At 23.3% G+C, this 115,343-nt stretch carries 99 protein-coding genes, 4 tRNA genes and 1 other RNA gene (2 of these 104 cut by a window edge); 70 read left to right on the forward strand and 34 right to left on the reverse strand.

Going from position 1 to position 115,343, the window contains the following annotated elements; translation table 11 throughout:
* Positions 1–310 carry the end of a tRNA (adenosine(37)-N6)-threonylcarbamoyltransferase complex transferase subunit TsaD gene (gene tsaD, locus AB4W61_RS00250; RefSeq protein ID WP_367678984.1) on the forward strand. 716 nt of this gene lie to the left of the window's left edge, so only the last 310 of its 1,026 coding nucleotides appear in the window; its start codon lies beyond the left edge, outside the window; it ends in the stop codon at positions 308–310.
* An 18-nt stretch (positions 311–328) separates the two neighbouring features.
* On the opposite strand, the gene ribB is transcribed toward tsaD, so the two are convergent.
* Positions 329–970 (reverse strand): 3,4-dihydroxy-2-butanone-4-phosphate synthase, encoded by a 642-nt coding sequence (gene ribB / locus AB4W61_RS00255; RefSeq protein WP_367678985.1) that lies wholly within the window; start codon positions 968–970, stop codon positions 329–331.
* A gap of 199 nt (positions 971–1,169) precedes the next feature.
* Between ribB and AB4W61_RS00260 the strand changes: the two genes are divergently transcribed.
* Positions 1,170–2,420 carry a tRNA CCA-pyrophosphorylase gene (locus AB4W61_RS00260; protein ID WP_367678986.1) on the forward strand — a complete coding sequence of 417 codons (1,251 nt, stop codon included), beginning with the start codon at positions 1,170–1,172 and terminating at the stop codon, positions 2,418–2,420.
* Positions 2,421–2,575: 155 nt separating this feature from the next.
* Here AB4W61_RS00260 and crr read toward each other — a convergent pair whose 3' ends face one another.
* The 4 genes from crr to cysK all read right to left on the reverse strand — a co-directional run bounded on the left by crr (position 2,576) and on the right by cysK (position 6,258).
* Positions 2,576–3,079: a PTS glucose transporter subunit IIA gene (gene crr / locus AB4W61_RS00265; RefSeq protein ID WP_367678987.1), complete on the reverse strand. Its 504-nt coding sequence runs from the start codon at positions 3,077–3,079 to the stop codon at positions 2,576–2,578.
* A gap of 43 nt (positions 3,080–3,122) precedes the next feature.
* The gene (gene ptsI, locus AB4W61_RS00270) at positions 3,123–4,850 is read right to left on the reverse strand and encodes a phosphoenolpyruvate-protein phosphotransferase PtsI (protein WP_367678988.1); all 1,728 of its coding nucleotides are present in this window, start codon (positions 4,848–4,850) and stop codon (positions 3,123–3,125) included.
* Positions 4,851–4,961: 111 nt separating this feature from the next.
* The gene (locus tag AB4W61_RS00275; protein WP_367678989.1) at positions 4,962–5,219 is read right to left on the reverse strand and encodes an HPr family phosphocarrier protein; all 258 of its coding nucleotides are present in this window, start codon (positions 5,217–5,219) and stop codon (positions 4,962–4,964) included.
* A 97-nt stretch (positions 5,220–5,316) separates the two neighbouring features.
* Positions 5,317–6,258, reverse strand: a complete 942-nt coding sequence (cysK, locus tag AB4W61_RS00280) for a cysteine synthase A (RefSeq protein ID WP_367678990.1) — start codon at positions 6,256–6,258, stop codon at positions 5,317–5,319.
* A gap of 377 nt (positions 6,259–6,635) precedes the next feature.
* Here cysK and ligA point away from each other — a divergent pair, with 377 nt between their 5' ends.
* A complete protein-coding gene (ligA, locus tag AB4W61_RS00285) occupies positions 6,636–8,648 on the forward strand; it encodes an NAD-dependent DNA ligase LigA (RefSeq protein ID WP_367678991.1) in 2,013 nt (670 codons plus the stop codon).
* A 9-nt stretch (positions 8,649–8,657) separates the two neighbouring features.
* Here the strand turns inward: ligA and AB4W61_RS00290 are convergent.
* A tRNA-Lys gene (locus AB4W61_RS00290) sits at positions 8,658–8,730 on the reverse strand.
* Positions 8,731–8,750: 20 nt separating this feature from the next.
* A tRNA-Val gene (locus AB4W61_RS00295) sits at positions 8,751–8,823 on the reverse strand.
* A gap of 139 nt (positions 8,824–8,962) precedes the next feature.
* Between AB4W61_RS00295 and gltX the strand changes: the two genes are divergently transcribed.
* Positions 8,963–10,366 (forward strand): glutamate--tRNA ligase, encoded by a 1,404-nt coding sequence (gene gltX / locus AB4W61_RS00300; protein ID WP_367678992.1) that lies wholly within the window; start codon positions 8,963–8,965, stop codon positions 10,364–10,366.
* A gap of 260 nt (positions 10,367–10,626) precedes the next feature.
* Here the strand turns inward: gltX and AB4W61_RS00305 are convergent, their stop codons facing one another.
* Positions 10,627–11,022 carry a flagellar hook-basal body complex protein FliE gene (locus AB4W61_RS00305; RefSeq protein ID WP_367678993.1) on the reverse strand — a complete coding sequence of 132 codons (396 nt, stop codon included), beginning with the start codon at positions 11,020–11,022 and terminating at the stop codon, positions 10,627–10,629.
* A gap of 257 nt (positions 11,023–11,279) precedes the next feature.
* Between AB4W61_RS00305 and AB4W61_RS00310 the strand changes: the two genes are divergently transcribed.
* From AB4W61_RS00310 to AB4W61_RS00370, 13 genes are all read left to right on the forward strand, one after another.
* Complete coding sequence (locus AB4W61_RS00310; protein ID WP_367678994.1) at positions 11,280–11,789, forward strand: hypothetical protein; 510 nt, start codon at positions 11,280–11,282, stop codon at positions 11,787–11,789.
* A gap of 53 nt (positions 11,790–11,842) precedes the next feature.
* Positions 11,843–12,979, forward strand: coding sequence for a flagellar M-ring protein FliF C-terminal domain-containing protein (locus AB4W61_RS00315; RefSeq protein ID WP_367678995.1), 1,137 nt, complete (start codon positions 11,843–11,845; stop codon positions 12,977–12,979).
* Entirely contained in the window at positions 12,969–13,946 is a 978-nt protein-coding gene (locus tag AB4W61_RS00320; RefSeq protein WP_367678996.1) for a FliG C-terminal domain-containing protein, read from the forward strand. The genes AB4W61_RS00315 and AB4W61_RS00320 overlap by 11 nt, the downstream gene beginning before the upstream one ends.
* 16 nt (positions 13,947–13,962) lie before the next feature.
* Complete coding sequence (locus tag AB4W61_RS00325) at positions 13,963–14,661, forward strand: FliH/SctL family protein (RefSeq protein WP_367678997.1); 699 nt, start codon at positions 13,963–13,965, stop codon at positions 14,659–14,661.
* Positions 14,662–16,035 carry a FliI/YscN family ATPase gene (locus AB4W61_RS00330; protein WP_367678998.1) on the forward strand — a complete coding sequence of 458 codons (1,374 nt, stop codon included), beginning with the start codon at positions 14,662–14,664 and terminating at the stop codon, positions 16,033–16,035.
* A gap of 217 nt (positions 16,036–16,252) precedes the next feature.
* Positions 16,253–16,525 carry a hypothetical protein gene (locus tag AB4W61_RS00335; protein WP_367678999.1) on the forward strand — a complete coding sequence of 91 codons (273 nt, stop codon included), beginning with the start codon at positions 16,253–16,255 and terminating at the stop codon, positions 16,523–16,525.
* A 77-nt stretch (positions 16,526–16,602) separates the two neighbouring features.
* On the forward strand, positions 16,603–16,944 hold the full coding sequence (locus tag AB4W61_RS00340) for a hypothetical protein (RefSeq protein ID WP_367679000.1): 342 nt from the start codon (positions 16,603–16,605) through the stop codon (positions 16,942–16,944).
* Between the two features lie 77 nt (positions 16,945–17,021).
* Positions 17,022–17,585 (forward strand): hypothetical protein, encoded by a 564-nt coding sequence (locus AB4W61_RS00345; protein ID WP_367679001.1) that lies wholly within the window; start codon positions 17,022–17,024, stop codon positions 17,583–17,585.
* Between the two features lie 80 nt (positions 17,586–17,665).
* Entirely contained in the window at positions 17,666–18,655 is a 990-nt protein-coding gene (locus AB4W61_RS00350) for a FliM/FliN family flagellar motor C-terminal domain-containing protein (protein ID WP_367679002.1), read from the forward strand.
* Positions 18,656–18,676: 21 nt separating this feature from the next.
* Complete coding sequence (gene fliN, locus AB4W61_RS00355; RefSeq protein WP_367679003.1) at positions 18,677–19,093, forward strand: flagellar motor switch protein FliN; 417 nt, start codon at positions 18,677–18,679, stop codon at positions 19,091–19,093.
* Positions 19,094–19,311: 218 nt separating this feature from the next.
* On the forward strand, positions 19,312–20,067 hold the full coding sequence (gene fliP / locus AB4W61_RS00360) for a flagellar type III secretion system pore protein FliP (protein WP_367679004.1): 756 nt from the start codon (positions 19,312–19,314) through the stop codon (positions 20,065–20,067).
* A gap of 88 nt (positions 20,068–20,155) precedes the next feature.
* On the forward strand, positions 20,156–20,422 hold the full coding sequence (locus tag AB4W61_RS00365) for a flagellar biosynthetic protein FliQ (protein WP_367679005.1): 267 nt from the start codon (positions 20,156–20,158) through the stop codon (positions 20,420–20,422).
* 4 nt (positions 20,423–20,426) lie between these two features.
* Positions 20,427–21,209: a flagellar biosynthetic protein FliR gene (locus AB4W61_RS00370; protein ID WP_367679006.1), complete on the forward strand. Its 783-nt coding sequence runs from the start codon at positions 20,427–20,429 to the stop codon at positions 21,207–21,209.
* A gap of 72 nt (positions 21,210–21,281) precedes the next feature.
* On the opposite strand, the gene rpmG is transcribed toward AB4W61_RS00370, so the two are convergent.
* From rpmG to ppa, 3 genes are all read right to left on the reverse strand, one after another.
* Positions 21,282–21,446: a 50S ribosomal protein L33 gene (rpmG, locus tag AB4W61_RS00375; protein WP_367679007.1), complete on the reverse strand. Its 165-nt coding sequence runs from the start codon at positions 21,444–21,446 to the stop codon at positions 21,282–21,284.
* Positions 21,447–21,455: 9 nt separating this feature from the next.
* Positions 21,456–21,710 (reverse strand): 50S ribosomal protein L28, encoded by a 255-nt coding sequence (gene rpmB / locus AB4W61_RS00380; protein WP_367679008.1) that lies wholly within the window; start codon positions 21,708–21,710, stop codon positions 21,456–21,458.
* Positions 21,711–21,934: 224 nt separating this feature from the next.
* On the reverse strand, positions 21,935–22,447 hold the full coding sequence (ppa, locus tag AB4W61_RS00385; RefSeq protein WP_367679009.1) for an inorganic diphosphatase: 513 nt from the start codon (positions 22,445–22,447) through the stop codon (positions 21,935–21,937).
* A 205-nt stretch (positions 22,448–22,652) separates the two neighbouring features.
* On the opposite strand from ppa, the gene pmbA reads away from it, so the two are divergent.
* Positions 22,653–23,999, forward strand: coding sequence for a metalloprotease PmbA (gene pmbA, locus AB4W61_RS00390; protein ID WP_367679010.1), 1,347 nt, complete (start codon positions 22,653–22,655; stop codon positions 23,997–23,999).
* A 37-nt stretch (positions 24,000–24,036) separates the two neighbouring features.
* Here pmbA and rnpB read toward each other — a convergent pair.
* Both rnpB and rsmI read right to left on the reverse strand, forming a co-directional pair.
* Positions 24,037–24,487: RNase P RNA component class A (gene rnpB / locus AB4W61_RS00395), an RNA gene on the reverse strand.
* Positions 24,488–24,510: 23 nt separating this feature from the next.
* Positions 24,511–25,377: a 16S rRNA (cytidine(1402)-2'-O)-methyltransferase gene (gene rsmI, locus AB4W61_RS00400; RefSeq protein WP_367679011.1), complete on the reverse strand. Its 867-nt coding sequence runs from the start codon at positions 25,375–25,377 to the stop codon at positions 24,511–24,513.
* A gap of 201 nt (positions 25,378–25,578) precedes the next feature.
* On the opposite strand from rsmI, the gene AB4W61_RS00405 reads away from it, so the two are divergent.
* The 4 genes from AB4W61_RS00405 to dapE all read left to right on the forward strand — a co-directional run bounded on the left by AB4W61_RS00405 (position 25,579) and on the right by dapE (position 31,262).
* Positions 25,579–26,823, forward strand: coding sequence for a beta-ketoacyl synthase N-terminal-like domain-containing protein (locus AB4W61_RS00405; protein WP_367679012.1), 1,245 nt, complete (start codon positions 25,579–25,581; stop codon positions 26,821–26,823).
* 194 nt (positions 26,824–27,017) lie between these two features.
* On the forward strand, positions 27,018–27,974 hold the full coding sequence (tal, locus tag AB4W61_RS00410) for a transaldolase (protein ID WP_367679013.1): 957 nt from the start codon (positions 27,018–27,020) through the stop codon (positions 27,972–27,974).
* 66 nt (positions 27,975–28,040) lie between these two features.
* Complete coding sequence (gene tkt / locus AB4W61_RS00415; RefSeq protein ID WP_367679014.1) at positions 28,041–30,041, forward strand: transketolase; 2,001 nt, start codon at positions 28,041–28,043, stop codon at positions 30,039–30,041.
* Positions 30,042–30,131: 90 nt separating this feature from the next.
* The gene (dapE, locus tag AB4W61_RS00420; protein ID WP_367679015.1) at positions 30,132–31,262 is read left to right on the forward strand and encodes a succinyl-diaminopimelate desuccinylase; all 1,131 of its coding nucleotides are present in this window, start codon (positions 30,132–30,134) and stop codon (positions 31,260–31,262) included.
* 250 nt (positions 31,263–31,512) lie between these two features.
* On the opposite strand, the gene dapA is transcribed toward dapE, so the two are convergent.
* Both dapA and aroC read right to left on the reverse strand, forming a co-directional pair.
* Positions 31,513–32,397 (reverse strand): 4-hydroxy-tetrahydrodipicolinate synthase, encoded by an 885-nt coding sequence (dapA, locus tag AB4W61_RS00425; protein ID WP_367679016.1) that lies wholly within the window; start codon positions 32,395–32,397, stop codon positions 31,513–31,515.
* 425 nt (positions 32,398–32,822) lie between these two features.
* A complete protein-coding gene (gene aroC / locus AB4W61_RS00430; protein ID WP_367679017.1) occupies positions 32,823–33,896 on the reverse strand; it encodes a chorismate synthase in 1,074 nt (357 codons plus the stop codon).
* A 233-nt stretch (positions 33,897–34,129) separates the two neighbouring features.
* Between aroC and smrB the strand changes: the two genes are divergently transcribed.
* From smrB to metG, 11 genes are all read left to right on the forward strand, one after another.
* Entirely contained in the window at positions 34,130–34,663 is a 534-nt protein-coding gene (gene smrB / locus AB4W61_RS00435) for an endonuclease SmrB (protein WP_367679018.1), read from the forward strand.
* Between the two features lie 350 nt (positions 34,664–35,013).
* The gene (gene hisG / locus AB4W61_RS00440; protein WP_367679019.1) at positions 35,014–35,913 is read left to right on the forward strand and encodes an ATP phosphoribosyltransferase; all 900 of its coding nucleotides are present in this window, start codon (positions 35,014–35,016) and stop codon (positions 35,911–35,913) included.
* Between the two features lie 4 nt (positions 35,914–35,917).
* Positions 35,918–37,213: a histidinol dehydrogenase gene (gene hisD / locus AB4W61_RS00445; protein ID WP_367679020.1), complete on the forward strand. Its 1,296-nt coding sequence runs from the start codon at positions 35,918–35,920 to the stop codon at positions 37,211–37,213.
* Positions 37,214–37,225: 12 nt separating this feature from the next.
* Positions 37,226–38,284, forward strand: coding sequence for a histidinol-phosphate transaminase (gene hisC / locus AB4W61_RS00450; protein WP_367679021.1), 1,059 nt, complete (start codon positions 37,226–37,228; stop codon positions 38,282–38,284).
* Between the two features lie 33 nt (positions 38,285–38,317).
* Positions 38,318–39,397 carry a bifunctional histidinol-phosphatase/imidazoleglycerol-phosphate dehydratase HisB gene (gene hisB, locus AB4W61_RS00455; protein WP_367679022.1) on the forward strand — a complete coding sequence of 360 codons (1,080 nt, stop codon included), beginning with the start codon at positions 38,318–38,320 and terminating at the stop codon, positions 39,395–39,397.
* A gap of 2 nt (positions 39,398–39,399) precedes the next feature.
* Complete coding sequence (hisH, locus tag AB4W61_RS00460) at positions 39,400–39,993, forward strand: imidazole glycerol phosphate synthase subunit HisH (protein WP_367679023.1); 594 nt, start codon at positions 39,400–39,402, stop codon at positions 39,991–39,993.
* 3 nt (positions 39,994–39,996) lie between these two features.
* Positions 39,997–40,749 (forward strand): 1-(5-phosphoribosyl)-5-[(5-phosphoribosylamino)methylideneamino]imidazole-4-carboxamide isomerase, encoded by a 753-nt coding sequence (gene hisA / locus AB4W61_RS00465; RefSeq protein WP_367679024.1) that lies wholly within the window; start codon positions 39,997–39,999, stop codon positions 40,747–40,749.
* Positions 40,719–41,495 (forward strand): imidazole glycerol phosphate synthase subunit HisF, encoded by a 777-nt coding sequence (hisF, locus tag AB4W61_RS00470; protein WP_367679025.1) that lies wholly within the window; start codon positions 40,719–40,721, stop codon positions 41,493–41,495. The genes hisA and hisF overlap by 31 nt, the downstream gene beginning before the upstream one ends.
* Entirely contained in the window at positions 41,489–42,127 is a 639-nt protein-coding gene (hisIE, locus tag AB4W61_RS00475; RefSeq protein ID WP_367679026.1) for a bifunctional phosphoribosyl-AMP cyclohydrolase/phosphoribosyl-ATP diphosphatase HisIE, read from the forward strand. The genes hisF and hisIE overlap by 7 nt, the downstream gene beginning before the upstream one ends.
* 142 nt (positions 42,128–42,269) lie before the next feature.
* On the forward strand, positions 42,270–43,676 hold the full coding sequence (gndA, locus tag AB4W61_RS00480) for an NADP-dependent phosphogluconate dehydrogenase (protein WP_367679027.1): 1,407 nt from the start codon (positions 42,270–42,272) through the stop codon (positions 43,674–43,676).
* A gap of 278 nt (positions 43,677–43,954) precedes the next feature.
* Positions 43,955–45,604 carry a methionine--tRNA ligase gene (metG, locus tag AB4W61_RS00485; protein WP_367679028.1) on the forward strand — a complete coding sequence of 550 codons (1,650 nt, stop codon included), beginning with the start codon at positions 43,955–43,957 and terminating at the stop codon, positions 45,602–45,604.
* A 24-nt stretch (positions 45,605–45,628) separates the two neighbouring features.
* Here metG and tilS read toward each other — a convergent pair whose 3' ends face one another.
* Together tilS and AB4W61_RS00495 are read right to left on the reverse strand one after the other, a co-directional pair.
* The gene (tilS, locus tag AB4W61_RS00490; RefSeq protein ID WP_367679029.1) at positions 45,629–46,978 is read right to left on the reverse strand and encodes a tRNA lysidine(34) synthetase TilS; all 1,350 of its coding nucleotides are present in this window, start codon (positions 46,976–46,978) and stop codon (positions 45,629–45,631) included.
* Positions 46,979–47,060: 82 nt separating this feature from the next.
* A tRNA-Val gene (locus tag AB4W61_RS00495) sits at positions 47,061–47,134 on the reverse strand.
* A 150-nt stretch (positions 47,135–47,284) separates the two neighbouring features.
* Here AB4W61_RS00495 and AB4W61_RS00500 point away from each other — a divergent pair.
* The 4 genes from AB4W61_RS00500 to tyrS all read left to right on the forward strand — a co-directional run bounded on the left by AB4W61_RS00500 (position 47,285) and on the right by tyrS (position 52,387).
* Positions 47,285–47,890 (forward strand): riboflavin synthase subunit alpha, encoded by a 606-nt coding sequence (locus AB4W61_RS00500; protein WP_367679030.1) that lies wholly within the window; start codon positions 47,285–47,287, stop codon positions 47,888–47,890.
* Positions 47,891–48,069: 179 nt separating this feature from the next.
* Positions 48,070–48,708, forward strand: coding sequence for an endonuclease III (gene nth, locus AB4W61_RS00505; RefSeq protein WP_367679031.1), 639 nt, complete (start codon positions 48,070–48,072; stop codon positions 48,706–48,708).
* 45 nt (positions 48,709–48,753) lie between these two features.
* Positions 48,754–50,994, forward strand: coding sequence for a hypothetical protein (locus AB4W61_RS00510; protein ID WP_367679032.1), 2,241 nt, complete (start codon positions 48,754–48,756; stop codon positions 50,992–50,994).
* A gap of 103 nt (positions 50,995–51,097) precedes the next feature.
* Entirely contained in the window at positions 51,098–52,387 is a 1,290-nt protein-coding gene (tyrS, locus tag AB4W61_RS00515) for a tyrosine--tRNA ligase (RefSeq protein ID WP_367679033.1), read from the forward strand.
* A gap of 11 nt (positions 52,388–52,398) precedes the next feature.
* On the opposite strand, the gene AB4W61_RS00520 is transcribed toward tyrS, so the two are convergent.
* The gene (locus AB4W61_RS00520) at positions 52,399–52,764 is read right to left on the reverse strand and encodes a HesB/IscA family protein (RefSeq protein WP_367679034.1); all 366 of its coding nucleotides are present in this window, start codon (positions 52,762–52,764) and stop codon (positions 52,399–52,401) included.
* Between the two features lie 366 nt (positions 52,765–53,130).
* On the opposite strand from AB4W61_RS00520, the gene ydiK reads away from it, so the two are divergent.
* From ydiK to pheT, 8 genes are all read left to right on the forward strand, one after another.
* Entirely contained in the window at positions 53,131–54,234 is a 1,104-nt protein-coding gene (gene ydiK / locus AB4W61_RS00525; RefSeq protein ID WP_367679035.1) for an AI-2E family transporter YdiK, read from the forward strand.
* Positions 54,235–54,576: 342 nt separating this feature from the next.
* Positions 54,577–55,623 (forward strand): 3-deoxy-7-phosphoheptulonate synthase, encoded by a 1,047-nt coding sequence (locus AB4W61_RS00530; RefSeq protein ID WP_367679036.1) that lies wholly within the window; start codon positions 54,577–54,579, stop codon positions 55,621–55,623.
* 122 nt (positions 55,624–55,745) lie between these two features.
* Complete coding sequence (gene thrS, locus AB4W61_RS00535; protein ID WP_367679037.1) at positions 55,746–57,674, forward strand: threonine--tRNA ligase; 1,929 nt, start codon at positions 55,746–55,748, stop codon at positions 57,672–57,674.
* A 3-nt stretch (positions 57,675–57,677) separates the two neighbouring features.
* On the forward strand, positions 57,678–58,220 hold the full coding sequence (gene infC / locus AB4W61_RS00540; protein WP_367679150.1) for a translation initiation factor IF-3: 543 nt from the start codon (positions 57,678–57,680) through the stop codon (positions 58,218–58,220).
* A 63-nt stretch (positions 58,221–58,283) separates the two neighbouring features.
* A complete protein-coding gene (gene rpmI, locus AB4W61_RS00545) occupies positions 58,284–58,481 on the forward strand; it encodes a 50S ribosomal protein L35 (RefSeq protein ID WP_367679038.1) in 198 nt (65 codons plus the stop codon).
* Between the two features lie 42 nt (positions 58,482–58,523).
* Positions 58,524–58,886: a 50S ribosomal protein L20 gene (gene rplT / locus AB4W61_RS00550; protein ID WP_367679039.1), complete on the forward strand. Its 363-nt coding sequence runs from the start codon at positions 58,524–58,526 to the stop codon at positions 58,884–58,886.
* Positions 58,887–59,069: 183 nt separating this feature from the next.
* A complete protein-coding gene (gene pheS, locus AB4W61_RS00555; RefSeq protein WP_367679151.1) occupies positions 59,070–60,065 on the forward strand; it encodes a phenylalanine--tRNA ligase subunit alpha in 996 nt (331 codons plus the stop codon).
* A 19-nt stretch (positions 60,066–60,084) separates the two neighbouring features.
* A complete protein-coding gene (gene pheT, locus AB4W61_RS00560) occupies positions 60,085–62,466 on the forward strand; it encodes a phenylalanine--tRNA ligase subunit beta (RefSeq protein ID WP_367679040.1) in 2,382 nt (793 codons plus the stop codon).
* Between the two features lie 214 nt (positions 62,467–62,680).
* Here pheT and glyS read toward each other — a convergent pair whose 3' ends face one another.
* Together glyS and glyQ are read right to left on the reverse strand one after the other, a co-directional pair.
* Positions 62,681–64,750, reverse strand: a complete 2,070-nt coding sequence (gene glyS, locus AB4W61_RS00565) for a glycine--tRNA ligase subunit beta (RefSeq protein WP_367679041.1) — start codon at positions 64,748–64,750, stop codon at positions 62,681–62,683.
* A gap of 31 nt (positions 64,751–64,781) precedes the next feature.
* Complete coding sequence (gene glyQ, locus AB4W61_RS00570) at positions 64,782–65,660, reverse strand: glycine--tRNA ligase subunit alpha (RefSeq protein ID WP_367679042.1); 879 nt, start codon at positions 65,658–65,660, stop codon at positions 64,782–64,784.
* A 309-nt stretch (positions 65,661–65,969) separates the two neighbouring features.
* Here glyQ and nfo point away from each other — a divergent pair, with 309 nt between their 5' ends.
* The 3 genes from nfo (at position 65,970) to AB4W61_RS00585 (ending at position 67,488) form a co-directional block, all read left to right on the forward strand.
* Entirely contained in the window at positions 65,970–66,815 is an 846-nt protein-coding gene (gene nfo, locus AB4W61_RS00575) for a deoxyribonuclease IV (RefSeq protein ID WP_367679043.1), read from the forward strand.
* Positions 66,816–67,032: 217 nt separating this feature from the next.
* Positions 67,033–67,320 carry a 50S ribosomal protein L25 gene (rplY, locus tag AB4W61_RS00580; RefSeq protein ID WP_367679044.1) on the forward strand — a complete coding sequence of 96 codons (288 nt, stop codon included), beginning with the start codon at positions 67,033–67,035 and terminating at the stop codon, positions 67,318–67,320.
* Between the two features lie 94 nt (positions 67,321–67,414).
* Positions 67,415–67,488 (forward strand) — tRNA-Pro (locus AB4W61_RS00585).
* 36 nt (positions 67,489–67,524) lie between these two features.
* Here the strand turns inward: AB4W61_RS00585 and AB4W61_RS00590 are convergent.
* Entirely contained in the window at positions 67,525–68,292 is a 768-nt protein-coding gene (locus AB4W61_RS00590) for a DedA family protein (protein ID WP_367679045.1), read from the reverse strand.
* Between the two features lie 394 nt (positions 68,293–68,686).
* On the opposite strand from AB4W61_RS00590, the gene rsmA reads away from it, so the two are divergent.
* On the forward strand, positions 68,687–69,493 hold the full coding sequence (rsmA, locus tag AB4W61_RS00595) for a 16S rRNA (adenine(1518)-N(6)/adenine(1519)-N(6))-dimethyltransferase RsmA (protein ID WP_367679046.1): 807 nt from the start codon (positions 68,687–68,689) through the stop codon (positions 69,491–69,493).
* Between the two features lie 59 nt (positions 69,494–69,552).
* Complete coding sequence (locus AB4W61_RS00600; protein ID WP_367679047.1) at positions 69,553–70,380, forward strand: symmetrical bis(5'-nucleosyl)-tetraphosphatase; 828 nt, start codon at positions 69,553–69,555, stop codon at positions 70,378–70,380.
* A 28-nt stretch (positions 70,381–70,408) separates the two neighbouring features.
* On the opposite strand, the gene carB is transcribed toward AB4W61_RS00600, so the two are convergent.
* From carB to ribF, 6 genes are all read right to left on the reverse strand, one after another.
* Positions 70,409–73,693, reverse strand: a complete 3,285-nt coding sequence (gene carB, locus AB4W61_RS00605; protein WP_367679048.1) for a carbamoyl-phosphate synthase large subunit — start codon at positions 73,691–73,693, stop codon at positions 70,409–70,411.
* Between the two features lie 26 nt (positions 73,694–73,719).
* Complete coding sequence (gene carA, locus AB4W61_RS00610; protein ID WP_367679049.1) at positions 73,720–74,856, reverse strand: glutamine-hydrolyzing carbamoyl-phosphate synthase small subunit; 1,137 nt, start codon at positions 74,854–74,856, stop codon at positions 73,720–73,722.
* Positions 74,857–74,944: 88 nt separating this feature from the next.
* The gene (gene dapB / locus AB4W61_RS00615; RefSeq protein ID WP_367679050.1) at positions 74,945–75,730 is read right to left on the reverse strand and encodes a 4-hydroxy-tetrahydrodipicolinate reductase; all 786 of its coding nucleotides are present in this window, start codon (positions 75,728–75,730) and stop codon (positions 74,945–74,947) included.
* Positions 75,731–75,852: 122 nt separating this feature from the next.
* Positions 75,853–76,329, reverse strand: coding sequence for a signal peptidase II (lspA, locus tag AB4W61_RS00620; protein ID WP_367679051.1), 477 nt, complete (start codon positions 76,327–76,329; stop codon positions 75,853–75,855).
* Positions 76,329–79,166: an isoleucine--tRNA ligase gene (gene ileS, locus AB4W61_RS00625; protein ID WP_367679052.1), complete on the reverse strand. Its 2,838-nt coding sequence runs from the start codon at positions 79,164–79,166 to the stop codon at positions 76,329–76,331. Before ileS ends, lspA begins: the two co-directional genes overlap by 1 nt.
* A gap of 33 nt (positions 79,167–79,199) precedes the next feature.
* Complete coding sequence (gene ribF / locus AB4W61_RS00630) at positions 79,200–80,141, reverse strand: bifunctional riboflavin kinase/FAD synthetase (protein ID WP_367679053.1); 942 nt, start codon at positions 80,139–80,141, stop codon at positions 79,200–79,202.
* Positions 80,142–80,325: 184 nt separating this feature from the next.
* Here ribF and rpsT point away from each other — a divergent pair, with 184 nt between their 5' ends.
* On the forward strand, positions 80,326–80,592 hold the full coding sequence (gene rpsT, locus AB4W61_RS00635) for a 30S ribosomal protein S20 (protein ID WP_367679054.1): 267 nt from the start codon (positions 80,326–80,328) through the stop codon (positions 80,590–80,592).
* A 124-nt stretch (positions 80,593–80,716) separates the two neighbouring features.
* On the opposite strand, the gene dnaJ is transcribed toward rpsT, so the two are convergent.
* Both dnaJ and dnaK read right to left on the reverse strand, forming a co-directional pair.
* On the reverse strand, positions 80,717–81,856 hold the full coding sequence (gene dnaJ / locus AB4W61_RS00640) for a molecular chaperone DnaJ (RefSeq protein ID WP_367679055.1): 1,140 nt from the start codon (positions 81,854–81,856) through the stop codon (positions 80,717–80,719).
* Positions 81,857–82,019: 163 nt separating this feature from the next.
* Entirely contained in the window at positions 82,020–83,936 is a 1,917-nt protein-coding gene (gene dnaK, locus AB4W61_RS00645) for a molecular chaperone DnaK (RefSeq protein WP_367679056.1), read from the reverse strand.
* Positions 83,937–84,463: 527 nt separating this feature from the next.
* On the opposite strand from dnaK, the gene AB4W61_RS00650 reads away from it, so the two are divergent.
* The 13 genes from AB4W61_RS00650 (at position 84,464) to AB4W61_RS00710 (ending at position 99,576) form a co-directional block, all read left to right on the forward strand.
* A complete protein-coding gene (locus AB4W61_RS00650) occupies positions 84,464–84,844 on the forward strand; it encodes an NADH-quinone oxidoreductase subunit A (protein WP_367679057.1) in 381 nt (126 codons plus the stop codon).
* A 72-nt stretch (positions 84,845–84,916) separates the two neighbouring features.
* On the forward strand, positions 84,917–85,579 hold the full coding sequence (locus AB4W61_RS00655; RefSeq protein ID WP_367679058.1) for an NADH-quinone oxidoreductase subunit B: 663 nt from the start codon (positions 84,917–84,919) through the stop codon (positions 85,577–85,579).
* Between the two features lie 88 nt (positions 85,580–85,667).
* Positions 85,668–87,467 (forward strand): NADH-quinone oxidoreductase subunit C/D, encoded by a 1,800-nt coding sequence (nuoC, locus tag AB4W61_RS00660; protein ID WP_367679059.1) that lies wholly within the window; start codon positions 85,668–85,670, stop codon positions 87,465–87,467.
* A 51-nt stretch (positions 87,468–87,518) separates the two neighbouring features.
* Positions 87,519–87,992: an NADH-quinone oxidoreductase subunit NuoE gene (gene nuoE, locus AB4W61_RS00665; protein ID WP_367679060.1), complete on the forward strand. Its 474-nt coding sequence runs from the start codon at positions 87,519–87,521 to the stop codon at positions 87,990–87,992.
* Complete coding sequence (gene nuoF / locus AB4W61_RS00670) at positions 87,989–89,299, forward strand: NADH-quinone oxidoreductase subunit NuoF (RefSeq protein ID WP_367679061.1); 1,311 nt, start codon at positions 87,989–87,991, stop codon at positions 89,297–89,299. The genes nuoE and nuoF overlap by 4 nt, the downstream gene beginning before the upstream one ends.
* A gap of 115 nt (positions 89,300–89,414) precedes the next feature.
* Complete coding sequence (gene nuoG, locus AB4W61_RS00675) at positions 89,415–92,201, forward strand: NADH-quinone oxidoreductase subunit NuoG (protein WP_367679062.1); 2,787 nt, start codon at positions 89,415–89,417, stop codon at positions 92,199–92,201.
* Positions 92,183–93,163, forward strand: a complete 981-nt coding sequence (gene nuoH / locus AB4W61_RS00680; protein WP_367679063.1) for an NADH-quinone oxidoreductase subunit NuoH — start codon at positions 92,183–92,185, stop codon at positions 93,161–93,163. The genes nuoG and nuoH overlap by 19 nt, the downstream gene beginning before the upstream one ends.
* Positions 93,164–93,186: 23 nt before the next feature.
* Positions 93,187–93,729, forward strand: coding sequence for an NADH-quinone oxidoreductase subunit NuoI (gene nuoI, locus AB4W61_RS00685; protein ID WP_367679064.1), 543 nt, complete (start codon positions 93,187–93,189; stop codon positions 93,727–93,729).
* Positions 93,730–93,742: 13 nt separating this feature from the next.
* Positions 93,743–94,255 carry an NADH-quinone oxidoreductase subunit J gene (locus tag AB4W61_RS00690; RefSeq protein ID WP_367679065.1) on the forward strand — a complete coding sequence of 171 codons (513 nt, stop codon included), beginning with the start codon at positions 93,743–93,745 and terminating at the stop codon, positions 94,253–94,255.
* Between the two features lie 24 nt (positions 94,256–94,279).
* Positions 94,280–94,579, forward strand: a complete 300-nt coding sequence (gene nuoK / locus AB4W61_RS00695) for an NADH-quinone oxidoreductase subunit NuoK (protein ID WP_367679066.1) — start codon at positions 94,280–94,282, stop codon at positions 94,577–94,579.
* Positions 94,579–96,423, forward strand: a complete 1,845-nt coding sequence (locus tag AB4W61_RS00700; protein WP_367679067.1) for an NADH-quinone oxidoreductase subunit L — start codon at positions 94,579–94,581, stop codon at positions 96,421–96,423. Before nuoK ends, AB4W61_RS00700 begins: the two co-directional genes overlap by 1 nt.
* A 155-nt stretch (positions 96,424–96,578) precedes the next feature.
* Positions 96,579–98,078, forward strand: coding sequence for a NuoM family protein (locus tag AB4W61_RS00705; RefSeq protein ID WP_367679068.1), 1,500 nt, complete (start codon positions 96,579–96,581; stop codon positions 98,076–98,078).
* A gap of 55 nt (positions 98,079–98,133) precedes the next feature.
* Positions 98,134–99,576, forward strand: coding sequence for an NADH-quinone oxidoreductase subunit N (locus tag AB4W61_RS00710; protein ID WP_367679069.1), 1,443 nt, complete (start codon positions 98,134–98,136; stop codon positions 99,574–99,576).
* A gap of 142 nt (positions 99,577–99,718) precedes the next feature.
* Here the strand turns inward: AB4W61_RS00710 and AB4W61_RS00715 are convergent, their stop codons facing one another.
* The gene (locus AB4W61_RS00715) at positions 99,719–100,666 is read right to left on the reverse strand and encodes a ribose-phosphate pyrophosphokinase (protein WP_367679070.1); all 948 of its coding nucleotides are present in this window, start codon (positions 100,664–100,666) and stop codon (positions 99,719–99,721) included.
* A 475-nt stretch (positions 100,667–101,141) separates the two neighbouring features.
* Between AB4W61_RS00715 and prfA the strand changes: the two genes are divergently transcribed.
* From prfA to AB4W61_RS00730, 3 genes are all read left to right on the forward strand, one after another.
* The gene (prfA, locus tag AB4W61_RS00720) at positions 101,142–102,221 is read left to right on the forward strand and encodes a peptide chain release factor 1 (protein WP_367679071.1); all 1,080 of its coding nucleotides are present in this window, start codon (positions 101,142–101,144) and stop codon (positions 102,219–102,221) included.
* A 3-nt stretch (positions 102,222–102,224) separates the two neighbouring features.
* Positions 102,225–103,055: a peptide chain release factor N(5)-glutamine methyltransferase gene (gene prmC, locus AB4W61_RS00725; protein ID WP_367679072.1), complete on the forward strand. Its 831-nt coding sequence runs from the start codon at positions 102,225–102,227 to the stop codon at positions 103,053–103,055.
* 112 nt (positions 103,056–103,167) lie between these two features.
* Positions 103,168–103,986 (forward strand): tetratricopeptide repeat protein, encoded by an 819-nt coding sequence (locus AB4W61_RS00730; RefSeq protein WP_367679073.1) that lies wholly within the window; start codon positions 103,168–103,170, stop codon positions 103,984–103,986.
* Positions 103,987–104,014: 28 nt separating this feature from the next.
* Here the strand turns inward: AB4W61_RS00730 and nadE are convergent, their stop codons facing one another.
* Positions 104,015–104,818, reverse strand: coding sequence for an ammonia-dependent NAD(+) synthetase (nadE, locus tag AB4W61_RS00735; protein ID WP_367679074.1), 804 nt, complete (start codon positions 104,816–104,818; stop codon positions 104,015–104,017).
* 88 nt (positions 104,819–104,906) lie between these two features.
* Here nadE and AB4W61_RS00740 point away from each other — a divergent pair, with 88 nt between their 5' ends.
* Together AB4W61_RS00740 and pta are read left to right on the forward strand one after the other, a co-directional pair.
* A complete protein-coding gene (locus tag AB4W61_RS00740; RefSeq protein ID WP_367679075.1) occupies positions 104,907–106,127 on the forward strand; it encodes an acetate/propionate family kinase in 1,221 nt (406 codons plus the stop codon).
* A 57-nt stretch (positions 106,128–106,184) separates the two neighbouring features.
* On the forward strand, positions 106,185–108,308 hold the full coding sequence (gene pta, locus AB4W61_RS00745) for a phosphate acetyltransferase (RefSeq protein ID WP_367679076.1): 2,124 nt from the start codon (positions 106,185–106,187) through the stop codon (positions 108,306–108,308).
* Between the two features lie 243 nt (positions 108,309–108,551).
* Here pta and nrdB read toward each other — a convergent pair whose 3' ends face one another.
* The 3 genes from nrdB to gyrA all read right to left on the reverse strand — a co-directional run bounded on the left by nrdB (position 108,552) and on the right by gyrA (position 114,769).
* Positions 108,552–109,682: a class Ia ribonucleoside-diphosphate reductase subunit beta gene (gene nrdB, locus AB4W61_RS00750; RefSeq protein WP_367679077.1), complete on the reverse strand. Its 1,131-nt coding sequence runs from the start codon at positions 109,680–109,682 to the stop codon at positions 108,552–108,554.
* A 79-nt stretch (positions 109,683–109,761) separates the two neighbouring features.
* Positions 109,762–112,056: a class 1a ribonucleoside-diphosphate reductase subunit alpha gene (gene nrdA / locus AB4W61_RS00755; RefSeq protein ID WP_367679078.1), complete on the reverse strand. Its 2,295-nt coding sequence runs from the start codon at positions 112,054–112,056 to the stop codon at positions 109,762–109,764.
* A gap of 181 nt (positions 112,057–112,237) precedes the next feature.
* Positions 112,238–114,769 carry a DNA topoisomerase (ATP-hydrolyzing) subunit A gene (gene gyrA / locus AB4W61_RS00760; protein WP_367679079.1) on the reverse strand — a complete coding sequence of 844 codons (2,532 nt, stop codon included), beginning with the start codon at positions 114,767–114,769 and terminating at the stop codon, positions 112,238–112,240.
* Positions 114,770–115,034: 265 nt separating this feature from the next.
* Between gyrA and AB4W61_RS00765 the strand changes: the two genes are divergently transcribed.
* A protein-coding gene (locus tag AB4W61_RS00765) for a DUF2076 domain-containing protein (RefSeq protein WP_367679080.1) crosses the window boundary here: on the forward strand, positions 115,035–115,343 show its start. Its footprint extends 405 nt past the window's final position; the window shows 309 of its 714 coding nt (coding positions 1–309); its start codon is at positions 115,035–115,037; the stop codon falls past the right edge of the window.

The following is a 115,343-nucleotide window of genomic DNA, read 5'->3' on the forward strand; positions in this document are numbered from 1 at the left end:
AGCTTTTCAAGATGCTTTAGTTGATACTTTAGTTATTAAGTGTGAACGAGCTATGTGCTATAATAATTTATTTAATTTAGTTATTGCTGGAGGGGTAAGCGCTAATGTTTTATTAAGAAATAAATTACTTTTACTTGCATCCAATTTAAATGGTTCAGTGAGTTTTGTTGATTCTGATTTTTGTACAGATAACGGTGCAATGGTTGCTTTTGTTGGTTTATTACGATTAAAAGCAAATAAAAGTATTTTACCACAAACTTATTTTTTTCCTAATTGGAAAATATCTGATGTTTCTTCTTTTACGTATTAATTTTTTTTGATTATTTTTTTATTTTTTTTTTATTAAATGTTTAACTAAATCATCTATTGTTAAAACAGGCATTTGTTTTTTTATAGCAAATTTAATTACTTCATTTGTTTTTGCCATAGAACCATCTTGATTAGTTAATTCACAAAGTACACTTATAGGTCTAAATCCTGCTAGTTGTACAAGAGTTATAGCACCTTCAGTATGACCTAAACGACCTTTTATTCCCTTTTTATGAGCACATAGTGGAAAGATATGCCCAGGTCTATTTAGGTCTTCAGGTTTGGCATAAATTGCACTAGCAGCTGAAATAGTAGTTACTCTATCTTTTGCGGATACTCCTGTAGTCACTCCTTGACTAGCTTCTATAGAAACTGTAAAAGGTGTTTTATAAATACTAGTATTATTTTTTACCATCATTGGTAATTTTAGTTGTTTTCTTTTTTCTTCAGTAATGCACAAGCATACTATTCCACTTCCGTATCTAATAGTTAAAGCCATTTGTTCAATTGTAATAGTTTCTGCTGGAAATATTAAATCTCCTTCATTTTCTCTATTTTCATTATCTAATAATAAAATTCCGTTTCCTGATTTTAACGCTGATATTGCATTTTTAATGCGTTTTTTTGGACATCCAAATACTAGTTCTAATTTTTTTTTCATATTTATGAATATATTAAGAAGGAATTGGTTTTTATTTTTAAATAAAATTATTTTTTTTAAAAATTATAACAGTATAATGCTGTTTATATCAAATAAATTTTTTTTGATATAAGATTTTGTCATTTGGTTATATTGTATAATAAATGTATTGTATATTTAGAGCATTATAATTTTATTTTAATAATTCTAGGAATTAATATTGAAAACATACTTAGTTGGAGGATCAGTTCGTAATTATTTACTTCGTTTACCAGTAATTGATAATGATTGGGTTGTAGTTGGAGGTTGTCCTGATTATTTTTTAAAAAACAATTTTAAACAAGTTGGTAAACAATTTCCAGTTTTTTTACATCCAAAAACAAACGAAGAATATGCTTTAGCTAGAACAGAAAAAAAATCTGGTAGGGGTTATAACGGGTTTTCTGTCAATTTTTCTTCGGATATTACTTTAGAAGAAGATTTATATCGTCGTGATTTAACAATTAATGCTATTGCACAAGATATCCATGGAAATTTTATAGATCCTTTTAATGGTATAAGAGATTTAAAATTAAAAGTTTTGAAGCATATTTCTCCTTCTTTTTCAGAAGATCCTCTTAGAGTTTTAAGAGTTGCTCGTTTTTTAGCTGCATTGTCTCATATGGGATTTCAAATTGCTTCAAGCACTTTTAAATTAATGAGTCAGATGGTCATAGAAAAAGAGTTAATTTATTTAGAACCGTATCGCATATGGAAAGAAACTGAAAAAGCTCTTAAAACACCAGATCCTCATATTTATTTTCGAGTCTTACAACAGTGCGGAGCTATACGTTTTTTATTTCCTGAATTATTTTTTTTGTGGAATATTGATCATAATACAGGATTTTTTTTTGGTAGTTCTTTTAAAAAGAAAATGTTTTTATTTAACATAGCAAGTATTGTAAAAGTTTCTAATAGAATTGATGTTCGATTTGCTAGTTTGTTTCAGTTTGCTATTTCTAATTTTTTTTCTAGAAAATCTATTTCATATAATCATGTTGAACATTATTCTATTGATTTATTAAAAAAATTTTTTAAACGTTTACGTGTTCCTTCTTCTATTAGTAATTTAGCGATTTTTACTTTTAAATTTCATACCTTTTTAATAAATGTATATTATTGTACGTCTTTTGATATTTTAAAATTTTTTCAATATATTAATGCTTGGAGAAATACGGTTGTTATTGATTTATTAGTAATTTTAGTTGATAACTATTATTGTTTTTTTAATAAAAATTATGATTCTAAAAAAAATATTTTGTTACCTGGAAAATTTTTAAAAAGAATTTTTTATGTAGCGAAATTAGTTTCGGTTTCTTGTGTTATTAAAGATGGTTTTAAAGGAAAAGAAATTAGTGAGGAATTATTTATTAGAAGAAAAATAGCTATTGATATTTGGAGAAAAAAAAATAAAAATAAACTTTTTTTTTAATTATGTATTCTAATAAAAATAATGATTAATTAGTTTAATAAATATAATTTTTTTTATTTTTTCGATAAAGTTACATTTATAAAGGATGTATATATTTATAGTAATACATTATATTTTTAAACGGCACGTGATTAAGGTGCCGTTATTTTAAGATATTAGATTGTCACAATCATAACAGTTGTTTTTCCGGCTATAACCGTTCCTGACATTTTTTTTATTGTTTTTATTTTTTCCATATTGGAAATAACAATTGGTGTAATAATAGATTTTGCATTTTTTATTAAAAAATTTAAATCAAAATTTATAATTACATCCCCTTTTTTTACTTCTTTTTTGTTGCCAATAATTTTTAAAAAACCTTTTCCTTTTAAATTTACTGTATCAATTCCAAAATGTACGAATAATTCAATACCTTCTTTTGATTTTATAGAAAAAGCATGTAATGTATCGGGAATTTTATTAATTTCTCCATCTATTGGAGCTACCATTTCATTGTTAGAAGGAATTATAGCTATTCCATCTCCTACTATTTTTTCAGCAAATACTGTATCAGGAACGGATTCAATATTAATAATAGATCCTGATAAAGGAGCGACTATATTAATTTCTGTAGTAGAATTTTTTGGTTTTGTTTTTAAAAAATTTGAAAAAAATCCCATTATTTTATCCTAAAGTATAACTTTTGTTTTTTTATATTTTATATTAGTTTTTATTTATTTTATCTAAGTGTTTTTGTAGAATGGATGTTAATTTTGTGGTAGTAGGTTCTAATAAGGCTAATTTTGCAATTTTTTGACATTCTTTAAAATTACTCTTTCTAATTATATTTTTTATATGTGGAATATAAGAAGAGCTCATGCTAAATTCATCGATACCCATACCTAATAGTAAAAGTGTAGCGCGTTCATCTGATGCTAATTCGCCGCATATTCCTACCCATTTTTTTTCCTTATGTGCGGAAATAATTATTCTTTGAATCAAATGTAATACTGCTGGATTTAATGGATTATATAAATTTGATATTAAATCATTACCTCTATCTACTGCTAAAGTATATTGAGTTAAATCGTTACTTCCAATGCTAAAAAAATCCACTTCTTTTGCTAGATTGTGTGATATTATTGCTGCAGCAGGAGTTTCTATCATTATTCCTATTTTAATATTTTTATCAAAATCGCAGTGTTCGTTTTTTAGTTCTTCTTTAATTTTTTTTATTGTAATTTTTAAAAATTTAACTTCTTCAATAGAAATAATCATAGGAAACATGATTCTTAACTTTCCGAACACAGACGCTCGTAGTATGGCTTTTATTTGCGTATGCAATATTTCTTTGTATAACATTGAAATACGTATTGCTCTACAACCTAAAAAAGGATTTTCTTCTTTTGGAAGTTTAATATAAGGTAGATTTTTATCCCCTCCTATGTCCATAGTACGGATAATAACTGGTTTATTTCCCATTTCTTGAGCTATAATTTTATACATTTCAAATTGTTCATTTTCTGATGGTAATTTTTTTTTACCCATGAAAAGAAATTCTGTTCGGTATAATCCAATACATTCAGCTCCGTTTTTTTTTGCTCCTTTAATATCTTGAGGAGTTCCAATATTTGCTCCAATTTCTACTTGATGCTCATCTGTTGTTATTGCATTTAAATTTTTTATTTTTTTTAAATTATTTTTTTGTATTACAAACTTTGTTTTAAGCTTTTTTTTTAAATTAAGAATATTTTTATCAGGATTAATAAATATTTCATTGTTTATACTATCTAAAATAATAAAATCATTTTTTTTTATTATTTTTGTTGCATTAATAACTCCAACAATAGCAGGAATTTCCATAGATCGTGCCATTATAGATGTATGTGAAGTACGACTTCCTTGATTTGTTATTATTCCTATAATTTTTTTTGTATCAATTTGAGCTGTTTCTGAAGGTGTTAAATCATTAGCTACTATAATTACACTTTCATTTATGTTTTTTAAATCAATAATGTTAATATTCAGTATATTTTTGATTAGTCTTGCCCCAATATCTCTAATATCTATTGCTCTGTTTTTTAAATACTCATCTTGGAGATTTTCAATTGTAGTTACTTGTTTTTCTATAACAGAATTTACTGCATATTCAGCAGAGCAGTGTTTGTTTTTAATTAAAGAAAGAATATCATGTTCAAATTCTTCATCTTCAATTAACATAATATGTCCTTCAAAAATTGCATTTTGATCATGTTCTAATTTTGTTGTGTTACTATTTTGTATTAATTGAATTTGTTGAATAGTTTTATTTCTTGCATCAAAAAATTTTTTGATTTCTAAATTTATGTCTTGTTCTTGTATCTTTGTATTATTAATACATATTTTTTCTTCTTTTATTAATAATATTTTTCCAAAGACGATCCCTGGTGATACTGAAATACCTGAAATCATAATATTACCTTTACATATTTATAGTAATGTAATTTATATATAACAATATTTTTTAAAAGAATTTTAGTGTTAATAAATTAATTTGAAAGATTGTTTTATTTAAAATTTTTTTTATACTAATTTTTGTATTAGTTGAGTTAATTGGTTTATTGCTGCGATTTCATCTTTTCCATTAGCAGATAATTTTATTGTTGTTCCATGCGTTAATCCTAATGTTTGTATTTTAAAAAGACTTTTTGCATTGACTATTTTTTCTTTAAAAGTAATTGTAATTTCAGATTGAAATTCTTTAGCTGCTTTAACGAATTGTGCAGCAGGTCGTGTATGAAAACCATTAGGAGAGGTTATAGTTACTTCTTTAGAAGTCATAATATTATATTCCTTAATTAATAGTTTGTTTATTTTTTATTTGAAAATAAATTTTAATTTATACTAATTTGAAAAATAGTAAATAGTAAATTTGTATTTATTGGAATAATTCTGTACTTAAATATCTTTCTCCAGAAGATGGTAGTATAACTACTATATTTTTTTTTTGAAATAAAGGTTCTTTTTGAAGATTTAGCGCAGCTATTACAGCAGCTCCAGAAGAAATGCCTGATAAAATTCCTTCTTTGCACATAAGAATCTTTGACATTTTTATAGAATCTTCTTCGGAAACTGCTATGATTCTATCTAATATATTTAAATCTAAGTTTTTTGGTATAAAACCAGCTCCAATTCCTTGAATTTTATGAGGAGAGCTTTGTATCTTTTTACCCGATAGAAATTGTTGAATTACAGGTGATTTTTTAGGTTCTACTCCAACACTAATTAAATCTTTTTTATTTTTAATATTTTTTATATATTGACTAATACCTGAAATAGTACCTCCTGTTCCAATTCCTGATACAAGTACATCGATATTTCCCTTAGTATCGTTCCAAATTTCGGGTCCTGTTGTTATTCTATGAATTTCTGGATTCGCAGGATTTTCAAATTGTTTAATCATAAAATGTGTTTTTGTATTTTTATTAGTTATATCATATGCTTTTTGAATAGCCCCTTTCATTCCTTGTTCACCAGGGGTTAATATTAAATGAGCTCCTAAAGCTGTTAGTAATTTTTTACGTTCTAAAGACATAGTTTCAGGCATAGTTATTATTAATTTATAGCCTCTAGCAGCAGTTACATATGCAAGTGCTATTCCTGTATTACCACTTGTAGCTTCTACAATAACTGTGTTTTTATTAATTAATCCAGATTTTTCTGCATTCCAAATCATGTTAGAACCGATACGACATTTGACGCTAAAACTTGGATTTCGAGATTCTATTTTTACGAGTATTTTTTTATTTCCAATATTATTTAATCGAACTAAAGGAGTATTGCCAATAGTAAAAGTATTATCATCGTATATTTTTTGCACTATTATTCCTTTTTTATTATAAATATATTAATTTAAGATTGTTATTTTTAATATATTACTTATTTTTGTTATGAATAATAAGTTATTAATAATAACTAAATTGATTTTTTTTGAAATATTTTAATATTTCTTATATTTAATGATATTAAATTTAATGATTTATCGCATTTAATCTTAACCATACATAATAATTTTTCATGTATATTGAATGCATTATATAATATTAAAGATTCATTTTTATTAACAAATTATTTTTAATAAAAATTGTATTCATTAAATGTGAAATAAATTTAATTTTTTGTATCATTTTTTATAGATTTATTATTAATAAAATAGTTTATTGAGCATTATATTATTTAAAAAAATGGTAAAACATTATGAATAAAAGTATTGTTAAATTAATTGATCTTAGAAAGATTATTAGTCATCATGCTTATTTATATTATACATTAGATTCTCCGATAATATCAGATTTTGAATATGACAACTTAATTAATGAATTAAAATTATTAGAAAAACAAGAAATAAAAATAATAAAAAACTCTCCTACTAATAATGTTGGAAGTGATTTTTTACGTTCTTTGAAAACAAAAAAACATTTTGCTTCTATGTTATCGTTAGATAATATTGCTGATATAGAAATGATTGATTTTTTTTATAAAAATGTTTTAAAAAAGTTAAAAAAAAAGAAAAAAATTAATTTTTGTTGTGAACTGAAAATTGATGGGATAGCTATTAGTTTATTATACAAAAAAGGTGTTTTAATACGCGCATTAACTAGAGGAAATGGAAAGATAGGAGAGGATGTAACACTAAATGTTTATGAAATACAAAGTATTCCAAAAGTTTTAGATAATATTATTAATATGCCTGAATTATTAGAGGTACGAGGCGAGATATACATACCTTTATCAGAATTTTATAAAATTAACGAAGTTAAAAAAAATATACAATTTTCTAATCCTCGCAATACGGCAGCGGGTTCATTAAGGCAAAATAATCCTAAAATTACTTTAAGCAGAAATTTAATGTTTTTTTGTCATGGATTTGGAATTTGTTATCCTAAAAATAATTTTATTAATCATTTTAATTTTTTAATGGTAATGAAAAGTTTAGGGTTTCCTGTTAACAATAAGTTATGTTTATTTAGTAATATAAATAATATTAAAGAATTTTATTACCAAATAAATAAAAATAGAAAAAGTTTTGATTTTCAAATCGATGGGATAGTTATTAAGTTAAATGATTTTGATGATCAAAAAGTATTAGGAAGCACTAGTAAATATCCTAAATGGGCTTTAGCTGTAAAATTTCCTTCAAATGAAAATATTACTACAGTTAATAATATAGATTTTCAAGTAGGGAGAACTGGATTAATTACTCCGGTAGCTTATTTAAGTCCTATTAAAATATCAGGTGTAGTAATAAAGAAAGCATCATTGCATAGTAAATATGAAATGTACAGATTAGGAGTATATATTGGATCGAAAGTACTTGTGCGGAGAGCTGGTGATGTTATACCTTACATTGTAAAAGTTATAAATTATGAATTAATTAATGATATTAATTTGATTCAAAAAAAATGTTTTTTTCCTACACAGTGCCCTATTTGTTCTTCAAATTTAATAGAATTTCATAATGGAAAAACTGTTAAATGTAGTAATAACAATTATTGTTTAGATCAAAAAGAAAAGTTATTATTACATTTTGTTTCTAAATTTGCTTTTAATATTAAAGGAATTGGAAAAAAAATTTTGAAAAAATTAATTTATAAAAATATAATTAATGAATTTTCTGATTTTTTTAAAATACAAGTTGATCATTTAACTAAAATAGATAGAATACAAAAAAAAATAGCTAATAACATTATTTATCAAATAAAAAAATCTCGATCTATATCTTTAGATCGCTTTATTTACGCGTTAGGAATTGAAATGGTTGGTGTAGAAACTGCTCGTAATTTGTCTATTTATTTTGGTGATTTTAGTAGTTTTATGCAAACTAACGTATCTCAATTACAAAAAATTAAAAATATAGGAACTGTTTCATCAGGTATAATTTTTAATAAAATTAATAATAGTAGCTTTAAAGAAAAAATATTAGATTTACTTTCTTTTATTGTAATAAAACCAAATAATAGTAGTAAAACAAATAAACGTAGCTTTTTTTTTAATAAAAAAATTGCTATTACCGGGAGGTTAAAAAGATATTCTAGAGATAAATTATTTTTTTTATTACAATCATTAGGAGCTATACAGTGTAAATATATTTCTCAAAAAACAGATTTACTAATATTAGGAGAATGTCCTGGAAAAAAATTATATAAGGCTAAATTATTAAATATAAAAATTATGGAAGAAGAAGAATTGTTACAAAAAATACGTTGCTAGATAATTTTTTGGGTCGTGCAGGATTTGAACCTGCGACCAATTGATTAAAAGTCAACTGCTCTACCAACTGAGCTAACGACCCGTATAAATTTTAAAAATTTTTGGGTGATGACGGATTTGAACCGCCGACCCCCTCCGTGTAAAAGAGGAGCTCTAACCACTGAGCTAATCACCCTGATTACATCTATTGTAAAGGTTAAATTGTTGTAGTCAATCTTTTTTTTATGAATTTAATTAAATTTTATATACACATATCGATATATACGTATGTTGAATGATTTTTTTTATAAAAATTTTTTATTAGAGGAGTTGTTATGAAAGTAGTAACTCGATTTGCCCCTAGTCCAACTGGTTTTTTACATATTGGTAATATTAGAACTGCTTTATATTCTTGGCTTTTTTCGCAACATTATAATGGAATATTTATTTTAAGGATTGAAGATACTAACATAGACAAGTCGCATCATCGCTATAGTCAATCTATTTTGAATACATTAAAATGGTTAGGTTTACATTGGGATAAAGGTCCTTATTATCAAAGTAATAATATAGATTATTATAGAGATATGATTAATGTTTTAATACGGAATAATCAAGCATATAAATGTTATTGTTCTCCTGAAAGATTGAAAAGAAATCGTGATAATCAAATCAAATTAGGCAAAAAACCTAAATATGATGGAAAATGTAAACATTCTTTTATAAAAAAAAAGAAAGATTATGTAATACGATTCAATAATCCTGATGATGGAAAAATAGTATTTAATGATTTAATTAGAGGTAAGATTAGTGTCAATAATACTGAATTAGATGATTTAATTATACAAAGATCTAATGGAATGCCTACTTATAATTTTTGTGCGGTACTTGATGATAATTTGATGAATGTTACACATGTTATAAGAGGTGAAGATCATATTAATAATACTCCTCGTCAAATTAACATTTATAATGCTTTTAATTTTAGTCTTCCATTTTATGCTCATGTTTCTATGATTTTAGATAGTGATAAAAAAAAATTATCTAAACGTAATAATAGCTCTAATATTTTGTATTATCGTGATCAAGGTTTTTTTCCTGAAGCATTACTTAACTATATAGTACGATTAGGTTGGTCTTATGGGAATCAAGAAATATTTAGTTTAAAAGAAATGGTTCAACTTTTTTCATTACGTAATATTAATAAATCTCCAAGTATTTTTAATATAAAAAAGTTATATTGGATTAATCGATTTTATTTAAATAAATTTACTAATAAAAAATTAATACCAGAATTAGAAAAACAAATGCAGCAGAGAGATATAAAGTTACATAACAATGTTGATTGTATAAACATTTTAACAATATTTAAATCAAGATGTAATACTTTAAAAGAAGTTTTAGACTTATATGAAAACTTAAATAAAAATATTAACTTAAAAAATACGCAATATTTAAAACTTTATTTATCTATTTTCTTAAAAGATGCATTTGTTTTGATTTTTAAGAAATTAAATTTCTTATTAAAATGGGAAATGACATCAATTCAATATATATTAAAGCAAGCATTAGAAAATAAAAAATTAAAAGTACAAGAATTATATGCTCCTTTAAGATTAATTTTAACTGGAACGCTTATTTCTCCTAATATTAATCATATTATTTTTATTTTAGGTAAAAATATTGTTTTACATCGAATTAGAAATGGTATTAATTATATTTTATTAAATAAAAAATAGTTTTTATTAATTAAAAATTTTATTCTTATTTTTTAACATGATTTGATTATTATATATTGTAATATTGTTTTTGATTTATAAATAAATAATATATTATTACAAATAATTGTAATAATATATTTATATATAAACAACAAAATCATTTTTAGTTATTTAATTATTTATTTAAAATTATACGTTACTTATTTTTTTTGTATAACATTGTATGATTATTACTAAAACATTTAATTTTGTTGTAATAATACTATTTTTATTTTATTTTAAACTGAAGTACGAAATATTTCTTGATATGCATCTAATACTTTTTGTTTAATAGTATTAATGATGCTAAGAGATAAAGATGTTTTTTCTAATTCTATAAAAAGATGACTTAAATACAATTCATGTTGTAAAATTGCTGTATTTTTTTTTTCTAATTTTTTAATTTTATTTATAGTTTTTTTATTATTTACCTTATTATTTATTTTTTTTATATTTTGTTGATCTAAAGATTCTTTTTTAATAAAATCCAATTTTTTTTGAAAATCAATAAAATTATTTGAGTATTCATGAATTTTTTTTTTTGAATTTTGTGTAAATTTATTTAAATTATTTTTAATATTTATAGTATTATTACTATGATTATAAATATGATTGTTTGAAAATTTTTGTATCATATCCAATATCTCCATGTTGATTATTCAATTAATGATTAATTATTTAGGATACTTATAGTTAGTTGAACAGTTTAAATATTTTGCAAAATAAAATTGTTATGAATAAGTGCTTAATGTACATTATAAAATTTTTTATTTTTATAACTATCTAGTTATTTTACTAGTATGATACAAAAATTTTTTAAAATAAATTAATATTTTAATATCAATAAATATTTTTAATTATTGATCTATGTTCTATTATTAGGATGTTTTTTATGAATATAAAAAATATATATGATTTAAATAGTATAAATCAAAAGATTTTTGAAAAAATTAATTTTTTATTTAAAAATCAATCACAATTATTTATTACGACACTTGCTTTTTTTTTATCAATATTGTTGCTATTTTTTATTTGGATTTTCAAACATGACTATCGATTATTATATAAAAATGTTTTTTATTCAAAAATAAATGATATTGTTTCGATTTTAGATGAACAATCTATTCCATATCAATTTAACGCTCAACAAAAAGATTTGTTTGTTCCTAATCATCAATTAATAAAAGCTATAGCTTTTACTTATTCGTTAAATCAAGATATAGACGAAACAAAAGGCTTTGAATTGTTAGATAATGAAAAGTTTGGATTAAGTTCTTTTCATGAATATATTAATTATCAGAGAGCATTAGCGGGTGAATTAAAAAAAACTATTCAATCTTTAAATCATATTAAAAGGGTTAAAATACATTTAAGTATTCCTGATAATACTTTTTTTTTTTAGAAGATAAAGCAAAAAGTTCAGCTGTAGTATGTTTAGAACTAGAACAAGATGCCGTGATGTCACCGGAACAAGTAAGATCAATTCAATATATTGTATCTAGTAGTGTTTTAGATTTACAGCCAAATAATGTCTATGTTGTAGATAATGATGGAATTACTCTTAGTGAAGTACATGACGATATTTATAATAATGAAAATATGTACTTAAGATATTCAAAAAAAATAGAGAGTGAAGTAAAACAAAAAATAGAAAATATTTTAGATCCTTTATTTGGTAAAAAAAATTTTAAAGTAGTAGTAATAGCGGATACTGTTTCTAATATTAAAAATAATATAAAAAATAATTACTTTAATATTAATAAAAAAAATACATCAGTCCCTGTAGAATTAGTTAGTAACGCTAAAAATAAAAAACAACAACCTCAAAATATTTTAGATTTATTTCAAGGTAATAGTGTTGTAAATCAAATTTCTTCGTTAAATTTACCTATCGATAAAAAAAATAATCATCATATAACATATCAAAATAGTTTATTTCACAATAATAATATTAATAAAAATAATGAATTTAATGTATTCAATGTTTCTCATAAAAAAGATAACATTACTATTAATAATATGATGAAAAAAAACAATTTTAATAATAGTTTATCGTATGCAAATATCAATCAAAATAATATAAAAAAAATTTCTGTTATTGTTATGATTAATTCTAATTTTTTTAATAAAGACGACAAAAACAGTAAACATTACATTAGTTCAGATAAAATAAAAATGTTAGTTCAGCAAGCTATAGGTTTTTCTAAAAAAAGAAGTGATTCAATTAGTATTCAATATGTTCCTTTTGTGCTTTCTTCTACTACTATTAAAAATAGTATCGTACATAATACTAATCATCATCATAGTCTATATACATTTTTTACATTAATGGTATATTTATCATTAATAATAATTGGTTTATTAATTATAAAATTATTATTTTTTTCAAATTCAAAATTAGTAAATGATAGTATTAACGCAAGTATTAAAGAACCTATCAATAACGTAAAAAAAGATAAAGTTAATAAACAATCAAATAGCATAAGAGATAATTATTTAAATGTAACAAATATTGTTTCATCAAAAAATAATGATTCAAATGCTATGACAAATATGATTCGTAAATGGATAAATAAAAAAAATGAATCTTAATGGTTTTGAAAAAAGCGTGTATTTACTTTTATCAATGAATATTGAGCAAAGTATTGAAGTCGTACAGAATTTAACAACAGAAGAGAAAAAAGAAATAGTACAATATAGTTTAAATATGAAAGATATAAACTATTCTAAGTTAAAAGATATTTTTTCTCATGAAAAAGAATTATTAAATGAAATAAATTTGTTTATTAATAAAAAGAAGAATCAAGAATTACATGTATCTAATATTCACAGTAATGATACTAATAAAATAATCAATACTGTTACGGAAATAGATTATAAAAAAAAATTTGAAGAAAATATAAAAATATTTCATACGATTAAACTAGAAGATTTATTTAATTTAATTAAAAAAGAACCTTTACAGGTTATTTTTATTATTTTAATACATTTAGATCGTAATGTAGCATCAGAGTTGGTGAATTTATTTTCTTTAGAAAAAAAATCAGATTTAATAATTCAAATTTTTGAATATACAGAAACAATAACACAAGATAAGTATAAAAAATACAACGAAATTATTCAATACTTAATAAATCGCTATTATTTTATAATAAGTGATCAAAACAAGATACAAAACATTTTAAAAATTACAGAGTTGTTGGATAACAATGATAAGAAAAAAATATTAATTAAAATAAAAGAAAAAAAAATAGATATAGCTAAAAAATTAGCACCTTTTTTATTGAGTTTTGATAATTTATTTAGTTTAGAAGAAAAATTTATTATTCAAATAATAAAAAATATAACAATAAAAACTTTGTATATATCTTTATATGATCAAAGTAGAGAACTAAAAGAAAAAATAATTAAATATATGTCTAAAAAACAATTGTTAGAATTTAATCATGAAAAAAACAAAAAAATTTTTTATACTCATGCACTTATTAATCAAAGTAAAAATAAGATTTTAAAACAAATACAAAACATCTTCATATCTAATGACATTAAAATTTATTAATTTGGAGAAATAAATAATGATTGATAAGGTTAATAAAAAATGGAAAAAATGGAATCCCACAGAAATTTATCAAAAAAAGAATATTGATTTTTATCACGAAGATAAAGTTAATACATTAAAAAATATTTTTTCAAAAAAATATATTAGTAAAATCGATTATAATAGTAAAAATGATAGTTTTTTTAATAAAAAAAAAAATAATCAGAATGTTGATCAGTTTCAATTAGGTTTAAAAAAAGGAAAAAGTATAGGTTTTGCACAAGGATTTGAAAAAGGTATAGCACAATCATCTCAATTAGAAAAAAAAATATATAAAAAGATAGATAAAATTTTTTTTGAATTTCAACAAGCTTTAAATGATTTAGATTCAGTTTTTTCTGATCATTTATTAAATTTATCTTTAGTTGTATTACGAGATATTATTGGGATTTCATCAATTGATAACCGAGAATTTTTATTTAATAAAATAAAAAAAATTATTTATCGTGATTTTACGACTGCTTTAAATAAAACAATTTTATTTCATCCAGAAAATAAACATATAATTGAAAAAAGATTTAAAAATTTAATAAAATTATACAATTGGAATATTGCATACAATAATAGTATTCCTAATGAAGGATGTAAAATAATTACAAATTTAGGAAGTTATGATGAAACATTAACTGGATTATGGAAGGAATTATATCGGATTGCTAAATCTGAGGAACAATAAATGAATTCAAGATTAAATAATTGGTTAAAAAAAACGCGTATTTTTGAAAAAAAAATTAAAAATTTTTCTAATTTAGTGCGGTATGGTTATTTAACTAGTTATGTTGGGTCTATTCTAGAAATACAGGGTATTTTTTTTCCTATTGGAACGCAATGTATGGTAGAAGTAAAAAATTGTTATAAAGAAGTAATCTACGTTAGTGCAGAGATAGTAGGTTTTAAAAAAAATAAGATGTTTGCAACATTGCTCAAAGAATCTTCTGGATTATTTTATGGAGCACGTGTTTATCCTAAATGTACAACTAATGTTTACCATCTTTCGGGAAAATTTTTACCAGTAGGGTTTAATTTATTAGGAAGAATAATTGATTGTTTTGGAAATCCATTAGATGGAAAAAATAAACCTACAACAGAATGTTTAGTAGATATTAATCAATTTAATATTATTAATCCTTTGAAAAGATCTCCAATTAATAGTATTTTAGATACAGGTATTCGAGCAATTAATGCATTATTGACTATTGGAAAAGGGCAAAGAATGGGATTGTTTGCTGGATCTGGTGTTGGAAAAAGCGTTTTATTAGGTATGATGTCTAAATTTACTAATTCGGATATAATTATAGTTGGTTTAATTGGTGAACGAAGTAGAGAAGTTCAAGAATTTGTTTATGATATATTAAATAGTATTGGAATTCATCGAGTTATTGTCATTGTTGCTCCAGCAAGTACTTCTTCTATATTAAGAATACAAGCTGCTTTATATGCTATACGAACAGCAGAATATTTTAGAGATAATGGGAAAGATGTACTATTGATTATAGATTCTTTAACTAGATTTGCTATGGCGCATCGTGAAATAGCTTTATCTTTAGGAGAAATACCTTCTTCTAAAGGTTATCCACCTTCTGTTTTATCTAAAATTTTATTTTTTATAGAAAGATGTGGTACTGGAAGAAAAGAAAAAAAAGGTAGTATTAGTGCTTTTTATACAATATTAACTGAAGAAGATGGTATAACGGATCCTGTAGCAGATACAGCTAGATCTATTTTAGATGGACATATTATACTATCACGTAATTATGCAGAATCTGGTCATTATCCAGCAATAGATATTGAAAAATCTATTAGTAGAACTATGTCAATGTTAGTGGACAAAGATTACTTTAATAAAGTATGTTATATCAAACAGTTAATATCTTCATATCATAGAAATAAAGATTTAATTAATATTGGCGCTTATATGCAAGGTAATGATAAGATTTTAGATCAAGCTATAAAATTATGGCCATTGTTATCAAAATTTTTGCAACAAACAATGTTTGAACATTTTTCATATGAATATTCTTGTCAAAGTTTATTAAAAATAATAGTATAGTTTTATTTCTATTGTTAATTAGATATTATTATAAGGATACAATTTTATAAAAAAACAACATTTAGTTCTACTTAATTTAATAGATGATAAAAAATTTTTAATTATTATCAATCAATTAAATAAATATTTAATACGAAATAAAAAGAATCATAATTATTTAAAAAGTTTAATAAAATACCAAAATGAGTATAATAATATTCTATTTATAAAAAAAAAAATGGGTTTAAATGCATATCAGTTGCATAGCTACAATGATTTTATATCAATGCTAGAAAACAATATTTTTATATATAAAAAAAAAGAAATTGAATATGTAAAAAAAATAAATTTTTATATAAAAAAGTGTCTAGAACATAAAATAAATAAAATGACTTGGAATTTATTATTAAATAAAATAAAAAAAATAAATTTAATACGAAAAGAAGTGCAAGAGCAAGAAAATTTAGATGAAATGATACAAATTTTTCAATTTAAAGATAAAAAAAATTAATATGTTATTTTTTTTAAATTAAATTTGTATTCTTTTTTATATAAGATTAAAAATAATTTAATAATGTAAAATATATTATGAAAATATCTAATAATTCATCAAAAAATAATAAAGTAATTGATATAAATACTCAAACAAATAATCAATACAATTTATTGAAAAATAAGTTAGATTTTAATAAATCGATTTTAGATATATTAAAATCTAATCAAATGTTATATAGTTCAAAAAAAAATTTTATTCATTATATGAATAAAAAGAAAAAAAACAATGTTGAAAATGCTAATATTAAAAGTAAAGAAATATTAAAAAAAATAGAAAACAAAAAAATAATTAGTACAGCAACAAACAATACAAGTAAATTTGTTGTAAAGCAAAATATAACAACAAATTATAATAATATAAAAAAAAAAAAATAAATATTTATAAAAAAAAAACTTTAATTAAAAAACAATACTTTTGCAATAAAAAAAATTTAATACAATTTAAGAAAAAAATGGTTTATTTAAATCACCAAAAAAGGAATGATTTAGTAAGTTCAAATAACTTAAATAAAAAAAATGTATATTATTATATGCCAAAAAAACAAACAAAATTGTTAAACGAAATAGAAAAAAATATTTTTTATTCTAAAACAGACAATAGAATTATACATAATTCTTTCAAAAGAATTATTTTGAATGAGAAAAATAATTCTAATCAAAATTTTAATTTTTTATCAAATAATTCAGAACATAAAAAAAAAGATAAACTATATAAAGAAAATATTTTTTTAAAAAAATTATCTTTATTTTTAGGCGATAGATTACTATATATATCAAATAATATAAAAAATATATTAAATAATAATAATAAAATAATTCAATGCACTTTAACATTAAATAATATAAAAAAATTATATTTTTTGTTTCGAATAAGTAATCAAAAATTAGAATTTAGTTTTTTTTCTAAATGTTTTTCAATAATGAAATTATTAAGCAAATCTGTTCCTATTTTAAAAAAATTTTTTTTAAAAAAAGGATTAATTATAAAAAAAATTTTTTTTGATAAAAATAAATAAAAATAATTTATTTTAAGTTATTTATAATTATTTATATAAAAATTTTATAAAATGTTTTTAATAAATATTGGGGTATTTTAATGTCAAAAAGTATTAATACGCCACTTTTTAGTTTACAAAAAATTATTAAACAAAAAAAAATATTTTTTCTATGTAATAAAAAAAATAAAAATAAAAAAAATATTTTTTTGTATGACCCTAATATTAATATTTTGCATGTACAAAAAATATTAAAAATGCTGTACAAAGACAGTAAATGTTTTGCAAATATTATTGAAAAAACAATTAGTAAAACATTTTGTTCTGAAATAAAACTATCGTTGTGTGATATGTATATTGATAATTTTTATTATAATAAAAAAATGTTTTTTTATGAAGAAAATATATTTCCATTACATTTTACATATACTGAAATTCAATCTTGTAATAGTTATTTAATAGTAATGTTTCCTATAGTTTTTATTCAATCAATGATTTCTTATTTATTATGTATAAATAATGTAAATATGAATCAATTAGAAAAAAATTTTTTTGATTCTCATACATATAAGTATTTTACTAAAAAAATTATTTCTTTAATTACTAAAAAATATATTTCTTATTTATCAGATAAATTATATTTAAAATTAAATAAATTTATTTTGAAATTTAATTATAATTTCAATAATTTTTCTTATTTTATACAAAAGAGTGATTATATTCGATTAAAATATAATATAAAAATGAATTGTATATGTAGTAGTTTTTTTATCTTAATTCCTTTTACTTGTATTAAAAATTTGTGTCCTTCATTACAACTACATAATAAAAAATTACTGAATACAAATTGCTTAGAGAAAAAAAATAGTTTTATTATAGATGATTTTAAAGATATTAAAATAATTATTTCGGGAAGAATATATACAGTAACGTGTATGTTATCAGATTTATGTAATTTAAAAATAGGGGATGTAATACCTATATCAAATCTCAATACAATGTTTTTGTTTGCAGGAAATATATTGATAGCTTCAGGGAAAATTTATACTTTAAAAAAATTTTATTCTTGTTGTATAAAAAAAATTTATTAATATTTTATGAGAAAAATAAAAATGGACACTAATCAAGAATTTGATCAAAATAAAGAAAATAATAAATTGATAGAAAACCAAACTGATTTACCAGAAAATCAAGAAGAATTAAGTAAAGATTTTGAAAAAATAAGTAAAAAATGGAATGAACAACAAAACGTTAATAATATTGATAAGAATAATAATGTTTTAAATAGCAATATATCTATTCAAAATGTTCCAATGAAAATTACTATAGAACTTGGATCGTTACAAATGAAAATAAAAGATATATTAAAATTAAAACATGAATCACTATTAACATTAGATAAAGAAATTGGTAAGCCTTTAAATATTTTGGTAAATAATTATATTATTGCTCAAGGGGAAATAGTAGTTGTAGAAAATCAATATGGAATACGTATTACTAATATTATTAATCCTATAAATAATTTTTAATTGTTATATTTTAAACAGAATATTATGTATTGTAATTTATATGTATATATGATGATATTTTATATAAATATTGAAAATATTAAATAAATTTTTATTTTAATTTCAATTTTTATAAAATATTAAATAAATTTTATGTGAAATAATGCAATATCTTTAAATACATAGAGTTATTTTTATTATAAATTGAGTTAATTTTTAATTTTACGCAAGGTATTATAATGAAATATAGGTATATTCCAGTAATATTAACTGTTGTTATTTTTTTTCCTTTTATTAGTCATGCTGCATCGAATATCGATATTTTTAATCCGATTGTTAAGTTAATAGAGGAAAATAAATCGATAAGTTCACCTTTAGAATTATTAATATTTATAACTTCTTTGAGTTTTATATCTGCAGTTGTGTTAATGATGACGAGTTTTACACGTATTATTATCGTATTTAGTTTATTACGTAATGCAATAGGAACGCCTTATGCTCCCCCTAATCAAGTTTTAATAGGTTTAGCTTTAATTCTTACCTTTTTTATTATGAATCCTGTTATTGATAAGGCATATAAATTATCATATATTCCTTATTCTCATGAAAAAATTAATATTGTTCAGGCATTAACAAATTTTACGCATCCTTTTAAAGATTTTATGTTAAAACAGTTAACTTTATCTGATATTAATGTTTTTGTTAAATTAGATCGTAAATATAAAACACCAATAAAAAATTATAAAAATATTTCAATGAAGTTTGTATTACCAGCATTTATTATAAATGAAATAAAAAAGGGTTTTCAGATTGGTTTTACAGTACTTATTCCATTTTTAATCGTTGATTTAATTGTTGCTAGTGTATTAATGTCGTTAGGGATGATGATGATACCTCCATCCAGTATCTCTTTACCTTTTAAATTATTTTTATTTTTAGTATCCAATAGTTGGCAATTACTAATTGTATCTTTATTTCATAGTTTTTTTTATTAAATAAAATATTTAATTTCTTTAAAATATTTATCTTTTAAATAAAATATTAATGTGATTAATACTAACAAATAGGTATAATATAGATCTTATGTTAATAGAATCTTCTCTTTTTTTTAATCAAATAACTCGTATTATTTTAATAATATCAACTCCTTTACTTTTAGCTTCTTTAATAACTGGTTTAATAGTTAGTTTTATTCAATCAGTTACTCAAATTAATGAACAAAGCTTATCTTTTTTGCCTAAAATAATTGCTGTATTTTTTGTATTATCGTTTTGCGGTCCATGGATGTTGCATTATTTAAAAGATTTTACAATTAATTTATTATCTAATTCATTGTACATGTTTATATAATATTATGCATGAATATAATTATACATTACAATTACAAACAAATATAATATTTTTTCTATTGTTATTTGTTCGAATCATTACTTTTTTATTTACAATTCCTTTATTTGGAGATCAATATGTAAATAAAAAAATTAATGTTTATTTAGCGTTATGTTTAAGTTTTATTGCGCTTTTTTTTATTCCATATGATGATTTATTACAATTAAATTTTTTATTGATAATATTTTTATGTTTAAAGCAAATATTAGTAGGATTTTTATTAGGATTTGTGATTAAATTAATATTTTCGATTGCTTTTATTGCTGGAGAAATTATTAGTGCTCAAATTGGTTTATCATTTGCTAATTTTTTTGATTTTAACGCGCGATTAAATCTTTCTCTTATGTCTCGTTTTTTTTATAATTTAATGATGTATATTTTTTTATTACTAAACGGTCATTTGTGGATGATTAATATAATTATGCAGAGTTTTTATAGTATTCCTATTAATTTTACATTAGTTCATAAAATTTTTTATATAAAAATAATATATTTATTTTATTTTGTATTAATGCAAAGTATAGCCTTATCTCAACCTATTATTATCTTAACTCTAACATTAATTTTCGTATTAGCTTTTTTAAATAAAACAGCTCCTCAGTTTTCTTCTTTTTCTATTTTTATTCCAATGTCCTTAATAATTGGATTATATTTAATACATAATGGTGCATTAGAATTTATTAATTTTTTTGTTAAATATTTTAAATTTTTTTCTAACATAAAATATTATCTTCATGTAATTGAATAAAAAAAATAAAAACAAAATATATAAAATATTAAAATTGTTTTTATTTTTTTAAGTCTTTAGTTTTTTTAATTACTATTTTAATTTTACTTCGTTATATATACAGTGCTTCCTTACTATAGGATCATATTTTTTTAATTTTATTTTTTCTGGTGTATTTCTTTTGTTTTTAGTAGTAGTATAAAAATGTTTACTTTTAGTAGATACCATTTTTATTTTTTCTCTTGCGCCTTTTGCCATTATTATTACCTATTTATTTTTTTTTTTTTTTTGATTTTTGTTAAAGAAATTTATTTTTTTTAAAACATAATCAATTCCTTTTTTATCAATAAAACGCATTCCTTTTGCGCTAATTTTTAATTTAACAAATTTTTTTTTCTCTTTGATCCAAAACTTATGTTCATGAAGATTTAGCAAAAATTTTTTTTTATGAGCATTCATTGCATGTGATCTACTATGTCCAAACAAAGCTTTTCTGTTAGTAATTTGACAAATATGAGACATATTAATAACCTTGTAATGTTTGATAAAATTATATATTTATTAGATAAAAAATTATTTTTTTTTCTAAATATTAATAATATTTAAAGTCTTAGTGATACAATAAATAATATTATTTATTAAATAATAAGGATAAGATTTTTATAGTTAAAAATATATTTCTATATAAATAAAATTAAATAAGAACATGTAAATATTATGAATATTTTATTTATATAAATAAATTATTAATTTGATTTATATTTTTTATATCTCTCACAAGAAAGTGTTATCTCTTTTATTGCAGATTTTTTATTTTCCCATCCAATAATTTTAACCCATTTTTTTTTATCTAATTTTTTATAGTTTTCGAAAAAAAATACTATTTGATCTTTTAAATATTGAGAAACGTCTGTAATCTCTTGTATGTTACAGTATTCTTCAGATATATTATCATGAGGTTTCATTAAAATTTTACAGTCTTCTCCTTTTTCATCAGACATTTTTAATACCCCGATTGGCATACATTGAATAATACAATTATAAAAAAGAGGATAAGGAGTAATTATTAAAGCATCTAATGCGTCTTTATCTGACGATAAAGTATTATTTATATATCCATAATTTGTTGGATAAAACATAGTAGTAGGCATAATCCTATCTACAAATAATAAACCAGTTTTTTTGTCTATTTCGTACTTTACTGGATTTGATTTATAAGGAATTTCAACAGTTACTAAATAACTTTTATTTGCGTTCATTATTATTCCTAAATAATATAAAAATGTATATAAATATAACAATAATTAAAACTTATTTTTTTTTTTATGTAATATTATGTATAATAAATTTGTTTATATAATTACAGTATATTTTATAATATTAGTAAATAAATTAATATACATTAAATTTTTAATAATATTAAAAATATTAATTTTATTAAAAAAATAATTCGAAGGAATGTACATGCATAAAATTATTTATGAGAAACCGACAGAAAAAAATATTGTTGATACTATCAAGTATATTTTAGATTACAAAAGAAATCAATTTGATCATATTGAAGCGCATGTTCAAAAAAAACAAGGCATGTATGTTTCTGTCAGAAATTTGAATATTGAAAACATTGAATTTCATAAAGATATTAATATTTTTATTACAGTTTATATTAAAAATAAAAAGGGAAGTGTTACGTCTTCTGATTTAAGTATGGATTCTATAAATAAATTATTATTAAAAGCTATAAATATAGCATCATATTCTACATATGATAAATATGCTAATATTCCTAATTATGATCTCGTTAGTTACTTTCCGAAAAAATTAAAAACATTTTTTAATTATTCTTTAGATGCTGATTATGGAATTAATTTAGCGTTGCAATCAGAGCAATCTGCTTTAAGTTATAATAAAAAAATTACAAACAGCGAAGGATCAAGTTTTTCTAGTAGTGTTAATACTATTGTATTTGGAAGCAGTGCAGGAATAATAAAAGATTATAGTTTTACTTCTTCGTCTATTTTTTCTGAAATTATTGCAAAAGATAAAAATGGAATGCAAAGAGATTGTTATTATTCGTTATCAAAAGATATAAATGATTTAGAAAATCCTCAAAAAATAGGTATTAAAAGTGCACAACGAGCTTTATTAAAGTTATCACCTATAAAATTACATAGTACTAAATTACCTATAATTTTAACTGCAGATTTATCTTCTATGGTTTTGAATGAATTTGCCAAAGCTATTTATGGAAAAAATGTGTATAGTAGTACTACTTTTTTACTTTCTATGATGCAAAAACAAGTTTTCCCGTTATGGTTAAATATTATTGAGGACCCATATTTAAAAAAAGGAATTGGTTCACATCCTTTTGATTTAGAAGGGGTAAGTTCAAAATATCAGATAATAGTAAAAAATGGATATTTAAATACTTGGTTATTGGATCATTATTCTGCGAATAGATTAAATTTAATAACTACAGGGCATTGTGGTGGTATTTCTAATTGGATTATCAAGGTACAAGATACAAATTTAAATTTTCAACGTTTAATGAATTCTATGAGTACTGGATTATTTATTACTGAATTAATGGGTAGCGGTGTGAATATAGTTACAGGTGATTTTTCTTATGGAGCTTCAGGTTTTTTTATACAAAATGGAGAAATACAGCATGCTGTTAGCGAGATAACTATATCTGGTAATTTAAAAGATATGTTTTTAAACATAATTAATATTAGCAATGACATAAATATAAAAAATAAAATACAAACAGGTTCGATTTTATTTGAACAAGTTCACATTTCAGGAATATAGTTATTTATTTGAATGTTTTATTAATAAATTATATAAAAAATGAAGTTGACTAATAAGCCGGGTTCTGTATTTAACAGTCATTCATCTAGATTAGTAATCACTTACTAATTCAAGCAGCCTACCCGAATTTATTTAGTTAGAGCTTGAACTATAAAATTCTTATTTGGCCTTGCTCCCAAGTGGAGTTTACCTTGCCATTAATTGTTGCCAATAATGCGGGGTGCTTTTACCACTCCTTTTCACCCTTACCTTAAGATTTTATTTTTAGTTATAAAATTATTAATAATTCGAAGAGATGATTATTAATCATATAAAAATAATAGCAATAAGGCGGTATTTTTCTGTGGCACTAGTCGTAGATTCACATCTCCCAGGTGTTACCTGGCACTTTAGCTCAAAGGAGCCCGGACTTTCCTCTACTGAAATTTATTTCATTATTAAAATAATAATTTTTTAAATTATTAGTAGCGACTGTTTCAGTCAACTTCATATTTTAACTATATAATATCATTCAAATTAAATTATTCATATTTTTTTTAAATAAAAATTCATATAAATAATTTTTTTTTACAGCATGAATTTTTGTTGTATACAGTGCAGCTTCTTTTTCATTAAGCACTTTTTTTAAAATATTAAATGTATTAAAAATTTTGTTTTTAATATCTTGTTTATTTGGTTTTTCACACCCTTGTATTAAAATAATAAATTCACCTTTTAATATATTATTATTATTACTAATCCATTTTAACATTTGTAATACAGGTAATCTTTGAATAAGTTCCCATATCTTAGTTAATTCTTTTGCAATGACAATATTTCTATTTTCTCCAAAAATATTTTTAATATCTATTAAGGTAGATGTTAATCTGTTTGGTGATTCAAAAAATATCATGGTTCTAGTTTCGTTTTTTAACAATTCTAATATTTTTTTCCGAGCGCTCTTATTGGATGGTAAAAATCCTTCATAACAAAATCGATTTGTTGGTAATCCTGATGCGATTAATGCAGTTATAATAGCACAAGCTCCTGGGATAGGTATTATTTCAATATTTTTAAATAATATACATTGCTTTAATAAATAAAAACCTGGATCATTAATAATAGGTGTACCTGCATTAGACACTAATGCAACATGTTTTTTTGTTTGAATATATTTGATAATATTTTTAGTTTTTTTATTTTCATTATATTTATGCAAACATGTCAAATTATTATGTATATTATAATTACGTAGTAATATTTTAGTATGTCGAGTGTCTTCTGCTATAATTAAGTCAACTTTTTTTAAGATTTCTAAGGCTCTTTTTGTTATATCATTCAGATTCCCAATAGGAGTTGGAACAATATATAATTTTCCTGTTTTATGTGATAAGTTCATTTTACCATCTTGTTTTTTATTAAATTTCTTAACATATTAAAAAAAGTATTGATATCAATTAAATTGATTTTTATATTTTTATTTATTTTTTAATATTAAAGTAGTTATGTTTTTATATATAAATTATATAATAATGCTTTAAAACAATAAAATTTAATAAAAATATTTTTATTTACAATAAATAAATTTTAGGTATTGCATGTGAATAGAGTAGTAATAACAGGTTTTGGAGCTGTTTCTAGTATAGGTAATTCTGAAAAAGATATAATGTTTTCATTAAAAAATGGAAAATCAGGGATAACTATATCCAATGAAATGAAAGAAATGGGAATAAAGAGTCATGTATTTGGGAATATTAATATCAATAAAATAAAAGAAAATATACCATTTCGAATGCTAAAATACATGAATTCTGCAACTATATATGCGTACTTATCAATGCAGCAAGCTATTATTTCATCAAAATTATCGTCTAAAATATACCGTTATAATCCTAAAATTGGATTAATTATTGGTTCGGGAACTCATCCATCTCAATGTTCTTATTCTAATATTCAAAGTATAAAACAAGATAAAAAAGGTAATATTAGAATGAATCCTCATTCTATTATTACAACTATGCCTTCGAATTTATCTGCAGTGCTATCTACTATTTTTAATATTCAGGGATTTAGTTATTCTATTAGCTCTGCGTGTACAACATCTTCGCATTGTATTGGTCATGCTTTTGAATTAATTAGGAATGGGCAGCAAACAGTTATTTTTTCTGGAGGAGCTGAGGAGTTAAGTTGTCAATTAGCTTTAGAATTTGATTCAATGAAAGCATTATCAACTAAATATAACAATAACCCTGTCATAGCTTCGCGTCCCTATGATAAGAATAGAGATGGTTTTGTAATTTCAGGGGGGGGAGGTGTTGTTGTATTAGAAGAGTTACAACATGCTATTAATAGATCAGCATATATTTATGGAGAAATCAAATCATATGCATCTGTTTCAGATGGTTTTAACATGTTAATACCTTCTGATAATGGAGCATTAAGATGTATGAAAAATGCATTAAAAAATATTACTACCTCTATTGATTATATAAATATGCATGGAACTTCAACAAAGATAGGGGATAAAAAAGAAGGTTTAGCTGTTTTGAATTTATTCAAAAATAAAAAAAAATATCTTTTACCTCCATTATCTTCTTCAACTAAATCTATTACTGGTCATGCTTTAGGAGCTTCTGGTGTGCATGAAATAATTTATTGTTTATTAATGATTAAATATAATTTTATAGCGCCTAATATTAATATAGAAAATATAGATCCAGATTTAATAGAATTAAATATTGCAACTAAAACTATTAATAAAAAAATCAATGTTATTATGTCTAATAATTTTGGTTTTGGAGGATCTAATGTAGTATTTGTTATAAGCAAGTATAATTTTTTATAAAATTTATAAATATAATTTATATTATTTATTAATAAAAATATTTTTATAATAAAAAAAATATTTTTTTTTAAAATAAAAGTGTTGTATAGGATATATTACATTAATATATAACTTGAATAATTTTAAACATTGTTTAAATTTTATAAAAATTATTTGTAAGAAAATTGTATTTATTAACTATAAAGGAATCATGAATGAATCAGTTAGAATATTTAAAAAAAAATAGTATAGTAGTAGCAGATACAGGAGATATTAAGTTTATAAAAAAATATAAACCTCAAGATGCTACAACAAATCCCTCTTTAATTTTAAAAGCTGTAGAATCTGGATTCTACAATAATTTGTTAGAAAAATCAATTTTATATGCAAAAAAAGTAGGAGGTAATAGATTATTACAATTAAACAATGCGTCAAAAAAACTATCAGTTTTAATTGGAATGGAAATTTTAAAATATATACCTGGAAGGATTTCTACTGAAATAAACGCTTCTTTTTCATTTAATTATGAATCTTCTTTTAATGAATCTAAAGAATTAATTAATTTATATGAAGAAGAAGGAGTAGATCGATCTAGGATTTTGATTAAATTAGCCGCAACTTGGCAATGTATTAATGCGGCACGTGCATTAAAAAAAGAAAATATTAATTGTAATCTTACTTTATTATTTTCATTTGCTCAAGCAAAAGCGTGCGCTGAAGCAGGAGTTTTTTTAATATCACCTTTTGTAGGAAGAATTTTGGATTGGTATAAAAGTAAAAATTTGTTATCTTTTTATTCTATAGATACAGATCCCGGTGTATTATCTGTTAAAAAAATTTTTGATTATTACAAAACTAATAATTATAAAACTATAGTTATGGCTGCTAGTTTTCGTACTGCTGATCAAGTATTAGCTTTATCTGGTTGCGATTATTTAACTATTTCTCCTAACATTTTAAAAATATTACAATCACGTTCAGAAAATATCGTGTCCTCTATTAATAATAAACATATTTTAAATAAAAACAGTTGCATTAATAAATTATCTGAATCTGATTTTTTATTAGAACATAATCAAGATGCAATGGCGGTAGAAAAATTATCGGAAGGTATTCGTCAGTTTATATTAGATCAAAAAAATTTAGAAAAAATATTAGAAAAACATATTTAAATATTAAAATTTACATAATTTTAAATAATAATAAAATTTTTATATAAACAGGAAAAATATATTGTTATGAGAAGAAATCTAAAAAAAACAGCTAATGCATTACGTATTTTAAGTATAGATGCAATTGAATATGCTAACTCGGGACATCCTGGAGCTCCAATGGGTATGGCTGATATAGCCGATGTTTTATGGAGAAAATTTTTAAAACACAATCCTAATAACCCAGAATGGAAAAATCGCGATAGATTTGTTTTATCTAACGGTCATGCTTCAATGTTATTGTATAGTTTATTGCATCTTTCAGGATATAAAGATGCTTCTATAGAAGAATTAAAAAAGTTTAGACAATTAGGATCTAAAACTCCAGGACATCCAGAATTTGGTCATATTGCTGGAGTAGAAGTAACAACAGGTCCTTTAGGTCAAGGTTTAGCTAATGCGGTTGGTATGGCAATTGCAGAACGCACTTTAGGGGCTACTTTTAATAGGACTCATTATCCTATTGTTGATAATTATACTTGGGTTTTTGTTGGTGATGGATGTTTAATGGAAGGTATTTCTCATGAAGTTGCTTCTTTAGCAGGTACATTAAAATTAAATAAATTAATTGTTATTTATGACTGTAATAACATTTCTATTGATGGCGATACACGAGGTTGGTTTACTGAAGATACAGCAAAAAGATTTAAGTCTTATAATTGGAATGTAATAGAAAATGTTGATGGTCATAATTTTAAAGATATTTATGAATCTATTAAAATAGCTAAATTAACTAAAGATAAACCATCATTAATTATTTGTAATACAATTATTGGTCTTGGTTCCCCTAATAAAAATGGAAAAGCAAGTTGTCATGGGGCTCCTTTAGGATCTGAAGAAGTATTTTTGTCTCGAAAATTTTTAAATTGGAATTATGATCCTTTTATTATACCAGATGAGATATATTCGAAATGGGATTTTAAAAAACAAGGGAATGATTTAGAACACAATTGGAATAAACTTTTTAATGAATATAAAAATAAATATCCTGATTTAGCAAAAGAGTATTTAAGAAGAACTAATAAAATTTTATCAAAAGAGTGGAAAAAAACAAGTAGACTATCTATTCAAAAAATGTGCAAACATAGTAATAATATTTCTACACGTCAAGCATCTCAAAATATTTTAGAAGAATGGGGTTTATTGCTTCCGGAGTTATTAGGTGGATCAGCGGATTTAGCGCCGAGTAATTTAACATTATGGAGTAAATCACAATCAATTAAAAATGTTTCATGTGGTAATTACATTCATTATGGTGTACGAGAGTTTGGTATGACAGCAATTGCTAATGGAATAGCTAACTATGGAGGGTTTATTCCTTATACAGCTACATTTTTAATGTTTGTAGAATATGCAAAAAATGCAGTCAGAATGGCAGCAATGATGCATCTTAAACATATTTTTATTTATACTCATGATTCGATAGGTTTAGGCGAAGATGGTCCAACTCATCAACCTATTGAACAAATTGGGAATTTGCGTTCAACACCGAATTTGAATGTATGGCGACCGAGTGATCAATTAGAAACAGCAATTGCATGGCATTCAGCTTTAGAAAATAATAATCCTACTGCTTTAGTCTTATCTCGTCAAAATTTAATGCACATTAATAGGGATGCAATTCAAATTGATAATATTTATAAAGGAGGTTACGTATTAAAAGATTTTAATTTTTACCCTGAATTAATTTTAATTAGTACTGGTTCAGAATTATGGATAACATTATGTGCAGCTGAAATTTTAAGTAAAAAAGGTTACTCTATTAGAGTTGTTTCTATGCCTTGTACGAATATTTTTGATCAACAAGACGCTTATTATAAAGAACTAATTTTACCTAAAAAAGTTAAAAAACGTTTGGCTATTGAAGCAAGTCATTCTGATTTTTGGTATAAATATGTAGGATTAGATGGTTTTGTTTTAGGCATAAATACTTTTGGAGAATCAGCTCCATCAGAAGAATTGTTTATGAAATTTGGATTTACAACAGAAAATATAGTAAATATATCTGAAAAATTATTATTAAATTAAATCATTTACTTTTTTTAAAAAAAAAGGGGAGGGTCAGCCCCTTTTATATTATTAAATATTTTATATAATTTATTGTATATGAGGGTGATTATGAATTGTCCTATTGTTAAGTTAACACAAAAATTAATTAGAATTCCTTCTATTAGTCCTTTAGACTATGGTTGTCAGGATATTCTTATTAAGAGATTATTACGATTAGGTTTTATTGTAGAAAAAATTAATATTAATAATACTAGTAATTTTTGGGCTTATAAAGGAAGCGGAAAGTCTATTGTTTTTTTAGGGCATACTGATGTTGTTCCCTCAGGTAATTTAGATTTATGGAAATACGATCCTTTTCAAGGTTATATTGAAAATGGAATCTTATATGGAAGAGGAGCTGTAGACATGAAAGGAGCTTTAGCAGCAATGATACTAGCTGTCGAAGAATTTATTTTATCAAATAAAAATAATTATAAAGGAAGGTTAGGTTTTTTAATTACTTCTGATGAAGAAGATAAAGGTACTGATGGTATAGCGCAAGTAGTAAAAATTTTACAATCTAAAGGAGTTAAAATTGATTATTGTATTGTAGGGGAGCCAACTAGTAGTAATTATGTTGGTGACTATATAAAAAATGGAAGGAGAGGTTCTTTAAATGTTGAACTAAAAATTCAAGGAATACAAGGACATATTGCTTATCCTCATTTATCTAACAATCCTATTCATACATCTTTACCTTTTTTAATAAAATTAATACAAAAAAAATGGGATGCAGGTAATCAATTTTTTCCTCCTACAATGCTTCAAATTTCTAGTATTCAAGTAGATAATAATAAAAATAATATGATACCTAGTTATATATGTATTAATTTTAATATACGATTTGGACCTATTAATACAGTATTAAATATTAAAAAAGAGATATATAAATTATTAAAAAGATATAATTTAAATTATACTGTTAAATGGAATGTTGCAGGTAATTGTTTTTATACTAAACCTGGTAAACTATTAACATCTGTTAAAAATGCTATTTCTAAAATACAACTAAAAAAAACTAGCCTTTCTACTTCAGGAGGTACTTCGGATGGGCGTTTTTTACCCGAATTAGGTGCTCAAGTAATAGAATTAGGTTTAATAAATAAAACAATTCATCAAGTTAACGAATGTGTAAAAATATCTGATTTACAAGTATTAACTCGTATTTATCAGAATATCTTAGAAGAAATTATGGTTTAGTTTATATTATTAAAATGCTCATTATATATTCATAGAATACTACTATATTAAAATTTTTTTATACAGTAATATTATTTATAGTAACACGCGAAGCATATATACTTCGTATGCTACTAGTTTAGTTAATATTTAATTTTTTTATAACTTTAACTTTTATAAAATATGAAATTATATTTCAATAATAAAATTATGATTTTAATTAATTTTTTAATAATTATTCTGATTAAACGATTAAAATACAATTTAAATTTTATTTCGTATTTTTCAAAAATTCATTAGTAATTTTCATTAATATTTTTTTATTTGTTTGTGATAAACTGGTCATTGGTAATCTTAATGTTGCATTTAAGATTAAACCTAACTTTTTTGCTACCCATTTTACTGGTATAGGATTTGAATCAATAAAAAGATGTTTATGAAAAGGCATTAATAATTGATTGATTGATTCAGCGTTATTGAAATCATTTTTTAACGCTAAAGAGCACATTTGTGACATTTTTTTTGCAGCAATATTAGCAGTAACAGAAATGACTCCATGCCCTCCTAGTTTAATAAAATCTAAAGCAGTTGCATCATCGCCACTAATTAGTAAAAAATATTTTTTTACTAAACTTTTTATTTTATTAACACGAGACAAATCTCCAGTAGCTTCTTTAATTCCAATAATATTTGGGTGTTGAGATAATTTTGCGATTGTTTCAGGGAGTAAATCACATCCTGTACGCATTGGAACATTATATAAAATTTGCGGTAAATTAGTGTTTTCTGCTATAGATTGAAAATGACGGTATAATCCTTCTTGATTAGGTCGATTGTAGTATGGAGTAACACTTAAGCATGCTGCAACACCTGAATCTTCAAATTTTTGAGTTAAGTTAATACTTTCTGTAGTTGCATTAGATCCAGTTCCAGCAATAATTGGAATTTTTTTTTCTGCAATATCAACCACTCTCATTACTAGATCTATATGTTCTTTTTGATTTAATGTAGAAGATTCTCCAGTCGTTCCAACAGAAACAATGGCAGAAGTTTTATTATTAATATGATATGTAATTAAGTTTTTTAAACTTTTTTTACATATATTACCTTTTTCATTCATTGGTGTAATTAAAGCTACAATACTACCTTTAAACATTTTAATTTTCTCTTTAAAATATTAAATATATTTTAATATTAACAGTTATAGAATGAATTTTTTTTTAGAATCTAACAGAAGTAATTGTTTATTGTCATATTCTTTTTTTTAAATATTTTGATTAATAAAAATTTTTTATATAAATAAATCAATAAAAATTTAAATATTTTATTTTATTTTTAATAAAAAACTTATATTATTTTAATAAATATTATTATTTTAAAAATTATTATATGTTATACACTACATATAATACTGAATTATATTTCAACAAATTATTAATTATTTTAATATTAAATGTTATTTAACATTAATTAAAATAAAATTTTAATGTTTTTATAGATATATAAATATCTACATGAAACTTTTTACTGAATCATCAATTAATTTCTTTTAACTTCTGGTTTATTGGATAAAAATTGTATTTAAAAATTTTTTAAATTTCCGCATTGTGCTCGATATCTTAATAAGTGATCCATTAAAATAATTGCAGACATTGATTCTGCTATTGGAACAGCTCTTATTCCAACACAAGGATCATGCCTTCCTTTAGTAATAATAACTGTTTTTTTATTAAAAATGTCAACAGTTTTTGCTGGTATAGAAATGCTAGATGTCGGTTTTAAAGCAATAGTAATAATAATATCATTACCATTACTTATACCTCCTAAAATACCTCCAGCATGATTACTAAAAAATTTTTTTTCAGACATTTCATCACGATGAAAACTTCCTTTTTGCTCTACAACTTTAATACCATCACCTATTTCAACTGATTTTACTGCATTAATACTCATTAATGCATGTGCTAAGTCGGCATCTAATCGATCGAATACTGGTTCTCCTAATCCAATAGGGGTATTATTAATAATAATTCTTATTTTTGCTCCAATTGAATCACCTTCTTTTTTTAATTGTTTAATAAGTTGTTTAATTGGATATATTTGTTTTTCATCACCACAAAAAAATGGATTTTTTTCTATTATATTTTTATCGAATAAATTGCATTTAATAGGACCTATTTGTTTTAAATAACCTAATATACAAATATTAAAATGTTCTTTTAAATATTTTTTTGCTATTGATCCTGCTGCTACACGCATAACAGTTTCACGAGCCGATGATCTTCCACCTCCTCGGTAATCTCGAAATCCATATTTTTTAGCGTAAGTAAAATCAGCATGACCAGGTCTAAATTTATGTTTAATAGATTCATAATCTTGAGATCTTTGATCTTGATTTTTTATCATTAATCCAATACTAGTTCCTGTAGTTTTCCCTTCAAAGACTCCTGATAAAATCTCTACTATATCTGATTCTCGACGTGGTGTAGTGTATTTAGAAGTTCCTGGTTTACGTTTGTCTAATTCTTTTTGTATGTCTGCATTAGATAATTCTAATCCCGGAGGAGTGCCATCTATTATACACCCTAAAGCTGTACCATGGGATTCTCCAAAGGTAGTTACTTGAAATATTTTTCCAATAGTATTACCACTCATATTATAATTCCTTATTTGGAATAATGTTTTTAAATTTGTATTTAATTTTTTTTATAATTATTATATAAATTAATTATTTTAATATTATTGAAATAATATATTATGTATGTAAGTTACTTATATAAGATATATGAGATACGTTTTTTTTATTAAAATTTTTTAAAATGTTTAAAGTATATTAATTTAATTTATCATTAAAATATTTTTTACAGTATTTAGGTATATTTTATATCATGAATAAAATAATTTCACATATTTATCAAAAAGATTTATTTCTATTTCGCGAGCATTGTATAGGAGTGCGTAAGATAGTACAAGATACAATTTTTCATATGGCTACTCCTAATAAATATCAAAATAAAAAGAATAGTTTGTTAAAAAAAAAAATTGAAGAAAGTATGCATACTTATTTTTTATCTAAATCTATTAGTACAAAAATTTTAAAAAAAAATTCAATTTGTTATATTCGTTCTGAAATAAATAAAAAAGAACTAAAAGATTTAAAATCAGGAAAATATCCATCAGATATTATTTTAGATTTACACGGACTTAACAAACAACAAGCGTTATTAGAGTTAGGAAAATTAATTTTAATTTGTAAAAATGAAAAATTATTTTGTGCAAGTATAATACATGGTCATGGAAAGAATATATTAAAAAAACACATTCCTATATGGTTATCACAACATCCTGATATTATTGCATTTTATCAAGATAGTAGTTTTAGAAACAGTCGAGCTGCTATTAGTGTACTAATTGATTTTTAGAAATTTTTGTTAAAGAATAAATAATTCATATTATAGTTTGGTCTAATGTTTTGTATATTAAAACGTAATTTTTTATTTTTTATAAAAAAGAAATTTTTTTATTTCATTATATTTTTTAACATAGAAACATTAGTTCTGTTATTTTTATTTAAAATAATACTTATTTGTTTTTTTATAAATTATTAATAATAAATAATTATTATAGACTGTATTAAATTAAATTTTAAATTGCAAAAAATATTTATATAAATATATTAATTTAATTTTTTTTAAAATTTTAATTTTAAAAATATATATAAAAATATCATAAATTATAGATGTATATATAAAATTTCTCTAAAGGAAACATAATGCTGATCAATAGTAGATTACGTATTGCTATACAAAAATCTGGAAGATTAAGTAAAGACTCAAAAAAATTATTGCTCCGATGTGGGATTAAAATTAATTTAGAAAAAAATAAATTAATTGCATTTTCTGAAAATATGCCAATAGATGTTATGTGTGTTAGAGATGATGATATTCCTGGATTAGTTATTGATAGAATAGTAGATCTTGGAATTATTGGAGAAAATGTTTTAAAAGAAGAAGTTTTAAAATTAAAGTTTCAAAAAAAAAATTTTTCATATAAAGTACTACAACGCCTTGATTTTGGAAAATGTCGGTTATCTTTAAGTATTCCAATTAATAAAAAATATCATGGAATTAAGTATTTTATTAATACGAGAATAGCTACTTCTTATCCTTATATTTTACAACATTTTTTTGATAAAAAAGCAATTAAATTTAAATCTTTTGTATTAAATGGATCAGTAGAAGTTGCTCCAAGAGTTGGTTTAGCTGATGCAATTTGTGATTTAGTTTCTACAGGAGCAACACTAGAAGCTAATGGATTAAAAGAAGTAGAAAATGTTTATCAATCTCATGCTTGTTTAATTACTCAATCACATGGAATTTGTTGTAAAAAAAATGCTTTAATTGATAAGTTGATGATAAGAATTAAAGGTGTTATTAAAGCTCGTGAATCGAAATACATCATGTTACATGCTCCAAATAATAAATTAGAAGAAGTTAAAAAATTATTAAGAGGAGCAGAGCATCCAACTATTTTAAAACTTGCAGGAGATAAAAACAGAGTAGCTATGCATATGGTAAGTAGTGAAACGCTTTTTTGGGAAACAATGGAAAAATTAAAAAAATTAGGAGCAAGTTCTATTTTAGTATTACCAATTGAAAAAATGATGGAGTAATGTAATGGAATTAAATAATAATTTGTTTCATTGGTCATTGTTATCTGATCAAGATAAAAAAAAAATTTTATTACGCCCTATTTCAAAAAGCAATATCGTAGTTAAAAATGAAGTAAAAAAAATTATTTCTAATGTTCGAAAATTTGGAGATAATGCTTTACTTAAGTATTCTAAAATTTTTGATAATTATAATTTAATAGAAATTAAAAAAAATGAAAAATCTATTATTGAATCAAAGTGCACAGTATCGCAAGATTTTAAAAATGCGGTAACAATTGCAAAAAATAATATTATAAAATTTCATAATTTACAAAAAATAAGTAATATCGATATAGAAATTCAACAAGGAGTACGTTGCCAAAAATTAATTTTTCCTATTGAATCTGTAGGTTTATATATTCCTGGAGGGTCAGCTCCTTTAATTTCAACGGTATTAATGTTAGTAATTCCTGCAATAATTGCAAAATGTAAAAGAATAATTTTATGTTCTCCACCAAAAATTAGCAATAAAATTTTATATACTGCTCAATATTGTGGAATTAATGAAATATATGAAATAGGGGGCGCTCAAGCAATTGCTGCAATGTCTTATGGTACACAAACTGTTCCTAAAGTAGACAAAATATTTGGTCCTGGTAATGCTTATGTAACTGAAGCTAAATTACAAGTAAGTAAAAATATTAATGGACCTAGTATTGATATGTTAGCTGGACCTTCTGAATTATTAATTATTGCAGATGAAAACGCGAATGCTAATTTTATTGCATTAGATTTATTATCTCAAGCAGAACACGGATATGATTCACAAGTGATATTATTAACTCCGAGCATAATTTTAGCAAAAAAGGTTATAAAAAATTTATCAAATATGATACTTAGTTCTAAAAGATTAGAATTTATACGCAAATCTTTAAGTAAAAGCCGCATAATAATCACTAATTCTTTAAAAGAATGTATTAGCATATCCAATGTGTATGCACCAGAACATCTTAGCATTCAAACTTTAAACCCTAGGTTAATTTTGCAAGAAATTACTAATGCTGGATCGGTATTTTTAGGGGAATGGTCGCCTGAATCTGCTGGAGATTATGCTTCTGGAACAAACCATGTTTTACCTACATACGGTTCATCAAAATCGATTTCAGGTTTAGGTTTATGGGATTTTCAAAAAAGTATTACAGTACAGGAATTAACACGAGAAGGACTATTACAATTATCAACAACAATTGAAACACTTGCTTTATCAGAAAAATTATATGCACATAAAAATGCAGTAACAATGAGACTAAATAAAATGTAGGAATAATTATTAATGTTTGACATAACACAACTTGCTAAAAAAAATATACAACAGTTAAAGCCTTATCAATCAGCTCGCAGAATAGGAGGTGCAGGTTCAATATGGATGAATGCAAATGAATTACCTTATGAAATAAATTATATTAGTCAAAATATTAAATTAAATCGGTATCCTGATAATCAACCAAGCAACGTTGTTAAAAAATATGCAAATTATGCAGGTGTATCATATAACAATGTTATTGTTACACGAGGAGCTGATGAAGGAATAGAATTGCTAATAAAAGCTTTTTGTAATTCTGAGCATGATGCAATTATTACATGTCCTCCTACTTATCCCATGTATGCTATTAGCGCTGAAATTATGGGTATTAAAAATTATGAAATTGCTACCTTTTATAATTGGAATTTAGATTTACAAAAAATTTATAAGTATCGAAAAAATACAAAAATAATTTATATTTGTCGCCCTAATAACCCTACGGGTTATTTAATTAACGAACAAGATATTTATTATTTATTAGATTTATTCAAAAATACTGCTTTGGTCGTAGTAGATGAAGCGTATATAGAATTTTCTATGAATTATAATTTATCTAAGTTAATACCACTTTTTCCTAATTTAGTTATATTAAGAACTTTATCAAAAGCTTTTGGATTAGCTGCATTGAGGTGTGGTTTTATTTTAGCTAATTGCTCAGTAATTAATTTATTAAAAAATATTATTGCTCCTTATCCAATACCTACTCCGATATCAGATATTGCATCTCATTTTTTAAATGAAGATATGATTATTAATATGAAGAATAGAGTAAAAAAAATAAATGTTTTAAAAAAATGGTTTTTAGAAAAATTAAAAAATATCAAAGTTATTAAAAATATTTTTGATAGTCAAGGAAATTTTTTGCTTATAGAATTTTTTTGTTATAAATCAGTATGTAAAAAACTTTATGATAAAGGCATTATTATCAGATCCCAAAATGATAAAATTATGTTAAAAAATCATGTACGCATTTCTATAGGAACTCATAAAGATTGCGCTCAGATATTAGATATTTTAAAAAAATTATAGTTTTTTTTTGCAAATATTAATTAGGTACATTTCATGTTGCATAAAGTGTTATTTATAGATAGAGATGGAACTTTAGTAAAAGAACCGAATGATAATTATCAAATTGATCATTTAAAAAAAATCTGTTTAGAGAAAGATGTAATAATAACTTTGTCTGAATTAAAAAAATATAATTTTATTTTTGTTTTATTAACAAATCAAGATAATTTAGGAACTTTAAGTTTTCCTTTTAAGCAATTTTATCAAAGTCATAATTTTATTTTAGAAGTTTTTAGATCCCAAGGTATTATTTTTGATGAAATACTTATATGTCCTCATTCAGAAAAAGATAATTGCATGTGTCGTAAACCAAATTTAAAATTAGTTGAAAAATGGTTAATTAATAATTTAATAGATAAATCAAATAGTTATGTTATAGGTGATAGAATAACCGATATGCAGTTAGCTGATAAATTAGGTATTAATGGTTTGCGTTATGCACATAATAAATTATCATGGAAAAAAATTGGTAACATATTAACAACAAAAAAACATTGTTCATCTGTATATAGAAAAACTAAAGAAACTGCTATTTACGTTAAAACTTATTTAAATTTATATAAAGAAAGCAATAAAATTAATACAGGCGTTAATTTTTTAAATCATATGCTAGATCAAATTGCTGTTCATAGCGGTATCTATTTTAATATTAAAGTAATATATGGAGATTTACATATTGATGATCATCATACAATAGAAGATACAGCGATAGTATTAGGAAAATCATTATCTAAATTAATTAGAAATAGTATGACCAATTTTAATAGATTTGGTTTTATTTTACCTATGGATGAAAGCACTGCAAGTTGCATTTTAGATATTTCTAATCGTCCTTATTTAAATTTTAATGTTACATTTAAGAATAGCAAGATTGGAGATTTAAGTAGTGAAATGGTAGAACATTTTTTTAAAACTATTGTATATTCTATGAAAATTACTTTACATATTACAGCTCATGGTAAAAATGATCATCATCTTTGTGAAGCAGTTTTTAAATCGTTTGGTCAAGCTTTAGGTCAAGCGATAAAAAAAAATAAAAATAATGCATTATTAAGTTCAAAAGGGATTTTGTAAAAATGACTATAATTATTATAGATACTGGATGTTCTAATTTGTCTTCATTAAAATGGTCGCTTTACAGATTAGGATATACATCAAAAATAACAACAAACGAAGATGATATTATTAATGCAAAAAAAATATTTATTCCAGGAGTGGGTTCAGCAAAAACAGCAATGAATCAATTAAAGCGTTATCATTTGCATAAAGTAATTCCATTATGCAAACAACCAGTACTTGGAATTTGTTTAGGTATGCAATTATTAAGCGAATTTAGTTTAGAAGGAGGTAGAATTAATTGTTTAAAAATAATTGATTGTCATGTACAACCTTTTATTAAAAAAAGTAATGTTATACCTCATATGGGATGGAATAATATTACAGTTATGAAAAATAAATTTATTTTTCGTAATATAAATATGCATGATCAGTTTTATTTTGTTCATAGTTATATTATTCCTTTAGTTAAATATACTATTGCAAGTACAGATTATAGTGAACAATTTAGTTCAGTTATATGCTTTAAAAATTTTTATGGAGTACAATTTCATCCTGAAAAATCAGGATTCGTTGGTGAAACATTGTTAAAAAATTTTTTAGAAATGGAGTGAATAATGATTATTCCTGCTTTAGATATATTAAATCATAAAATAGTACGGTTATATAAAGGAAATTATAATTCTGTATTACATTATTCATATAAATTAACAGATATAATAAAATGGTATAACTTAAAAGAAATTAAAAGAATACATATAGTTGATTTACAAGGAGCTCGTGATCCGAGTAGTAAACAAGTTGATTTTATACAGAAATTGTTAAAAAATTTTACTATTCCATTACAAGTTGGTGGTGGTATTAGAACAGAACAAGACATTGAACAGATTTTTTTAAATAATACAAATTCACGAGTTGTTATTGGATCTTTAGCTATACAAAATATGGTAAAAGTTAAAAATTGGTTTAAAAAATATACAGGTAATAGAATAGTTTTAGCTTTAGATATTAAAATTGATCATAATAAAAAAAAATGTATTTGTATTAATGGTTGGAAAACAGAAACACAGTGTTCTTTAGAACGGATTATTAATGAATATTCAGAATTAGGATTACAACATGTTTTATGTACAGATGTTACAAAAGATGGGACTCTTTCTGGTCCGAATATACAGCTGTATAGTGATATTATTCAGCAATTTCCGCATTTATCTGTACAAGCTTCAGGAGGTATTTCAAGCTTATCTGATATTATTAATATAAAAAAAACAAATATAAATAGCATTATAATAGGAAGAGCTTTTTTAGAAAAAAAATTTACAATTAAAGAGGCGATTTCATGCTGGCAAAAAGAATCATTCCCTGTTTAGATGTGAAAAATGGAGTTGTTGTTAAAGGGGTTCAATTTAGAAATCATATAGTAGTAGGAGATATAATAAATTTATCTAAAAAATACGTAAATGATGGAGCTGATGAATTAGTTTTTTATGATATTACAGCTTCTTCTAATAATGTATTAGTAGATAGAAAATGGATTGCAAAAATAGCTGAATATATAAATATTCCTTTTTGTGTAGCAGGAGGTATAAAAAGCATTGACGATGTAAAGAGTATTTTATCTTTAGGTGCAGATAAGGTATCTATTAATTCTCCAGCTATAAGTGATCCGTTTTTAATTAGTCGTATAGCAGATTGTTTTGGTGTTCAATGTATTGTTGTTGGTATAGATTCTTGGTATAACAATCAAACAAATAAATATAATGTTTTTCAATACACTGGATCAGAGCAAAAAATTATTAAAAAAGATATTGAAACAATTGATTGGGTAAAACAAGTACAAAAATTAGGAGCAGGAGAGGTTGTACTAAACGTTATGAATCAAGATGGAGTAAAAAAAGGTTATGATTTAATACAATTAAAAAAATTAAGGCAAGTATGTCATATTCCTTTAATTGCATCTGGAGGAGCAGGTACAATGCAAGATTTTTATGATGTTTTTAATGCAACTAATGTAGATGGAGCTTTAGCTGCTACAGTTTTTCATAAAAATATTATTAATATAATGAATCTAAAAAAATTCTTGTTTGAAAAAGGTATTGGAGTAAGGTTATGTTAATCACGTTAGATAATATTGCACAAATTAATTGGGACAAAAATAACAATAAAAATGTTCCTGCAATTATTCAAAATTTTTTTTCAGGTGAAGTATTAATGCATGCTTTTATGAATTATGAAGCATTGCAAAAAAGTATAGAAGATCAAGAAGTAACAATTAATTCTAGAACAAAAAAACGATTATGGAAAAAAGGTGAAACTTCTGGAAATTTTTTAAAAATTAAAAAAATTATTACTGATTGCGATTGTGATAGTTTATTGATTATGGTTGATCCTATTGGACCTACTTGTCATTTAAATAATGTTAGTTGTTTTTATTCGAAAGAAAGTAGCCAACATTCTAAGTTGTTTTTTTTACATTATTTAGATAAATTAATAGAATTAAATAAAAAAGAAAATAATAAGAATTCATATACGTATAAGTTATTCCTTAAAGGTAAAGAAAGAATAGCTCAAAAATTGGGAGAAGAGTCAATTGAAACAATTATAGCTTCTATGCAAAATGATAGAGAAAAAATAATTAATGAGTCTTCAGATTTAATGTATCATTTTTTAGTTTTATTACATGAACATAATATGGATATTTATACAATAATATCTAGATTACAAAAACGACATCAAAATACAAATTAAAAAAATTAATAATACATTATTATTAGAAATGTTTTTATATGTGATAATTTTTCATTTATGTCTAAAATGAAATATGTTTTATATGAAGTTTATTAATTGCATAATTAGTCAATTTTTTAAACAATATTATTAGGAAAAAATAATGTTAAAACAGCATATTGGCGTTATTGGTATGGGAGTAATGGGATATAATTTAGCTTTAAATATGGAAAAAAATAATTTTTTAGTTGCTATCTTTAATCGTTCAGAAAAAAAAATGAAAGAAATTCAACAAATAAATCAAGGAAAAAACTTATTACCTTGTTTTTCAATTAAAGATTTTGTTAATTCTTTGGAATTGCCTAGAAAAATTTTGTTGATGGTTAAAGCTGGTCGTTCAATTGATGATGTTATCCTTTCTTTAATCCCTTTTTTAGATAAAAATGATATAATAATTGATGGAGGTAATAGTTTTTATAAAGATACTATTCGAAGGGAAAAAGAATTATATCAACAAGGAATATATTTTATTGGTGCAGGTATTTCAGGAGGCGAAGAAGGGGCATTAAATGGACCTTGTATAATGCCTGGAGGTAATACAAAATCTTATAAATATGTAAAAAAAATTTTTGAAAAAATTTCTGCAAAAGTTGGTAAGGATGCATGTGTTGACTATATTGGACCGAATGGATCTGGTCATTATGTAAAAATGATACATAATGGTATTGAATATGGGGATATGCAATTAATAGCAGAATCTTATACCTTATTAAAAGAATTAATAGGTCTTAATAATGAAGAAATTTCTAATATTTTTTGCGAATGGAATCAAGGAGAATTAAAAAGTTATTTAATTGAAATTACTTCATTAATTATTAAAAAAAAAATGAATAATGATAAATATTTATTAGATCTAATATTGGATGTAGCGGAAAACAAAGGAACTGGTAAATGGGTAGTGCAGGAAGCATTAAATTTAGGTGAGTCATTAACTTTAATTGCATCATCAGTTTTTTCAAGATATTTATCTAATATAAAATCACAGCGCTTAATTGCTAGTACGGTATTAAAAGCCCCTCAAAATAATTATATTAATTCTAATAAAAAAGATATAATTGAAAAAATTAGGCAATCGTTATATTTAGGCAAAATTATATCTTATGCTCAAGGATTTTCTCAATTAAAAAGAGCATCAGAAAAATATTCTTGGAATTTAAATTTTGGAAGTATATCTAATATTTTTCGTTCAGGATGTATTATTAGAGCTAATTTTTTAGAAAAAATTAATGAAGCATACCTGAATGATAATAGTTTATCTAATTTATTATTATCCGATTATTTTACGAATATTGCAAATACATACCATAACGCTTTACGTGATATAATATCACTATCAGTAAAACATGGGATAAGTATACCTACTTTTTTTTCTGCTATGTCTTATTATGATGGATATCGAACTTCTTTATCTAATGCAAATTTAATTCAAGCACAACGTGATTTTTTCGGAGCTCATACTTATAAAAGAATCGATAAAAAAGGAGTTTTTCATACTAATTGGATTGAATAAAAATTTATTTTTTTTTTTTAATAATTATTTTGAGAATATTACGACTATTAATATTTATTAATTATTTTAACACATAAAATAAATGTTTTATTGTTCCAGAATAGTATAAGAATATTATTCTGGAAATAAATTTTGTTATGATTAATTAGTTAAATTAATTAATTAAAATTGTTTTTAATTAATTAATTTAAGTTGTCATTTGAAACTGAAATATCTTTTTATAAATAATAAATATTCATTATTTATTTTATATTATCTCAAGGACGTATTTTAAATTTATGAATAACAAAAATACATTAGTTACTTGTGCTTTCCCTTATTCTAATGGCTCTATTCACCTTGGTCATTTATTAGAACATATTCAAGCGGATATTTGGGTGCGTTATAAACGTATGAAGGGAGAAAAAGTTTTTTTTATTTGCGCAGATGATGCTCATGGTACAGCGATTATGATTCGAGCAAAAAAAGAAAATATTACTCCAGAAACTTTGATTAACAATACATTATTAGAGCATAAAAATGATTTTTTAAACTTTAACGTTGTTCATGATAATTATTATTCTACTCATACAGAAGAAAATTTTTTTTTCGTAAAAAACATATTTAGTATTTTAAAGAAAAAAAAATTTTTAAAAAAAGAATTTATATACCAATATTATGATATACAAGAAAATATTTTTTTACCTGATAGATTTATAAAAGGAGAATGTCCTTATTGTCATGCAAAAAAACAGTATGGGGATAATTGTGAAAATTGTGGATCTACGTATTTATCTACGGATTTGATACAGCCTAAATCTGTTTTGTCAAATACTACACCTTTATTAAAACAGTCGCAACATTTATTTTTTGATTTACCTCAATTTGAACAATTTTTAAAAAAATGGATTTGTTCTGGAGTTCTCCAAAAAACAGTTTTTAATAAAATTAAAGAATGGTTTAATAAAGGATTAAAGCCGTGGAATATTTCACGAGACCAACCTTATTTTGGTTTTAAAATTCCTGATTTTCCAGGAAAATATTTTTATGTTTGGATTGATGCCCCTATTGGTTATATTAGTACTTTTAAAAATTTATGTAATAAAAGTAAAAATATTAATTTTAATGATTTTTGGAAAATAAATTCACCTCACCAGTTATTTCATTTTATTGGAAAAGATATTATTTATTTTCATAGTTTATTTTGGCCTGCTATTTTAGAAGCAGCTGAATTAAGAAAACCAACGGGAATATTTGCTCACGGTTACTTAACTGTAAATAATAAAAAGATATCTAAATCAAAAGGACCTATTATTTTAGCAAAAAATTGGATAAAATTTTTAGATTCAGATAGTTTACGGTACTACTATGCTAGTAGATTATCTTCTAAAGTTGAAGATATTGAAATGAATTTAGAAAGTTTTCATGAGAAAATTAATGCTGATATTGTAAACAAAGTAATTAATCTAGCTTCTAGAAGTGCAAAATTTATTAATTTATATTTTAATGGAATATTATCAGATAAATTAATAGATAAGGATGTTTATAATTTGTTTTTAAAAAGTTCTTTAATTATTGAAGTGCATTTTGAGAAAAGAGATTTTAGTTTAGCGGTTAAAGAGATTATAAAAATGTCAGGTATAGCTAATCAGTATATTAATCAAAAACAACCATGGAAAATATTACAAAATAATAATGGTTTACATAATAGTTATATACAACAAGTTTGTTCAGTATCAATTAATTTTTTTAAAATTATTATGACTTGGTTAAAGCCTATTATGCCTAATTTAGCACAAAATAGTGAAAAATTTTTAAATATAAAATTAAATTGGACGAATATTGGTACACCATTATTAAATCATAAGATTAATAAATTTAAAAAATTGTATACACGTATTGAAAAAAAACAAATTGATTCGCTATTAAGTATATGTAATTTAAGTTAAATGTATAATAAATAGTATTTAATTTTAGTAATCAATTTTATTAAACCAAATTATTTTCCATTTTTTATGTATTGATTGATTATTTATATAATAAGTATCAAAAAATAAACCAATTGCTCCAACAAATTGATTATTATAAAATAACAATGGAATATTATTTCTTTTCCAAGGTGGAATGTGCATTGATTGCCATATTTTTTTTATTGTAGTAGCAAAAGATCTACCTGGTTGTAAAATTTTACCTGTATAATGAAAACGAATAGTAACTTTTTCATTATAATTTGGTTGATTAATAGCATTAATGGCGTTTTTATTAATTTTATTCTGACAAATATAACCTATTTTTAGAGGTAGTTTTATTGGTTTAAATGGTCGATTCCATTTAATGATGATACTTTTTGTATCTGGTTCTTTTTTAAAAAAATAAATATTATTTTTGTATTTTTTTATTTGAAAGTTTTGAAAATTCATTATAGGGTTAATTTTTTTTTTATTTTGAATTACTTCGTAATATAATTTAGATAAAATGTTATAGGAAGGCATTCTTTTTACATGTAAAAAAAACCATTTTCTTAGAATGAGAAAATGTATTTCTTGGTTATATTTTATAATAAAGTTGATATTTAATGAATAGTCTGTATTAATATATTTTTTATATATTTTTTTTATGAAGTATTCAATTACTTGCACACTGGTGGTGCATAGTTTTGATGTGATATAGCATTTTTGTATAAATTCAGGCCATCTTTTTTCCATTTTAGGAATAATTATATGTCTAATATAATTTCTGTCATAATGTAAATCATGATTAGATAAATCTGTTATCCATTTTATTTTTTTTTTAATAGCAAATGAATGTAATAGTGATCTAGGAATTTTTAATAAGGGTCGTATAATAATTGTGTTTAATATTGAACTATATTCTTTTATTGCAGATAGTCCATTAATGCCACTTCCTCTTTTTAGGGCTAGTAAAAAAGTTTCGCATTGGTCATTCAAATGATGAGCTGTAATTATTATTTCTTTAGGTTTTAATATTTTTTTTATTATTTTTAGTCTTTCGTTTCTTGCTATTGCTTCAGTATTGGATTTAATTGGAATTTTTTTTTTTATTTTTTTTGTAATTAATTTTATGTTGTATTGTTTGCATTCAATTTTGCAGTGTTGACTCCATAAATCAGCATGTTGGTTGATTTTATGATTAACGTGTAATACTCTTAATGATTTTAATAAATTTTTATATTTATTGTGAATAAATACTAATTGATGCAATAATACACTGGAATCTAGTCCTCCGCTATACATTAGCAAAAAAGATTGGTGAGTTAATCGATATTTAATTAAATTATTAATAATAATTTCATCTAATTTCATATATTAATATATAATTATATTTATTTATACCTGATTATACATTGAAAATAATTTTTTGTTAAAATAGAATTATTGATTATTTTACGTCCGATCGGATTTGAACCGATGACTTTCACCATGTCATGATGACACTCTAACCATCTGAGCTACGGACGTAATTAAATTTAATATTATAAGTTTATTTAAAATAAAATACAATATAAATTTTATTAATTTATAGCAACAAAAGATTATCGTTTTTTTTAAATAAAAAATTGTTTTAAAATAATTATTTGATAAATATTTTTTGTTATTGTAAGGAAAAAAATGTTTACTGGGATAGTATTAGGAGTTGGAAAAGTTATCAAAATTGTAAAACAAAAAAATTTTTTTTGTATTACAATAAAATTAAATAACAATTTATTATCTAATTTACGAATAGGTGATTCTATATCAAATAATGGATGTTGTTTGACAGTAACGTCCATTTATGATCAAAATGTTACGTTTGATATAATTGAAGAAACTTTAAATACCACTAACTTAAAATATTTAAGAATTGATAGTCTAATTAATATTGAACGAGCTTTGAAAATCAATGACGAATTAGGTGGACATTTAGTTTCTGGTCATGTTTCTGGAACAGTAGTAGTCTCTAAATTAATTCATAAAAGTAAAAATATGGAATTATGGTTGCAGTTAAAAGATGTACATTTAATAAAGTATATTTTTGAAAAAGGTTTTATTTGTATTAATGGAGTAAGCTTGACAATAAATAGAGTAGTAAATAATTTTTTTTCTGTTTTTTTAATTCCAGCAACTATAAAAAATACAAATTTTATTGTAGTTAAGGAAAAAGATATTTTAAATATTGAAATTGATCATATGACTCAAATAATAGTAGATACAGTTAATAAAAAAATTCGAAAATAGCGTATTTTATTTATATATTAATTTATTTCAAATTAAATATTTTTCAATAAATAATTAATAATCATTATGTATTGTAAAAATGTTATATACAAATACATATTCTATATAAAAATATTTTTAAAATATAAAAATATTTCAAATATAAATTTTTAATTAATAAATGAATACTAAATATGATTATGAATCAAACTATACGTTATAAAATTTTAGAATTATTTATGTTACATTATCCGAAACCTTATATGGAATTATCTTTTAATTCCGCTTTTGAATTATTAATTTCTGTTATTCTTTCTGCGAAATCAACTGATAAGTCTGTTAATAAAGCTACTTCATTATTGTATTCTATTGCTAATACTCCTTTTACAATGTTGAAATTAGGGTTATATCGATTAAATAAAATAATAAATGTTATTGGTTTACATAATAAAAAGTCAATTTATATAATTCAAACGTGTAAAATATTAGTACATAATTATCAGGGTAAAGTTCCAGATAATAGAATTGATTTAGAAAAATTACCTGGAGTTGGAAGAAAAACAGCAAGTATTATTTTGAACACTATTTTTCATCAACCTGTTATTGCTGTTGATACACATGTATTTAGAATATGTAATAGAACGAGTTTTGCAATAGGTAAAAATGTAAAAGAAGTAGAAAGTAAATTAACTAAATTAGTTCCGATATATTTTAAATACAACTTGCATAATTGGTTTGTATTACATGGAAGATATATATGTACTGCAAGGAATCCAAATTGTAATAAATGTTTTATTAATCATTTGTGTTGTTTTCATTTAATTAATAAATTGAAATAAAAATAATTTTTATATTATCATTAATATTTTAATTGGATTTTAATTGTGTATATTATTGAAGTTGTAGTACCTATACGTTTTAAAAACAATTTTTATTATTTATATAACATTAAAAATTCTATTCCAAAAATTGGTGTACGAGTGAAAGTACCTTTTAGAAAACATTTTTTAATTGGTATAATTTTAAATTATTGGTCAAGAAAAAAGTATAATAGTTTTTTTATAAAAAAATATAATTTAAGAGATGTATCAACATTGATAGACAATGATTCATTGTATGGTATTAATTTATGGAATTTAATGAAATGGTATTCTTGTTATGCAAAATTAGATTTTAGGAAAATAGTATTAGATATATTACCTAGTCATTTTATAAAAGATGTTTTCATTAAAAACAAAAAATATTTTTATTGGAATATTACTGATGCAGGAAAAAAATATTTATATTTAAAAAATAAATTTGGAAAAAATCAACTTTATGCTTTATCAATATTAACGCAACAGAGTATTTATTATAAAGAATTAAAATATTTTAAAATTAAAAATAGTGTATTGTTATCACTTGCTATGAAAGGATTGTGTAAATTAGATCATTGTAAAAATAATCAACATCGTCATGTTCATATTGTTTTAAAAAATTTTAAATATTTAGGTAAAAAATGTTTAAAATTTATAACAATGTTGTTACGTCAACAAGATTATTCAAAACCTTTTTATTTTACTAATATTAATATTTTGCAAAAATTAGATTTTTATACTTTTTTGTTTTGTCATTATTTTAATAATGGATTAACAATTTTATTATTAGTTCCTTCAATAGAAACAAGTTTTGTATATAATTTAATTTCTTTATTTAGAAAAAATTATAATATTAACATAGAATTATATGATAATAAAATTAGCATCCAAAAGAAAATATCGGTATGGAATTATAGTAATTCATTAGGTCCAAAAATTATTATTGCTACAAAAATAGGAATATTTTTACCATTAAGATCTTTAGGATTAATAATCATTTACCAAGATTATAGTATGTTAAATAATCCTCTTCAAAATAAATTTATTTTTAATGAAGTTCAAGTTGCATTACAACGATCTAAACAAGAAAAAATTCCACTAATTTTTACATCTTCTAGTTTGAGTTTATTCTGTAAAAAAAAAATATTAGATAGGTCATACAAACAAATCAAATTTAATTATTTATTAGAAAATAATTACAATAAACAAAATAAAATTAATATACAAAATAATATTTTTGATTTTACTTACGGAAGATCTATAGGTATTTATTCTATTAATTTAATAAAAAAAATTAATTATCATATCAATAATAAAAGTTCTGTTTTATTAATTTTAGAAGAAAAAAACAATTTTTTTAAGGTATTAAAATGTAATAATTGTTTACAATTTTTTAGGTGTATTTATTGTAATCAATATTACAAATTTCATAATTACTATAATGAATTAATGTGTTGTTATTGTTTAAAAACAATTCATGTTCCTGAATATTGTAATTATTGCGGATTTTTTTCTTATTCTACTAGTTTTTTTGATATGCGGATAGCAAAAGAATACATGAATGAAGTTTTTCCTCATGTTCCAATAGTAGAGTTATCGAATAAAACTACTTTTACTAAAATGAAATATTTTTTTAATTCTGATTATTATTTACATTTTAATACATCTACTATTATTTTATCCTATGCTAATTATGCAAATAAATATTTTATTAAAGATGTTTCTTTAATAGCATTTTTATCTATTGATAAATATTTGTATGCTAATAACTTTAGATCTTTAGAGCAATTTGGAAAATTATATCAAAGTATTTTATTTTCTTTAGGTCATAATAATTTAAATTTAGAAGTTATAGTGCAATCATCAAAAACAAATAGCTTATTATTTGCTTTATTAGAAAAGGGATATGATTTTTTTTTAAAATTATTATTAAATTTTAGAAAAAAGTATAAGTTGCCTCCATTTACTTATCATATTGTTTTATGGTTTCATTCTAGTATTTTTCAAACGATTACTTTATTTATTACATATTTCAATGATTATTTTTATAATAATTTAATTGTTCTATTACCTCAATTAATTATAATAGGTCCTGATCCTATAAAAAAATTAAAATATAAAAATACTTATTATTCTAAAATTTTATTTTCTTATACTTCTTTACAAAGATTGCATTTTGTTTTAAATATTTTATATAAAAAAATACAATCAAAAAAAATATTCGAAAAAATTATATTTTTATATGATATGCATCATAGCGATAATTAGTAAGTACTATTGTTTATCGTTAATTTATTTATTTAAAATATAAAATTATTTATATAAAAAAAGTGATTGTAATAACATATTTGTTATAAGGAAAATTTCTTAAGTGAATATTTTAACAGAATTATATAAAAAACAAATGGTTTATAATATTTCTAATAAAAAATATTTTGAAAATTATATTAAAAATAAATCAATTGTTTTGTACTGTGGTTTTGATCTAACTGCTGATAGTCTACATGTAGGTCATTTATTACCACTGTTAACATTAAAAATGTTTCAAAATTTTGGTCATAAACCTATTGTATTAATAGGCGGAGGAACGAGTTTAATAGGAGATCCTAGCTTTAAAGAAAAAAAAAGGATATTAAATTCAGTTGAAAATATTTTGGATTGGGAAAAAAAAATTATATTACAAGTAAAAAAATTTTTAGATTTTGACAATAGTAATAATTCGGCATTAATTGTAAATAATTATGAATGGTTTAAACAAGCTAATGTTTTAGAATTTATAAGGAATATAGGAAAACATTTTTCTATTAATAGTATGATTAATAAAGAATCTGTTAGAAAAAGAATTAAATCAACAGATCAAGGAATATCTTTTAATGAATTTTCATATACTATATTTCAAGCATATGACTACTTACAATTGTATAAAAATTATCATACTGTTCTTCAGATTGGAGGATCTGATCAATGGGGTAACATAGTTTCTGGTATTAATTTAATTCAGAAAACATATAATAAGCAAGTATTAGGATTAACCATTCCTTTGTTTATAAAATCTGATGGAAAAAAATTTGGTAAAACAGAATCAGGTAATGTATGGTTAGATGCAAATAAAACAACTCCATATCAATTTTATCAATTTTGGATTAATATAACTGACGATGTTGCATTAAATATTTTAAATATGTTTGATTTGTTAAAAACGAATACTGTATATGATGTAAAAAAAACAAGTAAAAATGAAATTATTTATTTAAAACAACAATTAGCAAAAAAAATTACTGTATTAGTTCATGGAAAAAATGAATATATTATAGCAAAAAAAATTACATATAATTTGTTTTCAAATAATATTCATTTATTAAATAAATCTGATTTTAATTATTTTTTTAATAAAGATAATAATAACGCTAATAATAGTATTCCTATTTTTAATTTATATTATATAAAAGATTTAAACTTAGAAAAAATTGTGTTAAAAATAAATTTTTCAACTTCATTAAATTTATCACGTAATTTAATTATTTCATCGGGTATAAAAATTAATGGAAGGATTGAAGTGGATCCTAAATACATCTTAACAAAAAAAGAATTTCTATTTGATACATATACTTTTTTATGTAAAGGGAAAAAAAATTTTGCTTTGATAAAATGGGTTGTATAGAAAATATAATTTTATTTTATTTCAAAACTTTCACCGCATCCACAGGTTGTTTTTATATTAGGGTTAAATAATTTTAAATTTTTATTTAATCCTTTTTGTTCTAAATCTAGAGTAGCATTTTTTACTACATGTATAATGGTTTTAGGTATAGAAAAAATAATATTTTTGTGTTTAAAAGATATATTTTTTATTGTAGTATTAGGTTTTTCATTTTCTCTAATAAAATTAAATGTATATCGAAATCCTGCACAACCTGATTTTTTAATATTAATATTAATTCCTATAATATTGTTTTGGTTTTTTTTTATGATTTCATGTATGTATTCATAAGCTGCTTTTGTAATGTTAATTAATACTAAATTTGTCATGTTGTTCATAAATACTACTAATAATATGTTTATTATAAATAAATATTGAATATTAATTCAGTATAAAGTAATCTAACTCAATTAAATTGAATGAAAATAAATATAATTTTGATTGCAATATTAATTTTTTGTTTTAAAAATTTAATTTATTATACAAATAATAATGTAATACTACCTTTTTTATTATGTATAAACAACTATTTTTATTAAAATATTTATATTTTTTATAGAATGAAAATAAAATTATTTTAGATTTATAATGCAATTATTTAAGATTATTTATTAAAATTAATAAATCTTAATGTTTTTTGAAAGATTATTTCAATAATTTTTTGTTAAAAACAATAAAAAAGAATAAAAAAGGTATTATTTGAAATGAAAATATATCACATGCAATCAGATTTTACAAAAATATTTTTTTCAGTTTTTTTTACTATTATTATAGTAACAACGAGTTTTTGGGTAATACGTCCTTTTATTATAGGTTTTATTTGGTCAAGTATGATAGTAGTCGCTACATGGCCATTTTTAAAAAAAATAAGATTCAAACTTAATAATCAAAAAATTGTATCTGTTAGCATTATGTTTGTAATTTTATTATTATCGTTGTTAACTCCAGTAATTTTTTTATTTAATGTTGTTATTAACAGTACTTTTCCATTATTACAACTTTTTAGAAATAAATTAATTGGGTTCCCTGACTTTTTTTATTTAAAAGAAATTCCAATAATTGGAATAAAATTGTTTAATTATTATCAAAAAATTATACATTCAAATAATTTAGGTACATTTAGTTTTATAAAACCTTGTATCAAAAATACAACTGAACTTTTTTTATCAAATGCTGGTTATTTTAGTAATTTTTTTATGCATTTAATTTTTATATTAATATTTAGCACTTTTTTATATTGGAATGGTTCAAAAATATCTAATATTATTAATAGTTTTGTGTATAGATTAGGTTCACCTCAAATAGGAGAAACTTTAATTATTTTAATGATTCATGCAATTAGAGCTGTAGTTGTAGGAGTATTATTAACCGCTTTAGTTCAAAGTATTTTATCTGGTATAATATTATTTTTATCAGGAATTTCATATTCTTCCTTGATTATGCTATTAATTTTTTTCTTTTGTTTAATACAAATGGGTCCATTACCTATATTAATTCCTATAACAATATGGTTTTATTTAAATGAAGAATTTATGTGGGGAACAATTATTTTAGGTTGGAGTTGTATTATATGTGCAGTAGACAATTTTTTACGTCCTAGGATTATTAAAATAGGTGCTGATTTACCAACTTCCATAGTACTATCTGGTATGATTGGCGGATTATTAGCTTTTGGATTTATAGGTATTTTTATAGGTCCTGTTATATTGTATATATCTTATAGATTAATTTTTTCGTGGATATATAAAAAGCAAGATGTTTATTTATCATTAAACAATGTACCAATCAAATTATTAGAAAAAAAATGATTAATTAGATTAATTTTATTTTGATTGTATTTTATTTAATAATAAATAAAATTTTATTTTTTTATAAATATATCATTTTAATTTAAATGTAATCTTCTGTAAAAAGAATAATTTTATTGTAAATAATTTTTTATTTTAAATATTATTCAATCGCAATATTTATAAAATTAGTGTCAAAATATAGTTTTTTATAATAATTATTTATTCAATTCACCTTCCTTATCATTATAATAATTTATTATTTATTTTTTTTTGAAAATACTATTTTAATGTATACTTTTGCATTTTATAATGAGATTTAATCTATATTGAATTTTTAAAACTTTTTAGAGAAATAAATGAATGAAAAAAACAGATGAATTACGTACTATAAGAATAGATCCATTAATTACCCCTGCAGAATTAGCAAATATTTATCCTGTTACTTCTGAAATTATGGAAAATGTTATTCAATCTAGAAATAATATTGCGAATATTATTACCGGAAAAGATTTGCGGTTATTAGTTATAATTGGGCCTTGTTCAGTTCATGATCCAGTTGCTGCAGTTGAATATGCATCAAAATTATGTGAATTACGCAAAAAATATTCTGATCGATTAGAAATTATTATGCGAACTTACTTTGAAAAACCGAGAACTGTAGTAGGATGGAAAGGACTCATCTCTGATCCTGATTTAAATGGTACTTTTAGAGTTAATCATGGGTTATCTGTGGCAAGAAAATTATTAATAGATATTAATAATTTAGGAATGCCGTCAGCAACTGAATTTTTAGATATGGTTATAGGGCAATTTATTGCAGACTTAATTAGTTGGGGAGCAATTGGAGCGAGAACTACTGAAAGTCAAATTCATAGAGAAATGGCTTCTGCGCTGTCTTGTCCTGTTGGATTTAAAAATGGAACTGATGGAAACATACGAATTGCAATTGATGCTATTCGGGCAACTCAAGTACGTCATTTATTTTTAGCTCCTAATAAAAATGGGCAAATGACTATTAATCATACTAGCGGTAATCCTTTTGGTCATATTATTATGCGAGGAGGTAAACAACCTAATTATCATTTTAGTGATATACAACAAGCAATTCTTTTATTACGTGAATTTAATCTTCCAGAATATTTGATGGTAGATTTTAGTCATGCAAATTGTTTAAAAGAACCTCGACGTCAAATTAATGTGGGTAAATCAGTTTGTAATCAAATCCGTAATGGATCAAAACAAATTTGCGGAGTTATGGTAGAAAGCTTTCTTGAAGAAGGTTCTCAATGTGTTATTAACAATAAACCGTTGAATTATGGACAATCAATTACTGACCCATGTTTAAGTTGGGAAGACAGTAAAAATTTAATAGATCAATTAGCAGAAGCAGTAGACACGCGATTTTAATTATTTTTATACGTCAGTTTTTACTGGCGTATTTCATTATAAGTATGATTATGAATTTATACATATAAAATAAAAATATTTTATGACATACTTTATATCAATTCTTTAATTAAGGAAAAAATATGCCGGTTATTACTTTTTTCGATGGAACAAAATATAAATATAAAAATAGTATTTCATTGATAAATGTTTTAAAACAAATTAAACCGGATTTATTAAATACATGCGTTGGAGCAATAGCTAATAATGCTTTAATTCATATTGAAACTAATTTTTCAGAAGATGTGTCAGTTAAATTAATCACTCCTAATGATGTATTTTCTTTGAATTTAATTCGAGTTTCTTGCGGACACCTTTTTGGCTATGCTGTAAAATTATTATGGCCTGAAGCGCAGTTAGTACAATTAAAGCTGAATGAAAATGGTTTTTTTTATGATATTGATATAAACAATAGTTTAAGTACAATTGAGTTAAATTTAATAGAAAAAAAAATGAATGAATTAATATTAGAAAAATATAATATTATATATAAAAAATTAGACATTCAAACAGCTAAAAGATACTTTTTAGATTCAGAACATAAATTAGATTTATTAAATAATCTTATGATGCAAGAAAAAGAAAAAATTGATATTTATTTTCATAAAAATCATCCAGATTTTTTTATAAATCTTGTTCAAGCATCAAATATATCATTTTGTTCTAATTTTAAAGTGTATCAATCTTCAGGTATACATTTTAATAAAAATAATAGTAATAAAATATTACAAAGAATAAATGTTATTTCTTGGGCAACAAAGGAACAATATGAATCTTATTTTCATCGATTAGATATTTTAAATAAAAGAGATCATCGAATTTTGTCAAAAAAATTAGATTTATATCATATCCAAGATGAAGCTCCTGGTATGATTTTTTGGCATGAAAAAGGTTATGCAATATTTAATGAATTACAACAATTTATTCGTGAAAAATTAAATTCAGAAGAATATAGGGAAGTAAAAACTCCTATTATAATAGATAAAAAAATGTGGGAAAAAAGTGGGCACTGGAAAAATTATAGTCATTCTATGTTTACGACAGTTTCTGAAAAAAAAGATTTTTGCATTAAACCTATGAATTGCCCAGCACATATACAAATTTTTAATCAAGGAATTAAGTCTTACAAAGATCTTCCTATTAGGATATCAGAGTTTGGACATTGTCATCGTAATGAATTTTCTGGTGGATTACATGGTTTATTACGCTTACGTAGTTTTACACAAGATGATGGTCATATATTTTGCTTAAAAAAAAATGTTAGGAAAGAAATTAATAGTTGTATAAATTTAATTCTTGATGTATATAGAATTTTTGGATTTAAAAAAATTCATATCAAATTTTCTACAAGACCAGAAAAAAGAATAGGGGATGAAAAAACATGGAATCAAGCGGAAAAAGATTTATTATATGTACTTAATGCTAGTAATTTAGAATTTAAGATCCAGGAAGGAGAAGGTGCTTTTTATGGTCCAAAAATAGAATTTGTATTAGAGGATTCTTTAAGTAGAAATTGGCAATGTGGTACTATACAGTTAGATTTTTACTTACCTAAGTTATTGAATGCAACCTATATAAATGATCAAAATGAAAAAAAATATCCAATTTTAATACATAGAGCAATATTAGGATCAATTGAACGATTTATAGGAATTTTAATAGAGGAGTATGATGGGTTTTTCCCTACATGGTTAGCTCCTATTCAGGTTGTTATAATTAGTATATCAGAAAATTCTGTTGAATATGTCAAAAAAATTTATTCTCATCTAATTTCTATAGGTATTCGTGTAAGGTTAGATGTGAGAAATGTATCAATAGGACTAAAAATACGGGAACATATTTTAACACGTGTTCCGTACATGTTAATATGTGGAAATAAAGAAGTAAAAAATGAAACGATTAGTTTACGTATTTTAAAAGGTATAAACATTAACAATTATGATGTAAAAAAATTTATTAATAATTTATTATCAGAAATTAAAAATCGTAGTAGTATAAAATGGGAGGTATAACGTATTAAAGGAGTAAAGCGTGTTGTATTTATAAAACCTAATCGTATAAATAATGAAATTATCCATGTATCTGAAGTACGTTTAACAGGTATAGATGGTAGTCAATTAGGTATTCATAGTTTTCAAGAAGCATTAAAAAAAGCAGAAAAAATTGGTTTAGATTTAGTTGAAATGAGTCCTAATGCAAATCCTCCTGTATGTCGTATTATGGATTACGGAAAATTTTTATATAAAAAAAGTAAATCTATAAAAGAGCAAAAAAAGAAACAAAAAGTTATACAGATAAAAGAAATAAAAATTCGACCTAGTACAGAAGAAGGGGATTATCAAGTTAAATTAAAAAATCTTTGTCGTTTTTTAGAAGATGGAAGTAAAGTAAAAGTTACATTACGTTTTAGAGGTAGAGAAATGGCGCATCAGCATATTGGAGTTAATGTCTTAAATAGAATTAAAAAAGATGTTACACATTTAGTTATAACAGATGCTTCTCCGTTAAAAATAGAAGGTCGTCAGATTATTATGATTTTAATACCTAAAAAAAAATAATTATACATCTATATTAAAGGAGTTTTTTATTTTTTATTTAATAAATAAAAATAATATTTAATAATGCCAAAAATTAAAACGTTACGAAGCGCAGCAAAAAGATTTAAAAAAACTGCATCAAATTTATTTAAGCATAAACCAGCAAAATTACGTCATATTCTTACTAAAAAAAGTAGTAAATATAAACGTAGCTTACGATCTAAATCATTAATTAAAAAAAGTGAGATGAGTAAGTTAAAATTATTTCTTCCATATTTGTAAAATAGTAATTCTATTATAGAAGAAAAAAAGGAGCGGTATTAAATGACTCGTATTAAACGAGGTGTTGTAGCACGATCGCGTCATAAGAAGATTTTAAAAAAAGCAAAAGGGTATTATGGTGCGCGATCTCGTGTTTATAGAGTAGCAAAACAGGCTGTTATTAAAGCTGGTCAATATGCATATCGTGATCGACGTCAAAAGAAACGTACGTTTCGTCGTTTATGGATTACTCGTATTAATGCAGCAGTTCGTTGTGAAAATATCTCTTATAGTAACTTTATATTGGGATTAAAAAATGCTTCAATTATAATTAATCGAAAAATACTTTCAGATTTAGCAGTTTTTGACAAAAAAACATTTTCTTTTTTAGTGCAAAAATCAAAAAGTACATTAAATTTAATTTAATTTTATTTTTGAAAAATATTACGTGGGAGTAATATTCACTCCCATTGTAATTTTTACATATCTGATAATTTTAGAATTAAAATAAAAAAATTTTTAGTTTTATTTTTAATAAAATTAAATATTAGAAATAAGTTGTTTATTACAATTAATATGATTGATACATATATTAATATGAGAAATATTATGATTTTGAGCGCTTCGTTTTTAGATAAATTTAAAAAAAAAATAAAAAAAATTAATAATCACGCTGATTTAGATTTGTTACGTATTAAATATTTAGGTAAGAAAGGTTATGTATCTTGTGCTATGCAAGATATTAAAAAAATTCCTATTGAAAATAGAAAAAAAATTGGCATTAAAATTAATTTTATTAAAAATTTTATAATAAAAAAAATACAATTATGTAAAAAAACAATAGATATTTTAGATAAAAAAATTCAATTAAATAAATACAAAATTGATATCACTTTACCAGGAAGATGTGTTTCGATTGGATCATTACATCCAATTACAGTTACTATTAATAATATAGAAAATTATTTTTTAAAATTAAATTTTCAAATAATAACAGGTCCAGAAATAGAAAATGCATATTATAATTTTGACGCATTAAATATTCCTTTTGATCACCCTGCCAGAAATAAAAAAGATACTTTTTGGTTTAATGATAAAATGTTGTTACGAACACAAACTTCTAGTATACAAGTACGCATCATGGAAAAAGAACAACCTCCGATTCGTATAATTTCATATGGAAAAGTGTATAGAAATGATTATGATTCTACACATACTCCTATGTTTCATCAATTAGAAGGGTTAGTTATTGATAAAAATATAAATTTTTCTAATTTAAAATGGTTAATGTTTAATTTTATACAAAATTTTTTTACAAAAGAAGTAAAAATAAGATTTAGGAGTGCTTATTTTCCATTTACTTTACCTTCAGCTGAAATTGATATTTTTATAGAAGGTAAAAATAAAAAATTTAAGTGGTTAGAAGTGTTAGGTTGTGGAATGGTACATCCGTTTGTTTTAAATAAAATGAATATAGATCATAATTGTTTTTCAGGTTTTGCTTTCGGAATAGGAATAGAACGAATAACAATGTTACGGTATGGCATAGTAGATTTACGTTCTTTTTTTTATAATGATTTAAATTTTATTAAACAATTTACATAAAAAGGTGGCTCTAATTCTAATGAAATTTAGCGAGTTATGGTTAAAAGAAAAGATATGCGGTTTGTTTATTAATTCTAGTATGTTACATAAACAATTAACAGAATTTGGTTTTGAAGTAGAAAAAATTTATTGTAATACAGGTAATTTTGATAATATTATTGTAGGAGAAATAATATTTATTGAAAAAAAAAAATGTTTGTTGCAGAAGAAATATGTTTACCAAATTAATATAGGTAATAATAATATTATTAATTATTGGTATAGTAAGAATAATTTAAAAAAACATGATAAAGTTGTTGTTTTTGATACTAATCAAACAAATAATTATATTAATATAATTAAAGTAAAAAATAAAAAATTATATTCGTATAATGACTTATCTGTTCCTTATGGAAATGATGAAGTAATAATATTACCTAATACTGCAGTACCTGGAGAATCAGCAAAAAAATATTTTGTTAAAAGTAATAACAATACTATTAAAATTAATATACCTGCTAACCGTTTTGATGTCATGAGTATATTTGGATTGTCTAGAGAAATTTTTACAATTAATAAATTAATACCTCCAAAATTAGAAAAAATAAAGATACATGATGATATTAATGATCGTTTAAAAGTAAATTTTAAACAAAAAAGCGGTTGTGTAAAATATGTTGGAAGAATAATAAAAAATGTAAATTTAAAAGTTGCAACGCCTTTTTGGATGCAAGAAAAATTAAGATATTCTGGAGTATATTCAACAAATATAATTACAGATGTTATTAATTATGTATTACTAGAAATAGGAGAACCGATCCATATTATTAATATGGACATGATTAATAATTCTGTTTTTTTTACACAAACAGAAGAAAATAATTTTATTTTATTAAATAAAAAGAAAAAAAAATTAAAAAAAAATATTTCTGTTCTCAGGGATGAAAAACAAATTTTGTTGTTATCTAATAATTTAGTTTTAGATAATTTTTCTACTAATAATAATAATATTAAAAATATTTTTTTGGGATCTATATCATTATTAGCATCTCAATTAATAAAAAATAGTGTAATGACAGATCAATTAGACGATCATATAATTAATTTATATAAATATCCAGTAAATATATACCATCAAATAATTGCTATTAATTATGCTACTAAATTAATTAAAACAATATGTTCAGGACAGATTGGTCCTATTTCTGAATATTGTAATAAAGAATATTGCTTTAATAAAATTAATTCTATTAAATTGTATCATAAAAAATTAAATGATACCTTGGGTTATTTTGTTAATTCTAGTGTAATAAATAAAATTTTTACTGTTTTAGGCTATAAAGTATCTTTCTTTGAAAAAGGTTGGGTGATTTTCCCGCCATATTGGAGATCAGACATTTTATCTCAAGAAGATGCAATTGCTGACTTTATAAGAATATATGGATATGAAAATATTATTATGCAACCTTTAAAGATACTACCAATACAAAAAAAAATAGAAAAAAAAACATGCGAAAAAAAAATAAGAAATATTTTAATTGCAAGAGGTTATTCAGAAGTCATTAATTATTCTTTTGTAAATCCTAAATTACAAGCTTTAATTAATCCTAATATTTCTCCTTTATTAATTTCTAATCCTATGTCTCAAGATATGTCATCTATGCGTTTTACATTATGGGTAGGATTAATACAATCGGCAATTTATAATCAAAATCGTCAACAGCATTTAATACGATTATTAGAAACAGGGTTATGTTTTGTTCCAGATTTAAAAAAGAAATCTTTATTTAAAGAAGAATTGCATCTTGCTGGTTTAGTAACTGGATCATTAGTTCCAATGCATTGGGATATGCATGATATTAAATTAGATTTTTATCATATCAAAGGAGATATCGAAACTATATTTGGTTATTATGGATTAATAAAAAAAATAAGATTTATTTCTGATTCTTCTATATTAGGTTTAGATTCTAATTGTAGTGCATTTATATATTTAAATAATAATAAAATTGGCGTAATAGGTGCTTTAGATCCTATATTAGAAAAAAAATTTCAATTTAATTCTAGAGTTTATTTATTTGATTTGTTTTTAGATGATTTTGTTGAAAATAAAAAAAATAAAATATGTGAAATTAAATATTTTCCAAGAAGTCAAAGAGATATTTCAATAGTAGTTAACGAAAATATTCAATATGATGAAATTATATCTATATGTACACAATCTATTAGTAAGCATAAAGTAGAATTCAATATATTTGATTTATATCGCGGTAAAAAAATAGAAATCGGAAAAAAAAGTATATCTATTAATATATTATTTTTTAATGAAAAAGGAGATTTAACAGAAGATAAAATTAATATATTAATGAATAAAATTATTTTAGATTTAAGTGTTAATTTAAAAGCTATTTTAAGAAAATAACATTTAAAAAAATGTTAAATTTCATATTCATTGAATTTGTATGTAAAATATTAAAAATATTTAAAAAAATAAATAATATAAAAAATTTTTTATTTTATTAATTTAAAATTAAATATTACAAAAAAAAAAAAAAAAAAAAAAAAAAAAAAAAAAAAAAAAATAATTTTTTATATTAATAAAATTAATGTTTGTTGAATATTTAATTTTTATCATTTTAATCAATAAAGCATTCTAAATCGGATATATTACAAAGCATTTTTTTTACTACAAACAATAATGATAATCTATTTAAGTAAATATCTCTGTTATTATTTTGTATTAAGACATGTTGAAAAAAGTTATTAATAACATCTTTTATGTTGATTGTAACAAATAAAATATTCCAATAATCTTTTTTGTTAAATAAATAAGATATTTTTTTATTAATAATAGTCGTCTTGTGATAAAGATCAAACTCGTATTTTGTTTGAAAAAGTGCAGTATTAATATTTTTATAATGAGACATGTGTTTATTTTTATTTAAAATATTTCTTATTCTTTTATATATAAGCATTAATTCTAGAAAGTGTTTACTTTGTATAAATTGATGTACAGATTGAATTTTTTTATCGATATTAAGTAAGATTTCATTTTTATAAGCTAACATAACAGATTTTATTACTCTTTTTTCTATTTTATTTTTTTCATATATATGATAAATACGATGTAATATCAAATTTAATACTTTATTTATTTCTTGTTTAGAATAATTATAATTATATAAAAAAAAACTTTTTTTAATTAATAATGTTAAATCAATAGAAAAATTTTTTTCTAAAATGATGCGCAAAATACCCGTTGATAAACGTTTTATTTTATAAGGATCTTGATTTTTTTTTGGGTATTTTTTTAAAATAGATAATCCAACAATGGTATCTATTTTATCAGAGAGAGATAATACACATCCTATTTTAGTTGTAGGTAATGAAGAATGAGACAATATAGGATAATAATGTTCTTGTATGGCTTGAGCTGTTAATAAATTTTCCTTTTCTTTTATTGCATAATATTTTCCAATAATTCCTTGCATTTCTGGAAATTCAAATACTATGTTGCTTACTAAATCACATTTACATAAAATAGCAGCTCTGATTCCATATTGAACTTGTATTTTTAAAGCTAACCCAATCCATTTAACTAAATGATATATACGTATTGTTTTTTCATACAGTGTACCAAGATTTTCTTGAAAAATAGTTTTTTTTAAGATGGTTAAATTATTGATTAACTTAAATTTTTGATCTTGTTTTAAAAAAAACTGTGCATCAAATAATTTAGCATGTACTATTTTTTGGTTTCCTGTAATTATTGCTTGATTATTAGAAGATACGATATTAGATATGATTAAAAAATAGTTACTTAATTGGTTATTAATATACACAGGAATATGCTTTTGATATTTTTGTAATATATTAATAATAATTTCATGGGGGATGTTTAAATATTCTTTTTGAAATTTTCCAACTAAGGTTACAGGGTATTCAACTAAGGATGTTATTTCATCTAATAAATTTTGGTTAATGTTTATTGCCCCGTTTAGTTGGTTTAATTTTTTTTCTATTTGGTTAGTAATGTTTTTTTTTCTTTCAAAAAAATCTACTAGAACTTTTCCTTTATTAAACAATAATGCAGGATATTCTTTAGCATGCTGAAAAAAAATTTTTGAATTATTCATAAAAAAATGTCCATATGTGTAATTTGTCGCATATAATTCAAATATTTTTATTTTCAATATTTTATCATCTATCATAGCTAAAATGTTTCTTACTGGCCTAATAAATGATATGGAATTATTGTTCCACTTCATAGTTCTTGTTAACTTAATGTGATTAATAGCATTATGTATGATTTCTGGTAGTACATTTTTAACATTTTCTATTGTGTTAAAGGATTGTTGTGCAACCCAGCTTCCTTGATTATTTTGTAAAAAAAATATTTTGTTTTTATCAATATTATATTTTTTCACCCAAGATAATCCAATATGATTTAGTTTTTTTTCTTTATTAATGGCAATTTTTGTAGAAGGTCCTATAATTTTTTTTTTTTTTATTTTTCTTTCCATTACAATTTGGTATATTTTTATTCCTAATCTTCTTGGTGAAGCATACCATTTTATTTTTTCGTATTGAATATTGAATTGTTTTAATTCTTTTATTATATTATTATATAAAGATAAAATAATATTTTTTAGCTCTGTATGTGGTATTTCTTCAGTATATATTTCAATTAATAACGTTTTTTTCATTTTTATTTATTCTTTTTTTTTATAATAAAAATTATGATAATTGGTTTAAATAAAGAGTTGCAGTTAATTTTGCTAACTGACGTAATTGTGTTATATAATTTTGTCTTTCATTAATAGATAATATTTTTTTTGCTTCGATTAGATTAAAATTATGAACAGCATATAAAAAATTATCATAAGCAGGAAAAATTAGTGGTTTTTTTAGTAATAATAATCTATTACATTCTTTTTTATATAAAACAAATAAATTTAATAATAATTCTGTATTTGAATCAATAAAATTATATTGTGATTGTTCTTTTTCGTTTTTTTCAAGTATATTTTTATATAATATATTATAGTCCGTACTGTGCATCCAAATTAAATCATACACATTTTCTTTGTTTTGATTATGCATACATATTCTTTCTAATCCATATGTAATTTCAACAGTAACTGGATTACATTCTATACCTCCAATACTTTGAAAATAAGTAAATTGTGTTACTTCCATTCCATTAATCCATATTTCCCATCCTACTCCAGAAGCTCCTAAAGTAGGATTTTCCCAATTATCTTCTATGAATCTTATGTCAACTTGATTAGATTGAATATTTATTTTTTTTAAGGAATCAAGATACAATTGTTGTATATTATATGGAGCTGGTTTTATTACTACTTGTAGTTGGTAATAATACTGTAAACGATTAGGGTTCACTCCATATCGACCATCTGAAGGTCTCCTACATGGTTGAATATATATACGAGAATAAGGATGATATCCAAGAGAATTAAAAAAAGTTTCAGGATGAAAAGTTCCAGCTCCAATTGGAGCGTCAAGTGATTGAATCGGAATTACTCCTTGGGTTTTCCAATATTTTATTAGCGTTTGTATGGTATCATAAAAGTTATTTTTTTCTTTATTAATCACGCTTGATCCTTAATATATTTTCTTATTAAAAAATTAATTTTATTTTTAATATATTTATGTAAAACTAGTATTATTTATACAATAATATTGATAATGTTTAAAATATCAAATAGTAATTATCAATTATAGTCGAATCATAATATTTTTTATATAATTATGTTTCGTTAAAAAATATATAGAAAAAATTAAAAAAATAAAAAAAATTTATAATTCATTAGGAATCATATCATTTATTGTTTAATAAATTTAATTATTTCTTTTCTCTATAAATCGTTTATCTTGATCTATTAAATAAATTGGATTGAATTAATGCAATATATAGGATTTCATGTTAGTGCATCAGGAGGATTAGATCAATCTGTAATTAGAGCTCATAATTTAAATATGAGCGCTTTTGCTTTTTTTACAAAAAATCAAATAAGATGGAATGCAAAGAGTTTAAGTGCTACTGTTATCAAGAATTTTCGTGAAAAATGTACAACTCTTTCTTATAAGAACCATCAAATTATACCTCATGGAAGTTATTTAATAAATTTAGGTCATCCTAACGCTCTTCTGTTAGAGAAATCTAGAATAGCATTAATAGATGAAATAAAAAGATGTTATCAGTTAGGATTAATGTATTTAAATGTACATCCTGGTAATCATTTAAATCAGATTACTGAAGATAAATGTTTAGAAAATATCTCTGAATCAATAAATATTGCCTGTATGCAAACTAATAAGGTTATTATTATAATAGAAAATACTGCCGGACAAGGTAGTAGTGTAGGTTATAATTTTAATCATTTATCAAAAATTATTAATAATATTACTGATAAATCACGTATAGGAGTTTGTTTAGATACATGTCATTTATTTGCTTCAGGGTATGATTTAAGTTCTAATAGATCTTGCAATAATCTTTTAGATAATTTTGATAAAAAAATAGGTATTAAGTATTTAAAAGTAATACATTTAAACGATGCAAAATGTAATTTTAATAGTAAAGTTGATCGACATCATAGTTTAGGGTTAGGTAAAATTGGTATTACATTATTTAAATGGGTTATGAATAATCCTTATTTTTTAAATTTACCAATTATAGTTGAAAGTATTGACTCAACTTTATGGCAGAAAGAATTATTATGGTTACGTTCATTAGTAGTTAAATAAATTTAAAATAAATATTTTAAAGTATTAATTTATATTAATAATATGTTTTTTAAAATATTTAAAAATGTTAATATTATTTTATGTTAAATTGAGTCAATAATAAAATTTATTCTTTTATTGTAGAATATAAATAAATTATTAATTTATATTTAAATTTATTTGATTGTTTTATGTTTATTTTATATAAATAATTTTAAATACTATTTATGGATAAACTATGTTAACTGTTATTGCAGAAAATCGTATAAAAGTTGGTAAGAGTTCTAGTCGTTGTTTAAGAAATAATAATAAATTTCCAGCGATTATATATGGAAAAAATATACAACCGATATATATATCTATTGATCATAATATTTTTTTAAAAATATACGAAAATAATAAATTTGATTTTAATAAAATTAGTATAAGATTAAATGAAAAATTACATTATATAGCTAAAATCAAAGATATACAAAAACATCCTTTTAAAAAAAAATTTTTACATATTGATTTTATATTAAAATAAAAATATTTAATTAATTTTTTATATATAAAAAATATTTTTATATAATTTTATTATATTTTTTAATAATATAAAAAATATATATAACTATAATTTTCGGCACGTGGCGCAGCTTGGTAGCGCGCTGTCATGGGGTGGCAGAAGTCAGAGGTTCAAATCCTCTCGTGCCGATAATATATAATTAATATATATATTTAAATATATATCTTATATCATAAGAAATATTTTATGTAATGATTGCCTAAATATGTACATTTTAGGATGAAATTGAATAAGTATCAAACTTATAATTCCAGCACAAAGCATTATAAAAGCAAAAAAAAATAATTTTTTATAAGATATTGAAAATAACATTATATTATATTTATATGCTTTCCACCCTCTCCATAACAACCATACTCCGAAGCAATTAATTAATATAATAAAGATTATTATTATTTTGAAATAATCATTTTGTTCTATTAATTCTGGAGTATTAATAGCTATTCCTGCGCAAATACCTGGTATAAAATATAATATAGGCCAAAATATGCATGCAATAATATTAGGTAAAAAAAATTTTGATATTGGAAGTTGCAACATTCCAGCGATAATTGGTACAATTGGTCTTGTAGGACCAATAAATCTCCCCATTAATATAGTAAAATGACTATATTTATGCAGCGCTTTTTTAGTAAATTCAAATATAGAATAATATTTTTTTAATAAAAATAAGTTACTTAACCAATTTTTGCATTTCCATCCTACATAATAAGAAATCCAATCTCCTAATAAACAACCTGCTATGCCAGATATCCATGCAAAATATACATTTAATTGTCTATCTCCTATTAAAATACCTACCCCTGTCATTAAAACAATACTAGGAAATAATAAACCGATAATTGGTAAAGATGCTATAAAAGATGTAATACCTACTAAGATTAGAGCATATTCTATCGGTTGTTTTTTTAAAAATAATAACCAAGATTCCATAAATTTTTTTTTTATTTATTAAAGAAATATTTTTTATTTTTAATATTAAAAAATTAATAAATTTTATTTTAATATTTTTAATAAAAAAATTAATTATTATAATATCATAAAAATTATTTATTATTTTAATTGTAATTTAATTAATAAAAATTTTTTTATAAAAGAATGTTTTTGTTTAATTTTATTTAAATTTTTATTATAAAAATGTATATGAAATATATAGCTTTACTATATAATAATTTTATAAAATTACATACATATTATGAATAAAGTTATTTTTTTTTAAAAATGCATTTTTATTTATTGCGATAGAATTATAGTAATGAATTTTAATAAAATTTTTAATAAATTATATTCTATAAATTTTGATACTATTAAAAATTAAATTTATTTTATGAAAAATATAAAACTAAAAATGATAGAAAACGTTTTTCCTAATAAAGATTTTAGTCAAAATTTTTTATTAGATCTGAGTGTTATACAAAAAATAATGACTTGTCTAACACCTCATAAAAAACATTTTTTTTTAGAAATAGGTCCTGGTTTGGGTGCATTGACTATACCAATTTGTAATATAGTTAAAAATATAGCAGTAATTGAAATCGACATGCGTATGATAAATATATTAAAAAAAAAGCTTGCGAATTATTCTGTTAAATTTATTAATGCAAATGCATTATATTTTAATTACTTTAATTTATTAAATTTAAATAAAAATAAGTTAATACGCATTATTGGTAATCTTCCTTATAACATTGCTACTAAATTAATTTTTGTATTATTAGATACGATAAAAATCGTATATGATATGCATTTTATGCTACAATATGAAGTAGCATGCAGATTTTTTGCATCTCCAGGAACTCATTTTTATAGTCGTATTTCTGTTATCATGCAATATTATTGTGACATTAAACCATTATTTATTGTGGATGCTAATTCTTTTTTTCCTGTTCCGAAAGTAAAATCGTATTTTATACGATTAAAAAAAAAAAAAAAACAATACCCAAAAGTTAATATAAAAATGCTTAATTTAGTAACTAAAACTGCATTTTCTGAAAGAAGAAAATATATAAAAAATAGTTTGTCTAATCTATTCTCTGCTAATACTTTATGTAAATTACATATTGATCCTTTACTTAGACCTCAAAATTTATCAGTAGTAGATTATTGTCGTTTAGCGCAATACTTAGATTCATAAGAAATATTATGATAAAATATTGAAAAATCATTCAAATTTTTTTATTTTAGGAAGGAATCATGTCGATTTATTTTATAGGAGATATTCATGGTTGTTTTGATCAATTACAATTGTTATTAAAAAAAGTACAATTTAATAAGCAAAATGACCAATTATGGTCTACTGGAGATCTTGTATCAAGAGGACCTAAATCTTTTGAGGTAGTAAAATATTTATTTTCTTTAGGAGATTCTCTAAAACTAGTATTAGGTAATCATGACTTACATTTGATTACTTCATATCTTAATCAACAAAATATAAAAAATATGAACAGTGATATGATTTCTTTTTTTCAAGAAAAAGAAAGTCATGATCTTATTATGTGGATGCGTCAACAACCTTTATTAAGAATTGATTATCGTCATAAATTTATTTTATCACATGCAGGAGTTTATCCTAATTGGAGCTTAAAAATTGCTCAAGAATATGCTTATGAAGCAACAAAAATTATTAATAGCGATCAATATATAAATTATTTTAATAGTATAGCTAATATTAAAAATAATTATTGGAATAGCGATGCAAATAATATTCAAAAGTTTTATTTTACTATTAATTCTTTAACAAGAATGAGGTATTGTGAACTAAATGGATCATTGAATATGAAAGAAAAATTACCTCCGAATAAATTATTTAAAAATAATAATATTAAGTTAATACCTTGGTTTGAGATGCATCATGCTATTCCAAAAGAATATTCCTTTATTTTTGGTCATTGGTCGGCTTTAAATGGAAAAGGAACCCCAAAAAGGTTTTTTCCATTAGATACTGGGTGTTGTTGGGGAAAGAATTTAACTTTATTAAGATGGGAAGATAAAAAAATTTTTTCTCAACCCTTTTATTATTAGTAAAATATTGTTATTTTAGATATGCATATTATGCATTGTTATAATTATTTTTTTTGTATGCTTTTATATATTTTTTATGTAGTAGTTGTATATTATTTACTGTTTTTGTTGGGTTAATACTTAAAGCCATGACTGTAGCGAATGCTGCATTTAAAGTTGTATCGAAATGTATTTTATAACGCATAGCATGATTTAAAATTGTATTTTTTTTATTTTTATTGATATTAGAAAACGAAGTAGTATGAACAATATAACTGTATTCTTTGTTTTTTAATTGATCTTCAATATTTGGACGTCCAGATTGTATTTTATGTACTAATTTTGATGTAATTCCTGCTTTTTTTAAAGCATCTTTAGTTCCTGTAGTTGCATCAATTTTAAATCCGATTTTAATAAGATGCATAGCAAGATTAATAACATTTTTTTTATCTTCATTTTTAACTGATAACAAAACTTTTTTATTTTTTTTGACTTTAATTTGAGCTCCTAACATTGATTTAGCAAAAGCTTCTGAAAAAGTAAATCCAATACCCATAGTCTCTCCAGTCGATCGCATTTCAGGTCCTAAAATTGGATTAATACCAGAAAATTTATTAAAGGGTAAAATTGCTTCTTTTATAGAAAAGAAAAGAGGAATAAATTCATTTATATTGTCATAATTTTGTTGTTTTAAACTATTACCAACTATAATGTTTGCTGCAATTTTTGCTAATGAAATGCCGGTCGATTTGGCTATAAAAGGAATTGTTCGCGAAGCTCGAGGATTTACTTCTAAAATAAAAATTTTACTGTTTTTTATAGCAAATTGAATATTAATTAATCCGATAACTCCTATTTTTAAAGCTAACCTCTTTGTTTGTTCTCGTATTTTTTCTTTAATAATATCAGAAATAGTATAAGTTGGTAGAGAGCAAGCGGAATCTCCAGAATGAATTCCAGCTTGTTCAATATGTTCCATAATACCTCCTATTAATACATTTTCTCCATCACATACAGCATCTACATCTATTTCAGTTGCATTATCTAAATATTGATCTAACAATATAGAATTATTAGAAATATTGTTATTTATTTGCATATTTTTTTTAAAGTATTGATTTAGTTCCTTTGTATTATGTAGTATTTCCATACTACGCCCTCCTAAAACATAAGAAGGTCTAGCCATCAGTGGATAACCAATATTTTTTGCAGCTATGTTTGCTTGATATAATGTATTTACTGTTTTATTATAAGGTTGTATCAATTTTAATTCTTTTACTATTTTTTGAAATCTATTTCTATTTTCTGCTTTATCAATTGCGTTGGGGCTAGTTCCTAAAATTTTAATATTTTCTTTATGTAGTGATTTTGCGAGTTTTAATGGTGTTTGACCTCCATATTGGATAATTACTCCATATGGTTGCTCTATACGAATAATTTCTAAAATATTTTCTAATGTAATGGGTTCAAAATATAATCTATTGGATGTATCGTAATCAGTGGAAACTGTTTCTGGATTACAATTTATCATTATAGTTTCAAATCCAATTTTTTGTAACTCAAATGATGCATGTACACAACAATAATCAAACTCGATTCCTTGTCCAATTCGATTAGGGCCACTTCCTAATATTAATACTTTTTTTCTAAAATTTTTAGTAGGATTTGATTCGCATTCACTACCATTCCATGTAGAATACATATAAGCTGTTTTTGTTTCAAATTCAGCTGCACATGTATCGATTCGTTTAAATATAGGATGTAAATGAAAATTATTTCTTTTTTTTCGCACGGTTTCTTGGTCTGAATTAATTAATTCAGCAATTCGAATATCAGAAAATCCTTTTTTTTTGATAGTTTTAAAAAAATGAATATTAATATTTTCAATGTTGTTTTTTTTTATTTTTTCTTCTGTTTCTATTAGGTCTTTAATTTCATATAAAAACCATTTGTCAATATAAGTCAGTTTATGAATTTTTTCTAATGATATACCATTACGAAAAGCATCAGCAATAAACCATAATCGATCAGAACCTGGTTCTTTTAATTCATATTCAATTTTTTTAATTATGTCTTTGTTACATAGAATATTATCAATTTTTGAATTGAATCCATATTCATTAATTTCTAAACTGCATATTGCTTTCTGTATAGATTCTTGAAAAGTTGAACCAATTGCCATAACTTCTCCCACTGATTTCATTTGAGTAGTGAGTCTGTTATTACATCCATGAAATTTTTCAAAATTAAATCTTGGTATCTTTGTTACAATATAATCAATAGATGGTTCAAAAGAAGCTGGTGTCATGTTGTTCGTAATATCATTTTTTAATTCATCAAGAGTATATCCAATAGCGAGTTTTGCTGCAATTTTTGCAATAGGAAATCCAGTTGCTTTTGATGCTAATGCAGAAGAGCGAGAAACTCTGGGATTCATTTCAATAACTATCATTTTTCCGTTTTTAGGATTAATAGCGAATTGAACATTTGCTCCTCCTGTTTTTATTCCAATTTCGTTTAGTATCATTCTTGATGCATTACGCATTTTTTGATATTCTTTATCTGTTAAAGTTTGTGATGGAGCAATTGTAATAGAATCTCCTGTATGAATCCCCATAGGATCAAAATTTTCTATAGAACATACTACGATAAAATTGTTGTTTATATCTTGTAATACTTCCATTTCAAATTCTTTCCATCCAATTAAAGATTCATTAATTAATAATTCTTTATTAGAGGAAAGTTGTAATCCTTCATTACAGATATTAATAAATTCGTCATAATTGTAAGCCACTCCCCCTCCACTTCCACCCATAGTAAAAGAAGGACGAATTATACATGGAAACTTAATTTTTTTTATTATTTGTAATGCATCTTGAATGCTATACGCTAAACCTGATTGTGCAGTATGTAAATTAATTTTTTTCATAGATTCTTCAAATAAACATCTATTTTCTGCTTTATTAATAGATGTAATACTAGAACCTAGTATTTCTACATTAAATTTTTTTAAAACATTGTTTCTATCAAGGTCTAAAACACAATTTAATGCAGTTTGCCCTCCCATTGTAGCAAGTATAGCTTCTGGACGCTCTTTTTCTATAATTTTTGATAAAATTTTCCAATTTATAGGTTCAATATATGTAATATCTGCTATATCTGGATCAGTCATAATCGTAGCAGGATTAGAATTCACTAAAATAATTTTATAATTTTCTTCTCTTAATGCTTTACATGCTTGCACTCCAGAGTAATCGAATTCACACGCTTGTCCTATGACAATAGGACCTGAACCTAAAATTAAAATAGAATGAATATCATTTCTTTTTGGCATATTTTTCTCTTGTAAATAGTGTTTTATTAATTTAATATTTTCATTTTTTCAATAAAAATATTAAATATATAAGAAGAATCTTCTGGTCCTGGGTTAGATTCTGGATGACCTTGGAATCCTAATGCTGGAGTATTTTTTAGAGTTATTCCCTGTATACTTTTATCAAATAATGAAACATGTGTAATTTTAATATTATTTGGAAGATTTTTTGAATCTATAGTAAAATTATGATTTTGAGCTGTAATGATGACTTGATTATTAATAAGATCTTTTACTGGATGGTTAGATCCATGATGTCCATATTTCATTTTTTTTATGTTAGCGCCATTCGCTAATGCAAGTAATTGATGACCTAAACATATTCCTAAAATAGGTATTTTTTTTATTATAATTTTTTTGATGTTTTTAATTGCATATGTACACGGTCTAGGATCTCCTGGTCCATTTGAAAGAATTATTCCATCTATTCTTTTTTTATTTTTTTTATATATTTTAATAATTTCTTCGAACGGCATTTCTGCTGGAACAATATTAACAGAACAATTTTTTTGGGATAATATTTTTAATATACTTTTTTTAACTCCAAAATCGTAAACAATGACATTAAATTTCTTTTCTTTAATAAAAGAATTATTAATTTGTGTATTTTTTACAAAAAAATAAGATTTTTTTGTAGATACTATTCGAGCAAGATCCAGATATTCTATTCCTGAAAATTTTTTTATTTTTTTGTAAGCAGAATAATAATCCTCTTGATGTTCAGTAAAAATACAACCTTTTTGAGATCCTAACCTTCTCAATATATGTGTTATTTTTCTTGTATCAATTCCGGTAATACCGATTATTTTATTTTGAATAAGATAATTTTGTAGACTATTCGTACTTCTTTGATTACTGGATATTTTAGTTAATGTATGAATAATAATACCTTTTGCGTGAACACGATCTGATTCTTGATCATTTTTATTAATTCCAGTATTACCTATTTGTGGGAATGTAAATGTAATAATTTGATTAGAATACGATGGATCACTTAATATCTCTTGATATCCTGTCATAGATGTATTGAATACTATTTCACCTATAATTGATCCATTAATGCCAATAGAATAGCCGTGAAAAATCATTCCATTTTCTAATACTAATACCGCTTTTTTATTCAAATTATTTTATCCCTATAAATTGAATTTCTCATTATTTTATTTTTTTATATCAAATTTTATATATGTTTTTTATGTTTAAAAAAAATTATTATTTTAATACATCATGCATATCAAATAATCCATTTTTTTTATTTAAAATCCATTTTGCTGCTTGAATTGCTCCTTTAACAAAGGGTAATCTATTCATTGCTTTATGAGTAATTTCAATTGATTCTGATTCATTAACAAATATAACTTTATGTTCACCAATTATATTTCCAGCTCTGATACTAGAAAATCCAATTGTATTATTTTTTCTTCCATTAGTTATTTCTTTTTTTCTATATATAGCACTTTTTTCTAAATTCCAATTAAGAGTATTGCAAATTGTATTCCCTAAATAAAGAGCGGTTCCTGAAGGGGTATCTTTCTTATTTCTATGATGATATTCTATGATTTCAATATCAGTATTATTTCCAATCATTTTTGCTGTTTTTTTTAACAGTGTATGCATTAAATTTATTCCTATACTAAAATTAGCGGAATGTACTATCCCAATATTTTTTGAAGCTTCCATTATGATTTTTTTTTGTTGTGAGCTAAAACCAGTAGTACCTATCACCATGTTTTTTTTAAATTTTTGACAAATTATGATTTGTTCCATTGTAGATTTAGGAGTACTAAAATCAATAATAACATCAATATCATTATTTTTAATAGCTTGAGATAGACAACTAAATACGTTGAAATTATTTTTTTCATCGTTAAATTGTTGTTTTTTTGTAATAATAGAAGCTATTAATGTACAATCATTAGTTTGTTGAATTGTTTGCGTTAATAATGTACCTATTTTTCCTAATGCTCCTACTATGGCTATATTTATATTTTTAATCATACCTTTTTTAATCCTTTTTTGGTGAAATAATTTATAAAAATATGTTTTTATATTCAATTTTTTTATAAGATAAAATTTTATAGTTAATAATAAAAAATCATCTTTTTTGTTGAATATATTATCTATTTTATAGAACGTAAAATTAATATACATATACCTAAAAAAATGCTTGTATCCGCTATATTAAAAGTTGGACAATGTAATTTTTTAATATCGATATCAATGAAATCTATAATATATCCAAAATATATTCTATTTAGTACATTACTAATAGCTCCTCCTAGAATTAAACAATACAGGATATTGTTTTTATATGTTTTATTTAAAATAGCAGTATGTATTAATTTTATTATTTTTATAATAATACATAAATTAACAATAGAAAGTAAATAAGATTGCCATTCTTCGTAGTTAGATATTAATCCTAATGCTGATCCATAGTTTTTAATATATAAAAAATTTAAAAAATAAAATATTTTTTTTTTTTCATATAAATTAAAGTGGTTTATGATCCATATTTTCGTTATTACATCACAAATTATGATAATAAAAACGATGCATACGTATAATAATGTTTTTGTTATATTATTTTTTTGCATTAAAAAAATTGACGCCTTTCATGTAAATTATTGATTGTATTACTACATCTTTGACATAACAAGTCTAAGGGTTGAGTAAAATTAATAGTATCAATTATTTTATTTGTATAATAATGCCAACATCTTGGGCATTTTAATCCTACTATTTTTTTTATAACTAATTTCATTTGGTTAATTTTTTTATTTTTATCAATATTTTTTGGTGCTAAACTATATTCATAGATGTTTACTTTAGAAACAAGAAATATAAATTTTAATTCTCGCTTAACTACATTTAATATTTTATATAATTCGCAATTAACGTAAATTAAAACATGAGATTCTAATGAATTATGTATGATTTTTTTTTCTCGATATATTTCTAATATTTTATTAATTTCATTTCTAATTTGAATGATTATATTCCATGATTTAATAGTAATGGTATTATTTTTAGGATATGAATACAGTTCTGTAAACCATGATTTAGTAAAAATAGAATCGTTATCTTTTTTTGAAACAAAATCCCATATTTCATCAGCGGTAAAAGATAATATTGGTGAAATCCATCTTACTAATGTTTGTAATATTAAGTAAATTGCAGTTTGAGCGCTTTTTCTGATTAAACTTTTTTTATGGGAAGTGTACAATCTATCTTTAGTAATATCTAAATAAAATGAACTTATTTCTATTGAACAAAAATGTATAATCGTAGCTGTAACGTTATGAAATTGATAATTTTCGTAAAAATTAATAATTTTTTTTTGTGTTTCTTTAGTTAGATTGATGATCCATTTATCTATCTCTAATGATTTGTCTTTATTAATAAAATGTTTTTTAGGACAAAAATCATATAAATTTGCAATTAAAAATCGTATAGTATTACGAATTTTACGATAACTTTCGCAAATTTGTTTTAAGATTATATCAGAAATTACAATATCTTTAGAATAATCAGTAGATGCCACCCATAAACGTAATATATCAGCACCCATTGTATTTACAATAGTGTTAGGACTGATAATATTACCTAATGATTTTGACATTTTTTTTCCCTGATCATCTATAGTAAAACCATGTGATATAATTTTTTTGAAAAAATTAGAAGAAGAATTAATACTAGAGACAATGAGTGAGGACATAAACCAACCTCGATATTGATCAGATCCTTCTATACATAAATCAGCTTTTTGATTATTAAATTTATTTTTTTTCGGATATATATCTTTTATATGAATAGATCCTGATTCAAACCATACATCTAATATATCTAATACTTTTATATAATCTTTAGAATCTTCTTTTAATAAATTTTCTTTTTTTAGGTTCCACCAAAATTCAATTCCTTGCTTTTTAACTTCTTCAGATATTTGATCTAATAAATTTAAAGTATTAGGATGCATTTCTTTTGTTTTTTTATGGATAAAAATAGGGATAGGAACCCCCCAAGTTCTTTGTCGCGATATACACCAATCAGGTCGTTGAGACAACAAATTCAATGTTCTATTTTTCCCCCAATTTGGACACCATTCTGATTTATCAATACTTAATTTTGCTTGATCTTGTAATTTTGAATCATTTATTTTGATAAACCATTGAGGAGTAGCTCTAAAAATAATTTTTGTTTTATGTCTCCAGCAACATGGATATGAATGTTGAATAGATTCAGATAAAATTAAATTATTAGTTTTTGATAATATTTCAATAATAATGCTATTAGCTTTAAAAACATTTATATTATCTAATAAAGGATGAGTATTAATAACAAATAAACCGTGTTCGTTTACTAAATTTTTTATTTTTATATTGTATTTCTGAGCGATGATATAATCATCATAACCATGATCTGGAGCAATATGTACAATTCCTGTTCCAGTATTTTTTTCAATATTCTTATTTAAAATCATAGGAACTGTAATTTTTAAAAAAGGATGTATAAATTTTATATATTCGAGATCTACTCCTTTGATTTCTCCATTAACAATCCATTTTTTTATATTTATTTTATTTAATAATTCTTTAACAGTATTTTTTTCTATAATAAATCGATATTTTAATGTTTCAACTAATTGATAATTTAAATTAGGATGCACAGAAATTGCTTGATTTGACGGTAGAGTCCAAGGTGTTGTTGTCCAAACTACAGCAAATATTTTTTTATTTTTTGTTGGTAGAAAGTTATATTTTTTTAATAAAATATCAGTATTTTTAATTTGAAATAATACTGTAATTGAAGGAGAAGTTGTTTGAACATATTCTAATTCAGTATCTGCTAATGCTGAATTACAATCAATACACCAATGTACCGGTCGAAAACCTTGATAAATATATTTATTTTTAATAAATTGAGATAAAGATTTTATTGTATTTGATTCGTTTTTTTTGTCCATAGTTAAATAAGGATTATCCCAATTAGCTAATATTCCTAATTTAATAAAGTCTTTTTTTTGTATTGCTACTTGTTTTTTTGCATATTTTGCACATATTTTACGAAAATCATCTTTTGAAATATTTTTTTTTTCTTTTTTTAGTATTTTTTCTACTTGATGTTCAATTGGAAGACCATGGCAATCCCAGCAAGGATCAAATGGGGCATCAAAATTAGACATATTTTTTGATTTAATAACAATATCTTTTAAAATTTTGTTAACAGCATGTCCTAAATGAATATTTCCATTTGCATAAGGAGGTCCATCTTGTAAAATAAATGACGGATTTGCTTTTTTTTTGTTTCTAATAATAGAATATAAATTTTTTTTTTCCCACTTTTCTAAAATTTTAGGTTCTTTTTTTGTTAAAAAACCTCGCATAGAAAATTTAGTGAAGGGAAGGTTTAAAGTATTTTTATAATTATGCATATTGTTGTTTTTTTATTTTTGTGTAGTTATTTGTTATAATGTATAAGATAAAAAAATTTTTTTTGCTAAATTAACATCTTTTTTAATTTGTATTATTAAATCATTAATTGAATTAAATTTTTTTTCTTTTCTAATTTTTTTTATGAAAATAACTTTAATTTTTTTTTCATATAAATTGATAAAAATATCAGGAATATGCACTTCTAATTTTATATTTTTTTTTTTAAAAGTAGGACATATACCAATGTTTGCTATGCCAAAAAATTTTTTTTTACAATCAAAAATAAAAATTTTGACAGCATATACTCCGTTAATTATTTGAAGACTAGAGTGTAAATTAACGTTAGCAGTAGGAAATCCAATTTTTCTTCCTTTTTGAATTCCATGTTCTACTTTACCAGAAATAGTAAAAGGATGTCCTAAAAAATTTTCTGCTTTTTTTAAATCACCTTGAATAATAAGTTCTCTAATTTTTGTACTGCTAATACGTATGTTATCTCTAATAATAGAATTTTCAGTTAAAATTTTAAAATTATTTTTTTTTGCTTTATTTTTTAATAGTGTTAGATTTCCAGATCGACGAAATCCAAAATGAAAGTCATCGCCTACAATTAAACACTTCATATTTAACTTTTTTATTAAAAAGATATTAATAAAATCATTGGGTTTTAAAGAGGCAAAAAAATGATTAAATTTAATTAACACGATAAAATCAATTTTGTATTTTTTTAAAAAATCTATTTTTTCTTCTACGGAATTTATTCTAAAAAATATAGGTTTAGCGGTACCCAAAAATTCTACAGGATGAGGTGTGAATAAAATAACTACTGTTTTAAATTTATTTTTTGTTTTAATTAAATTTAATTTGTGTATTAAATTTTGATGTCCTAAATGCATTCCATCAAAATTTCCTATTGTAATCACAGTGTTACTTGTAATTTTTTTAAAATTTAGTAAATTATTAATAATTTGCATATATATAATATGATCGTATATTAGTTTTAGTTAAGTATAAATTCAATAATTATTATAAATATTTTAAAAATTATTTTTTATTATTATAAATATTTTAATTATATTTTTTATATTATAATAATTTGTTATAATATATAGTTAATTAAAAAATAAATATTTATGTTGATTGTAATAGGATAAGTTTATGGCAAATATTAAATCTTCTCAGAAAGATATTATTAAATCTAGAAAAAGAAAATTAAGAAATACCAGTAAAAAATCAATGTTAAAAACTTTAATTAAAAAAGTGCATCTTGCGGTTATTACTAAGAATAAAGAAAATGCTACAATTGCATTTAAAAAAATGCAACCAGTAATAGATAGATGTGCAATGCAAGGTTTAATTCATAAGAATAAAGCGGCTAGATATAAATCTAATTTGTTGAAAAATATTAAAAATATGAATTATTAGCGTTCTTTATTAAAAAAAATTTTTTTTATTTTTTATATGCACATTATTTATTTTTCTAAATATATAGCAAAAAAGTATTGCGTCTGTAATATTACAACAGACAAGCAATACTATATATCATACTTTATTTAGTTAAATCATCAAAAAATCGTTTTACTCCATCAAAAAATCGTTTTGATTTAGGGCTATTAGCTTCTCCTTTTGCCCCTCCTAAACTATTTCCTAGTTGGAATAAAAGGTTCTTTTGATGACTATTTAATTTAACAGGAGTTTCTACTACTACTTTACATAGCAAGTCTCCATGGTACCGATTCCTGATAGATTTTACTCCTTTTCCTCGAATACGAAAAATTTTTCCTGACTGTGTTTCTTCAGGAACTTTAATTTTTAATTTTCCATCTAAAGTAGGGACTTCTATTTCACCACCCAATGCTGCCATAGTAAAATTAATAGGTACTTCACAATGTAAATGATTATCTTCTCTTTCAAATATAGGATGTTTTTTTACTTTAAATTGAATATATAAATCTCCTGAAGGGCTATTATATTCTCCTGCTTCTCCTTCATTATGAAGTCTAATTTTATCATTTGTATCTATACCTGCAGGGATTTTAATGGATAAAGTTTTATTTTTTTTTATTCTTCCTTTCCCGTAACAAAAAGTACATGGATTTTTTATAATTATTCCTTTTCCATGACAATGAGAACAAGTCTGTTGAACACTAAAAAATCCTCTTCTCATTTGTATTTGCCCACTTCCATGACATTGAAAACATTCAGTTGGTTTATTATTTTGTTTAGTTCCGCTTCCTGAACATGTAGTACATTTTTGGAAAGTAGGAATTACAATTTCTTTTGTTGCTCCTTTTACAGCTTCTTCTAATGATAATTCCATATTATATTGTAAATCTGATCCCCTAGATTCTCTTTGTCTACTATTGCTTCCAAAAATATCTCCAAATACTTCACCAAATATGTCACCAAAATCTGAACTAGTACTAAAACTACTAGTAAAAGAACTACTAGAATTATTACCTTGTTCAAATGCTGAATGTCCATATTGATCATATGCAGATCTTTTCTTACTATTATTTAAAATTTCATATGCTTCTTTAATTTCTTTAAATTTTTTTTCTGCTTTCTTATCGCCTTGATTACGATCTGGATGATATTTCATTGCTAAACGTTTATAAGCGCGTTTTATTTCTCTTTCATTAGATGTTTTTTCCACGCCTAAAATTTGATAATAATCTTTTTTTATCATTATTACTTATCCTACTTTTTAAATTGCATAATATAATTCGGGCGCAGAAGGATGTTATAAAAATCTAACGCCCGTATAATGTATTTTATTTAGAATGACTATATTTATATTATGTTGAATTAGTAGTTTTTATTTTAAATCTGAATCGTGTTTTTATACAATGTTATTTTTTTGGTTCATTTATTTCTTCAAATTCAGCATCAACAACATCATCTGGTTTTTTTGATGTAGATTGATTCATGTTTTTTGCAGCATTATTATCTTTGTTTTGATCAGGTTTTTGTATTAAAGCGGAAGTAAGTTGTACGACAGATTGAATATTTTTTTCAATATTATCTTTATTCTCTTCTTTTAATGATTGGTCTAATTTTGAGAGAGCTTGTTCTATTTTTTCTTTAATTTCATTACTAATAGTATTTGATTGTTCTTTTAGTTGTTTTTTTGTGCTATGCGATATTTGATCACCTTGATTTCTTATTTGTACTAATTCTTCAAATTTTCGATCAGCAGCAGAATTTTCTTCTGCATCTTGAATCATTTTTTTTATTTCTTCTTCGTTTAATCCTGATGACGCTTTAATAGTAATTTTTTGTTCTTTTCCAGTATTTTTATCTTTTGCTGATACATGCAAGATACCATCTGCATCGATATCAAACGTAACTTCAATTTGAGCCATTCCTCGTGGAGCCGGTTGTATACCATCTAGATTAAATTGTCCAAGAGATTTATTATCTTTAGATCTTTTTCTTTCTCCTTGTAGTACATGTATTGTAACAGCAGATTGATTATCTTCTGCAGTAGAAAAAATTTGACTATGTTTAGTTGGAATTGTTGTATTTTTAATAATTAAAGGAGTCATAATTCCTCCCATAGTTTCAATTCCTAAGGACAAAGGTGTAACATCTAATAATAGTACGTCTTTAACATCTCCAGATAATACCCCACCTTGAACTGCTGCTCCTACAGCTACTGCTTCATCTGGGTTTACATCTTTTCTAGGTTCTTTTCCAAAAAATGCTGCTACTTTTTTTTGTACCATAGGCATACGAGTTTGTCCGCCTACTAGAATAACATCATTAATATCTGATACTGATAATTTAGCATCTTTTAAAGCTACTTCTAATGGTTTAATAGATTTAGATATTAAGTCTTCAACTAAAGATTCTAATTTTTTTCTTGTTACTTTAATATTTAAGTGTTTAGGGCCTGTTGCATCTGCTGTAATATATGGTAAGTTTACTTCTGTTTGTTGTGTTGATGATAGTTCAATTTTAGCTTTTTCAGCAGCTTCTTTTAATCTTTGCATAGCTAATGGGTCATTTCTTAAATCAATTATTTGTTCTTTTTTAAATTCTGAAACTAAATAGTTGATTATTCTACTATCAAAATCTTCACCCCCCAGATGGGTATCTCCATTAGTTGACAGTACTTCAAAAGTTTTTTCTTTATCAACTTCATCTATTTCTATGATAGAAATATCAAAAGTACCACCTCCTAAGTCATATACGGCTATCGTTCTATTTCCTTTTCCTTTGTCTAAACCATATGCTAATGCAGCTGCTGTAGGTTCATTAATTATTCTTTTAACTTCTAACCCTGCTATTTTTCCAGCATCTTTAGTTGCTTGTCTTTGAGCGTCATTAAAATAAGCAGGAACTGTTATAACAGCTTCTGTTACTGTTTCTCCTAAATAATCTTCTGCTGTTTTTTTCATTTTTTTTAATACTTCAGCTGATATTTGAGGAGGTGCTATACTTTGGTTTTTTATTTTTATCCATGCATCTCCATTTTCTGAACGAACTATTTTATAAGGCATAATTTCTATGTCTCTTTGCACTTCCTCGTCTTGAAATCTTCTACCAATGAGTCTTTTAATAGCAAACAAAGTATTTTTTGGATTGGTAATAGCTTGACGTTTAGCCGGTTGCCCTACTAATATTTCGCCTTCTTTTGTATATGCTATGATTGATGGTGTTGTACGGTCACCTTCTGCATTCTCTAAAACTCGTGTTTTTGTTCCATCCATAATAGCAACACAAGAATTAGTAGTCCCTAAATCAATTCCTATTATTTTTCCCATTGTGAATAACTCCTAATTTATTATTAAATATTTGATAAAAAATTTATTGTAATACTATCTATATTTTAAAATACGTTAAAAAATTTTTTTGATATAACATATTTTATGTTAATTTTAAAATTTTTATATATGTTACTAGATATCAATTAAATGGGGGTTGTTTCTGTTGTCATCAAGTCCTAAAAGTAAAATATATAATAAATAATTGAAAATAAAAATAATTTTAAAATTTAAAACACTTTATATTGTACTAATAAAAGATTTTTTTATAAAAAAAATTATTTTTTTTTTTTTTTTTTTACATTTTTATAAATTTATATATATATAATTTTATATTTTAATATATTTATTTTTTTTTCAAAACTATAATAATATTATAATATTAAATACTTTTTATTTATATTTTTAAAAAAAATGATATAAATATATACATGTATTCAAAAAAAAATAATTAATTGTTATAACTATTTTATTAAATCGTTAAATTTTGAATATATATCTTTTGTAATAAAAAGAGAGGATAAATTATGGTAACAAATTTTATTTGCACAATTTTTTCTAATATTCATCAAATTACATTCTTTTTATATTGTATTACTGCATTTGTTTTATGCAGTATAATATTATTAATTAGTTATTTTTTAGGAGAACAATGTGTATCTAAAAATAAAAATTTTCCTTTTGAATCTGGAGTAATCGGTTTAGGAACAACTGATTTAAAATTTTCTATTAAGTTTTATTTAATAGCAATTTTTTTTGTTTTGTTTGATGTAGAATCTCTTTACTTATATACATGGTCTATATGTGTTAAGAGTTTAGGTTTATATGGCTTGATAAAAACATTTTGTTTTATAATAACACTATTAATTAGCTTATTTTATTTAGTTAGAAATGAAGTATTCGAATGATCATTGTAAGATAATATTAAATATTAATATTTGAAACATTTTAGAAAGATTATTTGATAATAGGATTAAACTATGAAATATATATTAACAAAAATTAATTCTCATGCTCCAGATAATAATTTATATAATAAAATAAAAACAAATAGTTCGTATGAAAATAAGAAAATACAAGATTGGGTATTTATGGGAAAACTTTCATCGGTTTTACATAAATTAGTTAGTTGGGGAAGAAAAAATTCTTTATGGCCATATAATTTTGGTTTATCTTGTTGTTATGTTGAAATGGTTTCTGCTTTTACTTCTGTTCATGATGTTTCTCGTTTTGGTTCAGAAGTACTGCGATCTTCTCCTAGACAAGCTGATTTTATGGTAATAGCTGGTACTCCATTTATAAAAATGGCACCTATTATTAAACGCCTATATGATCAAATGCTATCTCCAAAATGGGTAATATCAATGGGCGCTTGTGCTAATTCTGGAGGAATGTATGATATTTATTCTGTTGTTCAAGGAGTTGATAAATTTTTACCAGTAGATGTGTATATTCCTGGATGCCCTCCTCGACCAGAAGCATACATCCAAGCTTTGACTTTATTACAACAATCTATAGATCAGGAAAAACGCCCATTATCGTGGATAATAGGTGATCAAAATATTTATAAATCAAAAATAATTTCTGAAAAAGAAAAAAAAAACAAAATAAGAACAAAGCAAAAAGAATATAATTCTATTTAAAATATTTATACATATTTAAAAAAATAAAAAAATATTTTTTATATAATTCAAAAAAAAATACAACTTAATAAAATATTGTGACTAGTTCATGAAAAATAAATCGAATGAAGTAATTGAAGATCAATTTGTATATTATAAAGATATTCAGAATAATTTGATTATTAATCAACTCTATAGTAAGTTTGATAAAAAAGAATTTCATATTCAAAAAACTTGTATTGAATATCCAATTCTTTGGATTAATAAAACAAAATTATTAGAAATTGTTTTATTTTTAAAAAAAATAACACAACCTTATTCAATGTTATTTGATTTACATTCTGTTGACGAAAGAGTAAGAAAATTTAAAAAGCACATTATAGAATGCGATTTTTCGGTGGTTTATCATTTTATTTCAATAGAAAGAAATCAAGACATAATTTTAAAAGTTCCTTTATTAGAAGCAGATTTAACTATTGATTCAATTGTTCATATTTTTTGTAATGCTAATTGGTATGAAAGAGAAGTATGGGATATGTTTGGTATAGTTTTTTTAGGACATCCTAATTTAACACGAATAATTATGCCTCAGTATTGGAAAGGGCATCCTTTACGTAAAGATTATCCTGCGCGAGCCACAGAAAGTGACATGTTTTCTTTGAATGAAAAAAAAGAAAAAATATTGATGGAAGATTTAAAATTTCGACCCGAAAAATGGGGAATGAAAAAATCTGATAATAATTCAGATTTTATGTTTTTAAATTTAGGACCGAATCATCCATCTTCTCATGGTGCTTTTCGTATTATATTACAACTAAAAGGAGAAAAAATTTTAGATTGTGTTCCTGATATTGGTTATCACCATCGCGGTGCAGAAAAAATGGCTGAAAGACAATCCTGGCATAGTTACATTCCGTATACTGATCGAATAGAATATTTAGGAGGATGTGTTAATGAAATGCCATATGTATTAGCGTTAGAAAAAATGATAGGTATTACAATTCCTGATCGTGCGAAATTTATTAGAATAATGCTGTCTGAATTATTTCGAATAAATAGTCATTTATTATATATTTCTACTTTTATTCAAGATGTAGGAGGAATGACTCCGGTATTTTTAGCATTTACTGACCGTCAAAAAATATACAATTTAATTGAATTAATTACTGGAGCTCGAATGCATCCAGCTTGGTTTAGAATTGGAGGAGTAGCACAAGATCTTCCAAAAGGTTGGCGGGAAGCGTTAAGCGAAATAATTAATTGGATCCCAAAAAGATTAAAAGTATATATTCAGTCTTCATTAAAAAATACAATTTTAATATCTCGATCTAAAAATATAGCTTGTTATAATATGAAAGAAGCTTTAAATTGGGGGGTAACTGGAGCTAATTTAAGAGCTACTGGCGTTAATTTTGATGTCAGAAAATGGCGTCCGTATTCTGGTTATGAACAGTTTGATTTTAATGTTCCGGTTGGAGGAGGGGTTAGTGATTGTTATTCTAGAGTCATGCTTCGTGTTGAGGAAATTTTTGAAAGTATTAAAATTTTAAAACAATGTCTAAACAATATGCCAGAAGGATTATTTAAATCAGATCATCCTATGACTACCCCTCCATTAAAAAAAGAAGTTTTGCATAATATTGAAACTATGATTACACATTTTTTGCAAGTTTCATGGGGAACTGTCATTCCTGCTAATGAATCTTTTCAAATGATTGAAGCAACAAAAGGTATTAATAGTTACTATGTAATTAGTGATCATGGATCTATGAGTTATCGTACTCGTATTAGAACTCCAAGTTTTCCACATTTACAACAAATTCCTTCAGTAATTAGAGGTCAAACACTTACCGATTTAATAACATATTTAGGTAGTATTGATTTTGTTATGTCAGATGTTGATAGATAGCATACAAAAATATTTTATTTATTCATTAAAAATTTTTATGAAGATAATACTATGAAACAACAGCTACTTGATTACGAAATTATTAAAATAAATAACATTAAAAAAAATTATGAAAATTCTAGAGCAGCAGTTATAGATGCGTTAAAAATTTTACAAGAAAGATTAGGATGGATTCCAGATTGGGGTATTCAAGAGATATCTATTATTTTAAATATTTCATCATCAGATGTAGAAAGTATAGCTACTTTTTATAGTCAAATTTTCCGTAAACCAGTAGGTAAATATATTATTAGATTATGCGATAGTATTGTTTGTTATATTACCGGTTATGATCCGATTGAAAAAGCAATTATTCATCATTTAAAAATAAAAAAAGGGTGCACTACTAATGACAAATTATTTACTTTTTTACCAATTTGTTGTTTGGGTAGTTGTGATAAATCACCCGTAGTAATGATTAATAAAGATATTTATTATAATGTCAATGAAAAATCAATTATTACAATATTGGATAAATATAAATGAAACAAAAGTGTCGTAATGCGGAAACTCACCCTTTAACATGGAGAGTAGAGAATAATAATAGAACTATATGGATAAAAGAATATAAAAGAAAAAATGGTTATGTAGCTTTAGAAAAAATTTTTACAAATGAAATGTCTCCTGAAGAAATCATTAATATAGTAAAACAATCTGGATTAAAAGGAAGAGGTGGAGGGGGTTTTTTAACTGGAATTAAGTGGAGTTTGCTTCCTCCTGTTAATTTAATATCGTCTAGTCACAATCTAGCACAACCGCGATATCTTATATGCAATGCCGATGAAATGGAACCTGGAACTTATAAAGATAAATTTTTAATAGAAAGATTACCTCATTTATTAATAGAAGGAATTATTATTAGCGCTTTTGCTATAAAAGCAACTCAATCTTATATTTTTTTAAGAGGTGAATATTTAAAATCAGAAGAATGTTTAAATAAAGCATTAAATGAAGCTTATGATTGTGGTTATTTAGGAAAAAAGATACTAGGAAGTAACTTTAGTTTAAATATTTTTTTACATAGTGGAGCAGGTAGGTATATTTGTGGAGAGGAAACAGCTTTAATTAATTCATTGGAAGGTAATAGAGCTAATCCACGATTAAAACCTCCATTTCCAGCATTAATTGGATTATGGGGAAATCCTACTTGTGTTAATAATGTTGAAACATTATCCAATGTTCCAGCAATTATATTACATGGTCCAGATTGGTATGCGAATTTATCCTATAAAGGTCATAGTTCTGGAACTAAATTAATGGGTTTTTCTGGTCATGTAAATAATCCTGGTTTATGGGAATTACCGTTTGGCATTACAGCACGTGAAATATTAGAAGATTATGCAAATGGAGTAAAAGGAAAAAGTAATCAATTATTAAAATCTTGGCAGCCAGGAGGAGCAAGTACAGATTTTTTATTGGAAAAACATTTAGATGTAGCTATGGATTTTGATTCGGTAAAAAAAATAGGTAGTAGATTAGGAACTGCTTTGTGTATGGCGGTTAATGATAGTTTTAATATGGTTTTTATACTATATAATTTAGAAAAATTCTTTGCAAGAGAATCATGTGGTTTATGTACTCCATGTCGAGATGGATTACCTTGGGTCGTAAAAATATTACATAAATTTATTAACGGAAAAGGAAAAAAAGAAGATATTGCTTCTTTAGAAGAATTATGTACGGTATTATCACCTGGAAAAACTGTGTGCGCACATGCACCAGGAGCCATAGAACCGTTACAAAGTATAATAAAATACTTTCGTTGTGATTTTGAAATAATGATAGATAAATAATTTATTATTATAAACTTTATTATTTTTTAATTATATTCATTCAGTTTAATGATATTTAAAAAATAATTTTTTTATTAAAATGTGCATTTTTTATTTTTATTGGAATTTTTTATACATGATTAATATTTATATAGATAATAAAAAGTACATTGTAGATGATAAAAGTAAAAATTTATTACAGTATTGTTTAGAAAAAGATTTAGATATTCCTTATTTTTGTTGGCATCCACAGTTAGGTAGTTTTGGATCTTGTAGACAATGTGCTGTAAAAAGATATAGAGATATAAATGATTCTCAAGGAATTATTGTCATGTCTTGTATGACTGAAATAGAGGATCAACTTTTAATTTCTATTCAAGATAAAGAAGTTACGAATTTTCGTAAAAATATTTTAGAACTAATGATGACCAATCATCCTCATGATTGTCCAGTTTGTTCTGAAGGAGGAAATTGTCATTTACAAGATATGACAGTGCTAACTGGTCATTATAAACGAAGATATTTTTTTAAAAAAAGGACATATAAAAGTCAATATTTAGGACCATTTATTAATCATGAAATGAATCGATGTATATCTTGTTATCGGTGTGTGCGGTTTTATAAAGATTATGCAGGAGGTAAAGATTTTAACGTATATGGTTCAGCGAATAATCTTTATTTTGGAAGGATCACGGATGGAGTCCTAGAGAGTGAACATTCTGGTAATTTGATAGAAGTTTGTCCTACAGGTGTTTTCACAGATAAAACTCAAGATAATCATTATAGTAGAAAATGGGATATGCAGTATGCTCCTAGTGTCTGTCAACATTGTAGTGTAGGATGTAATATTATTATCGGAGAGCGAAGCGGAAAAATTAGAAAAGTAGAGAATAGATTTAATGAACATATTAATAATTATTTTATTTGTGATGTAGGTCGATTTAATTATGATATTAGCAATACAAAAAATAGACCTAGTTATTCAAAAAAAATTGTTAATAATGAAACTATAGTTTTGAGTGAAGCAGAGAGTTTATTAGAATTTATAAAAATATTAAAAGAATCAGATAATGTTATAGGTATTGGATCTTCGCGTTCAAGTATAGAAAATAATTTTGCTTTACAAGAATTAGTAGGAGAAAAAAATTTTTCTAGTGGTATGTTACGGAAAGAGCATGAAATAACAGAATTTATTGCATCTGTTTTAAAATATAGCAGTATACATATTCCTAGTTTAAAAGAAGTTGAAGAATGTGATGCAATAATAATATTTGGTGAGGATATATTAAAAACAGCTCCTAGATTATCTTTGTCAATTAGACAAGCTGTTAAACATAAAAATAATCGTTTATCAAATTATTTATATAATCAAACAATATATTCTTGGCAATCTTCGGCAATAAATAATTTAATCCAAAATAAACAAAATCCTTTTTTTATTATTAATTATCAAGATTCTGAATTAGATGAATTATGTAGTGATAAGTATTCTCGTTCTTTGATTGAACCTATTAAAATTATGTATAAAATTAAAGAACAATTAATAAATAAAAATCAAGGTAACTCTTATTTAAAAATAGATGATAATAAAATAAATAATTATGTTTTTAAAATAGTAAATGCGTTGATTCATGCGAAAAAACCGTTAATTATTTCTGGATCTAATTGTTTAGAAAAAGAAATGGTACAATTAGCTTTTGATATATCAAAATTAATTCAAAAATTTAACAATCAAGTTGGTTTAATTTTAATAACTCCTAATCCAAATAGTATTGGAGTTGCACTTATGAATGGTATATGTCTAGACAACGTATTAAAATTCATAAAAAAGAAAAAAAATACTACTTTAATATTTATGGAAAATGATATATATCAAAATTATTCTCATAATTTTTTAAATGAACTATTCAATAAAAAAGATAACAAAATTATTGTCTTAGATCATAATAATACATTAACTTTAAAGAAAGCTAATTTACAGTTACCTACTAAAAATATTTTTGAATCTTCCGGAACATTTTTAAATTATGAAGGTCGATTACAGCGTTTTTTCCAAGTATATGATCCATCTTTTTATAACGATCATATTAAACGGTTAGAGAGTTGGAGATGGTTACATAATGTTAAAGCAAAATTATTAAATAAAAAACCAATGTGGCTAATATTGGATGATGTTATTAATGCGTGTAGTATACAGATACCGTGTTTAAAAAATATTAAAAATATCACTCCTAATTCATTATTTCGTATTTTTGGTCAAAAGTTACCAAGATCACCGCAACGGTTTAGTGGACGTACCTCTATGTATGCAAATTATGATATTCATGAACATAAACAACCTGAAGATCGTGATACTATGTTTGCATTTTCAATGGAAGGTTCTTCAAATAATTTATTACATAATGATAGTTCTACTGAAATTCCTTTTTATTGGAGTGCAGGGTGGAATTCTGTACAGTCTGGAATAAAATCTAATTTACAAATACCACATCAGATTAATAAAAATATAAGAAATACATTCTTTATTTCTAAAAATATAAATAAAGAAAGCATAAATTTTTATGAAAATGTAAAAAAAAATAAAGCTAATATAAATAAACAATGTTTAAAAATTATTCCTTATTATTTTTTATTTACTCCTCAGGTATTTGCATTTTCCAATATGGATAATAGTGTTAAAAATAAAAATATTAATATTACAGGAATAATACATTCTGATAACGCTAGTATTTTTACTATCCAAGAATATTCATTTATTGAAATACAACATTATAATGATAGATTTAAAGTATTTATAAAATTTTCTAATAATATTCATCATAAATATATAGCTTTACCATTTCGTACACCTTATTTTCCATTTGTGTTATTAGGAAAAATAATATTACCTGTAGAGGAGGGTAAATGGAAAGTACATTATTAACAAAAATACATGTATTAACAATTTTACATTGTTTTTTTAAAGTTTTAATATTATTGGTTGCGTTAATTACTTTTGCATCTATGATGAGTGTTATTGAGCGAAAAGTGTTAGGTTTATTACAAAATAGATATGGTCCAAATCGAGTAGGATGGAATGGTACTTTACAGTTATTTGCAGACATGATAAAAATTTTTTTTAAAGAAGATTGGATTCCTCCTTTTAGTAACAAATTAATTTTTTGTATATCTCCAATAATTGCTTTTACATCATTATTAATAGTTTTTGCGATTATTCCAATAACTAATGAATGGTTTATAATTAATTTAAATATTGGAGTATTATTTTTTTTAATGATGGCTAGTTTATCTGTATATTCTGTTTTATTAGCTGGTTGGTCTAGTAATAATAAATATTCTTTATTAGGATCTGTGCGTTCAATCGCTCAAACTCTAAGTTATGAAGTATTTTTAGGATTATCAATAATGGGAACGGTTGCTAAAGCGGAATCTTTTAATATATTGGATATAATACACAGTCAGCAAAATATGTGGAATATTTTTCCTCAATTTTTAGGATTTTTAACATTTTTTATTGCATCAATTGCGTTATGTCATAGACATCCTTTTGATCAACCAGAAGCAGAGCAAGAATTAGCTGATGGATATCATATTGAATATTCTGGCATGAAGTTTGGTTTATTTTTTATTGGAGAATATATTTCTATGATTGTCGTTTCTTCTTTAATTGTATCGTTATTTTTAGGAGGATTTCAAGGTCCATTTTTACCATCTTTTTTTTGGTTTAGTTTAAAAGTTTTTTCTTTTTTATATTTATTTATTTTAATTCGAGCTGCATTACAACGACCTAAGTATGAAAAAGTTATGTATTTTGGTTGGGTATTTTGTTTTCCTATAGCTTTATTAAATTTATTTATTACTGGAATGGGGATTGTATTAAAATAATTTATAGATAAGGATTGAAATATATGTTTTTAAAAAATGTTTTTTTTGGTTGTTTTACTCAAATTAGAAGTATTTATTTAGTATTTTTGAATATGTTTTCAAAAAAAGAAACACAAATGTATCCGGAATCATCTATTCCATTATCCGATAGATACAGAGGAAGAATAATTCTTACTTTAGATCCAGATGGAGAAGAAAGATGTGTCGGATGTAATCTTTGTTCAGCTGTTTGCCCTGTAGATTGTATATCGTTACAAAAATCTACTAAAAAAACAGGTAGATGGTATGCAAAATTTTTTCGTATTAATTTTTCTCGATGTATATTTTGTGGTTTGTGTGAAGAAGCTTGTCCTACTAATGCAATTCAATTAATTCCAGATGTAGAATTAGGTGAATTTAATAGGAAAGATTTAGTATATGAAAAAAAAGATTTGTTGATTTCTGGAACTGGAAAAAATCCGAATTATAATTTTTATAATATTACTGGAGTAAAAATAAAAAATAAAAATGATAAATTTTTTGAAAATAAAATTGATCATGTTGATATAAAAAAATTATTACCTTAAAGAGATTAATATAATGCATATAATTTTTTATATTTTAAGTTTTATAACCGTTTTATTTACATTATTTACAATTATTCAAAAAAATCCAATTTATTCTTTGCTTTTTCTTATTTCTTCTTTGTTGTCAACATCCGGAATTTTTTTTGTTTTTGGTTCAAGTTTTGCTGCATCTTTAGAAATAATAATATATGCAGGGGCAATAATGGTACTATTTTTATTTGTGATTATGTTATTAAATTTAAATTCAAATATTGAATCTGTTTCAGAAAAATGGATATATAAAATATATGATAATAAGTCAGTTGTTTTTGCGTTGTTGTTATTTTTAATTTTTTCTTTTTCTGTTTATAATATAAAAAATAATTTTTTAATGACTTATATTTTTGAATCAAAAAAAATAGGAGAATGTTTATTTGGTCATTTATTTATAATAGTGGAATTAGCATCGATATTATTATTAAACGCATTGATAGTAACATTACATTTTTTAAGAGTAAAAAAAAATGTAATTACAACAAAAAAATAGTAACAATTTAAAAAGGTAAAAAATATGATTTCTCTCACTCATGGTTTAATTCTATCAATTATTATTTTTACTTTAGGATTGATTTCTTTGTTGATTAGAAAAAGCTTATTATTTATTCTAATTAGTTTAGAAGTCATGATTAATGCTATTATTATTGCTGCTATTACGATTAGTACGTATTTTCATTCTATTCAAGGTCAAGCTATGTATATTATTATAGTTACTATTGCAGCAATAGAAGCAAGTATAGGTTTAACCATTTTAATTCGTTTACATCGTACACATCGTACCTTAAATACAGACTCATTAAGTGAGAATAAATAATGAATTGTATTTATTTTAATTTATTAATGCCTTGTATAAGTGTGATTTTTTCTTTTTTTTGCATACAGTCATTTTCTTTTAGAAAATTTATTATAAATATATATATATTTTTAACTTGCATTGCTTTTTTATTGAGTTTATTTATTACATTTAATTATAAATTAACAGAATTTAATTATCTGTATTTCCATTTATGGAATTTAATTTCTTTGCAGAGAATGAATATTAGTTTAGATTTATTAATAGATAATACTTCTTTAATAATGCTTAATTTGGTATTAAGCATTGGTTTGTTAGTGCAAATATTTTCTCTTTGGTACATTAAGAATAAAAAAGAACAAGTGCGGTTTTTTACGTTAATAATGTTTTTTATTATAAGCATGGTGATATTAGTTATATCTGATAATTTATTATTAATTTATTTAGGGTGGGAAGCTGTAGGATTATGTTCATATTTATTAATTGGATTTTATTTTTATTCAAAAAAAAATATTGCATGTGCAAGAAAATCTTTTCTTATGACAAAAATAGGAGATATATTTCTTTTAATTTCTATTTTAATGATATATAAATATTTTAATAGTTTTAGTGTGCATCAAATTATGCAAAATATACATTTTTTAAATTTAGAGAATTTACATCAGTTCTTTATGTTAAATGTTATAGCATTATTTTTATTTATTGGTGCTATTAGTAAATCAGCTCAATTTCCTTTACATACTTGGCTAGCGGATGCAATGGTAGGTCCGACTACAGCTTCTGCATTAATTCATGCTGCTACTATGGTAACAGCTGGGGTATATTTGATTAGTAAAGTTAAATTTATTTTTATTTTATGTCCAAAAATATTGTTTTTAGTAGGATTATGTGGATGTATAACTTTGTTAATTGCTGGATTTTTTGCAATGATTGAGACTGATATAAAACGAATTTTAGCTTATTCAACAATGAGTCAGATTGGCTATATGTTTGTATCATTAGGTGTATCTTCTTGGAATGTAGCTATTTTTCATTTATTTTCACATGGTATTTTTAAAGCGTTATTATTTTTATCTTCAGCATCTTTAATTCATTATTCTTATGAAGAACGTAATATTTTTAAAATTAATGTTTTGAAAAGAAATATTCCATTGGTTTGTAGTGCGTTTATATTTGGTTGCGCTTCATTAATTTCTTTTCCATGGATTACTATAGGATTTTATAGTAAGGAATTAATTTTATATTCTATTTTAGAAAGCAATAATGTGTTTTTTTTAGTTGTTAGTTTATTAGGAGTATTATTAACATCTTTATATGTTTCTCGATTATGTTATACATTGTTTTTTAGAAAAAATGTTAATTGTTATAATAATAATGTAATGAAAAAAAATATTTTTCATGATATTCCATTAATTGTATTAATGTTTGCTTCTACTTGTATATTTTATTTTTTATTAAAGTACTGTTATATTTTTCAATATAATAATCATGTAGATAAAATAACAATGCATCAATTAACATTTTTAACTTTTTTTATTTCTTTTTTAGGAGTAATAGGATTTTATCTATATTCTCTATTTAAAGAAAATATTTATTTAATTTATATAACTCGATTAATTTGCATAATATTAGAAAAATTAAATATTGATAATTTTTATAACAAATATTTTATTACATTTTTTATGTATATAAAGAATATTGTTAATAATAATTTTATTATTTTATGTAATAAAATTTTATTTAGTATATTTTTTTATATTAATAAAATTTTTTCATGTTACGAAAATCAAACATTAAATTTTTATATTTTGTTATATAACATAAATATTTTATTTTTTTTATCAATAATCTTATTATTTTTATGAATATTAGAACGAATAATCCATTTATAGTTAAATTCAAATAATCTTTTTTTAATAAAAATTTTTTATTTTTTTTTTTTTAAAATTAATAAGCATTTAATCTGATGTTAATATTATTTTTTGAAAAATTGAAAAATATAATAGGACAATAGTAAAAAATGTTACTTTCATTTTTAGTTATAATTCCATTTTTATCAGGTATTTTTTCTTTTTTATTGGGTTTTGTTATTCCAAAATATTGTAAAAAACTATGTTTGTTAAGTCTTTTAATTACATTATTTTTATGTATTCTAATATGGTATCAAAAAAAAAACTATTTATCTAATATACATGGATTGTACAGCAATGAATTTTTAATAAATTGGATTGATAAATTTGGAATTCATTTTCATCTTTTTTTAGATGGATTATCATTTTTAATGGTAATGTTAACTTGTGTGTTAAGTATCATATCTATATTATCTATATGGAATCAAAATTATGAAAAAATTGGGTTTTTTTATTTCAATTTAATGTGCATGATTACTGGTATGATAGGAGTATTTACTTCTGTTGATTTATTTTTATTTTTTTTATTTTGGGAGTTGTCATCTATACCAGTATATTTTTTTATAATTTGTTGGGGTAAAAAAACTATTGCTATCACGAAAAGAATATATATTGCTAACCAATTTCTTATTTATACTCAAATTTCGGGATTGTTGTTATTCTTAGGTATTTTAGTATTAGCTTGGAATTTTTATGACATTAATCATTATTGGAGTTTTAATTATTTTGAATTATCTAATATGGCGTTATTAAATCCAAGTTTAGAATATTATTGCATGTTAATGTTTTTTTTCAGTTTTATAATAAAGTTACCAATCTTTCCTTTTCATAATTGGTTAATAGATGCTCATAAATCTTCTCCTGTATCTGGTTTTTTAGATATTACAGGTCTTTTATTAAAAACATCTATTTATGGTTTGTTACGGTTTAATATTTTTATATTCCCTTATTATTCAAAAAAAATCATGTTCTTTATAACATGTATAGGTATTGTTAATATTATTTATAATAGTTTTATGGCAATTAAATCAAATAATATTAAAGAAATTATAGCTTATACTTCTTTATCTCATATTGGTTTTATATTAATAGGAATTTACAATTCTAATTATATTTCTTATCAAGGTATAATAATTCAAATCATTAGTACTAGTTTATCTATTGCAGCATTATTTATTATTGCATCGCAACTTTATCATAAATTATCAACACATAATATACATAAAATGGGAGGTTTATGGGGTTATTTGAAATGGATCCCATCTTTTTCATTATTTTTTATTTTTGCTAATTTAGGATTACCAGGAACAGCTAATTTTGTTGGTGAATTTATGGTATTACTAGGAATTATTAAAAATAATTTTTTTGTTACTATAGTTATAGTAAGTAGTATGATACTTTCTGCAATTTATTCTTTAAGGTTATTTCATAAAATATATTTTGGTCCATTTAATCAATTAAAAATAGTAAATAAATATTATTTTATAGAATTTTTTGCACTTTTTATGATTAGTTTTTTATTAGTATACATTGGTTTTTTTCCTCAAATTATTTTTAATATTAGTAATAATGTTATGGACAATATTTATTCTTTATTTTTAGTTTGTTAATGAAGAGGTTTTAAAATTTTCAATGATATTATCAAATTTGTTAGAATTCACAACGATGATGCCCATAAATAGCATTATGATTGCTATAATGTTTATAACATTTTTTATTGCATGTAAAAGAGATGCGTTTTTAGTATTTGTATTTTCTATAATAGGAATTTTAACTGCACTTTTTTCATTAAAATTTGCTGTTTTTTCTCCATATATTGCAACGATTGAAATATTTCAAATGCCATTAATGTCGATTTTATATATGCTTATATTATTAACAAATAGTTTAATTGTATGTATATTTTCTTATTTTTGGTCAAAAAAAAAATCAGATATCTATTATAAAGAAGAATTTTATTTATTTTTATTAATTTCTACTTTAGGAGGTATGGTAGTAATTATTGCTAATCATGCTGTTTCTTTTTTTATTGGAATAGAATTAGTTTCTATATCTTTATTAGGAATAATAGGTTACACAATTTTTTCTGATTCTTCATTTAATGCTGTATTAAAGTATGGTATTTTATCTGGAATAAGTTCTATTTGCATGTTACTTGGAATGATTTTAATGTTTTGTACTACTGGATCATTAAATATTAATACATGGGGTTTATATATTGAATATGCTTATTTATATCAAGACTATTTATTTTTAATTGGATTAGCTTTATTTTTTTCTACTATTTTATTTAAATTAGCTTTTTTTCCTTTTCATTTATGGACAGCAGAAATATATGAAGGTGCTCCAATAGTATCATTAGGTCATCTTTCAGGTATTTATAAAATTATTTTTTTATTGATATTAATACGTTTTTTTAGTTTTTTTAATGGTTTAGAAAATAATGAACTCGCTTTTTTTACAGGAACAATTGCTTGTATTTCTATATTATTTGGAACTATAAGAGCTGTATTTGAACCAGATATTAAGAAATTATTTGGTTATACTTCTATAGCTCAATCAGGATATTTTTTAGCATTGATTATGACTGGATTCCATCATAATAAAATTAATTTAGAAAATATTAATTTTTATATTGTCAGTTATTTATTAGGAACATTGGGAGTATTTAGTATATTGAATTTAATTGACCATTTGTATAAAAATTCAAAAAAAAATTATAATATTCAAAGATATGTTGGATTATTTTGGAATCAACCTTTTTTAGCAATTTCTGCAACAATAATGCTTTTTTCTTTAGTTGGGATTCCTCCTACTTGTGGTTTTTTTGGAAAATATTATTTATTTTTAAATATTATTAGCGGTAAATTTTCTATTTTAGGTGTTAGTGGTTTTATAGGATCTATTTTAGGAATGTATTGTTATTTTAAAATAATAGCAGTTTTTTATCAAAAAGTTCCAAAAATAGTTTCAAATAATGTGGGAAACAATAATATTGCTTTATTTTTATTAAAATTGATTGTATTTGTAATAACATTTTTAATTATTTTATTTGGTATATTTCCTCAAATATTGATTAATTTTTTAAAATTAAATATATTTTTATAATAAATCATGTACATTTTATTTTTTATATGTACATGTTTATTAATTCAATAATTTTATAAAATTTTAGAATAAGTATTTAAAATTAAATTTTTACGAATAAAATACAAATATCGTATTTATTATAAATAACAAGAAACTAATATCAATGTTCGAACATTTCGGAAATAGATTCTTCATTACTTATTCTTCTAATAGCTTCAGCAAGCATTCCAGCAAGAGATAATGTGCGTACTTTGGGTAATATTTTAATAGTTTTATTGAGGGGAATAGTATCACATACAACAATTTCATCTATTACGGATTGTTGTAAATTTTGGGTGGCTATTCCTGAAAAAATAGGATGTGTTGCGTATGCAAATACTTTTTTTGCTCCGTTATCTTTTAATGCTTGAGCTGCTTTACATAATGTTCCTGCAGTATCAATGATATCATCTACTAAAACACAATCTCTATTTTTTATATCTCCTATAATATTCATTACTTGAGAAGTATTAGATGCTGATCTTCTTTTATCAATAATAGCCATGTCTGTATCATTTAATAATTTTGCTATAGCTCGTGCTCGTACTACTCCTCCTATATCTGGAGAAACTACAATTGGATTTTTTAATTTTATTTGCAGCATATCTTCTAATAAAATTAAACTTCCAAAAACATTATCTACAGGAATATCAAAAAATCCTTGAATTTGTTCTGCATGTAAATCAACTGTAAGAACACGATCTACACCAACATTAAATAAAAAATCTGCTACGATTTTAGCAGTAATTGGCACTCTAGCAGATCGCACTCTGCGGTCTTGTCTTGAATATCCAAAGTATGGGATTACGGCTGTTATTCTTCCAGCAGAAGCTCGTCTAAGTGCATCTGTTATTACTAATAATTCCATTAAATTATCGTTTGTTGGTGCGCAAGTTGATTGTATAACAAAAACATCTTTACCTCTAACATTTTCATTAATTTGAACACTAATTTCTCCATCACTAAATCTTCCTATAGATGCTTTTCCTAAACTGGTATATAGTTTTCGAGATATTGATTGAGCAAGTCGCGGAACCGAATTTCCAGCAAATAATTTCATATCAGACACAATTACACGCCCTCATATAGAAATAAAATTGGTTTGTTATTTAAAGTTTTATTAATTAAAGTAATCATATTTATATATATATTCATATATGTCAATGTAAAATGTATTGATTGTTTTGTTTATATTTTTACAAAAATATTAATGATCTAACAATATTAAAAATTTTTTTAAGATATAAATAACATTATTATAGCTGTTTAATTAATTACAAATTTATATTTTAGTATTTAAAAGATAAATTTCATATACTTAAAGCAAGTATTTATTTTTTTATTATGATTGTATTAAAATTAATTATTTAATTTTACTAGATATATATTTTATATATAGTTTTTTATATTAAATTTTTAGTGAAACTATTATATAAAATTTTATAATACTAAAATTAAATTTAATTAAATTAAATTTTTTTGATTTGTTTTATTGTATTATATACTAACAATATCAACTAATAATTTTTATTATAATATAAAAAATGAAAAAAAATATTAATTTAAAATTACAGCGGTTACTTGATCGTTATAAAGAATTAGAACAAATGCTATCTGATAAAAGAATAATGGTTACACAAGATTTATATAAAGAATTATCTAAAGAATATGCTGATTTATCAGATATTATTAAGCATTTTAGAAAGTGGAAAAAAATTCAAAAAGAAAAGCATGACATTAATGAATTGTTACATGACCCTGATTTATATAAAGAAGCAGAAATTGAATTAAAATCTCTTGTATTACAAGAAAATAACTTAGAAACAAAAATACAACAACTAATGATACCAAGAGATCCTAATGATTTAAAAAATTGTTTTATTGAAATTAGAGCCGCTACTGGCGGTGATGAATCTGCAATTTTTGCTGGAGAACTATTTAGAATGTATATGAAATATGCTGATATTCATTCATGGAAAGTTGACGTATTGAGTATACATGAAGGTGATCAAGGCGGTTATAAAGAAATTACTGCACAAATTTCAGGGAAAGGGGTTATGAAAAGATTAAAATTTGAATCGGGAGGACATCGAGTACAAAGAATACCTAAAACTGAAACTCAGGGAAGAGTGCATACTTCAACATGTACTGTTGCTGTAATGCCATTAGAAAAAAATATGAAAAAATATGAGAATATTAATTCTAGTGATTTACGTATTGATACTTTTAGATCTTCTGGAGCAGGTGGTCAGCATGTTAATACTACTGATTCTGCAATTCGCATTACACATATTCCTACTGGTCAAGTAGTTGAATGCCAAGATGAAAGATCTCAACATAAAAATAAAGCTCGTGCATTATCGATATTATCAGCTAGGATTCGCGCAGCAGAAGAAGAAAAGAGACATAAAAAAGAATCAATAATTCGTAAATCGTTATTAGGGACAGGAGAACGATCTGATAGAAATAGAACATATAATTTTCCAAATAACAGAGTTACTGATCATAGAATTAATTTAACACTTTACTGTTTGAACGAAATATTAAATGGCAACTTAGATTTATTAATTAATCCTATAATACAGGAATTACACAAAGATTATTTATATCAATTATCTGAATAAAATATGAAAATTAGAGATTGGAAAAAAATCAGCATAAAGAAATTAAATTATGCTTTTAGCGCTTATCATGATGTATTAATTTTATTATCGTATGTTTTAAATCATTCGATTAGCTGGTTAATTGCTTTTGATGACATAGAATTAACGATAGTACAACAAAAACAGTTAAATAAATTATTAAATAGACGCGTAAATAATGAACCATTAAATTATATTATTTGTAGCAAATATTTTTGGTCATTAAATTTTTTTCTATCAAAAGATGTATTAATTCCTCGATCGGATACTGAAAAATTAGTAGAAATATCATTAATTAAAATCAATATGAAAAAAAAACAATATATTTTAGATTTAGGTACTGGTTCTGGAAATATTGCTATATCTATTGCAAATGAATGTTCTAACTGTCATGTAATGGGTATTGATTATACTACTAAAATCATTAAATTAGCAAAATATAATGCTAATAAATTAAATATAAAAAATGTTTTTTTTTGTAAGAGTAATTGGTTTTCTTGTTTAAATAATTATAAGTTTAATATTATAGTTAGTAATCCACCATATATTTCAATAAAAGAAAAGAAAAATTTATCTAAAGATATTATGTTTGAACCAAAAAAAGCATTATTTACTACAAAAAAAGGATTACAAGATATAGAACATATTATTAGCAATGCTAAGTATTATTTATTACAAGATGGTTGGTTGATATTAGAACACGGTTGGAATCAAAAAAATGAAGTATTTAATTTTTTTGTAAAGTATAAATTTACAACAATAGAATCTTATAAAGATTATAACGGATATGATAGGGTCATTGCAGGAAAATTATAACTGTGTTATTAATAATAATATTTAATTTACAATAAATTATAGTATTATTATTAATATAAATAATTTTTTAAATTATGAAATATTAATTAATTGTATATTTTAAGGATGAATTATGAAACTTTTAGTAGAAAAAATTAAATTAAATAATCAATTTTCTATACTTGATGCTATGATTGATATATTTTGTTTGCTTTATCATGATATTTCTAAAGAACTTATTATGTTAGAATTAAATAAAAAAATTCAGGAAGCTAAAGATGTTATTACAAAGATAAAAAATGATGATATTAAATTAAAAAAATTAATTTATTTTTTTTATTCTTATTGGAAATTTAAAAGCGTTGATGGTATTTATAACGTTTCTAATGCGTTACGTATTGATTACGTATTAAGGGAAAAAAAAGGTATAGCATTATCTCTAGGGATAATTTTAATTGATATTGCAAAAAAATTAGATATTAATTTATATCCAATAATATTTCCTACCCAGTTTATTGTTAGTTTCAATGATAAAAATAATAAAGAAATAATATTGATTAATCCTGTTAATGGTGAATTTTTAAATAAAGAAACATTAGATTTATGGTTAAAAGGTAGTGTTAGTCCTACTACTACATTAAAAGAAGAAGATTTAAAATATTCTGAAAATATTGTAGTTTTGCATAAAATATTACATAATTTAAAATTAGCATTAATCGAAGAAAAAAATATGATACTGGCTTTAAAAATAAGTAATTTTTTAATCCAAATAAAAGAGAATGATCCTTATGAAATACGGGATAGAGGGTTAATATATGCTCATTTAGAATGTAATCGTATTGCTATATCGGATTTAACATATTTTATTGAAAAATGCCCAGATGATCCTGTTGCTGAAATTATTAGAATGCAAATTCATTTAATTAAAAAAAAATCAATTGTTTTGCATTAAAAAAATATATTTTAAGTAAAATTTTTTGTTAAATAAAAGGGTACAATCTTTTATGATTATTTTTATAATACCAATATTTAATTTTTTCAATTTCATTATTTGGAATTGTGCGACCTTCAAGAAAATTATCTATAGTTTCATAGCTAATACCTAAGATTTCTTCGTCTGTTTTATATGGAGCATTATCTTCTAATCCAGCAATTGGATCTTTTAAATATAATTGTTGAGGGCAATTTAATGTTTTTAACAAAATTTTTCCTTGTCTTTTATTTAAACTACGAATAGGATTAATATCTGAAGCTCCATCTCCATGTTTAGTAAAAAAACCTGTGATAATTTCGTTTGCATTAGAAGTGCCAACTACTATTCCTTTATTTTGCGCAGCAATACTATATATTATTTGCATTCGTATACGAGATTTAAGATTTCCTTTATCAGATTCGGATAAAATTATATTATTTTTTAATAAAGAATTTATTGTAGTACAAACAATTTTTTTTATATCTATAGATATGGTTTGATTAGGATTGATAAAATTAATTGCAGTTTTACAATCATTTTCGTCTGATTGTATTCCATATGGAAGGCGAATTGCAATACATTTATATTTTTTTATTGCCAAAGTGTTATTAATTTTATTGATTGCCAATTGACAAAGTTTTCCTGATAAAGTCGAATCCTGCCCTCCACTAATACCTATTACTAGTGTTTGGATTTCTGTATGATTTAAAAGATAATCTTTTAAAAAATTGATTCTTTTATTAATTTCTTCTACAGGTAAAATATTTTTTTTTACTTTTAATTGTTGAATCATAACGTGTATATTTTTCATTTTTTTTAAAACCGATAAAATTATTTAATATTATTGATATTGTAGTTTTATTATTGCAAAAATTAATTTATTTTTTAAGGAAATTATTGTGCAAAAATTAATTTTAGTTTTAAATTGCGGAAGTTCATCAATAAAATTTTCTATTATTGACACGGTAAAATATAGCAAGATCTTATCTGGAATCATTGATGCAATTGGTTTACATCATACTAAAGCAGTTTGGAAAATACATAATTATATGTCTGATTGTGTTTATTCGTTTAATAAAATTATAACACATCTAGAAGGTTTAGATTTTTTATTTCAAGAAATATTATTTAAATATAAAGAAATAACGTCTAATATAATAGGAATTGGTCATAGAATTGTGCATGGAGGAAATAAAATTACTACAGCAGTTTTTTTGAATAAAAAAAATATAAAATATATTGAAGAAGCATCATGTTTTGCTCCTACACATAATCCTATAAATTTGTTAGGAGTATCATTTTGTAAAAAAAATTTTCCTAGTTTATCAAAATATAATGTAGGCGTTTTTGATACTGTTTTTCATCAAACATTACCAGCTGAATCATTTTTATATGGCATACCATATAAATTTTTTTATAAAAATCATATTCGGCGTTATGGAGCTCATGGGATCAGTCATCAATATATTTGCAATAAAGTTGCGCAAATATTAAATATACCTAAAAATAACTTAAATATAATTAGTTGTCATTTAGGAAATGGATGTTCTATTGCTGCAATAAAAGATGGGTTATCAGTAGATACTTCTATGGGTTTAACGCCATTAGAAGGTTTAATAATGGGGAATCGTAGTGGGGATATCGATCCTGCTATTATTTTTTTTATGTATAAAAATTTAAAATTGGACATAAAATCTATTGAAGATATTTTAATAAATAAATCAGGATTGTTAGGTTTAAATGAAATAACTAGTGATTTTCGAGAAATTACTTATAATTATTATAAAAATGTAAAATTTAAACTTTCTTTTGATGTATTTTGTCATCGTTTAGCTAAATATATTGCAGGATATTCAACATTAATGGATGGAAAATTAGATGCAATTACTTTTACTGGAGGGATTGGAGAAAATTCGTCTTTAATGCGATTAATAACTATTACTAAATTATCATTATTAGGAGTATTTATTGATCAAAAAAAGAATATTAATGTTAAAAGCAATCGTATTAATTTTATTCATTTAGAAAATAGTATTCCAATTATAGTTATTCCGTCTAAAGAAGAAATTGAAATCGCAAAAGAAACTATGCATGTTATTAATACAAAATGTATTGTATAAATTTAATTTATTGTTCTAAATTATTTGTTTAGATATTTTATATTTAAGGTGATTTATATGTCATTTCCATTATTAATTATTCCGTTACATGAATATGTTGGAATAAATACAGTAAGTTTAAGTATTTTAAAAAATTTTTATGAAAAAAATATTCCATGTTCATTTTTTAACATTATAAAGAATAAAAAAAATATTGTTGTGTATAAAAAAAAAATAATTTCTATAATAAATTTATTAAAATTAGATATAAAATTTATTGAACCTATCAAAGTAGATACAGATACATTAAATTATATTAATCATAATAATTTTAATAGTCTTTTAGATAAAGTTACTGATGCATATTATCAAGAATGTATCGATAGTAGTATGTTTAGTATTAATTTGATTCAAGGATTACCTCTTAGTTCTAAAAATTATTTATTAAATATAAAATTTAATTTATTAATTGCTGAGCGTCTTCGTGCAAAAATTATTTATTTAATGAATAGTAATATTGTATTAAGTATCGCCAAGATAGAGTGTAAACAATTTGAATATAATAATTTTTTTCCTTTGGATAATCATAGTGTAATAGGTATTATTTTAAATAATTCTAAGTTTGATTTTATTAATCAACCAAAAAAAATATCTTTATATAATTATAAAAGTAAATTTAATTTTTCATTACAAGATAAAAAAAAATGGTTGATTGTAGGGGGAATGTATAATGATCCTGATGTTCAATATATTTCGTTGAATAATTTATGTATCTATTTTAATGCAAAAGTGATAACAAGTTTTAATAACGACAATTTTTTTATAAAAAAAATATTTTTTTTAAACTCGCTAAAAGAATTACAGAATAATAATATAGAATCACAGACATTATTTTTAATTGATGTTATTGATATTGAACAATTTTATATAATAATAAATTTTTTAAAAAATAAAAAAATAGTTTTTGCAGTTATATTAATTGTTATGCAAGAAATAATAGACAATAATATAACAATTATACAAAAAAATTATAATTTTATTCCTATTTTTTTTGTTACTTCTTCTAAATTAGAAATATTTGATTTATTACGTACCATTCCTCATACTATGTTCCACAAAAAATTGCAAGAGAGAAAGGATAATATAAATACATTTTCTAAAACAATTGATATAAATTTTAGTTTATTACGAAAAGAAAAATTAATAAATTTAATTAACCCTATTTTTTTTAAATATCAATTAAAAACAATGTGTCAACAATATAAAAAAACAGTTATCTTACCTGAAGGTAATAATCCATTAATAATAGAAGCAGCTTCAATTTGTAATAAAAAAAATATATCTAAAATAATTTTATTAGGTCAGCATAAAAAAATTTATCATTATGCAAAAAAAAATAAAATAGAAATAAAAGATGGAATTCAAATTATAGATCCAAAATTAATATGTAACAATTATATTACAAAATTATTAAATATACGTAAACAAAACGGTCTAAATTTTGAAACTGCATCTAAATTAGTTAAAAATAATATAATGCTTGCAATGTTAATGTTAAAACATGATAAAAATGTAGCTGGAGTAGTTGCTGGAATAGAAACAACAACATCAGAAGTTTTACGCCCCGCTTTTCAAATTATAAAATGTAAACAGCAGTATTCGTTAGTGTCTTCTTATTTTTTTATGTTATTACATGACAGGGTAATAATGTATTCAGATTGTGCTATTAATACTAATCCTTCTTATAAAGAATTGGCAGAAATAGCTATACAATCTTTTGAAACCGCAATTCAATTTAAAATAAAACCTCGAATTGCAATGCTATCTTACATTACTAATACAATAAATAACATCACTGATGAAAATGTTATAAAAGTTATAAAAGCTACAAAATTAGTAAATAAAATTAGGCCAGATATATTAATTGAAGGGCCTATTCAATACGATGCAGCAATATCAAATAATGTAAGTAAAGTAAAATGTCCAAATTCTATAATTAAAGGTAAAGCAAATATTTTTATATTTCCCGATTTAAATACTGCAAATATTACTTATAAAGCAGTTCAAAGATCTACAGGATCAATATGTATTGGACCAATATTACAGGGAATTAATCAACCTGTTAATGATTTATCTAGAGGTGCTTCTATAGAAGATATATTATATACTATTATGTTAACTGTGATACAATCTTCTTCATGATAATGTGTTGAATTAAATTTCTATTAAAAATTCCAATTTTATATTTTTTTAGAAGAATATTCTAACATTGAACACTTTTAATAAATAATAAATTGATTAAATATATATTAAATTTATTTTTCTTTTTAAGAAAATGAAGATATAATAATTTATATTTTTATTAAAATATATTTTTTTAATAAAAAAATTAATTTATTAAATATTTTATTTTATAAAAAAAATATTTTTATATATAAATATTAGTTATAATTGAAAATTTTTTAATTCATTGCAATTAATTGAAGAATCTATTTGTCCTATTAGATAGGAATTAACTTCAACTTCTTGTGGAGCAACTTGTACATTATCTGAAGATAACCAATAATTAATCCAAGGTATAGGATTTGTACAAGCGGCAAAAATAGGTGGTAAACCTATGGATTTCATACGTATATTTGTAATGTATTCAATATATTGATATAAAATTTCTTTATTTAATCCTAAAATTGAACCGTCTTTGAAAAGATATGTAGCCCAATTTTTTTCTTGTTCTGCAGCTTGTTTAAATAACACAATAGCCTCTTTATTGCATTCATTAACAATGCCTTCCATTTTTTCTTCTTTTGCTTGCTCACGAATGATATTGATAATATGTTGTGTTCCTGTTAAATGTAAAGCTTCATCTCGTGCTATTAATCGGATAATTTTTGCATTTCCTTCCATAATTTCTCTTTCTGCAAAAGCAAATGAACAAGCAAAACTAACGTAAAAACGTACAGCTTCTAAAACATTTACACTGATTAAACATAAATATAGCTTTTTTTTTATAGTTTTTAAGCAAACATTTAATTGTTTATTATTTATCACATGTTTACCTTCTCCAAATAGATGCCAATAATTATTTTGTTGAATCAAATCGTCATAATAATGAGAAATATCTTGAGCTCTTTTACATATATGTGAATTATCTATTATAGTATCAAATACTTCAGATGGAGCATTAATAATATTTCTAATAATATGTGTATAAGATCTAGAATGTATAGTTTCTGAAAACGACCAAGTTTCTATCCATGTTTCTAATTCTGGTATAGATACAATTGGAAGTAAAGCTATACTTGGACTTCTTCCCTGTATTGAATCTAATAAAGTTTGATATTTTAAGTTACTTAAAAAAATGTGTTTTTCATGATTTAACAATTTATTATACTGGATGCGATCTTTGGATAAATCTATTTCTTCTGGTCTCCAAAAAAAAGAAAGTTGTTTTTCTATTAACCGTTCAAAAATATTATATTTCTGTTGATCATAACGAGCGATATTTACTGATTGACCAAAAAACATAGGTTCTTTTAATTGATTATTATATTTTTTTGAAAAAGTAGTATATGTCATAAATAATTTTATGTTTCATATAAATGTATTTTATATATAAATAATTATGAATAATTTACATATTTAATTAAGTTATCATTTATATAATACATCCTCCATTTTGACAAGATGCTTTAGAATGAGATGTAACTTGAGGAGTAGAATGTATTATATATTCTCCAGCTCTATCTCGTGTATTTTGATAATATAATGTTTTTATTCCAAGTTTATAAGCTAATAATAAATCTTTTATCAATACTTTCATTGGTATTTTATGATCAATGAATTTATATGGATCATAATTAGTGTTAGCAGAAATAGATTGATCAATAAATTTTTGCATGATACCAACTAATGTAAGATATCCGGTATTATCGGGAATATCCCATAATAATTCATAATTGTTTTTTAATTTTTCATATTCAGGAACAACTTGACGCAACATACCGTCTTTAGAAGCTTTAATACTAATAAATCCTCTAGGTGGTTCGATTCCATTAGTAGCATTAGAAATTTGTGAAGATGTTTCTGACGGCATAAGCGCAGATACAGTAGAATTACGTAATCCATATTTTTTTATTTTTTCTCGTAACGTATCCCATTTAAAATGTAGTGGTTCATTACATATTGTATCAATTGTTTTTTTATAAGTATCAATGGGCAAAATACCTTTAAAATAATTTGTTTCATGAAATAATGGACAAGGTCCTTTTTCTTTTGCTAATAAACATGAAGCGTTTAAAAGATAATACTGAATTGCTTCAAAAGTTTTATGAGTAAGATTATTAGCACTTCCATCAGAATATCGAACGTTATTTTTTGCTAAATAATAAGCGAAATTAATTACTCCAATACCTAAAGCTCTTCTACCTAATGATCCTTTTTTTGCTGTTAATACCGGATATTCTTGATAATCTAATATAGCGTCTAAAGCGCGTATCAATAAATCAGATAAATCACTAATTTCATTTAAATTATTAATTTTTCCTAAATTTAAAGCTGATAAAGTGCAAACTGCAATTTCACCTTCATCATTGTTGACATCATATATAGGTTTTGTAGGAAGTAGTATTTCTAAACATAGATTAGATTGTCTGATTGGAGCAATTTTAGGATTAAAGGGACTATGAGTATTACAATGATCAACATGTTGGATATATATCCTACCTGTCGAAGTTCTTTCTTGAATAAGAATAGATAATAAATCTAAACCTTTAATCATTTTTTTATTAATATTAGTATTATTTTCATATTTTTCATATAATTGTTGAAATTTTTTTTGGTCAGAAAAAAATGATTGATATAAATCTTTTACATCATGAGGACTAAATAATGTTATTAATTTACCTTCAATCATTCTTTTATATATAAACTCATTAATTTGTACTCCATAATCTGTATGACGTACTCTATTTTCTTCAATGCCTCTATTGTTTTTTAAAACAATTAATGATTCTATTTCTAAATGCCATATTGGATAAAAAAAAGTAGCAGCACCTCCTCTTACTCCACCTTGAGAGCATGATTTTACTGCGCTTTGAAAATATTTATAAAATGGTATACATCCGGTATGAAAAGCTTCTCCTTGTCTTATTGCGCTTCCTACAGCTCTAATTTGTCCAACATTAACTCCGATACCAGCTCTTTGTGATACATATTTAACAATTGCACTAGCAGTTGCATTAATTGAATTAATAGTATCATCGCATTCTATTAAAATACATGAGCTAAATTGTTTAGTTGGTGTTCTTAAACCAGCCATAATAGGTGTAGGAAGAGAAATCTTAAATGTAGAAATTGCATCGTAAAATTTTTTTATATATTTCATGCGAATATGATATGGATATTTTGCGAACAAGCAAGCAGAAACAAGTATATACAAGAATTGAGGGCTTTCGTATATTTTTCCATTAATTCTATTTTTGATTAGGTATTTGCCTTCAAGCTGTTTTACAGCAGCATAAGAAAACTTCATATCTCTTAAGTGATCAATAAAATTATTCATTTTATTAAATTCTTGTTCAGAATAATCTTGAAGAATTGCTGTATCATATTTATTTTTTTTTACCATTTTTTTTACATGTTCATATAAAACAGGAGGATTAAATTGTCCATATGCTTTTTTTCTAAGATGAAATATAGCTAATCTAGCGGCTAAGTATTGATAATTTGGATTTTTTCGTGATATTAAATTAGCAGCAGATTTGATAATTGTTTCGTGTATTGTTGTTGTTTTTATTTTATTATAGAATTGAATTCTAGATTGTAATTCAACTTGTGATATTGAAACATTATGTAATCCTTTAGCTGCCCAATTTAATACTCGATGTATTTTTTCTAAGTTAATATCTTCTTTTTTTCCGTTTCTTTTAGTAACGAGTAATTTTTGATTCATATTATGCCATACTCAGTTTATATAAATTTTTAACAATTATTATCTATTATTATTAATAACAAAAAATTGTATTTTTATCTTTGAACAAAAACTTTATAGAAAAGTTATGAAATTAAATTGTAAATTAATATAAACTTTTTTAAATTTGTTTATTATAAAAATAATTATTAGTCATATTTTATCAATATAAAATGTCTAATTTTTGTACTGCCACAACCTTTTCTTGTTTAGTAGTTCGTATTAATATTACTCCTTGAGCATTTCTTTTTAATACTCCGATTTCGGAAATTCGTGTGCGTACTAAAGTGCCGGCATTAGTAATAATCATAATTTGATTTTTTTGACATACTTGGATTGCTCCAATTAATACACCATTTTTTTTAGTTATTTTTATTGCAATAACACCTTGAGTTGAACGAGATTTGACTGGAAAATCACTTATTTTAGTTCGTTTTCCGAATCCATTTTCTGTAACTGTAAGTATATGTCCTTTTTCTTTTGGTATAATAAGTGAAACAATTCTATCTTTTTTACTAACTTTAATACCTTTTACTCCAGAAGCAGTACGACCCATTTTTCTTACAGAATGTTCTGAAAAATGTACTACTTTACCCATTGCAGTAAATAACATAACGTTATTTTTACCGTTAGTTAATGCTACTCCAATTAATTCGTCATTATCTTTTAAATTAATTGCAATGATTCCATTATTACGAGGTTTTTTAAAGAAATTTAAGGAAGTTTTTTTTACAATTCCTTGTGATGTAGCCATAAAAATATTAACATTATCTTGATATTTCTTAAATGGTAAAATAGCTGTAATTCTTTCTTTTTTATTTAAAGGGATTAAATTAATAATGGGTTTACCTCTTGCGTGACGACTAGATTCTGGTAATTGATATACTTTTAACCAATAAACAATACCTCTACTAGAAAAACATAATATTGTATCATGAGTATTTGCTATTAATAAACTTTCTATAAAATCTTCTTCTTTAGTTTTTGCCGCGGATTTTCCTTTCCCTCCTCTTTTTTGCGCTTCATAGTCAGATAATGGTTGATATTTTACATATCCTGAATGAGATAATGTAACAACAACATCTGCTTTATTAATAACATCTTCAATATTAATTTCAGATGCACTATTTTGTATTTCAGTTTTTCTTATATCAGCAAATTGATTACTTATTTCAATTAGTTCTTTTTTAATTATTTCCATCATATAGTTAGGTTGTTTTAAAATATTTACTAATTTTTTAATTTTTGTTAATATATGAATATATTCTTCTGTAATCTTTTTTTGCTCTAGTGAAGTAATTTTTTGTAATTTTAAGTCTAATATAGATTGAACTTGTTTTTTAGATAAATAAAGATTATGGATTGTAATATGGTTCTGGTTATCATTCCATTTATTTAATACTTTTTCTTTTTTTTTCATTAGAAGAAAAAAGTGAGATTCAGACGTATTCCATTTTTTATTTAATAAAAATTTTTTTGCTTCTGATGGATTCTTTGTTTCCTTAATTATCTTAATGACGGTATCAATATTATGTAAAGCAATATTTGTGCCTTCTAAAATATGAGCTTTTTTTAATGCTTGTTTTAATTCAAATAAACTTTTTTTAAAAACTACTTCTTTTCTGTGTGCAATGAAGTTTTTAATCACTTCTTTTAACGATAATGTTTTTGGTATGCCGTTACATAGCGCAACCATATTAATACCAAAAGATATCTGTAGTTGAGTTAATAAATATAATTGATTTAATACAACTTCTGATATAGATTCTTTTTTAATTTCTATTACTATACGCATTCCATCTTTATCAGATTCATCTCTTAATCCAGATATTCCTTCGATTTTTTTTTCTTTTACTAAATCCGCTATTTTTTCAATTAATTTAGCTTTATTTACTTGATAAGGTATTTCATAAATAATTATTTTTTCTCTTTTTGTTTTAGGATTTTTTTCTATTTTACTACGGGCTCTAATAGAAATTTTACCTTTTCCTGTCCGATAAGCATTTTCTATTCCTGTTTTTCCGTTAATAATACCAGAAGTAGGAAAGTCAGGTCCGGGTAAATATTGCATGATATTTTTTAAAGAAATTTGATTATTATCAATATAAGCTATACAAGCGTTAATAACTTCTTTAATATTATGAGGAGGAATATTTGTTGCCATTCCAACAGCAATACCTGAAGATCCGTTTATTAATAGATTTGGAATTTTAGTAGGTAAAACATCTGGAATATATTCTGTTCCATCATAATTTTTGCTAAATGTTACTGTTTCTTTATCTAAATCATTTAATAGTGATTCTGAAATTTTAGACATTCTAATTTCTGTGTAACGCATAGCTGCTGCTGCGTCACCGTCTATAGAACCGAAGTTTCCTTGTCCATCTATTAAAACGTATCTTAAAGAAAATGATTGAGCCATTCTTACAATAGTATCATAAACAGCTGAATCTCCATGTGGATGATATTTACCAATTACATCTCCTACAATTCGAGCTGATTTTTTATATGGTTTATTATAATAATTACCCAAGATATGCATGGCAAATAATATTCTTCTATGTACCGGTTTTAATCCGTCTCGGACGTCTGGAAGAGCACGACTGATAATTACTGACATCGCATAATCTAAATAAGAAGTTTTTAATTCTTCTTCAATATCGACTTGTATTATTTCGTTAGTGAAGTCTTTCATAAAAATATCTCTTTTTTATATATATTTAAAATATTTAATATTTATTACATTTTTTAAACTGAAACTATATCATATTTATATTATTCCGTGAATCGAAAGAAATAATTTAATTTTGATTAATAAGATGTGAAACAATTTTGTTAATATTTTTTTTCAAAGATATTTTTAAATACAAAAACATTAAATTTCTGTATAATTAAAATTAAAATATTTAAAATGTAATTTTCTAATTAATTATTTATCTATGATAGAGGATATTGATATTATGCATATTGAAGAAAAAAAATTAATTGAGGATTTATTTGAGAGAGTAAAAAAAACTGCAGATCAATTTCCAGAAAAAAATACTGAAGCTGATAATCTTATTAATAATCTTGTAAAACATAATCCAAATTCAATATATTATATTATACAAACGCTATTAGTACATGAAAATATTGTAAAAAAATTAAATAATCGCATTTCTGAATTAGAAAAAAAAATTGTTTCTTATAATGATAAAGAAAATTCTAAACCGAGTTTTTTATCAGGATTATTTGGTTCTAAAGTTAAACAAAAAGAAGAAAATGTTACG

Origin of the sequence: Buchnera aphidicola (Thelaxes suberi) (assembly GCF_964059005.1) — a bacterium.
Taxonomy (GTDB): Bacteria; Pseudomonadota; Gammaproteobacteria; order Enterobacterales; family Enterobacteriaceae; genus Buchnera_I; species Buchnera_I aphidicola_C.

Bases quoted from the DNA above. Each gene is read 5' to 3' on its own strand.
- AB4W61_RS00710 (WP_367679069.1), top strand. From the start codon at position 98,134: ATGATGCCCATAAATAGCATTATGATTGCTATAATGTTTATAACATTT.
- AB4W61_RS00370 (WP_367679006.1), top strand. From the start codon at position 20,427: ATGCATGAATATAATTATACATTACAATTACAAACAAATATAATATTT.
- ribB (WP_367678985.1), bottom strand. From the start codon at position 970: ATGAAAAAAAAATTAGAACTAGTATTTGGATGTCCAAAAAAACGCATT.
- fliN (WP_367679003.1), top strand. From the start codon at position 18,677: ATGGACACTAATCAAGAATTTGATCAAAATAAAGAAAATAATAAATTG.
- pheT (WP_367679040.1), top strand. From the start codon at position 60,085: ATGAAATTTAGCGAGTTATGGTTAAAAGAAAAGATATGCGGTTTGTTT.
- hisD (WP_367679020.1), top strand. From the start codon at position 35,918: ATGGAATTAAATAATAATTTGTTTCATTGGTCATTGTTATCTGATCAA.
- glyS (WP_367679041.1), bottom strand. From the start codon at position 64,750: ATGAAAAAAACGTTATTAATTGAAATATATACTGAAGAAATACCACAT.
- hisC (WP_367679021.1), top strand. From the start codon at position 37,226: ATGTTTGACATAACACAACTTGCTAAAAAAAATATACAACAGTTAAAG.
- gndA (WP_367679027.1), top strand. From the start codon at position 42,270: ATGTTAAAACAGCATATTGGCGTTATTGGTATGGGAGTAATGGGATAT.
- AB4W61_RS00310 (WP_367678994.1), top strand. From the start codon at position 11,280: ATGAATATAAAAAATATATATGATTTAAATAGTATAAATCAAAAGATT.
- nuoK (WP_367679066.1), top strand. From the start codon at position 94,280: ATGATTTCTCTCACTCATGGTTTAATTCTATCAATTATTATTTTTACT.
- rsmA (WP_367679046.1), top strand. From the start codon at position 68,687: ATGAAAAATATAAAACTAAAAATGATAGAAAACGTTTTTCCTAATAAA.
- rpmI (WP_367679038.1), top strand. From the start codon at position 58,284: ATGCCAAAAATTAAAACGTTACGAAGCGCAGCAAAAAGATTTAAAAAA.
- nuoC (WP_367679059.1), top strand. From the start codon at position 85,668: ATGAAAAATAAATCGAATGAAGTAATTGAAGATCAATTTGTATATTAT.
- nuoI (WP_367679064.1), top strand. From the start codon at position 93,187: ATGTTTTTAAAAAATGTTTTTTTTGGTTGTTTTACTCAAATTAGAAGT.
- ligA (WP_367678991.1), top strand. From the start codon at position 6,636: ATGAATAAAAGTATTGTTAAATTAATTGATCTTAGAAAGATTATTAGT.
- AB4W61_RS00705 (WP_367679068.1), top strand. From the start codon at position 96,579: ATGTTACTTTCATTTTTAGTTATAATTCCATTTTTATCAGGTATTTTT.
- nuoE (WP_367679060.1), top strand. From the start codon at position 87,519: ATGAAACAACAGCTACTTGATTACGAAATTATTAAAATAAATAACATT.
- rpsT (WP_367679054.1), top strand. From the start codon at position 80,326: ATGGCAAATATTAAATCTTCTCAGAAAGATATTATTAAATCTAGAAAA.
- carB (WP_367679048.1), bottom strand. From the start codon at position 73,693: ATGCCAAAAAGAAATGATATTCATTCTATTTTAATTTTAGGTTCAGGT.
- rpmG (WP_367679007.1), bottom strand. From the start codon at position 21,446: ATGGCAAAAGGCGCAAGAGAAAAAATAAAAATGGTATCTACTAAAAGT.
- hisB (WP_367679022.1), top strand. From the start codon at position 38,318: ATGTTGCATAAAGTGTTATTTATAGATAGAGATGGAACTTTAGTAAAA.
- thrS (WP_367679037.1), top strand. From the start codon at position 55,746: ATGCCGGTTATTACTTTTTTCGATGGAACAAAATATAAATATAAAAAT.
- nrdA (WP_367679078.1), bottom strand. From the start codon at position 112,056: ATGAATCAAAAATTACTCGTTACTAAAAGAAACGGAAAAAAAGAAGAT.
- dapE (WP_367679015.1), top strand. From the start codon at position 30,132: ATGAATTGTCCTATTGTTAAGTTAACACAAAAATTAATTAGAATTCCT.
- AB4W61_RS00500 (WP_367679030.1), top strand. From the start codon at position 47,285: ATGTTTACTGGGATAGTATTAGGAGTTGGAAAAGTTATCAAAATTGTA.
- ppa (WP_367679009.1), bottom strand. From the start codon at position 22,447: ATGAACGCAAATAAAAGTTATTTAGTAACTGTTGAAATTCCTTATAAA.
- nth (WP_367679031.1), top strand. From the start codon at position 48,070: ATGAATCAAACTATACGTTATAAAATTTTAGAATTATTTATGTTACAT.
- ptsI (WP_367678988.1), bottom strand. From the start codon at position 4,850: ATGATTTCAGGTATTTCAGTATCACCAGGGATCGTCTTTGGAAAAATA.
- tkt (WP_367679014.1), top strand. From the start codon at position 28,041: ATGAGAAGAAATCTAAAAAAAACAGCTAATGCATTACGTATTTTAAGT.
- AB4W61_RS00690 (WP_367679065.1), top strand. From the start codon at position 93,743: ATGCATATAATTTTTTATATTTTAAGTTTTATAACCGTTTTATTTACA.
- rpmB (WP_367679008.1), bottom strand. From the start codon at position 21,710: ATGTCTCATATTTGTCAAATTACTAACAGAAAAGCTTTGTTTGGACAT.
- aroC (WP_367679017.1), bottom strand. From the start codon at position 33,896: ATGAGTGGTAATACTATTGGAAAAATATTTCAAGTAACTACCTTTGGA.
- smrB (WP_367679018.1), top strand. From the start codon at position 34,130: ATGAATAAAATAATTTCACATATTTATCAAAAAGATTTATTTCTATTT.
- AB4W61_RS00340 (WP_367679000.1), top strand. From the start codon at position 16,603: ATGAAAATATCTAATAATTCATCAAAAAATAATAAAGTAATTGATATA.
- hisH (WP_367679023.1), top strand. From the start codon at position 39,400: ATGACTATAATTATTATAGATACTGGATGTTCTAATTTGTCTTCATTA.
- AB4W61_RS00600 (WP_367679047.1), top strand. From the start codon at position 69,553: ATGTCGATTTATTTTATAGGAGATATTCATGGTTGTTTTGATCAATTA.
- prfA (WP_367679071.1), top strand. From the start codon at position 101,142: ATGAAAAAAAATATTAATTTAAAATTACAGCGGTTACTTGATCGTTAT.
- tilS (WP_367679029.1), bottom strand. From the start codon at position 46,978: ATGAAATTAGATGAAATTATTATTAATAATTTAATTAAATATCGATTA.
- AB4W61_RS00655 (WP_367679058.1), top strand. From the start codon at position 84,917: ATGAAATATATATTAACAAAAATTAATTCTCATGCTCCAGATAATAAT.
- nuoF (WP_367679061.1), top strand. From the start codon at position 87,989: ATGAAACAAAAGTGTCGTAATGCGGAAACTCACCCTTTAACATGGAGA.
- lspA (WP_367679051.1), bottom strand. From the start codon at position 76,329: ATGCAAAAAAATAATATAACAAAAACATTATTATACGTATGCATCGTT.
- AB4W61_RS00305 (WP_367678993.1), bottom strand. From the start codon at position 11,022: ATGATACAAAAATTTTCAAACAATCATATTTATAATCATAGTAATAAT.
- pmbA (WP_367679010.1), top strand. From the start codon at position 22,653: ATGCATAAAATTATTTATGAGAAACCGACAGAAAAAAATATTGTTGAT.
- AB4W61_RS00730 (WP_367679073.1), top strand. From the start codon at position 103,168: ATGAAACTTTTAGTAGAAAAAATTAAATTAAATAATCAATTTTCTATA.
- rsmI (WP_367679011.1), bottom strand. From the start codon at position 25,377: ATGAACTTATCACATAAAACAGGAAAATTATATATTGTTCCAACTCCT.
- AB4W61_RS00530 (WP_367679036.1), top strand. From the start codon at position 54,577: ATGAAAAAAACAGATGAATTACGTACTATAAGAATAGATCCATTAATT.
- hisG (WP_367679019.1), top strand. From the start codon at position 35,014: ATGCTGATCAATAGTAGATTACGTATTGCTATACAAAAATCTGGAAGA.
- gltX (WP_367678992.1), top strand. From the start codon at position 8,963: ATGAAAGTAGTAACTCGATTTGCCCCTAGTCCAACTGGTTTTTTACAT.
- AB4W61_RS00335 (WP_367678999.1), top strand. From the start codon at position 16,253: ATGGGTTTAAATGCATATCAGTTGCATAGCTACAATGATTTTATATCA.
- pta (WP_367679076.1), top strand. From the start codon at position 106,185: ATGTCATTTCCATTATTAATTATTCCGTTACATGAATATGTTGGAATA.
- AB4W61_RS00590 (WP_367679045.1), bottom strand. From the start codon at position 68,292: ATGGAATCTTGGTTATTATTTTTAAAAAAACAACCGATAGAATATGCT.
- AB4W61_RS00520 (WP_367679034.1), bottom strand. From the start codon at position 52,764: ATGAACAACATGACAAATTTAGTATTAATTAACATTACAAAAGCAGCT.
- ydiK (WP_367679035.1), top strand. From the start codon at position 53,131: ATGAAAATATATCACATGCAATCAGATTTTACAAAAATATTTTTTTCA.
- AB4W61_RS00325 (WP_367678997.1), top strand. From the start codon at position 13,963: ATGATTGATAAGGTTAATAAAAAATGGAAAAAATGGAATCCCACAGAA.
- AB4W61_RS00365 (WP_367679005.1), top strand. From the start codon at position 20,156: ATGTTAATAGAATCTTCTCTTTTTTTTAATCAAATAACTCGTATTATT.
- fliP (WP_367679004.1), top strand. From the start codon at position 19,312: ATGAAATATAGGTATATTCCAGTAATATTAACTGTTGTTATTTTTTTT.
- nuoG (WP_367679062.1), top strand. From the start codon at position 89,415: ATGATTAATATTTATATAGATAATAAAAAGTACATTGTAGATGATAAA.
- AB4W61_RS00275 (WP_367678989.1), bottom strand. From the start codon at position 5,219: ATGACTTCTAAAGAAGTAACTATAACCTCTCCTAATGGTTTTCATACA.
- AB4W61_RS00345 (WP_367679001.1), top strand. From the start codon at position 17,022: ATGGTTTATTTAAATCACCAAAAAAGGAATGATTTAGTAAGTTCAAAT.
- hisF (WP_367679025.1), top strand. From the start codon at position 40,719: ATGCTGGCAAAAAGAATCATTCCCTGTTTAGATGTGAAAAATGGAGTT.
- ileS (WP_367679052.1), bottom strand. From the start codon at position 79,166: ATGCATAATTATAAAAATACTTTAAACCTTCCCTTCACTAAATTTTCT.
- AB4W61_RS00320 (WP_367678996.1), top strand. From the start codon at position 12,969: ATGAATCTTAATGGTTTTGAAAAAAGCGTGTATTTACTTTTATCAATG.
- AB4W61_RS00700 (WP_367679067.1), top strand. From the start codon at position 94,579: ATGAATTGTATTTATTTTAATTTATTAATGCCTTGTATAAGTGTGATT.
- rplT (WP_367679039.1), top strand. From the start codon at position 58,524: ATGACTCGTATTAAACGAGGTGTTGTAGCACGATCGCGTCATAAGAAG.
- tal (WP_367679013.1), top strand. From the start codon at position 27,018: ATGAATCAGTTAGAATATTTAAAAAAAAATAGTATAGTAGTAGCAGAT.
- nrdB (WP_367679077.1), bottom strand. From the start codon at position 109,682: ATGACATATACTACTTTTTCAAAAAAATATAATAATCAATTAAAAGAA.
- AB4W61_RS00350 (WP_367679002.1), top strand. From the start codon at position 17,666: ATGTCAAAAAGTATTAATACGCCACTTTTTAGTTTACAAAAAATTATT.
- nadE (WP_367679074.1), bottom strand. From the start codon at position 104,818: ATGAAAAATATACACGTTATGATTCAACAATTAAAAGTAAAAAAAAAT.
- pheS (WP_367679151.1), top strand. From the start codon at position 59,070: ATGATTTTGAGCGCTTCGTTTTTAGATAAATTTAAAAAAAAAATAAAA.
- ribF (WP_367679053.1), bottom strand. From the start codon at position 80,141: ATGCAAATTATTAATAATTTACTAAATTTTAAAAAAATTACAAGTAAC.
- dnaK (WP_367679056.1), bottom strand. From the start codon at position 83,936: ATGGGAAAAATAATAGGAATTGATTTAGGGACTACTAATTCTTGTGTT.
- rplY (WP_367679044.1), top strand. From the start codon at position 67,033: ATGTTAACTGTTATTGCAGAAAATCGTATAAAAGTTGGTAAGAGTTCT.
- prmC (WP_367679072.1), top strand. From the start codon at position 102,225: ATGAAAATTAGAGATTGGAAAAAAATCAGCATAAAGAAATTAAATTAT.
- nuoH (WP_367679063.1), top strand. From the start codon at position 92,183: ATGGAAAGTACATTATTAACAAAAATACATGTATTAACAATTTTACAT.
- crr (WP_367678987.1), bottom strand. From the start codon at position 3,079: ATGGGATTTTTTTCAAATTTTTTAAAAACAAAACCAAAAAATTCTACT.
- nfo (WP_367679043.1), top strand. From the start codon at position 65,970: ATGCAATATATAGGATTTCATGTTAGTGCATCAGGAGGATTAGATCAA.
- dapA (WP_367679016.1), bottom strand. From the start codon at position 32,397: ATGTTTAAAGGTAGTATTGTAGCTTTAATTACACCAATGAATGAAAAA.
- AB4W61_RS00650 (WP_367679057.1), top strand. From the start codon at position 84,464: ATGGTAACAAATTTTATTTGCACAATTTTTTCTAATATTCATCAAATT.
- dnaJ (WP_367679055.1), bottom strand. From the start codon at position 81,856: ATGATAAAAAAAGATTATTATCAAATTTTAGGCGTGGAAAAAACATCT.
- hisA (WP_367679024.1), top strand. From the start codon at position 39,997: ATGATTATTCCTGCTTTAGATATATTAAATCATAAAATAGTACGGTTA.
- AB4W61_RS00330 (WP_367678998.1), top strand. From the start codon at position 14,662: ATGAATTCAAGATTAAATAATTGGTTAAAAAAAACGCGTATTTTTGAA.
- hisIE (WP_367679026.1), top strand. From the start codon at position 41,489: ATGTTAATCACGTTAGATAATATTGCACAAATTAATTGGGACAAAAAT.
- gyrA (WP_367679079.1), bottom strand. From the start codon at position 114,769: ATGAAAGACTTCACTAACGAAATAATACAAGTCGATATTGAAGAAGAA.
- dapB (WP_367679050.1), bottom strand. From the start codon at position 75,730: ATGATTAAAAATATAAATATAGCCATAGTAGGAGCATTAGGAAAAATA.
- metG (WP_367679028.1), top strand. From the start codon at position 43,955: ATGAATAACAAAAATACATTAGTTACTTGTGCTTTCCCTTATTCTAAT.